We start from the raw sequence: 114,142 nt of genomic DNA, 5'->3' as shown, positions 1-114,142 counted from the left end.
GGAGGCGCTGCGGCGGGCCGGCGGGCCGGCGGTCCTGGCGCGTCGCGGCGACGTCCTCGATCTCGACTGGCCGCTGCCCGACCCGGCGCCCCTGGTCTCGGTGATCGTGCCGACCCGCGACCGGCCGGACCTGCTGCGCGTTGCGGTGCGGGGCGTCCTGCACGACACGGCCTATCCGGCGATCGAACTCGTCATCGTCGACAACGGCTCGACCGATCCCGCGGTGGCGGCACTCTACGCCGAGTGGGCGGCGGATTCCCGGGTGCGCCGCCTCGACCGGCCGGGCCCGTTCAACTTCTCCCGCCTCGTCAACGACGGCGCCGCCGCGAGCCGCGGCGCGATCCTGGTACTCCTCAACAACGACGTCGAGGTGCTGCACCCCGATTGGCTGTCCGCGATGGTGCGCCAGGCCCTGCGGCCAGAGGTCGGTGCGGTCGGGGCGAAGCTCCTGTTCGGCAACGGCCGGATCCAGCATGCCGGCGTCGTGGTCGGGCTCGGCGGCCGGGCCGGGCACATCCTGCGCAACCGCCCGGCCGACACGCCGGGGCATCTGCGCCGCCTCACCGTGGCGCACGAGGTCGCGGGCGTCACCGCCGCCTGCCTGGCGGTGTCACGCGAGAAGTTCGAGGCGGTCGGCGGCCTCGATGCCGAGGCCTTTCCGATCGATTTCAACGACATCGATCTCTGCCTGCGCCTCGGGGCGCGGGGCTGGAGGTCGGTCTGGACGCCGCGGGCTACCTTGGCCCACCACGAATCGGTCAGCCGCGGACCGAGCGTCGGCCCGGCCCGGGCCCGGTTCGAGGCGGAGGGCGACCGGTTCGCGGCCCGCTGGCGGGCGGTGATCCGCGACGACCCGTACTACCACCCGGCCTTCTCGGTCACGACCTTCGGGGAGGAGCTGGAATGAGGCTGCCGCCTCACCCGGCCTTCGACCTCCTGCGCTTCGCGGACGGGCAGCCCGGGCCCGCCCGGCGCTGGCTCGTCCGGCTGCTCCTGGCGCTGAAGCGCCCGGGCGAGGCCCGGGATGTCGCCCGGGCTCTCCTCGCCGGCAAGCGCGTGCGGGCCCGCGACAAGGCGGCGATCCTGTGGGGGGCCCGGCACGCTCTAGTCCCGCCGCCCATCGCCCCGGGCGATCCCGAGGCCGTACCGGGCCTGCGCGTCGCGACGCCGGACGAGATTCATGAGGGCACCGCCGCGCTGGCCGCCATCGTGATGCTGACGGCGCCCGGCCACCGGCTCGTGCCGGGGGCGGCGACCGCCATCGCCGAGGCGTTCGCGGCCGATCCCGGCCTCGGTGCGCTCTACGGCGATGCGGCGGTCCTCGGGGCCGGGGGCGAGCCCCGGTTGCCGATGCTGCGCCCGGCCTTCGATCCCGACTACCTGCTCGCCGCCGACTATGTCGGCCCGGTGGTCGCGTTCCGCCGGACGGCGCTGGACCGCCTCGGGCTCGATTCCTCGCTGCCGGGCGCCGAGGCCGCCGACCTGCTGCTGCGGCTCGCGGCCGAGGACCCGTCCGCCGTCCGCCACCTCCCACATCTCCTCTCGACCTGGTCGCCCGCTGCGGCCTCCCCGCCCGAGGGCTGGGCGTCGTCGCGCCGGACGCTGGCCGAGCGCCATCTCGCGGGTGCAGGCCGGGTCGAGGCTGCCGGCGGTCTCCTGACCTTGCGCCGCGATCTGCCCGCGCCGCCGCTCGCCAGCCTCGTCATTCCGACCCGCGATCGGGTGGAGCTGCTGCGCGCCTGCATCGAGAGCATCCGGGCCCACACCGACTGGCCGTCCCTCGAGATCATCGTCTGCGACAACGACAGTCGCCATCCGCGCACGCTCGCCTATCTCCAGCGGCTCGCTGGGGAGGGGGTCACGGTGCTGCCCTGCCCCGGCCCGTTCAACTTCGCGGCGATGAACAACCGGGCCGCCGCGGAGGCGCGGGGCAGGCTCCTCGTCTTCGTCAACAACGACGTGGTGGCGCATCAGTCCGACTGGCTGCGGCGGATGGCCGAGGAGGCCCTGCGGCCGGAGGTCGGCGCGGTGGGGGCGAAGCTCCTCGACGTGCGGGAGCGGATCCAGCACGGCGGCATCGTGCTCGGCACCGGCGGCCTCGTCACCCACGCCCATCGCCACTTCCCCGGGACGGCGCCGGGCTACCTCGCCTCTCTCCGGGTCACGCACCGGGTCTCGGCGGTCACGGCGGCCTGCCTCGCGGTGGAGGCGCAGAAGTTCCGGGCGGTCGGCGGCTTCGACGAGGCGGCCTTCGCGGTCGACTTCAACGATGTCGACCTCTGCCTGCGCCTCGACGCGGCCGGCTACCGGACCCTGATGGTGCCGGGCGCGGTGCTCCACCACCACGAGGCGGCGAGCCGGCGCTGGAATCCGGAAGCCCGCCTCCGCCACGAGGCCGAGGTGGCGGCGCTGCGGGCGCGCTGGGGGGCGCGGCTCGCCGCCGATCCCTGGTACCACCCGGGCTTCGATCCGCGGGCGGGGACGTACGAGAGGCTGCGGCCGTGGGCGGAGGCACCGTTGCGGTGAGGCCCGGCCGCGGGGAGAGGGAACCCGGTTCCCTCGTCCGCGGACAGCCCTGTCGCCCAAACGGCGACGGGGCCGCTCCCTCTCGGAAGCGACCCCGTCATATCGGACCGGACGGCCGTGCAGGCGCTTACTGCACCAGGCGCGGCCCGCCGGTCTGCACCTTCTCGTTCTCGCCCAGGATGCCGAGGCGGCGGGCCACCTCGGAATAGGCCTCGATCAGGCCGCCGAGATCCTTGCGGAAGCGATCCTTGTCGAGCTTGTCCTGGCTCTTGATGTCCCAGAGCCGGCAGGAATCCGGAGAGATCTCGTCGGCGACGACGATGCGCATCATGTCGCCTTCCCAGAGCCGGCCAGTCTCCATCTTGAAGTCGACGAGGCGGATGCCGACGCCGAGGAAGAGACCCGACATGAAGTCGTTGACCCGGATGGCCAGCGCCATGATGTCGTCGATCTCCTGCGGCGTCGCCCAGCCGAAGGCCGTGATGTGCTCTTCCGACACCATCGGGTCGTTGAGCTGGTCGTTCTTGTAGTAGAACTCGATGATCGAGCGCGGGAGCTGGGTGCCCTCCTCCAGGCCCAGCCGCGTCGCCAGCGAGCCCGCCGCCACGTTGCGCACCACCACCTCGAGCGGGATGATCTCGACCTCGCGGATCAGCTGCTCGCGCATGTTCAGCCGGCGGATGAAGTGCGTCGGCACGCCGATGTCGTTGAGGTGCTGGAAGACGAACTCCGAGATCCGGTTGTTCAGCACGCCCTTGCCGTCGATCACCTCGTGCTTCTTGGCGTTGAAGGCGGTCGCGTCGTCCTTGAAATGCTGGATGAGCGTGCCGGGCTCGGGACCCTCGTAGAGGACCTTCGCCTTGCCCTCGTAGATGCGACGGCGGCGGTTCATAGGCGTGTACCGTGGTTTGAGGAAGTCCATGGGGCCGAGGCTCCTGACGACGTGTGGGACCCGCGGCGCGGCGACCTCTCAGGAGAAGGTCGGGCCGGGGGACGCGTCGATCCGGGGCGTCCCGGCGGCCGGCGGTAAAATACCCGAACCGCGAAGGCAGCACAACGCGTTAGCCGGAGCGCCCGGGAGGCGCCCGGCCGCCGCTGCGATGAATGGCGGTCATTGGTCGCGACGATATGCGCATGGCTTTCCCCCGATGCAAGCGTGGCCGGAGGGGGCGGCATGTCGCGGGCGCGGGGTCCCCGCCTCGACGGCGGCGCCACCCGTGACCTAAGCTCGCCGTCCCGAGCCGCGGTGAACACGCGGCCGGCCGATCAGACCGGGAGGGACCACGATGGCGGAACGGGGTGGAGCGGTGGCCGCGCTGGCGGCGCGATTCCGCGAGGGCAAGCCGCTGATCACGGCCTGGTGCGGGATCCCCGAGCCCGCGGTGGCGGGGCTGCTGGCGGCCGAGGCGTTCGATGCCGTCACCCTCGACATGCAGCACGGCGCCCACGACTTCGACAGCATCAACCGCACGATCGCCCTGGTGGCGGCCCGCGGCAAGCCGACCCTGGCGCGGGTGCCGGTCGGCGGCTTCGCGACCGTCTCGCGGCTCCTCGATGCCGGGATCTCGGGCGTGATCGCCCCGATGGTCAACACCGTCGAGGATGCGCGGCGCTTCGCGGCCCTGGCCAAGTACCCGCCGATGGGCGAGCGCAGCTGGGGGCCGAACCCGGCGCTGGCGCTCTCGGGCCTGTCGCCCGAGATCTACCTGCGCGAGGCCAACGGCTTCTGCCAGACGCTCGCGATGATCGAGACCCGGGAGGCGCTCGCCGCCCTCGACGACATCCTGGCGGTGGACGGGATCGACGGCATCTTCATCGGCCCCTCCGACCTCTCGATCGCGCTGTCGAACGGCGCCGGCCTCGACCCGGACGGCGCGGCGGTACGCGACGCGCTCAAGCACGCCATGGCGCGCACCCGGGCGGCGGGCAAGCGCATCGGCATCTACGCCCTCTCGGCCGCCCGCACCCGCGAGCTGATCGCCGAGGGCTTCGACCTGATCGCGCTCACCGGCGATTCCGCCCTGCTGCGGGCCGGCGCCCAGGCGGCGCTCAAGGAGGCGCGGGGCTAACCGCGCCGCGCGGCCCGGGCGAAGCCCGCGGCGATGAACTGCCCGGCATGGTGCAGGGCGCCGTCGTCGATGCCGTGGCCGATCCCGGCGGAGAGGTGCCACTCCGCCGGCACGTCGGCGGCGGCGAGGGCCTCCGCCGAGAGGAACAGCGCGTCGACCGGGATCACCTCGTCCTGGTCGCCGTGGGCGAGCAGCACCGGCGGCACCGCGGTGACCGCCGGCGTCAGGCTCTCGGGGCCCTTGCCCTCCTCCATGACCAGCATGCCGGACAGGCCGACCACCGCCGCCACCGGGGCGGGACGGCGCAGGGCGACGTGCAGGGCCATCATGCAGCCCTGGCTGAAGCCCACCAGCGCGAGCTGATGCGGCCCCAGGCCGTGCGCCTCAAGTTCTGCGTCCAGGAAGGCGTCGAGCGTCGGCCCGGCCCGGTTCACGCCGCGCCAGCGCTCCTGAGGGTCGCGGAAGGTGAGCGGGAACCATTGCCGCCCGAAGCCCTGGATGCAGGGCTCGGGCGCGTGCGGCGCCACGAAGGCGGCGTCGGGCAGGAGCGGCTGCCATTCCTGCGCCAGGTCGATCAGGTCGTTGCCGTCGGCGCCGAAGCCGTGCAGCAGCACGACGAGCTGGCGCGGCGCGGCGCCCGAGCGGGGCATCAGGCGCGGGCCGGTGAGGATCGGCATCGGGTCTCGGTCTCCTGTGCAGGGGAGAAGTGTGCCTGGAGCGTTGAGCCCGGACGGGGATCCACTTCAAGCGATTTTGAACCCGGAGCGAGACCCACGCCGTCCCGCCTCCATGCTACCGTCAGGGAAGATCCGACAGGTGTGAACGGCCATGCACCATCGCTTCCCTCGGCTGCTCCGTTCCCTCGCCCTGCGGCGCATCGGCTGCTTCGGCGCCATCCTGCTCGGCTATGGCGGTCTCGCGCTGGCCCTGTCGTCCGCGCGAATCGGCCTCCAGACCAGCACGGCCGAAGCCGTGGGCGGTCTTGCCGTCTGGTCGGTCGTCATCCTGATCGTCGGCAACCGGAGCGCAGACGGCTGGCTCTCCCTGCAGGACCATGCCGATCTCTACATGACGGCCGTCTGGCTGCTCGTTCAGGCCTCCGGACAGGCCCTGGCCGCCGCTGCGAGCCTGATTCCCGATCGCGCCTGGCCGATCCTGCTGGTGCTCTCGCCGCTGCCTCCCCTGGCGATCGGCACCATCGTGCGCCGCGCGCTGTTCTCGGCGGAGGAATGGCCGAGCTGGCGGGGGCCCGTCACGCCCCGCCGGCCCGTGGAAGCCGGGACGCCCGGCGCGCCGACCTGAGCGTCCGCGGCGGGAGGCGGGTGTCTCCGGTCATCCCGGCAGCTCGCCCGGCGCGGCACGGCGCGCCCTTTGAGAAGCCGGAGGCGTGCCGCTGCCATCAGGGAGACAGAGGCGCGCCGTCGCGCGCCTTGGCCACCCGGTAAGAGGCCCACAGGACCTTGGCGGCGACCCCGCGCCACGGGCGCCAGGCGTCGGCACGGCGCGTCAGCGCGGCGGCGCTCGGCCGGGTCTCCAGCCCGTCGGCGAGGCGCGCGGCCTCCTGGAGGGCGAGGTCGCCGGCCGGGAAGGCGTCCGGGTGGCCGAGACAGAACAGCAGGTAGACGTCCGCGGTCCACGGGCCGATGCCGTGGACCGCCACCATCAGCCGGTGGGCCTCGTCCGCCGGCAGCGCGTGCAGGGTGTCGAGCGGCAGAGTGCCGTCGAGGATCGCCGCGGCGGCCGCCCGCAGGGTCCGGATCTTCGGCGCCGACAGGCCGGCCTCGCGCAAAGGATCGTCCGGCGCGGCCGCCAGGGCCTCCGGCGTCAGGTCCGGCAGGCGGGCGGTGAGCCGGCCCCAGATCGCCGCTGCGCTCGCGGTCGAGATCTGCTGGCCCACCACGATGCCGGCCAGGCCCGCAAAGCCCGGCGGGCGCTTGCGCAGGACCGGTGCCGCGCCCTCCGCGGCGAGCCGCGCCATCACCGGGTCGAGGGCGGCGAGCGCCGCCACGCCCTCGCGCAGCACCGCCTCGGAATCGAGGAGCGGCCCGGTGACGCCGGCGGCGTTCGGGCTTATGGCGGGGAAAGTCCTCGTCGTCCGCATCCCGCCGTGTCGCCTCCCCGCCTGCGCTTCGCCCCGAGCCCGAACGGGCGCCTGCATCTCGGCCACGCCTACTCGGCGCTTCTCAACGCGGAGACGGCCCGGGCGCTGCACGGGACGCTGCTCCTGCGCATCGAGGACATCGACCCCCAGCGCTGCCGGCCGGAGCTGACCGAGGCGGTGTTCGCCGACCTCGCCTGGCTCGGCCTAACGTTTCCCGAGCCGGTCTGGCGCCAGTCCGCCCGGATGTCCACCTACCGCACCGCCCTCGAGGCCTTGCGGGCGCGGGGCCTCGTCTATCCCTGCACCTGCACCCGCCGGGAGATCCAGGCCGCCGCCGGCACCGCCCGCGACCCGGACGGGGCGCCGCTCTATCCGGGCACCTGCCGCGGCCGGTCGGTGCCGGACGCTCCCCATGCCTGGCGCCTCGACATGGCGCGGGCGCTGGCGCTCTGCCCGGGGCCCTTCGCCTACACGGCCTTCGCGCCGGGGGAGCCGGAGACGGTCCGCGCCGCCGATCCGGCCCGCTGGGGCGACGCGGTCATCGCCCGCAAGGACGTGCCGACGAGCTATCATCTCGCGGTGGTCCTCGACGACGCTGCGCAGGGGATCACCCACGTGGTGCGCGGCCAGGACCTCGAAGCCGCCACCGATCTCCACGTCCTGCTCCAGCGGCTCTTCGGCCTGCCGACCCCGCGCTACCATCATCACGGGCTGATCCGCGACGAGGCCGGCGACAAGCTGTCGAAGAGCCTGCGCTCGGAGGCGCTGGCGGCTTTGCGCGAGCGGGGGGAGAGCCCGGAGGCGGTTCGGGCGCGGCTCGGCTTCCCGGCCCGGTGATGCGCCGTCAGCCGGCGAACCTTTCGCGATAGGCGTGCGGGCCGGTACCGACGCGACGCAGGAAGCCCCGGCGCAACGTCTCTTCCGAGCCGAAGCCGCAGGCCCGGGCGGCGCGGCCGACGCTCGCGCCCTGCTCCAGCAGGCGGCGGGCCGCCTCGATGCGGATCACCTCCACGGCCCGGGCCGGGGTGTGGCCCGTCGCCTCGCGGTAATGCCGCGAGAAGCTGCGCGGGCTCATGGCGGCCCGGGCGGCCAGGGCCGGCAGCGAGAGGTCGGCCGCCAGGTTCTCGCGGATCCAGGCGTGCAGGCGGTCGAAGCGCCCGTCGCCGGCCTGCAGGCTCAGGACCGCGCTGAACTGCGCCTGCCCGCCCGGCCGCTTGAGGTAGACGACGAGCTGGCGCGCCACCGCCAGGGCGTGGTCGCGGCCGAGATCCTCCTCCACCAGGGCGAGGGCGAGGTCGATCCCGGCGGTGACGCCCGCCGAGGTCCAGACCGCGCCGTCGCGCACGAAGATCGGATCGGGATCGAGCCGCACCGCGGGGTACGTCCGGGCGAACTGGGCACAGCGCCCCCAATGCGTCACCGCCCGGCGGCCGTCGAGGAGACCGGTCGCCGCCAGCAGGAAGGCGCCGCTGCACACCGAGGCGGTGCGCCGTGCCGCCCCGCAGCGCCGCCGCAGCCAATCGACGAGGTCGCCATCCCGGCAGGCCGCATCCACGCCCTGGCCGCCGGCCACGACCAGCGTGTCCAGGGGCGTCTCCGCGGACGGCAGGCTCTCCGCCGGCAGCGGCAGGCCGGCGCTGGAGTCGATCGGGGTCGTCCGGGCCACCAGGGCGGTCTCGTAGGGGCGATGCGGGCCGGCCGCGAGGTCGTTGGCGGTGGCGAAGACCTGGAGCGGCCCGGCGACGTCGAGGAGCTGGACGCCCGGGAAGGCCAGGATCTCGATGCGGCGCGCATGCGGCATGGCGTGGCTTTGGCGAGGGGTGGCTTTGGTAAGGGGTGGCTTTGGCGGGAAACGAGGGCATTCTGGCGATCGCGCCGAGACCTGCGGGTTTACGCTGACCGGCGTCAACCCGGGAGATCGTCCTCGTGTCGCTCAGCTTCGGAATCCTCGTCTTCCCGCAGGTCCAGCAGCTCGACCTGACCGGGCCCTACGAGGTCTTCGCCTCGGTGCCCGACAGCGCCGTCCACCTGATCTGGAAGGACGGCGAGCCGGTGCGCTCGGCCACCGGCCTTCCCTTCGTGCCGACCGTGACCTTCGAGACCTGCCCGCCCCTCGACGTGCTCTGCATCCCGGGCGGCGCCGGGGTGAACCCGCTCCTCGAGGACGAGGCGGTGCTGGACTTCGTGCGCAGCCGCGCCCGCGAGGTCCGCTACCTCACCTCGGTCTGTACCGGCGCGCTGGTGCTCGGCGCAGCCGGGCTGCTGAAGGGCAGGCGCGCGACGACCCACTGGTACGCGCACGACTTCCTCGCCCGCTTCGGCGCCGTGCCGGTGCAGGACCGGGTGGTGCGGGACGGGACCCTGATCACCGCCGGCGGCGTGACCTCGGGCATCGATTTCGGGCTCGCGGTGGTGGCCGAACTCATGGGCCGCGAGGAGGCCGAGACGGTCCAGCTCACCCTCGAATACGCACCCGCCCCGCCCTTCGGCGCCGGCACCCCGGCGGAGGCGCCGCCGGCCGTGCTGGAGCGGGCGAGGAAGCGCCTCTGCGGCTCCCGGGCGGCCCGGGAGGCGATCGTCGGCCGGATCACCTGACGCCCGCGGCGTCCCGCCTCAGCGCATCGCCTCGCGCTGCGCCAGGGTGGTGGGCGCGCCCGACTTCTGGATCAGCCCGTCGATCTGGTCGCGCTGGCGCCTGAACTCGGCGAGCAGCCGCCCGTCGAGCTCGCGGCCGCGGGGCACGCGAATCTTCATCGGGTCGACGAAGTGGCCGTTGATGATCACTTCGTAGTGCAGGTGGGCGCCGGTCGAGAGGCCGGTCGAGCCGACATAGCCGATGATCTGGCCCTGGCGCGCCTTGGTGCCGGTGCTAACGCCGCGGCCGAACCGCGACATGTGGTTGTAGGTGGTGACGTAGCCGTTGGCGTGCTGGATCTCGACCCGGCGGCCGTAGCCCGAATCCCAGTCGGCCTTGATGACCGTGCCGTTGCCGGCCGCGAAGATCGGGGTGCCGATGCGGATCGACCAGTCGACGCCGGTATGGAGTTTGGCGTAGCCGAGCACCGGATGGCGGCGATAGCCGAAGCCCGAGCTCATGTTGCCGTCGGCCACCGGCTTGCGCAGCAGGAATTTCTTGAGCGACCGGCCGGCCTCGTCGAGGTAGTCGACGCTGCCGTCGTCCGGCGACTGGAAGCGGTAGATCCGCCGCGACTCGCCGCCGAGGTTGAGGGCCGCGAACAGGATGTCGGGCCGCTCGGACGAGCCGCCGGATTCCTCGTCGTAGGTGTAGAACAGCTCGATCCCGTCGCCGGGCGCGACGCGGCGCTGGAAATCGACGTCGTAGCCGAAGATCCGCACCAGGTCCTCGACGGTCGAGCGCGGCAGGTCGTGGCGCGCGGCGGTCTCGTAGAGGCTGGCATAGAGGCGGGCGCCCGTGCCCTCCTCGTCGTCGTCCGCCTCGGGCTTGGCGGCGGGCTTCTGGGCGACGCCCTCCGGCACCGGCGGGGCCACCGACACGAAGGCGCCGCGGTCGTTCATGGCGGCGATCGCCTCGACGCCGGACTCGCCGTAGAGGATCACCCGGGTGAGCTGGCGCGGATCGCCGACCTTGGGGCCGGGCCCGATCTGGAGCCGCATCTGCTGGCCCTCGCCGACCGCGCCGGAGCGGACCCGGGTGCCCAATGCCGCCAGGATCGGACGGACCTGCTCGTCGAGGCCGCCATTGGCCCTGAGCACGCCCTCCAGGGTCTCGCCGCGCTTGATCGCGACGTCGCGGTCCTCGACCAGCGGCGCGTCGCGCTCGCGCTCCATCTTGGCGAGGTCGGTGACGTTCTCGCGCATCACCCGGACCTCGATCGACTTGAACGGGCCGGACGCTCCCCCGAAATCGCCGGTACCGTCGAGGCCCGGCAGGGTCGTCATGCTGCGCAGGGTGCGCGAGAGCATCAGCTGCGGGGCGATCGGCAGGGCGGCCCGCCGGCCGGCCTCGGCGGCGATGCGCCGCTCCTCCTCGATCTGCGCCGCCACGTCCTCGTCGGACAAGGCCGGCGCGCCGGCCGGCACGGCGAGGTCGCCGAGGTCGCGCTTGACCACCGAGACCTCGGCATCCGGCGCGTCGGCCGTCGCCGACTGGGCATCGGGCGCACGCTCGAGCCCCGGATCGCTGAAGAAGCGCATCGGGTCGAAGGGCGGGATGTCGGTGGCCGCGATACCGGCGGTGGTCGAGAGCGCGGTGGCGATCCGCACGAAGGGCCGGACCTTGATGATCTCGCGCTCGCCCGCCCGCAGGGTGACGGGCGCCTTGAAGCTCTGCTTGGCCAGCGCCACCATCGGGTTGCGCACCAGCCGGTCGCCCTTTCGGGAGAGGTTGGTGCCGCCCTCGCTCGCCACCGGGCGGGGGGCCACCGCCACGGCCTGGGGCAGTTCCGCGAAGGTGATCTCGCCCTGGAGCGAGACCCAGATCGCCGAGCCGATCAGGCCGGCGCCGGTCATGCCGGTGAGCACGCAGGCCGCGAGCCAGCGCAGGTTCACGTCCCGGCGGTCGGCCCGCGGCGAGGCGGCGCCCGAGAGGTCGAGGGGCGGCTCGCGGCCGGGATCGGCCGACCGGCCGCGCGGCGCCTGCTGGGATCCGACCGGGTCGAGGCGCGCACGCTTCACCGTCACTCCTTCGCCTTCTCGTATCGGTGCCATCGAGCGGCGCAATCAGGCGCCGCGGGGCCGGGCAGGGAGCGCTCCGCGCTGCCGCGACCATGCGTGGGCGACGCCTGGAAATCAACGGCGGGCGGGACCGGCTCCCCAGGGGGATCCTGCCGGAAACCTCGGGGGTCTCTCCGGCGCCAGGATGTCAGGATTGAGGCCGTTCCGGGATCGCGGCTTGCCCCGCGCGCTGGGTTGCAGGCGCAGAGGGCACCTTGCGATGCTCGATGAGTCAGAAAAGTGTTCGCGAGAGGCGGGAATGAATGGTCGGAGTGGCAGGATTTGAACCTGCGACCCCCACGTCCCGAACGTGGTGCGCTACCAGACTGCGCTACACTCCGACGCGCCCGAAGGCACGGGTATCATGTTTACACAGCACCTTGTTCAGATGGCTGCTGTCTCGGGAAGACTCAGGCTCGTGAGAGCGCTGGTCGGAGTGGCAGGATTTGAACCTGCGACCCCCACGTCCCGAACGTGGTGCGCTACCAGACTGCGCTACACTCCGACGCGCCCGAAGGCACGGGTATCATGTTTACACAGCACCTTGTTCAGATGGCTGCTGTCTCGGGAAGACTCAGGCTCGTGAGAGCGCTGGTCGGAGTGGCAGGATTTGAACCTGCGACCCCCACGTCCCGAACGTGGTGCGCTACCAGACTGCGCTACACTCCGAACGGCCGGCCGCTGGCCGACGAGGGGGCTTATAGCGAGGGCCTCCGGGGGCCGCAAGGCCGTTCGTGCGGCCCGGCCGAGTTTCTTGAAGCCGGCTCGCCGTTGGGAACTTGCGCCCGCCGGAGCGGCACTGCGACGAGATCACGAACGGGAGGCGCCCGAAACCCGGGACAGGAAGACCTTGCGCGATCTGGTCTCGCCCCCCATTCTCGCGCCTCACGAGAGATGGTCGACACCGGCGGGGTGGCGTGATGGCGGGCCGGGTGGCGACGTGAGCGAGGACGAGCAGGCCGGGATGCCGGAGCTGGCCGAGAGCCACTCCGCGGAGGCGCCGTCCCTGGCGCACCTGAAATCGGCGACGATCCGCAAGCCGGGCCTCGACGATCGCGGCAGCGTGTTCTTCGCCGCGATCGAGATGACCCGGATGCCGATGATCCTGACCGATCCCCGGCGGCCCGACAACCCGATCGTGTTCGCCAACCGGGCGTTCCAGGACCTCACGGGCTACACGGAGGCCGAGCTCGTCGGCCGCAACTGCCGCTTCCTGCAGGGGCCGGAGACGAGCCGCGAGACCGTGGCCGAGCTGCGCCAGGCGGTCGAGGAGCGCCGGGCGATCGCCACCGAGATCCTCAACTACAAGCGCGACGGCTCGCCGTTCTGGAACGGCATCTTCATCGGCCCGGTCTTCGACGAGGCCGGGGACATCGTCTATTTCTTCGCCTCGCAGCTCGACGTGACCCGGCGCCGGGTCTCGGAGCAGGCCTTCCGCCAGGCCCAGAAGATGGAGGCGATCGGCCAGCTCACCGCTGGCCTCGCCCACGACTTCAACAACCTGCTGCAGGTCGTCACCGGCAACCTGGAACTGGCCCGGGGCTCGGTCACGAGCGATCGGGCGCAGCGCCAACTCGCCAACGCGGCCGGCGCGGCGGAGCGCGGCGCGAAGCTGACGAAGCAGCTCCTGTCCTTCGCCCGCAAGGCGCGGCTCGAGCCGCGCTCGCTCAACCTCAACGCCCTGGTGCTGGCCTTCGCGGAGGTCGCCGAGAGCACGCTCGGCCGCAACGTCTCGGTGCGCCTCGACCTGACGCCGCGGCTGCCGCCCGTCACCCTCGACCGCACCAACCTCGAGATGGCGCTCCTCAACGTGCTCATCAACGCCCGCGACGCGATGCCGGCGGGCGGCACGGTGACGATCTCGACGGCGCCCGTCCATCTCAATGGCAACGGGAAGGCCCGCAACCTGCCGCCCGGCGACTACGTGGCGCTCAGGGTCCGCGACGAAGGGGAGGGGATGCCGCCCGGGATCGCCGAGCGGGCGACCGAGCCGTTCTTCTCGACCAAGGGCCCGGGCAAGGGCACCGGGCTCGGCCTCGCGATGGCGCACGGCTTCGTGCAGCAATCCCGCGGCCGGCTGGAGATCGAGACCCGGCCGAAGACCGATGCGGCCGCGGGCGGCACCACCATCACGATGCTGTTTCCCGCCGCCCACGGCGCCTCGATCGAGGAGGAGCCCGCCGAGCAGAAGGCGGTGCTGCGGCGCGGCGACGAGACCGTGCTGGTGGTGGAGGACAGTGACGACGTGCGGGCGCTCGCCCGCGAATACCTGGAAAGCCTCGGCTACGGCGTGCTGACCGCCCGCGACGGCGAAGAGGGGCTCGATATCCTCGCGCGGGAGGAGCGCATCGACCTCCTGTTCTCCGACATCGTGATGCCGGGCAGCGTCAACGGCCTGATCCTAGCCGAGAAGGCCCAGAGCCTACGGCCGGACCTGCCGGTGCTGCTCACCACCGGCTACAACGAGGATCTGGTGGCGCAGGGCCCGGCGACCCCGACCATGGACGTCCTCGGCAAGCCCTACCGCAAGGCGGAGCTCGCCGACCGCGTCCGGTCCGCCCTCGACCGCGGCGCGAAGCGGATGCCGGCCCCGGGCGAGCCGCATCACGGCTGAGGACCACGGCTGAGAATCTGGGCGAGGCCCCGGGCCCGGATCCCGGGGGGCGACCCCCTGGCTGTCGTCACCTCACTGACATGGGACATCCGCAAGAACGGCCGCGCTCATCCGCCCGAGGATTCCATGCCGCGTCGTTCCGTTCTCGCCGTCACGCTCCTGCTGTCGGTCGCCTCCGCCGCCCTGGCGCAGGCCCCCCAGGGCCAGAACCCACAAGGCCAGCCCGCCCCGACCTTCCCGGCGACGCTCGCCGGCCATGCGGTGCTGCCGGCCGACAGCGTCGCGCCGCTGCCGGCGGACGCACCCCGGGATCTCGCCACGCCGGGCAAGTTCACCACCGGGCGCCGGGTCGAGGCGGTCGGCACGGTCGAGGCGCAGTCGATGGGGCGGACGACCACCATGAAGCTGCCCTTGCGCGGCCAGCCGCTGCAGGGCCATTCCGGCATCAAGCACATGCCGGACGGCACCTACTGGGTGCTGACCGACAACGGATTCGGCACCAAGGCGAACTCGCCCGACGCGATGCTCTACCTCAACCGGTACCGGATCGACTTCGCCAAGGGCGGCGTCGAGCGCGTGGAGACGATCTATCTGCGCGATCCCGACCGGAAGGTGCCGTTCCGCATCGCCAACGAGGCGACGGAGAGCCGCTACCTCACCGGCAGCGACTTCGATCCCGAGAGCTTCCAGTTCGTCGGCGACCGGATCTGGATCGGCGAGGAGTTCGGCCCGTTCCTGATCGAGGTCGACCGCAGCGGCAAGGTGCAGGCGGTGGTCGAGACCCTGGCCGCGGGCAAGCCGGTGCGCTCCCCCGACAACCCGGCGGTGACGACCCCGGCGATGCCGGGCGGTGCGGTCGCGTTCAACGCCCGCCGCTCCAAGGGCTTCGAGGGCATGGCGGCCTCGCCGGACGGCAGCCGGCTCTACGCGCTGCTGGAAGGTCCGCTCTGGGACGCCGACGCCAAGGCCTTCGAGACCCGCGACGGCAAGGAGGTGCTGCGCATCCTCGAATTCGACACCCAGGCGCGGGCGTGGACGGGCCGCTCCTGGTTCTATCCGCTGGAGGCGAACGGCCACGCGATCGGCGACTTCAACCTCATCGACGCGACCACCGGCCTCGTGATCGAGCGCGACGACGGCGAGGGTACTTCCGACAAGGCCTGCCCGGCCGGCCAGAAGGGGCCGGACTGCTTCTCGGCCCCGGCGAAATTCAAGCGCGTGTTCAAGATCGAGATGACCGACGCCAACCAGGGCGGAGCGGTGCGCAAGATCGGTTCGATCGACCTGATGCGCATCGCCGATCCCGCGGGCAAGGCCCGCAAGCCGCTGACCGACGGCGCGCTCGCCTTCCCGTTCCTGACGATCGAGAACGTCGACAGGGTGGACGACACCCACATCGTCGTCGGCAACGACAACAACCTGCCGTTCTCGGCGAGCCGCGACCCGCACCAGGTCGACGACAACGAGTTCGTGCTGCTGGAGGTGGGCGACTTCCTGAAGGCGAAATAGGAACGCGGAGCCCGGGCAGTCCCCTGCGACCGAATTTCCTCCCGCGGCGACCGGATTTTCCCGTCCCGGGGTCTTGGCAGGCGGATTGCACGCCGCTATAGACCCGGCTCCACGTTTCCAAGTTCGAAAGGATTGGGCCGAACGGCTCGTCCTGGAGAGAGGTCCCCGGGCGACCGGGTGGCCAAAGTGGCCGGAAGGGCTCAGGGGGAAACCCCTCGCGCCCCGTCCGGCCATGTCCTGTCCGAGACTGCAGGCGCCGGTTCGCCGGCTTAATATCCGCCTGCACAGACGGGGAAGACCGAATTTCACCGCCCCGACGCCCGTCCGGGCCGGCGGGGCGTCGGTTTGAACCATCTCACCCGAGGCGCGGGGCCGCGAGGTTCTTCGTATCGGGGGCAGGGCCGTGAAGCGTCGTTCAGGACGTCGCGGTCTTCTCGTGAAGGCCCCGGCTCATCCTGGGCGGCAACTGCAACCGGCGGGGCCCATCCGGGTTCCGCCAACCGGAGAGAGCCAAGGTGGACAGAGCAGCAAAAGCTGATCTCGTCTCGACGCTCAACGGGGTGTTCACCAACACCTCCGTCGTCGTCGTGGCCCACTACAAGGGCCTCACGGTCGCCGACATGCAGAAGCTGCGCTCGCAGATGAAGCAGGCCGGCGCCACCGTGAAGGTCGCGAAGAACCGCCTCGCCAACATCGCTCTCGAAGGCACGGACGTCGCCTCCATCCAGCCCCTCCTGAAGGGCCCGACCCTGCTCGCCTATTCGAGCGATCCGGTCGCGGCCGCCAAGGTGGCGGTGGACTTCGCCAAGGCCAACGACAAGTTGGTGATCCTCGGCGGAGCCATGGGGACGACCGCCCTGAACCCGGACGGCGTGAAGGCCCTGGCCTCGCTGCCGTCCCTCGATGAGCTGCGCGCCAAGCTCGTGGGCCTTGTCCAGGCTCCCGCGACGAAGATCGCCCAGGTCGTCAACGCGCCGGCTGCCAAGCTCGCGCGCGTGTTCGGGGCCTATGCCAAGACCGGCGATGCCCAGGCCGACGAAGCGGCCTGACCGGCCGTTCGAGTCGAAACCGTTCAAACCGACAACATCAGGAAGTGAAAAATGGCTGATCTTGCCAAGCTCGTCGACGACCTGTCCTCGCTGACCGTTCTCGAGGCCGCCGAGCTCGCGAAGATGCTCGAGGAGAAGTGGGGCGTCTCGGCGGCTGCCGCCGTCGCCGTCGCCGCCGGCCCGGCCGGTGGCGCCGCTGCCGCCCCCGTCGAGGAGCAGACCGAGTTCACGGTCGTGCTCGCCGCCGCCGGCGACAAGAAGATCGAGGTCATCAAGGAGGTCCGCGCGATCACCGGTCTCGGCCTCAAGGAGGCCAAGGACCTGGTCGAGGGCGCTCCGAAGCCGGTCAAGGAGGGCGTGTCCAAGGACGACGCCGCCAAGCTCAAGGCCCAGCTCGAGAAGGCCGGCGCCAAGGTCGAGCTCAAGTAAGACGGTGGCGGGCCTTCCGGCCCGCCCTGCGCTCCGGACCCCGCCTCGGCGGGTCCGGGGCCACCAGCCCGCGGGCCTCGCGCTCGCGGGCTATGGTCGCTTCGGCGCACCCCCTCGGGATCCAGGGCAAGGATCCCCATATCGGTTTTCAGGAATGCGGGCGGCCGGTGCACGGGCGGTCCGCGCGGTCACGGCAGGTTCGATGCAGATCCGATTCGGGCAGGTCCGATTCGGCCAGCGTCCCACCGGGGCCGTATAAGCGGTGGATGAGGAGCGAGGTCAACCCATGGCCAACACGCTGGTCGGTCGCAAGCGCATTCGCAAGTTCTTCGGCAAGATTCGGGAAGTCGCCGAGATGCCGAACCTCATCGAGGTCCAGAAGGCGTCATACGACCAGTTCCTGATGGTGGACGAGCCCGAGGGCGGGCGCGCCGACGAGGGCCTGCAATCGGTCTTCAAGTCCGTTTTCCCGATCTCCGACTTCTCCTCGACCGCGCTCCTCGAGTTCGTCAAGTACACGTTCGAGCAGCCGAAATACGACGTCGACGAGTGCCGCCAGCGCGGCATCACCTTCGCCGCGCCGCTGAAGGTGACGCTGCGGCTGATCGTGTTCGATGTCGATCCCGATACCGGCGCCAAGTCGGTCAAGGACATCAAGGAGCAGGACGTCTACATGGGCGACATGCCCCTGATGACGGAGAACGGCACCTTCATCGTCAACGGCACCGAGCGCGTCATCGTCTCGCAGATGCACCGCTCGCCGGGCGTGTTCTTCGACCACGACAAGGGCAAGACCCACTCCTCGGGCAAGCTGCTGTTCGCCGCGCGCATCATCCCCTATCGCGGCTCCTGGCTCGACGTCGAGTTCGACGCCAAGGACATCGTGCACGCGCGTATCGACCGCAAGCGCAAGATCCCCGTCACCTCGCTGCTCTTCGCGCTCGGCCTCGACGGCGAGGAGATCCTCTCGACCTTCTACAACCGCGTCGCCTATGTCCGCGACGGGCATGACTGGCGCGTGCCCTACGACGCCGAGCGGCTGAAGGGCTTCAAGGCCACCACCGACCTCATCGACGCCGAGTCGGGCGAGGTGGTGCTCGAGGCCGGCAAGAAGCTGACGGCGCGTGCCGCCCGCCAGATCGCCGAGAAGGGCGTGAAGGCCCTGCGCGCCACCGACGAGGACCTGATCGGCCAGTACATCGCCGAGGACATGGTCAACTACAAGACCGGCGAGATCTACGCCGAGGCCGGCGACGAGATCAGCGAGAAGGTCCTCAAGGGCCTGACCGACGTCGGCATCGAGGAGATCCCGGTCCTCGACATCGACCACGTCAACATCGGCCCCTACATCCGCAACACGCTCGCGGTCGACAAGAACTCGGCCCGCGAGGGCGCGCTGTTCGACATCTACCGGGTGATGCGCCCGGGCGAGCCGCCGACCCTCGAGACCGCCGAGGCGATGTTCCACTCGCTGTTCTTCGACGCGGAGCGCTACGACCTCTCGGCCGTCGGCCGCGTCAAGATGAACATGCGCCTCGACCTCGACGCCGCCGACACCGTGCGGACGCTGCGGCGCGAGGACATGCTGGCGGTGGTCAAGGCGCTGGTGGATCTCCGCGACGGCAAGGGCGAGATCGACGACATCGACCACCTCGGCAACCGCCGGGTGCGCTCGGTCGGCGAGCTGATGGAGAACCAGTACCGTCTGGGCCTCCTGCGCATGGAGCGCGCCATCAAGGAGCGGATGTCGTCGGTCGACATCGACACCGTGATGCCGCAGGACCTGATCAACGCGAAGCCGGCTGCGGCCGCGGTGCGCGAGTTCTTCGGCTCGTCGCAGCTGTCGCAGTTCATGGACCAGACCAACCCGCTCTCCGAGGTGACGCACAAGCGCCGTCTCTCGGCGCTCGGCCCGGGCGGCCTGACCCGCGAGCGCGCCGGCTTCGAGGTGCGCGACGTGCACCCGACCCATTACGGCCGGATCTGCCCGATCGAGACGCCGGAAGGCCCGAATATCGGCCTGATCAACTCGCTCGCCACCTTCGCCCGGGTGAACAAGTACGGCTTCATCGAGACCCCGTTCCGCCGCGTGCGCGACGGCGTGGTCACCGACGAGGTCGCCTACCTGTCCGCCATGGAGGAGGCGAAGTACCACGTCGCCCAGGCCAACGCGGTGATGGACGAGAACCGCAAGCTCACGGAAGACCTCGTGGTCTGCCGCCGGGCGGGCGAGGTCATCGTCGTCGGTCCCGAGCGCGTCGACCTGATGGACGTGTCGCCCAAGCAGCTGGTGTCGGTCGCCGCGGCGCTGATCCCGTTCCTCGAGAACGACGACGCCAACCGCGCGCTGATGGGCTCGAACATGCAGCGCCAGGCGGTGCCGCTGGTTCGCGCCGACGCCCCCTTCGTCGGCACCGGCATGGAAGCCGTGGTGGCACGCGATTCGGGTGCCGCCATCGGCGCCCGGCGCGCGGGCATCATCGACCAGGTCGATGCGACCCGTATCGTTATCCGCGCCACCGACGAGGCCGACGCCTCGAAGCCCGGCGTCGACATCTACCGCCTGCAGAAGTTCCAGCGCTCGAACCAGTCGACCTGCATCACCCAGAAGCCGCTCGTGCGCGTCGGCGACGTGGTGAAGAAGGGCGACATCATCGCCGACGGTCCCTCGACCGAGTTCGGCGAGCTGGCACTCGGCCGGAACGTGCTCGTCGCGTTCATGCCGTGGAACGGCTACAACTTCGAGGACTCGATCCTGCTCTCCGAGCGGATCGTGAAGGATGACGTGTTCACCTCGATCCACATCGAGGAGTTCGAGGTGATGGCCCGCGACACCAAGCTCGGGCCGGAGGAAATCACCCGCGACATCCCGAACGTCTCGGAGGAGGCGCTCAAGAACCTCGACGAGGCCGGCATCGTCTATATCGGTGCCGAGGTCCACGCGGGCGACATCCTGGTCGGCAAGATCACCCCGAAGGGCGAGAGCCCGATGACGCCGGAGGAGAAGCTCCTCCGCGCCATCTTCGGCGAGAAGGCCTCGGACGTGCGCGACACCTCGCTGCGGGTGCCGCCGGGCGTCACCGGCACGATCGTCGAGGTCCGGGTGTTCAACCGCCACGGCGTCGACAAGGACGAGCGCGCCCAGGCCATCGAGCGCGAGGAGATCGAGCGTCTCGCCAAGGACCGCGACGACGAGCAGGCGATCCTCGACCGCAACACCTATGCGCGTCTCGCCGACCTGCTGGTCGGCCAGTCGCCGGTGGCGGGCCCGAAGGGCTTCAAGAAGGAGACCCTCCTGACCCGCGAGCTGCTGACCGAGTATCCCCGGTCGCAGTGGTGGCAGTTCGCCGTCGTCGAAGACCGTCTCATGACCGAGATGGAGGCGATGCAGAAGCAGTACGACGAGTCGAAGAAGCGCCTCGAGCAGCGCTTCCTCGACAAGGTCGAGAAGCTGCAGCGCGGCGACGAGCTGCCCCCGGGCGTCATGAAGATGGTCAAGGTCTTCGTGGCGGTGAAGCGCAAGATCCAGCCCGGCGACAAGATGGCGGGCCGGCACGGCAACAAGGGCGTGGTCTCGCGCATCGTGCCGATCGAGGACATGCCGTTCCTGGAGGACGGCACCCACGCCGACATCGTGCTCAACCCGCTCGGCGTGCCGAGCCGGATGAATGTCGGCCAGATCCTCGAGACGCATCTGGGCTGGGCCGCCGCGGGTCTCGGCCGGCAGGTCTCGCAGGCCGTGGACGCGTATCTGCGCACCCACGACATCGAGCCCCTGCGCGAGCGGATGAGGGCGATCTACAGCGAGTCCGAGCTGGCCGGCCTGACCGACCAGGATCTCGCCGAGGTCGGCAACAACCTGCGCCGCGGCGTCCCGATGGCCACCCCGGTGTTCAACGGCGCCAAGGAAGCCGACATCGAGACGATGCTGGAGATGGCCGGCCTCGACCGGTCGGGCCAGTCGACGCTCTACGACGGGCGCACCGGCGAGCCCTTCGACCGCAAGGTCACGGTCGGCTACATCTACATGCTGAAGCTGCACCACCTGGTGGACGACAAGATCCACGCGCGTTCGATCGGTCCGTACTCGCTCGTCACCCAGCAGCCGCTGGGCGGCAAGGCGCAGTTCGGCGGCCAGCGCTTCGGCGAGATGGAGGTGTGGGCCCTCGAGGCCTACGGCGCCGCCTACACGCTGCAGGAGATGCTGACGGTGAAGTCCGACGACGTCGCCGGCCGCACGAAGGTCTACGAGGCCATCGTGCGCGGCGACGACACCTTCGAGGCGGGCATCCCCGAGAGCTTCAACGTGCTGGTGAAGGAGATGCGGTCGCTCGGCCTCAACGTCGAGCTGCTGTCCTCCAAGCGCGCGGCCAACGACCAGCTCGAGGCGCCCCCGGAGGCGGCCGAGTAGGCCTGCCCCGACACGACCGACTGAAGACGGCGGCGGGGTCCTCCCAACGAGGGCCCCGGCCGCCGAAACCCGTTTCCCTCAGACGGCGGCCCAAATTCCCAGGCCCTTCGCCCGGCCCTTCGCGGCGCCCCGTCAGCCAAGGAGCAGATCATGAACCAAGAGGTCATGAATCTTTTCAACCAGCAGGCTCAGCCTCAGAGCTTCGACCAGATCAAGATCTCGATCTCGTCGCCTGAGAAGATCCTGTCCTGGTCCTACGGCGAGATCAAGAAGCCCGAGACCATCAACTATCGCACGTTCAAGCCCGAGCGTGACGGCCTGTTCTGTGCCCGGATCTTCGGGCCGATCAAGGACTACGAGTGCTTGTGCGGCAAGTACAAGCGCATGAAGTACAAGGGCGTGATCTGCGAGAAGTGCGGCGTCGAGGTGACCCTCGCGCGCGTCCGTCGCGACCGCATGGGCCATATCGAGCTCGCCGCGCCCGTCGCCCATATCTGGTTCCTGAAGTCGCTGCCGAGCCGCATCGGCCTGCTGCTCGACATGGCGCTCAAGGATCTCGAGCGCATCCTGTACTTCGAGTCCTACGTCACCATCGAGCCGGGCCTCACCCCCCTGAAGGAGCGTCAGCTCCTGTCGGAGGAGGAGTACCTGCGCGCGCAGGAGGAGTACGGCGAGGACTCGTTCACCGCCATGATCGGCGCGGAGGCGATCCGGCGCATCCTGCAGGAGCTCGACCTCGACAAGATCGCGGCCGACCTGCGCGAGGAGATCGCCACCACCACCTCCGAGCTGAAGCCCAAGAAGCTCCTCAAGCGCCTCAAGATCATTGAGGCGTTCCAGATGTCGGGCAACCGGCCGGAATGGATGATCCTGACGGTCGTGCCGGTGATCCCGCCGGACCTGCGCCCGCTCGTGCCGCTCGACGGCGGCCGCTTCGCGACCTCGGACCTCAACGACCTCTACCGCCGCGTCATCAACCGCAACAACCGCCTCAAGCGGCTGATCGAGCTGCGCGCGCCGGACATCATCATCCGCAACGAGAAGCGGATGCTGCAGGAGGCGGTCGACGCGCTGTTCGACAACGGGCGGCGCGGCCGCGTCATCACGGGCGCCAACAAGCGCCCGCTGAAGTCGCTCGCCGACATGCTGAAGGGCAAGCAGGGCCGGTTCCGCCAGAACCTGCTCGGCAAGCGCGTCGACTATTCCGGCCGCTCGGTCATCGTGGTCGGCCCGGAGCTGAAGCTGCACCAGTGCGGGCTGCCCAAGAAGATGGCGCTCGAGCTGTTCAAGCCGTTCATCTACGCGCGCCTCGACGCCAAGGGCTTCTCGGCCACGGTGAAGCAGGCCAAGAAGCTCGTCGAGAAGGAGAAGCCGGAAGTCTGGGACATCCTGGACGAGGTGATCCGCGAGCACCCCGTGATGCTGAACCGGGCGCCGACGCTGCACCGGCTCGGCATCCAGGCCTTCGAGCCGAAGCTGATCGAGGGCAAGGCGATCCAGCTGCACCCGCTGGTCTGCGCCGCGTTCAACGCCGACTTCGACGGCGACCAGATGGCCGTGCACGTCCCGCTGTCGCTCGAGGCGCAGCTGGAAGCGCGCGTCCTCATGATGTCGACCAACAACATCCTGCACCCGGCCAACGGCGCGCCGATCATCGTGCCGTCGCAGGACATCGTGCTCGGCCTGTACTACCTGTCGATCGTCGCCGACGGGTCGCCGGGTGAGCACAAGCCGAACGATCCGAAGAACCCGATGCGGGGCGTGTTCGGCGATTTCGGCGAGCTCGAGCACGCGCTCGCGGCCCGCACCGTGACGCTGCACACCAAGATCAAGTGGCGCTGGAAGGGTCTGGATTCCGAGGGCAACGAGGTCTCGCGGATCTACGACACCACCCCGGGCCGGGTGATCCTGTCGAGCGTGCTGCCGCGCCACAAGCGCGTCCCCTTCGACGTCGTCAACAAGCTGATGACGAAGAAGGAGATCTCGGCGATGATCGACACCGTCTACCGCCATTGCGGTCAGAAGGAGTCGGTGATCTTCTGCGACCGGATCATGGGTCTGGGCTTCATCCACGCCTTCCGGGCCGGCATCTCGTTCGGCAAGGACGACATGGTGGTGCCGGACAACAAGTGGTCGATCGTCGACGAGACCCGCACGCTCGTGAAGGATTACGAGCAGCAGTACCAGGACGGCCTGATCACCCAGGGCGAGAAGTACAACAAGGTCGTGGACGCCTGGGCCAAGTGCTCCGACCGTCTCGCCGGCGAGATGATGAACCGCATCTCGTCCGTGCAGAAGGACGAGCACGGCGCCGACAAGCAGGTCAACTCGATCTACATGATGAGCCACTCCGGCGCCCGTGGCTCGCCGGCGCAGATGAAGCAGCTCGCGGCGATGCGCGGTCTGATGGCCAAGCCCTCGGGCGAGATCATCGAGACCCCGATCATCTCGAACTTCAAGGAAGGCCTCGACGTTCTCGAGTACTTCAACTCGACGCACGGCGCCCGCAAGGGTCTGGCCGACACCGCGCTCAAGACCGCCAATTCCGGCTACCTGACCCGCCGCCTCGTCGACGTGGCGCAGGACGCGGTGATCCGCGAGGTGGATTGCGGCACCGAGAGCGGCATCCGGATGCGCGCGATCATCGATGCCGGCCAGGTCGTGGCCTCGCTGGCGACCCGCATCCTCGGCCGCGCCACGGCCGAGGACCTGGTCGCCAATGACGGCTCGATCATCGTCGCCAAGGGCGAGACGATCGAGGAGAAGCACCTCGAGCCGATCACCAAGGCCGGCATCCAGGAGGTGAAGATCCGCTCGGTCCTGGTCTGCGCGACCCGGAACGGCGTCTGCGCCACCTGCTACGGGCGCGACCTCGCCCGCGGCACGCCCGTCAACATGGGCGAGGCCGTCGGCGTCATCGCGGCGCAGTCGATCGGCGAGCCGGGCACCCAGCTCACGATGCGCACCTTCCACATCGGCGGCGCGGCCCAGATCGCCGACTCGTCCTTCATCGAGTCGAGCTTCGAGGGCACGGTGCGGATCCGCAACCGCGGTCTCGCCCGCAACTCGGACGGCGACCTCGTCGCGATCGGCCGCAACGTCGCGGTCGTGATCGTCGGGCCGGACGGCACCGAGCGGGCGGTCCACCGCCTGCAATACGGCGCCCGCGTCCGTGTCGACGAGGGCGACGCGATCAAGCGCGGCCAGCGCATCGCCGAGTGGGATCCCTACACCCGGCCGATCCTGACCGAGATCGACGGCATCGTGGCCTACGAGGACCTGATCGACGGCCAGTCGATCACCGAGACGACCGACGAGTCGACCGGCATCGCCAAGCGCGTCGTCATCGACTGGCGCGGCTCGGCGCGGACGGCGGACCTGCGTCCGGCGATCGCGGTCCACGACCAGAACGGCCGCGTGCAGAAGCTGCCGCGCGGTTCGGATGCCCGCTCGATCCTGCCGGTCGAGGCGATCATCGGCGTCGATCCGGGCACCCGGGTCAAGGCCGGCGACATCCTCGCCCGCGTCTCGACCGACAGCGCCAAGACCCGCGACATCACCGGCGGTCTGCCGCGGGTGGCGGAGCTGTTCGAGGCCCGTCGGCCGAAGGACGCGGCGATCATCGCCGAGAAGTCCGGCACGATCTCGTTCGGGCGCGACTACAAGAACAAGCGCCGCCTGAGCCTGACCCCGCATGACGGCTCGGAGCCGGTGGAGTACCTGATCCCGAAGGGCAAGCACATCCACCTGCAGGACGGCGACGTGGTCGAGCTCGGCGACTTCATCGTCGACGGCAACCCGGCGCCGCACGACATCCTGGCGATCAAGGGCGTCGAGGAGCTCGCCGCCTACCTCGTCAACGAGATCCAGGAGGTCTACCGGCTCCAGGGCGTGTCGATCAACGACAAGCACATCGAGGTGATCGTCCGGCAGATGCTGCAGAAGGTGGAGATCACCGACGGCGGCGATTCCGAGATCCTGACGGGCGACCAGATCGACCGGATGGAGCTGGCCGAGTTCAACGAGAAGCTGCTCGCCGAGGGCAAGAAGCCGATCCAGGGCGTCCCGGTCCTGCTCGGCATCACCAAGGCGTCGCTGCAGACCCGCTCGTTCATCTCGGCGGCCTCGTTCCAGGAGACCACCCGCGTCCTCACCGAGGCGGCGGTCAACGGCAAGGTCGACAACCTCGAGGGCCTGAAGGAGAACGTCATCGTCGGCTCGCTGATCCCGGCGGGCACCGGCGCGATGATCGCCGACATCAAGTCGATCGCGCGCCGCCGCGACGGCCTGATCATGGCCCAGAAGTCGGCCGAGAGCGGCGCGGCGGTCGCCGAGCAGCTCCCGGCGGCCGAGTAGGGCAGGGCGCTTTCCGGCGGCGGGCATCGTCGCCCGCCGCATCTCCAGACGAAGGCCGGCGCCCTATCCGGGGCGCCGGCCTTTTCGCGTAAGCAGCCAAGCTTTAAGAGAAAGTTTCTGCTTGACGCCCCGGCTACCAGCCCGTAATAGGCCCTCCTACTGAACGGCTGGCCGTAGGCGACAGCTGATCGACGTGCCCCTCGTGCCTCGATCCAAGTCTCCTAAACGCGACCGAACTTCAAGCGACTGACACGTGTCAGACCGGCATGATCGCTGGGGCCTGTCCCCTGGTGGTCCTCTGCTCGCATGGCGCGCCAAAGGCTGGTTTCAGCCTGGGGCGCGATTTGCGTTGCGCTCCATCCTGGGGCGACGGTCGTTCAGACGAGATTTGAGAAACGACGGTCGCCAGGACGGCGACGCGTTGCGAGAGGAATGGCATGCCGACGATCAACCAGCTGATCGCCAATCCGCGGAAGGCGCAGAAGGCCCGCAACAAGGTGCCGGCTCTCGACGCCTGCCCGCAGAAGCGTGGCGTCTGCACCCGCGTCTACACCACGACCCCGAAGAAGCCGAACTCGGCGCTGCGTAAGGTCGCCAAGGTTCGCCTGACCAACGGCTTCGAGGTCATCGGCTACATCCCGGGCGAGGGTCACAACCTTCAGGAGCACTCCGTGGTGATGATCCGCGGCGGCCGCGTGAAGGATCTTCCGGGCGTGCGCTACCACATCCTGCGCGGCGTGCTCGACACCCAGGGCGTCAAGAACCGCAAGCAGCGTCGCTCGAAGTACGGCGCCAAGCGTCCGAAGTAAGACGCGGACCCGGTACCCAATATCGCTTGTCCCGCAAGGATGTCGCCGGCCCGAGAGGCTCCAGGCGGCCTGCGTTGGGGCACAACAGTTGATTTTTAGAAGTTAGACGGAGCGAGCGATGTCCCGCCGCCACAGCGCCGAGAAGCGCGAGATCATCCCCGACGCCAAGTACGGCGACGTCGTCCTCACCAAGTTCATGAACTCGGTGATGTATGAGGGCAAGAAGTCGGTCGCCGAGACCATCGTGTACGGCGCGTTCGACATCATCGAGGCCCGCGCGAAGGCGAACCCGATCGAGGTGTTCCGCGCCGCCCTCGACAACGTCGCCCCGGCGATCGAGGTCCGCTCCCGCCGCGTCGGCGGCGCGACCTACCAGGTCCCGGTCGAGGTCCGCACCGAGCGCCGTCAGGCGCTGGCGATCCGCTGGCTGATCCAGGCCGCCCGCTCGCGCAACGACCGCACCATGGTCGAGCGCCTGTCGGCCGAGCTGCTCGACGCCGCCAACAACCGCGGCAACGCCGTGAAGAAGCGCGAGGACACCCACCGGATGGCCGAGGCCAACCGCGCGTTCTCGCACTACCGCTGGTAAACGCTGCTTCGCCGCCGCCCTCCTGGTGCGGCGGCCCCTACCTTCAGGAGCCCCCCGATGCCCCGCACGCACGCGATCGAGGACTACCGCAACTTCGGCATCATGGCCCACATCGATGCCGGCAAGACCACGACGACCGAGCGGATCCTCTACTACACCGGCAAGTCCCATAAGATCGGCGAGGTCCATGAGGGCGCCGCCACCATGGACTGGATGGAGCAGGAGCAGGAGCGTGGCATCACGATCACCTCGGCTGCGACCACCTGCTTCTGGCGCGACAAGCGCCTGAACATCATCGACACCCCCGGGCACGTCGACTTCACCATCGAGGTGGAGCGGTCGCTGCGCGTGCTCGACGGCGCGGTCTGCGTGCTCGACGGCAACCAGGGCGTCGAGCCCCAGACCGAGACGGTGTGGCGCCAGGCGGACAAGTACGACGTGCCGCGCGTCGTGTTCGTCAACAAGATGGACAAGATCGGCGCCGACTTCTTCAAGTGCGTCGCCGACATCATCGACCGCGTGGCCGGCAAGCCGGTCTGCCTGCAGCTGCCGATCGGCGCCGAGAGCTCCTTCAAGGGCGTGATCGACCTGATCAAGATGAAGGCGATCGTGTGGTCGGGTGAGGCGCTGGGCGCCAATTACGCCGAGGAAGAGATCCCGGCCGACCTCGCCGACCAGGCTGCGGAGTACCGCACCAAGCTCGTCGAGGCCTGCGTCGAGATGGACGACGACGCGATGGCGGCCTACCTCGACGGCGTCGAGCCCGACCAGGACACCATGCGCAAGCTGGTGCGCACGGCCGTGCAGCGCCGTGCCTTCCACCCCGTGCTGTGCGGCTCGGCGTTCAAGAACAAGGGCGTGCAGCCCCTGCTCGACGCGGTCGTCGACTTCCTGCCGTCTCCCGCCGATCGCGGCGAGATCAAGGGCATCGACTTCAAGACCGAGGAAGAGGTCGTTCGGCGTCCCCTCGACTCCGATCCGTTCTCCATGCTCGCCTTCAAGATCATGGACGATCCCCACGTCGGCACGATCACCTTCTGCCGCGTGTATTCGGGCAAGATCGATTCGGGCGCGAACGTCATCAACTCGACCCGCGACAAGAAGGAGCGGGTCGGCCGCATGCTCCTGATGCACGCGAACAACCGCGAGGACATCAAGGAGGCGTTCGCCGGTGACATCGTGGCGCTCGCGGGTCTCAAGGACACCCGCACCGGCGACACGCTGTGCGACCCGACCAAGGCCGTGATCCTCGAGAAGATGGAGTTCCCGGAGCCGGTCATCGAGATCGCCGTCGAGCCCAAGTCCAAGGCGGACCAGGAGAAGCTCGGCATCGCGCTCTCGAAGCTCGCCGCCGAGGATCCGTCCTTCCGGGTCTCGACCGACCAGGAGTCGGGCCAGACCATCCTGAAGGGGATGGGCGAGCTCCACCTCGACATCAAGGTCGACATCCTGAAGCGCACCTACAAGGTCGAGGCCAATATCGGCCAGCCGCAGGTCGCGTACCGGGAGAAGCTGACCAAGCGCACCGAGATCGACTACACCCACAAGAAGCAGACCGGTGGTACCGGCCAGTTCGCGCGGGTGAAGTTCGTGGTCGAGCCGAACGAGCCGGGTGCCGGCTACGCGTTCGAGTCGAAGATCGTCGGCGGCTCGGTGCCCAAGGAGTACATCCCGGGCGTCGAGAAGGGCCTCAACAGCGTGCTGACCGCCGGTATCCTGGCGGGCTTCCCGGTGGTCGACATCAAGGTGGAGCTGATCGACGGCGCCTACCACGAGGTCGACTCCTCGGCGCTGGCCTTCGAGATCGCGTCGCGGGCGGCACTCCGCGAGGCGCTGCAGAAGGGTGGCTCGGTCCTGCTCGAGCCGGTGATGAAGGTCGAGGTCGTGACCCCGGAGGACTATACCGGTTCGGTCATCGGCGACCTGAACTCCCGGCGCGGTCAGATCCAGGGTCAGGACATGCGCGGCAACGCCAACGTCATCAACGCGATGGTGCCGCTCGCCAACATGTTCGGCTACGTGAACCAGCTGCGCTCCTTCACCCAGGGCCGCGCGAACTTCACGATGCAGTTCGACCACTACGAAGAGGTCCCGCGCGGCGAGGCCGAGAAGGTGGTTGCCAAGTACGCCTAAGGCGAACCGACGCTTGATGAGATGGCCCTGGCTCGGGCCGCCTCTCAGCTTCCGGTGCCCGCCATGGCGGGCACCGATCCAGACTATTTCGCTTGCATTCGATCGACGGAGTATTGGCGATGGCCAAGGAAAAGTTTTCGCGGACGAAGCCGCACTGCAACATCGGCACCATCGGTCACGTTGACCATGGCAAGACCTCGCTGACCGCGGCGATCACCAAGGTGCTGGCCGAGACCGGCGGCGCGACCTTCACCGCCTACGACCAGATCGACAAGGCGCCGGAGGAGAAGGCGCGCGGCATCACGATCTCGACCGCCCACGTCGAGTACGAGACCCAGAACCGCCACTACGCGCACGTCGACTGCCCCGGCCACGCCGACTACGTGAAGAACATGATCACCGGCGCCGCCCAGATGGACGGCGCGATCCTGGTCGTGTCGGCCGCCGACGGCCCGATGCCCCAGACCCGCGAGCACATCCTGCTCGCCCGCCAGGTCGGCGTGCCGGCGCTGGTGGTGTTCATGAACAAGGTCGACATGGTCGACGATCCGGAGCTCCTCGACCTCGTCGAGCTCGAGGTGCGCGAGCTGCTCTCGAAGTACGACTTCCCGGGTGACGACATCCCGATCACCAAGGGCTCGGCGTTGTGCGCGCTGGAGAACCGCGAGCCGAAGATCGGCCACGAGGCGGTGCTCGAGCTGATGAAGACGGTCGACGCCTACATCCCGCAGCCGGAGCGTCCGATCGACCTGCCGTTCCTGATGCCGATCGAGGACGTGTTCTCGATCTCGGGCCGCGGCACGGTGGTGACGGGCCGCGTCGAGCGCGGGATCATCAAGGTCGGCGAGACGGTCGAGATCGTCGGCATCCGCCCGACCACGACGACGACGGTGACCGGCGTCGAGATGTTCCGCAAGCTGCTCGACCAGGGCCAGGCGGGCGACAACGTCGGCGTGCTGCTGCGCGGCACGAAGCGCGAGGACGTGGAGCGCGGCCAGGTCGTGTGCAAGCCGGGTTCGGTGAAGCCGCACACCCGGTTCAAGGCCGAGGCGTACATCCTGACCAAGGAGGAGGGCGGGCGCCACACGCCGTTCTTCACCAACTACCGTCCGCAGTTCTACTTCCGGACCACGGACGTGACCGGCGTGTGCCAGCTCCCCGAGGGCACCGAGATGGTGATGCCGGGCGACAACGTGACCATGGACGTCACGCTGATCGTGCCGGTCGCCATGGAGGAGAAGCTCCGCTTCGCCATCCGCGAGGGCGGCCGCACCGTCGGCGCCGGCGTCGTCGCCTCCATCACCGAGTAAGCGTCCAGGCGCTTCCACGAGCGGACAGGTGACGGGGCGGGCCTCGTGCCCGCCCCATCCCGTCGCGAGGTAGACATCACATGAACGGCCAGAACATCCGTATTCGCCTCAAGGCGTTCGATCATCGCATCCTGGATTCGTCGACCCGCGAGATCGTCTCGACGGCGAAGCGGACCGGGGCCCAGGTCCGCGGGCCCATCCCGCTGCCGACCCGGATCGAGCGCTTCACCGTCAACCGCTCGCCCCACATCGACAAGAAGTCGCGCGAGCAGTTCGAGATGCGCACCCACAAGCGCGTGCTCGACATCGTCGATCCGACGCCCCAGACCGTGGACGCGCTGATGAAGCTCGACCTCGCCGCCGGCGTCGACGTGGAGATCAAGCTCTGAGGACCCGCGGGTTCTTAGAGCTTCACTAGGCCGCGCGGGGGAGAACCATGCGCTCAGGAGTCATTGCACAGAAGGTCGGCATGACCCGCGTCTTCACGGACGCCGGCGAGCATGTTCCGGTCACGGTGCTCAAGGTCGATCAGTGCCAGGTGGTGGCCCACCGCACGGTCGAGAAAAACGGCTACGTCGCGCTCCAGGTGGGCGTCGGCAAGGCCAAGGTCAAGAACGTGTCCAAGGCCCAGCGCGGCCACTTCGCGGTCGCGAAGGTCGAGCCGAAGCGCAAGCTGGCCGAGTTCCGCGTCACCGAGGATGCGATCATCCCGGTCGGTGCCGAGATCACCGCGGACCACTTCCTGGCGGGTCAGTTCGTCGACGTGACGGGCACGACCACCGGTAAGGGCTTCGCCGGCGGCATGAAGCGCTGGAACTTCGGCGGTCTGCGCGCCACGCACGGCGTGTCGATCTCGCACCGGTCGATCGGTTCGACCGGCGGCCGTCAGGACCCGGGCAAGACCTTCAAGAACAAGAAGATGCCGGGTCACCTCGGTGTCGAGCGGGTCACGACCCAGAACCTGCGCGTCGTGCGCACCGATGTCGAGCGCGGCCTGATCCTGGTCGAGGGCTCGGTGCCGGGTGTCGACGGCGGCTGGATCTTCGTCCGCGACGCCGTGAAGCGCAAGCTGCCGGCCGACGTGCCGATGCCGGGCAAGTTCCGCGAGCAGACCGCTGCGGCGCAGGAGACCCCTGCCGACGCCCAGGTCGAGGCTCCCGCGGCTCCGGCCACCGAGGAGAACGCGTGATGAAGTTCGAGATCACCACGCTCGACGGCGCCGAGGCCGGCTCGGTCGAGCTCGACGAGGCCATCTTCGGTCTCGAGCCCCGCGCCGACCTGCTGCAGCGCTGCGTCCGCTGGCAGCTCGCCAAGCGCCAGGCTGGGACCCACCAGACCAAGCAGCGCGGCGAGATCGCCCGCACGACCAAGAAGCTCTACAAGCAGAAGGGCACCGGTAACGCCCGTCACGGCGCTGCCTCCGCCCCGCAGTTCCGCGGCGGCGCCCGGGCCCACGGCCCGGTCACCCGCTCGCACGCCCACGACCTTCCCAAGAAGGTCCGGGCGCTGGCGCTCCGCCACGCCCTCTCGGCCAAGGCCAAGAGCGCGGCCCTGATCGTCATGGACGACGCCCGCCTCGACGAGGGCAAGACCAAGGCGCTCAAGGAGCGGTTCGGCAAGCTGTCGCTCTCGAACGCCCTGATCATCGGCGGCGCCGAGCTCGACCAGAACTTCGCCCGTGCGGCCCGCAACCTGCCGCAGATCGACGTCCTGCCGGTGCAGGGCATCAACGTCTACGACATCCTGCGCCGCGAGAAGCTCGTGCTGACCCGCGCCGCCGTCGATGCGCTGGAGGCGCGATTCAAATGAGCGCTGATCCGCGCCACTACGACGTGATCGTCTCCCCGGTCATCACCGAGAAGGCGACGAACCTCTCGGAGCTCAACAAGGTTGTGTTCCGGGTGGCCCCGAAGGCGACGAAGCCGCAGATCAAGGAAGCGGTCGAGAAGCTGTTCGAGGTCAAGGTGAAGAGCGTCAACACGCTCGTCACCAAGGGCAAGGCCAAGATGTTCCGCGGTCAGCGCGGTCAGCGTTCGGACGTGAAAAAGGCGATCGTCACCCTCGAAGAGGGCCAGACGATCGACGTCACGACCGGGCTCTGAGGGAACGGCGTAAGGAAACAAGCCAATGGCTTTGAAGACATTCAAGCCGGTCACGCCGAGCCTTCGCCAGCTCGTGATCGTGGACCGTTCGGAGCTCTACAAGGGCAAGCCGGTCAAGGCGCTGACGGTGGGCAAGTCGTCCACCGGCGGCCGCAACAACCTCGGCCGCGTCACCGTCCGCTTCCGCGGCGGTGGCCACAAGCGGACGCTGCGCCTCATCGACTTTAAGCGGCGTGAGCACGCCGGCAAGGTCGGCACGGTCGAGCGGATCGAGTACGATCCCAACCGCACGGCGTTCATCGCCCTCGTCAGCTACGAGGGCGGCGCGCAGAGCTACATCCTGGCTCCGCAGCGCGTGAAGGCCGGCGACAAGGTCGTGTCGGGCGAGCAGGTCGACATCAAGCCCGGCAACGCCATGCCGCTCGGCAGCATGCCGGTCGGCACGATCGTGCACAATGTCGAGCTGAAGATCGGCAAGGGCGGGGCGATCGCCCGGTCCGCGGGCAACTACGCCCAGATCGTCGGCCGCGACCAGGGCTACGTCACGCTCCGCCTGAACTCGGGCGAGCAGCGCCTGGTGCACGGCCAGTGCTACGCCACGGTGGGCGCGGTCTCGAACCCCGACCACATGAACATCTCGCTCGGCAAGGCGGGTCGCAACCGCTGGCTCGGCAAGCGTCCGCATAACCGCGGCGTCGCGATGAACCCGGTCGACCACCCGCACGGCGGCGGCGAGGGTCGCACGTCGGGCGGTCGTCATCCGGTCACGCCGTGGGGTGTCCCCACCAAGGGCAAGAAGACCCGCTCGAACAAGCGCACCGACACGTTCATCGTGTCGAGCCGCCACAACCGCAAGAAGTAAGGGCGTCGTCCCATGGCACGTTCAATCTGGAAGGGGCCGTTCATCGACGGCTACCTCCTCAAGAAGGCGGACGCCGCGCGCGGCGCGAGCCGCAACGAGGTGATCAAGATCTGGAGCCGTCGCTCCACGATCCTTCCGCATTTCGTTGGTCTGACCTTCGGGGTCTACAACGGGCAGAAGCACATCCCGGTCTACGTTTCCGAGGAAATGGTCGGTCACAAGTTCGGCGAGTTCTCGCCGACCCGCACCTTCCACGGTCACGCGGCCGACAAGAAGGCGAAGAGGCGCTAAGATGGGCAAGGCAGCAGCACCCCGCGCGCTCCCCGAGAACGAGGCCAAGGCCGTGGCGCGCATGCTGCGCGTCAGCCCGCAGAAGCTGAACCTCGTGGCTCAGCTCATCCGCGGCAAGAAGGTCTCGCACGCGCTCGCCGACCTGCAGTTCTCGCGCAAGCGGATCGCGGTCGACGTCCGCAAGTGCCTCGAGAGCGCCATCGCCAACGCCGAGAACAACCACGACCTGGACGTGGACGATCTCGTCGTGAAGGAGGCCTATGTCGGCAAGGCGCTGGTTCTCAAGCGCTTCCACGCCCGCGCCCGCGGCCGTGGCGCCCGCATCCTGAAGCCGTTCGCGAACCTCACCATCGTGGTGCGCGAAGTCCCGGCCGAAGTCGCCTGAGGAGGGACCGATGGGTCAGAAAGTCAATCCGATCGGTCTGCGTCTCGGCATCAACCGGACCTGGGACTCGCGCTGGTACGCCAACAAGGGCGAGTACGCTCGCCTGATGCACGAGGACGTCGCGATCCGCAAAGCGCTGCTCAAGCAGCTCAAGCAGGCCGCGGTCTCCAAGATCGTCATCGAGCGCCCGCACAAGAAGTGCCGCGTCACCATCCACTCGGGTCGTCCGGGCGTGGTGATCGGCAAGAAGGGTGCGGACATCGAGAAGCTGCGCAAGCTCGTCAACTCGATGACCAAGGCCGACGTGACGATCAACATCGTCGAGGTGCGCAAGCCCGAGATCGACGCCACCCTGGTGGCCGACTCGATCGCCCAGCAGCTCGAGCGCCGCGTCGCCTTCCGTCGTGCCATGAAGCGCGCCGTGCAGTCGGCGATGCGTCTGGGCGCCGAGGGCATCCGCATCAACTGCGCCGGCCGCCTCGGCGGCGCCGAGATCGCCCGGCTCGAGTGGTACCGCGAGGGCCGCGTGCCCCTGCATACCCTGCGCGCCGACGTCGATTACGGCACGGCCACGGCGTTCACGACCTACGGCACCTGCGGCATCAAGGTGTGGGTGTTCAAGGGCGAGATCCTCGAGCACGACCCGATGGCCCAGGACAAGCGCGCGCACGAGGAGGGCGGCCGTTCGGGCGGACGTCGCGACCGTGAGCGTGGCGAGCGCGGCGGACGGGACGCGGCGGCCTAAGGGCCGCCCGTCTCCCGCCCTTCAGTTTTGAGAGGCTGCCATGCTGCAACCCAAGAAGACGAAGTTCCGCAAGCAGTTCAAGGGCCGCATCCACGGCGCCGCGAAGGGCGGAACCGATCTGAACTTCGGCTCCTACGGCCTCAAGGCCATGGAGCCGGAGCGGATCACCGCGCGTCAGATCGAGGCGGCCCGCCGCGCGATCACCCGCGAGATGAAGCGTCAGGGCCGGGTCTGGATCCGGATCTTCCCCGACGTCCCCGTGACCGCGAAGCCGACCGAAGTCCGCATGGGCTCCGGCAAGGGCGCGCCCGAATACTGGGCCGCCCGCGTGCATCCGGGCCGCATCATGTTCGAGATCGACGGCGTGGCCGAGGACATCGCCCGCGAGGCGTTGCGCCTGGGTGCCGCCAAGCTGCCGGTCCGCACGCGCTTCATCCAGCGCATCGCCGACTGAGGAGAATATTCGAGATGAAGTCGAGCCAGAGGCTGTCTGACCTGAGCGCGCTGTCGCCGGATCAGCTCGGCGAGGAGCTCCTGAACCTGAAGAAGGAGCAGTTCAACCTGCGCTTCCAGCGGGCCACGGGTCAGCTCGAGAACGTCGCCCGGGTGCGCGAAGTGCGCCGCGACATCGCCCGCGTCCGTACCCTGCAGCGCCAGAAGACGCTGCAGGCGGCGCAGGGCTAAGGGGGAGTTACCACCATGCCGAAGCGCGTGCTGCAGGGCGTCGTCGTCAGCGACAAGCAGGACAAGACCATCGTCGTGAAGGTGGAGCGTCGCTTCACCCATCCGGTGATGAAGAAGACCATCCGCCGGTCGAAGAACTACCACGCTCACGACGAGAACAACGCGGCCAAGGTCGGCCAGCAGGTGTTCATCGAGGAGTCGCGGCCCTATTCCAAGCTCAAGACCTGGAAGCTGGTCGAGGGCGAGGCCGTCGCGACCGCCGAGGCGTAGGGCGCCGCGCCTTCGGGCGTGCGATGCCGCAAAGCCGGTCGGGGGCGCCCTTTGGTGCCCCCGAGGCCTTGTCAGGACGGTCGATCCGGTGTAATCGGCCGGCCTCCACCGAAACATGAAGGGCGTGTGACGCGCTCCTCATCGCGTTCGTTGACCGCGCCAGCGCGAGCAATCGCGCTGCAGCGCGGTCTTTTAATGGACGGGGACGCGAGATCCCCATCAGGCTGCCGTCCGCCGGGCAATCGTGCCCGACGGAGACCTGCCTGAAACAAGGAAAGGGCGTTAGGCCGTGATCCAGATGCAGACGAATCTGGACGTCGCCGACAATTCCGGCGCACGTCGCGTGATGTGCATCAAGGTGCTCGGCGGTTCCAAGCGCAAGTATGCCGGCGTCGGCGACATCATCGTGGTGTCGGTGAAGGAGGCTATTCCGCGGGGCCGCGTGAAGAAGGGCGACGTCATGAAGGCGGTCGTCGTTCGCACCGCCAAGGACGTCCGTCGGGCCGACGGTTCGGTGATCCGCTTCGACCGCAACGCGGCGGTGCTGATCAACAACCAGAAGGAGCCGATCGGCACGCGTATCTTCGGACCCGTGCCGCGCGAGCTGCGGGCTCGCAACCACATGAAGATCATCTCGCTGGCGCCGGAGGTGCTGTAATGGCTGCGAAGGTGAAGAAGGGCGACAAGGTCGTCGTCCTGACCGGCCGCGACAAGGGTCGCACCGGCGAGGTCATCCAGGTGATGCCGAAGGAAGACCGGGCGCTCGTCCGGGGGATCAATCTGGTGAAGCGCCATACGCGCCAGACCCAGACCTCCGAGGGCGGGATCATCTCCAAGGAGGCGGCGATCCACCTGTCGAACCTGGCGGTCGCCGACCCCAAGGACGGCAAGCCCACCCGGGTTGGTTTTCGCATTCTGGAAGACGGGCGCAAGGTTCGCTTCGCGAAGCGCTCGGGAGATCTGATCGATGGCTGAGGCGCTCAAGGACGGGTACACCCCGCGGCTCAAGAAGCACTACGAGGAAGTGGTGCGTCCCAAGCTGATCGAGGAGTTCGGCTACACCAACCCCATGCAGGTGCCGACGATCGAGAAGATCGTCGTCAACATGGGCGTCGGCGAGTCGACCCAGGACTCCAAGAAGGCCACGGTCGCCGCCGAGGATCTCGGCCTGATCGTCGGCCAGAAGCCGGTCATCACCCGGGCCCGCAAGGCGATCGCGACCTTCAAGGTCCGCGAGAACATGCCGATCGGCTGCAAGGTCACACTGCGCAAGCAGCGGATGTACGAGTTCATGGATCGCCTGATCACCATTGCGCTGCCGCGCGTGCGTGACTTCCGCGGCCTGAACCCGAAGTCGTTCGACGGGCGCGGCAACTACGCCCTCGGGATCAAGGAGCACCTGGTGTTCCCCGAGATCAACTACGACAAGGCCCAGAACACCTGGGGCATGGACATCGTCGTGGCGACCACCGCCAAGACCGATGCCGAGGCCCGGGCGCTCCTGAAGCACTTCAACTTCCCGTTCCGGCAGTGAGGGCTGACCGCCCCCATACGCGGACACTGGAGAGCTAGAACATGGCTAAGACGAGCAAGATCGAGAAGAACAAGCAGCGGCGGGAGCTCGTGAAGCTCTACGCGCCGAAGCGCGAGGCGCTGCTGGCGACCGCCAACGACGAGTCGCTGTCGATGGAGGAGCGCTTCGAGGCGCGCCTCAAGCTGGCGGAGCTGCCCCGCAACTCCAGCCCGACCCGCATCCGCAACCGCTGCGAGATGACCGGCCGTCCCCGCGCTTACTACCGTAAGCTCGGCATCTCCCGCGTCGCGCTCCGCGACCTGGGTTCCCGGGGGCTGATCCCCGGTCTGGTCAAGTCCAGCTGGTAAGGGGAGGGCGCCACAGATGATCAACGATCCCGTGGGCGATATGCTCACCCGCATCCGCAACGGCCAGATGCGTCGTCGCAACGTCGTGCAGACCCCCGGCTCCAAGCTGCGGGCGCGCGTCCTCGACGTCCTGAAGTCCGAGGGCTACATCCGCGACTACGCCACGACCGATTACGGCAACGGGCGCACCGAGTTCGCGATCGAGCTCAAGTACTTCGACGGCCAGCCGGTGATCCGCTCGATCGAGCGCGTCTCCAAGCCGGGCCGCCGGGTCTACTCGTCGGTCGATACCCTGCCGCGCGTCGCCGACGGCCTGGGCATCACCATCGTCTCCACCCCTCAGGGCGTCATGGCCGACCACGAGGCGCGCGAGCGCAACGTCGGCGGCGAGGTGCTCTGCAAGGTCTTCTGACCTGCAGACCCTGACAGCCGAAAAGGAAAGACGAGCATGTCCCGCGTAGGCAAGAAGCCCGTGACCGTCCCGGCCGGCGTGACCGCCACCGTCGACGGCCAGAACGTCAAGATCAAGGGCCAGAAGGGCGAGCTGCAGTTCCGGGTCCCCGACCAGGTGTCGGTGGCGCACGAGAACGGCGCGATCTCGGTCCAGCCCCGGTCGCAGTCCAAGGAGGCCCGCGCGATGTGGGGTCTCTCCCGCGCCCAGGTGTCGAACCTGGTCGAGGGCGTCACCAAGGGCTACGAGAAGAAGCTCGAGATCAACGGCGTCGGCTACCGTGCTGCGGTTGCCGGCAAGGTTCTCAAGCTGTCGCTCGGCTACAGCCACGACATCGAGTACGCGATCCCGGAAGGGATCTCGATCGCCACGCCCCGGCCGGTCGAGATCATCGTCACCGGGATCGACAAGCAGCGCGTCGGTCAGGTCGCGGCGGAGATCCGCGATTATCGCGGCCCCGAGCCCTACAAGGGCAAGGGCGTCAAGTACGCCGGCGAGTTCATCTTCCGCAAGGAAGGCAAGAAGAAGTAAGGACCGCCGATGTCTCGCAAAATCGAACTGCTCGACCGGCGCCGCGCGCGCGTCCGGCGGGCGATCCGCAAGGCGGCCAACGGTCGTCCGCGGCTCTCGGTGTTCCGCTCCTCCAAGCAGATCTACGTCCAGGTCATCGACGACGCGACCGGCCGCACCCTGGCCGCCGCGTCGAGCCTGGAGAAGGACCTGCGCGGCCGTCTCAAGACCGGCGCCGACAAGGCCGCCGCGACGGAGGTCGGCAAGCTGGTGGCGGAGCGTGCCAAGGCGGCCGGCGTGAGCCAGGTCATCTTCGACCGCTCGGGCTACCTCTATCACGGCCGGGTCAAGGCCCTGGCCGACGCGGCCCGCGAGGGCGGCCTGGACTTCTGATCCCGCGCGAGGGGAGGGCGCTCGTCGAGCGCCGCCCCTTCCGGATCGGCACGATGTCCCAGGAGACGAGGGGGCCGACGCGGCTCCCTCTCTCGTTACGGCGGATCGAAACTTTGCGAGCGGGACCGCCGCCCGCGTCAGTCGAATGGACATGACACATGGCACGTGAGCGTGAGGGTCGTCGCCGCGACGACCGCGAGGAGCGCGACAGCGAGTTCGTGGACAAGCTGGTCCACATCAACCGCGTCGCCAAGGTGGTGAAGGGCGGCCGTCGCTTCGGTTTCGCGGCGCTCGTCGTCGTCGGCGACCAGAAGGGCCGCGTCGGTTTCGGTCACGGCAAGGCCCGTGAGGTTCCCGAGGCCATCCGCAAGGCGACGGAAGCCGCCAAGCGCGGTCTCGTCCGCGTGGCGCTCCGCGAGGGCCGCACCCTGCACCATGACGTCCAGGGCCGTCACGGCGCCGGCAAGGTCATCCTGCGCGCCGCCCCGGCCGGCACCGGCATCATCGCCGGCGGCCCGATGCGCGCCGTCTTCGAGACCCTGGGCATGCAGGACGTCGTGGCGAAGTCGCTCGGCTCCTCGAACCCCTACAACCTCGTGCGCGCCACCTTCGACGCGCTGAAGAACGAGGATTCCCCCCGTTCGGTCGCGGCCCGCCGCGGTCTCAAGGTGTCGGCCCTCCAGGCCCGCCGTCGTGACGCCGACTCGGCCGCTTCGGCCGATTCCGCCGACGCGGCGTAAGGAGGCGCTCCGATGGCTGAGAAGAAGACCGTCCGCGTGCAGCAGATCGGCTCGCCGATCCGCCGCGAGGCCAGCCAGCGTCAGACGCTGGTCGGCCTGAAGCTGAACAAGATGCACCGCATCGCGACGCTGGAGGACACCCCCTCGGTGCGCGGCATGATCGCGAAGGTGCATCACCTCGTGCGCGTTCTCGACGACGCGGCTTGAGGAGGGCATCATGAAGCTCAACGAAATCCGTGACAACGAAGGCGCAACCAAGAAGCGGATGCGCGTCGGCCGTGGTATCGGCTCCGGCAAGGGCAAGACCGGCGGCCGTGGCGTGAAGGGCCAGAAGGCGCGCTCCGGCGTCGCCATCAAGGGCTTCGAGGGCGGCCAGATGCCGCTCCACCGTCGCCTGCCCAAGCGCGGCTTCAACAACCCGGGCGCGACCGACCTCAACGCGGTCAACATTGGTCGCATCCAGCAGGCGGTGGATGCCGGCAAGCTGGACGTCTCGGCTCCCGTGACCGTCGAGTCGCTGATCGCCGCCGGCGTGGTCTCCAAGGCCCGCGACGGGGTGAAGATCCTCGGCGTCGGCGAGCTGACCGCCAAGCTGACCTTCCAGGTTTCCCGGGCGTCGAAGTCGGCGGTCGAGGCGATCGAGAAGGCCGGCGGCTCGGTGACCCAGTCGCTCGCCACCGCCGACGACGCGGTTGCGTCGGCCTAAGGCACACTTTAAGTCACCGATCATCGGCGGCGGCCCGTGCGACCAGCGCGAGGCCGCCGCTCGTGTTTTGGGGGATGCCCGCGCATCCCTGGCCGCGCTCTCTGCGGACCCGACCCGAGGACGTTCAACCCATGGCCTCTGCAGCCGAGCAGCTCGCCGCCAACCTCAACTTCGGCGCCATCGCCAAGGCCGAAGAGCTCAAGAAGCGGATCTGGTTCACGCTTGGCGCCCTGATCGTCTACCGGCTCGGGACCTACATCCCGTTGCCCGGCATCGATCCCGACGCGCTGCGCCAGAGCTTCGCCAACGCCCAGGGCGGCGTGCTCGGCCTGTTCAACATGTTCTCTGGCGGTGCCGTCGAGCGCATGGCGATCTTCGCGCTCAACATCATGCCGTACATCTCGGCCTCGATCATCGTGCAGCTGCTCACCTCGGTGGTGCCGTCGCTCGAGGGGCTGAAGAAGGAGGGCGAGTCCGGCCGCAAGGTCCTCAACCAGTACACCCGCTACCTGACGGTGGTGCTGGCGATCTTCCAGGCCTGGGGCATCGCGGTCGGGCTGCAGAGCTCCGGCGGCATCGTGCAGGACCCGGGGCCGTTCTTCCTCGTCTCGACCGTCATCACGCTCACCGGCGGTACGCTGTTCCTGATGTGGATCGGCGAGCAGATCACCTCGCGGGGCATCGGCAACGGCTCCTCGCTCATCATCTTCGCGGGCATCGTCGCCCACCTGCCCTCCGCCATCGCCGGCACCCTCGAGCTCGGCCGCCAGGGTGCGCTGTCGACGGTGGTGATCCTCGGCGTCGTCGTGATGGCGGCCGCCGTCGTCTACTTCATCGTGTTCATGGAGCGCGCCCAGCGCCGCCTCCTGATCAACTACCCCAAGCGCCAGGTCGGCAACCGGATGTACGAGGGCCAGACCTCGTTCCTGCCGCTCAAGCTCAACACCTCGGGCGTCATCCCGCCGATCTTCGCCTCGTCGCTGCTGCTGCTGCCGGCCACGGCGGCGAGCTTCCAGACCGATCCGAACGGCACCGGGATCATCGCCACCATGGCGACCTATCTCGGCCACGGCCGGCCGCTCTACATGCTGCTCTACGCGGCCCTGATCATCTTCTTCGCGTTCTTCTACACCGCGGTGGTGTTCAACCCGCAGGAGACGGCGGACAACCTGAAGAAGCATGGCGGCTTCATCCCGGGCATCCGTCCGGGCGAGCGCACCGCCGAGTTCATCGACAAGGTCCTGTCCCGCATCACGGTGATCGGCGCGGCCTACCTGACGGTGATCTGCCTGATCCCGGAGATCCTGGTATCCTACGCCTCGCTGCCGTTCTACTTCGGCGGCACCTCGCTGCTGATCGTGGTCTCGGTCACCATGGACACGGTGGCGCAGGTCCACGGCCATCTGCTGGCGCACCAGTACGAGGGTCTGGTGAAGAAGGCGAAGCTGCGCGGCGCCCGCCGGCGCTGATCGCGGCGCCCGGGCCGGTTCGCCGGCCCGGGTTCCCGGAGCGAGCCCTCGCGTCCAATGCCCTTGCGTCCGGGCGTCCGCCTGGCGCATGGTCGCTTCCCTTGCGCCGGTTCGGACGGGGGTCCGGGCCTTAGCGCATGGTCGGATTTCGGGTGCAACCGGTCCCAGGCTACAACGAGCATACAGGCCGCGCCGAGGACGAAGGATCTAAGGCGAGACGCGGCCGAGGGGAGAGACAGGTTATGCGGATCATTCTGCTCGGCCCGCCTGGCGCCGGGAAGGGCACCCAATCGGCGCGCATCGTCGAGCGGTTCGGAATCCCGCAGCTCTCGACCGGCGACATGCTGCGCGCCGCCGTCGCGGCCGGTACCCCGGTCGGCCTCAAGGCCAAGGCCCTGATGGAGAGCGGCGCTCTCGTCTCCGACGAGATCGTGATCGGCATCGTCGCCGACCGGATCGAGGAGGCGGATGCCCGCTCCGGCTTCATCCTCGACGGCTTCCCGCGGACCGTCGCCCAGGCCGTGGCCCTCGAGACCATGCTCTCCCAGAAGGGCCTGCGCCTCGACGCCGTGGTCGAGTTCAAGGTCGACGAGGACGCCCTCGTCGGCCGGATCGCGAAGCGCGCCGCCGAGACCGCGGCCCGCGGCGAGCCGGTGCGCAAGGATGACACGCCGGAGGTCTTCAAGACCCGGCTCGAGGCCTACCGCGCCCAGACGGCGCCGCTCTCGGCGCATTACGCCGGCACCGGCCTGCTGCGCCAGGTCGACGGCATGGCGCCGATCGACGAGGTGACGAAGCAGCTCGAGACGCTGCTGGCCCCGTTCCAGACCGTGTCCGCCTGAGGGCGGGGCGCGGTTGACAAGCCGGCGCGCCCGCGCTAGTGGGCGCTCCTTCGTTCAGACCCGGACGGCCCGGCGAGCCTCTTTGGAGGCCGCTCCGGGCCGATTTGCCGTCGGGACGGCGCGCAGGGGCCGGGCTCCACCGGACGCGCGCGACACCAGAAACATCGTCCCGGCCACGGCCGCGGACGTGATGGAGAGCAGGACACCATGGCCCGTATCGCCGGCGTCAACATCCCGACCAACAAGCGCGTCGTCATCGCGCTCCAGTACATCCACGGCATCGGCGCCAAGAAGGCCGAGGAGATCACCGAGAAGGTCGGCATTCCGGCCGAGCGTCGCGTGAACCAGCTCACCGACGCCGAGGTGCTGCAGATCCGCGAGACCATCGACCGCGACTACGTCGTCGAGGGCGACCTGCGTCGCGAAGTCTCGATGAACATCAAGCGCCTGATGGATCTCGGCTGCTACCGCGGCCTGCGTCACCGCCGCAACCTGCCGGTCCGCGGCCAGCGCACCCACACCAACGCCCGTACCCGCAAGGGCAAGGCGAAGCCGATCGCCGGCAAGAAGAAGTAAGCCGCGGTCAGCATAGGATCGGCGGGTCCCGGGATCAGGTCCCGAGGCCTGCCCGACACCGGCGGCGCGCCAGCGCCGCTCACGACACCCGCAAGACACGTCCCGAGCGCCTGGCACCACGGGCGCGCCTGAAGGATCGAAAGACAGTATGGCCAAGGAAGCAACCCGCGTCCGTCGTCGCGAACGCAAGAACATCGTGTCGGGCGTCGCCCACGTGAACGCCTCGTTCAACAACACGATGATCACCATCACGGACGCCCAGGGCAACACGATCTCGTGGTCGTCGGCCGGCGCCATGGGCTTCAAGGGCTCCCGCAAGTCGACGCCCTACGCCGCCCAGGTCGCCGCCGAGGATGCCGGCCGCAAGGCCGCCGAGCACGGCATGCGCACCCTCGAGGTCGAGGTCTCGGGCCCCGGTTCGGGTCGCGAGTCGGCGCTTCGCGCGCTGCAGGCCGCGGGCTTCACGGTGACGTCGATCCGCGACGTGACCCCGATCCCGCACAACGGCTGCCGTCCGCGCAAGCGTCGTCGCGTCTGATCGTCCCCACGTCCCGGGGAGCCCCTTGCGGGCTCCCCGGCCGACGGCCCGCGAAGAGGATTGCGTGTCGATAGCCCTCACCGCCGACTTCGCCCGCCCCGGCGTCCTCCCCTGGACGCTGGGCGATCGCGTTGTGGTCGCCCTGAACGACGGTCATCTCGTGGCCTCGCTCGGGCTGGTGCAGGGCATTCCCGCCGACGAGGCGGGGCGGCTGCAGGCGGAGGGGTTCCGGGACGCGGCCGCGCCGCGGATCACCGTGAACGCCTTCCTGATCCTCGGCGGGGCGAAACCCGTGCTGGTCGATGCCGGCATGGGGGCGGGCGGTCCCGACACCCTCGGCCACCTGCCGAAGGCGCTCGCCGCCTGCGGCGTGGCGCCCAAGGACGTCGGAACGGTGCTGGTGACCCACCTGCATTCCGATCACATCGGCGGCTTGATCGCGCAGGACGGCGCCGTGGCGTTCCCCAACGCCGAGGTGGTGATCCCGGAGGCGGAGGCCGCCTACTGGCTCGCCGAAGGCGCCGAGGCCCGTGCCCCGGAGGGCGCCAAGGCGGGCTTTCGCCGCGCGCAAGGCCTCGTTTCGGCCTATGGCGGCCGGATTCGCCGGGCCGGCGGGGGCGAGGTGCTGCCGGGGATCGAGGCGATCCCGGCGCCCGGCCACACGCCGGGCCACACCGCCTACCGGGTCCAGTCGGGAGACCGCTCCCTGCTGATCTGGGGCGACGTGGTGCATCTGCCGGCGATCCAGCTCGCCCGTCCGGAGGTCGGTCTGACCTTCGACGTGGACGGCGCGGTGGCGGCCGCCACCCGCAAGCGCATCCTCGACCAGGTCGCCGCCGAGCGCAGCCTGGTCGCCGGGATGCATCTCGATTTTCCGGCCCTCGGCTATGTCCGGCGCGACGGCGCCGGCTTCGCCTGGGTCCCGGAGCAGTGGAGCGCGGCGTCCTGACCGCCCCTGCTTCGAACGCGTGAGAGATCAGGACGGCGGTGTCTCCCGGGCGCGGGAGGGATCGCGAGGGGAGGGCCCTTCGGGGTTGCCCCGGTGTAAGTTGGCGAGAGGTGCGAACGTGGTCATTCAGAAGAACTGGCAAGAGCTGATCAAGCCGAACAAGCTCGAGGTCACCCCCGGGCACGACCCGAAGCGGATCGCCACCGTGGTGGCCGAGCCGCTGGAGCGCGGCTTCGGCACCACCCTCGGCAATTCGCTGCGCCGGGTCCTCCTGTCGTCGCTCCAGGGCGCCGCCGTCACCGCCGTCCAGATCGACGGCGTGCTGCACGAGTTCTCGTCGATCCCGGGCGTTCGTGAGGACGTCACCGACATCGTCCTCAACATCAAGACCATCGCGATCCGCTCGTCCAGCGACACGCCCAAGCGCATGACCCTGCGCAAGACCGGCCCAGGCTTGGTCACCGCCGGCGACATCGCCACGATCGGCGACGTGCAGATCCTCAACCCCGACCTGGTGCTCTGCACGCTGGACGACGGCGCCGAGATCCGCATGGAGTTCACGGTCTCGGCCGGCAAGGGCTACGTCCCGGCCGACCGCAACCGTCCCGAGGACGCCCCGATCGGCCTGATCCCGGTCGACGCTCTGTTCTCGCCGGTCACCAAGGTGTCCTACCGCATCGAGAACACCCGCGAGGGCCAGGATCTCGACAAGGACAAGCTGACCATGACGGTCGAGACCAACGGTGCGGTCTCGCCCGAGGATGCGCTGGCCTACGCCGCCCGCATCATCCAGGACCAGCTCCAGATCTTCGTGAACTTCGAGGAGCCCCGCAAGGAGGAGGCCGCGCCGCTGGCGCCGCAGCTGCCCTTCAACCCGGCGCTGCTCAAGAAGGTCGACGAGCTCGAACTGTCGGTCCGCTCGGCCAACTGCCTCAAGAACGACAACATCGTCTATATCGGCGACCTCATCCAGAAGACCGAAGCGGAGATGCTCCGCACCCCGAACTTCGGTCGCAAGTCGCTCAACGAGATCAAGGAAGTGCTGGCTGCGATGGGCCTGCACCTCGGCATGGACGTTCCCGGCTGGCCGCCGGAGAACATCGAGGATCTCGCCAAGCGCTTCGAAGAGCATTACTGAGCCGGTCGCGGCGCGGGATTCCAAGTCCCGCGCCGCCACTCCGGATGCGCCCTCCGATAGGGGGCGTATCCGGAGTGGCGGTCCTCCGCCCTCGCACCACAAAGGACGGCCGACCCGTGGCACGGCGGCCGAGAACCAAAGGAGAGAGCCATGCGTCACGGTTTCCGGGGTCGTCGCTTCAACCGCACCGTCGAGCATCGCAAGGCGATGTTCTCGAACATGTCGGCCGCGCTGATCAAGCACGAGCAGATCATCACCACCCTGCCGAAGGCCAAGGACCTGCGTCCGGTCGTCGAGAAGCTGATCACGCTGGGCAAGCGCGGCGACCTGCATGCCCGCCGTCAGGCGATCGCGGCTCTGCGCGGCGACGAGGTGATGGTCAAGAAGCTGTTCGACGTGCTCGGCCCCCGCTACGAGGGCCGTCCGGGCGGCTACTGCCGCATCATGAAGGCCGGCTTCCGCTACGGCGACAACGCCCCGATGGCGGTGATCGAGTTCGTCGACCGCGACGTCGATGCCCGCGGCAAGGATTCCGGCCCGGTCCAGGTCGCCGACGAGACCCCCGCGGAGTAATCCGCCCGACCTTCTCGACGTCTTCGAAGGCGGCCCTCGCGGGCCGCCTTTCTTCTTTGGCGGGAACCTCGCGCCCCGGCGCACGATCTCCCTTGCGGCATCCACAGCCCGCGAAGGGAGACGTGACCTCATGACCAAGCTGACCATTCCGGCCCTCGCCGCCCTGATCCTCGCCGGCAGCAGCGCCGGTGCCCTCGCCGACAAGGTCGGGGCCGACTGGATGCCGATCGGCCAGGTGATCCAGAAGGTCGAGGCTGCCGGCTACACCCAGATCTCCGAGATCGAGGCCGATGACGGCCATTGGGAAGGAGAGGGGATGAAGGACGGCAAGCCGATGAAGTTCAAGGCCGATCCCCGCACCGGCGCCATCCTGTCCGAGAAGGCCGGCAAGTAAGGGCTGCCGGACGACGAAGCCGGCAGGGGGCGGCGGGTCGGATTATCCCGGCCGGCGCCATTCCGCAGGGGAGCCCTGCCGGCAAAACGCTGGATTCCCAGGGGCGGGAGGCGCAAAGGTGGCGCGCCTTTCCGTCCACCAGCGAACCGTCCCATGACTGCCATTCCTGCGCTTGCCGATCTCCAGGCCCGTTACGCCGCCCTGCAGGGGCGCGGCCTCAAGCTCGACATGACCCGGGGCAAGCCGGCGCCCGAGCAGCTCGACCTGTCCGAGGGCCTGTTCACCCTCCCGGGCAACCGCGACCACCGCACCGAGAGCGGCGAGGATGCCCGCAACTACGGCGGCGTGCAGGGTCTGGCCGAGGTGCGGGCCCTGTTCGCGCCGGTGGTCGGGGCGTCGCCGGACCGGATCGCCATCGGCAACAATTCGAGCCTCGCGCTCATGCACGATTGCATCGCCTACGCGCTCCTGAAGGGCGTGCCCGGCGGGACGCGGCCATGGGCCAAGGAGGAAGAGATCCGCTTCCTCTGCCCGGTGCCGGGCTACGACCGCCACTTCGCCCTGTGCGAGACCTACGGCATCGGCATGATCCCGGTGCCGATGACCGCCGACGGTCCGGACATGGATGTGGTCGAGCGCGAGGTCCGCGATCCCCGGGTGAAGGGGATGTGGGCGGTGCCGCAATACTCGAACCCCGGCGGCGAGACCTATTCCGATGCCACCGTCGAGCGCCTCGCCCGGATGGAGACCGGCGCGCCGGATTTTCGGCTGTTCTGGGACAACGCCTACGCGCTGCACCACCTGACCGAGCGCCGCCCGACCCTGCGCAACGTCCTCGACGCTTGCGTGGAAGCCGGCCACCCGGACCGGGCGATCGTCTTCGCCTCGACCTCGAAGGTGACGCTGGCCGGTGCGGGCCTGGCGATGCTGGCCTCGTCGGAGGGCAACATCCGCTGGTACCTCGCCAATGCCGGCAAGCGCAGCATCGGGCCGGACAAGCTCAACCAGCTCCGGCACGTCCGCTTCCTGCGCGACCAGGGCGGGCTCGACGCGCTGATGGACGGCCACCGCCGCCTGCTGGCGCCGAAGTTCAAGGCCGTCACCGAGACCCTGGCCCGCCATCTCGGCGGCACCGGCGTCGCGCGCTGGAGCGAGCCGGAGGGCGGCTACTTCATCCTGCTCGAAGTGCCGGTGGGCTGCGCCACCCGCGTGGTGACGCTCGCCGCCGCCTGCGGGCTGGCGCTGACGCCGGCCGGCGCCACCCATCCCTACGGGCGCGACCCGCAGGACAAGCTGCTGCGCCTCGCCCCCTCCTATCCGAAGCCCGCCGAGGTCGAGGCCGCGGCCGAGGTGGTGGCGGTCTGCGTGCTCCTGGCCGCCGCCGAGAGCCGCGAGGCCGGCGGGAGCGGGCAGGTGGCGGCCTGAGGGCAGGCCCGTAACGACGCAGGTGACCGGCGGTCGGTCCGCCGGTCACGCACATCAGGCGGCGCGTCCTCATCCAGGATGACGACGGCTCGCGACGGCGTGAGATGCGTCTCACGCCGGTCTTCCGGTCCGAGCGTCGAATCGAAGTCGATTGCTGACCGACAGGGATCCGGACGACATCCCGGCCCGATCGCCGACTCTTACGTTCACCATTCGACATAACATCCCGGGGTGCTGCAAGGCGCCGCGGGCGAGCGGCCGTTGACGCAGCGCAGCGCCGCGCGATGTCGCCGGCATGATTGACGAACCCGTTCTCTTCTGCCTGCACTTCCTCGGAGGCAGCGCCCGTGAATGGCGCCCGCTCGCCGAGCGCCTCGGGCCCGCGGCGCGCTGCGTCGCCATCGACCTGCCGGGCTTCGGCGACGCGGCCGGTCATCCCGGCGGCGACGTCGCCGCCATGGCCGACCATGTCGCCGCCCGCATCGAAGCCGAGGGCCCGTCCGGGCCCTGGCTCATCGCCGGCAACAGCATGGGGGCGAAGGTCGCCCTGGCGCTCGCCCGCCGCCACGAGGACGGCGATCCCGCCCTCGCGGGTCTCGCCGGGCTGGTCCTGATGGCCGGCTCGCCGCCTTGCCCTGAGCCGATGGCGGAGGAGCGCCGCCGGGCGATGATCGCCTGGATCGACGCCGATCCGGAGACCCGCCGGCGGGAGGCGGAGGCCTTCGTGTCGGCGAATGTCGGCGCGCCGCTCTCGCCCGAGGATCATGCCCAGACCGTCGAGGACGTGCTGCGGGCCAACCCGGACGCCTGGAAGGCCTGGCTCACCGGCGGCGCCAACGAGGATTGGCGCGACCGCATCGGTCTCCTTCGGGTCCCGGCGCTGGTGGTCAGCGGAGCGCAGGACGGCGATCTCGGGCCCGAGGCGCAGGCCGCGCTGACCCTGCCTCACCTCGCCCGCCACCGCCACGTCGTCGCGGTGGGTGCCGCCCACCTGCTGCCGCTCGAGCGGCCGGACGAGATGGCGACGCTGATCCGCGCTTTCCTGGCCGCGCCGCCGGAGGAGGCGGAGGCGCCGCTCCTGCCGCCGGCCTTCGCCGCGCTGATGGGTTCGGAGCGGGTCAATACCCGCCTGCGCACGACGCTCCGCGAGCGGATGCGCGAACCCGACGGGCCGTTCTGCTTGAGCGTGGAAGCGCGCGCGACGCTCACCGCCTGCCTCGACCGGGTGCTGCCGCAACCGGGGCCGGGGAGGATCGACCTCGCCCGCCGCATCGACGCGCGGCTCGCCTCCGGCACCGGGGACGGCTGGCGCTTCGTCACCCTGCCCCCGGACGCGGAGGCCTATGAGCGGGCGCTCCGCACCGTCGATGCCGCGGCCCGCGACGCCCACGGGCACCCCTTCGCCGCGTTGGACGCGTCCGAGCAGGATGCTCTTCTCGCCCGGGCCGCCTCCGGCGATCTGCCCGAGTGTCCCGACGGCCTCGCGCCGGACCTGATGACCTGCTGGTTCGAGGAAGTGCGGGGCGAGGCGGTGCGCACCTTCCTCGCCCACCCGGCCGGCCTCGCGGCGATCGGCTTTACCGGCATCGGTGCCGGCGGCGACGAGGCGGAGGCCCTGCCGGGCTACCGCCTGACCGGCCTGAACGAGCGCGAACCCTGGGAGCAACCCGTCCTCGAGACCGTGGGAGACGCCCGATGAACCTCTCGGGGCAGAACCGTTACAACACCGACGAGGTCGTCGACGTGGTGGTGGTCGGTACCGGCGCGGGCGGGGGACCGCTGCTGGCCGAGCTGGCGGCGGCCGGCCTCAAGGTCGTGGCACTGGAGGCCGGGCCGAACTTCGACCCGGCCGGGTACGGCTTCGACGAGACGCTCGCCGACGAGATCTACTGGACCGAGGAACGCCTGAGCGGCGGCTCGACGCCGGAGGCCTTCGGCGCCAACAACAGCGGCACCGGGGTCGGCGGCTCGACCCTGCATTGGGGCGCCTTCGTGCCCCGGGCCGACCCACGCGACTTCCGCCTCAACACCGAGAGCGGCGAGGGCTGCGACTGGCCGATCGACCACGCCGAGCTGGTACCGTTCTACGACCGGGTCGAGGCCTTCATCGGCACCTCCGGCCCCACGCCCTATCCCTGGGACGAGGCCCGTCGCTTCCCGCTGCCGCCGGTCCTACGCAACGGGCCGGCCCAGCTGATGGCCTCGGCCTGCGACCGGCTCGGCATCACCGCGACCGACGCGCCGGCCGCCGTGGTGTCGCGCGACTTCACCGTCGATCCATCGGTGCCGGAGCGCAAGGCCTGCATCCATTGCGGCTTCTGCCACCAGGGCTGCCGCACCCGCGCCAAGGCCAGCATGGACGTGACCTACCTGCCGCTGGCGGTGGCGCGGAGTGCCGAGATCCGCGCGGAGGCCCGAATGCACGGGGTCGAGCGCGACAGGGCCGGTCGTATCACCGCCGTGATCTACCGCAGCGGCGGGCGCGACCATCGCCAGCGTTGCGCCCACCTTATCCTGTGCGCCGGCGCCGTCGAGACGCCCCGCCTCCTGCTCCACCTCGATCTCGCGACCGGGAGCGGCCAGGTCGGGCGCAACTATATCGGCCACGTCGCCACGCAGGTCTGGGGGACCTTCGCCGACGAGGTGGGGATGAACCGGGGCTACCCGTCCTCGCTCATCACCGAGGACTACACCCGGCCGAAAGGCGCCGACTTCGCCGGCGGCTACCTGGTCCAGAGCCTCGGCGTCGAGCCGCTGACCTGGGCCAACTCCGTCGCCCGCGGCCGGGGGCTGTGGGGGCCGGCGCTCACCGACTACCTGCGGCAGTACAACCGCGTCGCCGGCATCGGCATCAACGGCGAGACCCTGCCCTGCGACGCCAACGTCCTGACGCTCTCGGACGAGACCGACGCGCTCGGGATGCGCAAGGCGCGGATCGATTTCGGCTACGGCTCGAACGAAGAAAGGCTCAACGCCCACGCCACCAAGGTGATGCGCGAGATCTGGGAGGCGGCGGGGGCGACGGATATCTGGGTCCTGGAGCGCGTCGCCCATACGCTGGGCACCTGCCGGATGGGGCGGAACCCGGACACCTCCGTGGTCGATCCTCAAGGGCGCAGCCACGAGGTCGAGAACCTCTGGATCTGCGACGGGTCGGTCTTCCCGAGTTCGCTCGCGGCCAATCCGGCGCTCACCATCATGGCGTTGTCCTTGCGCACCGCCGGCGCGTTCCTGAAAGGCACTCGATGACCGACGATCCCCGTGCGGCCTATCCCCGGCCGCCCTTCCCGGGGGCGCAGCAGCAGCCGCGCCCCGGCCTCACCGGCCCGATGGACCCGGCGCCGGACCACGGCGAGGAATCTTACGTCGGCAAGGGCCTGCTCACCGACAGGATCGCGCTAATCACCGGGGGCGATTCCGGCATCGGCCGGGCCGTCGCCATCGCGTATGCCCGGGAGGGCGCCCACCTGGCGATCTCCTACCTCGACTCCGAGGAGGAGGACGCGCAGGAGACCAAGGCCTGGGTCGAGAAGGCCGGCCGGCGCTGCCTCCTCCTGCCGGGCGACCTGCGCGACGAGGCGCATTGCCGGGCCATCGTCGCGAAGACCGTGGCGGAGTTCGGCCGCATCGACGTGCTCGTCAACAACGCCGCCGCCCAGGTGGTGAACGAGGGCCTCGACGACGTCACCGCCCACGACGTCGAGGGCTCGTTCCGCGCCAACGTCTTCGCGATGATCTACCTGGCGCAGGAGGCCGTGAAGCATATGCGGCCGGGCTCGGCGATCGTGAACTCGACGAGCCAGCAGGCGAAGGTCGCGGATGCCAGCATGCTGGTCTACGCCGCCACCAAGGGGGCGATCAGCACTCTGACGGTCGGGCTGTCGAACCTCCTCGCCCCGAAGGGCATCCGGGTCAATTGCGTCGCCCCCGGCCCGGTCTGGACGCCGATCCAGCCGATCGTGAAGACGCCGGAGCAGATCGAGCAGCTCGGCGCCGACACGCCGCTCGGCCGGGCCGGCCAGCCGGCGGAGCTGGCCCCGGCCTATGTGCTGCTGGCCTCGCGGGAGGGCAGCTACATGACCGGCGCGCTCGTGCCCGTCACCGGCGGGCAGCCGATGCTCTGACGGAAGGTCAGGGTTTCACCCGGCGGGCTGTCCGGCTGGGTACCCTGCCCTAGCTCCTCCGGTATCGGACGAGCCCGATGCCGGATCGTCCAACCGCCCCGAAGAAAAGCGCGGGACGGGTCACGAAACCTCGCCGCAGCACCGGAACGGCTGCCCCTCGGCCTCGTTGTTGCGGCAAATCCACGGAGATCACCGACATGGCGGATTCCAAGGGCAAGGCCGGCGAGCCGCGCCAGCACCGCACCCGCAACGACACCGACTCGAACGCCAAGCGCGTCTCGATCGAGACCCTGAACGCGCGCCTCGCCGACGGCATCGACCTGGCGCTCAACATCAAGCAGGCGCACTGGAACTTGAAGGGCCCGCAATTCATCGGCATCCACGAGATGCTCGACGGGTTCCGCACCGAGATCGATGATCTCAACGACAAGGTCGCGGAGCGGGCCGTGCAGCTCGGCGCCACGGCGCTCGGCACTGCCTCGGTCGTCGCCGCCTCCTCGAAGCTCACCCCCTATCCGACCGACGTCTACGCCATCGCCGACCACCTCTCGGCCCTGATCGACCGCTACGCGGCCTATGCCAACGCCGTGCGCGAGAACATCGACCAGACCGACGAGGCGGGTGACGCCGGCACCGCCGACCTGTTCACCGAGGTCTCCCGCGCGGTCGACAAGCAGCTGTGGTTCCTCGAGGCCCACGTCCAGGAGCCGACCGGCGCGATGCGCGACGGGGACGGCAAGGGCGCGCGCTGAGGCGGGGGGATTTCGGGGCCGGTGCTTGAGCCGGCCCCGGCTTGGAATACCCTTCCCCTTCTGATGATGCTGAAGAAGGAAAACGTCGTTCGCCTCCCCGTCGATCGGGGAGGCATTTTTGTACGGAGAGACGGTCATCGACGGCGGAGACGCGATCGGTTACGTCGGGTCACGAACCGATGAGGCAGCCCGCGTGTCCAAGGCAGCGCCCGATGCGGCGGAGATCGCTGCCCGTCGCAAGCATGCAGCGAAGCGCCTGAACGAGCATGTCAAGCTGTTTGCGGCCTACGTGAACGCTATGGCAATCGCCGTCGCTGGTGCGGCCACCATCGTACCGCTGGTCAATAACCCGAACGCGACCTTGGGGCAGTCGCATCTCTCTTGGTTTATGGCCTCTCTCGGCTTACATTGTATTAGTCACGCGGTGATCCGACTTCTGCGCCGGGAGGAGTGACGATGCCCTGGGATGCCACCCTCGCGATGCTCAGCTTTGCCTTGTTCATCTCGGTGACGGGCCTCGCCACCCTGGGTTTCGCCGTCTACCGTTTCGAGCGGAAGTACGGCCAGGCGGGGCGCACCGGCACCCCGCCCGCCGAGTAGCGCTTACATCGCCTCCGCGCCGCGCCCCATGGCGGCGACGCCGGTGCGCGAGACCTCGACCAGCCCCACCGACGCCATCAGCTTGACGAAGCGGTCGATCTCCTCGGTCGAGCCGGTCAGCTCGAACACGAACGAGTTCAGCGTCGCGTCGAGGGTGCGTGCGCCGAAGGCGGCGGCGAGCCGCATCGCCTCGACCCGGTGGTCGCCCTTGCCGGCGACCTTCACCAGCGCCAGCTCCCGCTCCAGCGAATCGCCCTGAAGCGTCAGGTCGACCACCCGATGCACCGGCACCAGCCGGTCGAGCTGCGCCTTGATCTGCTCGATCACCGCGTTGGTGCCCGTCGTCACGATGGTGATGCGGGAGATGTGCCGGGCGTGCTCGGTCTCGGAGACCGTCAGGCTCTCGATGTTGTAGCCGCGGCCGGAGAAGAGACCGGCGATGCGGGCGAGCACGCCGGGCTCGTTGTCGACGATGACCGCCAGGGTATGGCGGTTCACCGGCTCGACGCGGACCGGATCGGGGTAGTGGGTGTTCATGGCGTTCATCGTCCTCAAACCCTGTCCCGATCAGACCAGCATCTTGCCTTCGTCGGAGATGACATCCCCTAAGTCCGCCCCGGTCTCGCCGAGGTAGTCCGAGAGCAGCATCTCGTTATGCGCCTTGCCCGACGGGATCATCGGGAAGCAGTTCTCGGTCTTGTCGACGATGCAGTCGAAGATCACCGGGCCGTCATAGTCCAGCATCTCGGCGATCGCCGCGTCGAGGCTGCCGGGATCCGAGCAGCGGATGCCCTTGGCGCCGTAGGCCTCGGCCAGCTTGACGAAGTCGGGCAGGCTCTCCGAATAGCTCTCGGAGTAGCGCGAGCCGTGCAGCAGCTGCTGCCACTGGCGCACCATGCCCATGTACTCGTTGTTCAGGATGAAGATCTTGACCGGCAGGCGGTACTGCACGGCGGTCGACATCTCCTGGATGTTCATCTGGATCGAGGCTTCGCCGGCGATGTCGATCACCAGGGCGCCGCGATGCGCCAGCTGGGCGCCGATCGCCGCCGGCAGGCCGTAGCCCATCGTGCCGAGGCCCCCGGAGGTCATCCAGCGGTTCGGCTCGTCGAACTTGTAGTACTGGGCCGCCCACATCTGGTGCTGGCCGACCTCCGTGGTGACGTAGGTCTCGCGATCCTTGGTCGCCTCGTAGAGGCGCTGGACCGCGTATTGCGGCTTGATCGTGGTGCCCGACGGCCAGTAGCCGAGGCATTCGCGCGCCTTCCAGCCGCGGATCTTCGACAGCCACTCGGTCAGGCGGCCCTGATCGGGCTCCGGCGTCACCGCCCGCCACTCGCGCAGCATGTCGGCGAGGACCGAGCCGCAATCGCCGACGATGCCGATATCGGCCTTGACGGTCTTGTTGATCGACGAGGCGTCGATGTCGACGTGGATCTTCTTGGAGAACGGCGAGAAGGCGTCGAGACGGCCGGTGATGCGGTCGTCGAAGCGGGCGCCGATGCAGATCATGACGTCGCATTCGTGCATCGCCAGGTTGGCCTCGTAGGTCCCGTGCATGCCGAGCATGCCGAGGAACTGCGGGTCCGAGCCCGGGAAGGCCCCTAAGCCCATCAGCGTCGAGGTGACCGGGAAGCCGGTGGCGCGGGCGAGCTCGCGCAGCAGCGCCGAGGCCTCCGGCCCGGCATTGATGACGCCGCCGCCGGTATAGAAGACCGGCCGGCGCGCACCCGCCATCAGCGCCACGGCGGCGCGGATCTTCTCCGGGTCGCCCTGCGTCTGCGGATTGTAGGTCTTGTGGCTGTTGTCGACCGGGCGGCGGTAGACGCCGCTGGCGAACTGGATGTCCTTCGGCAGGTCGATCACCACCGGGCCGGGCCGGCCGTGCGAGGCGACGTAGAACGCCTCGTGCAGGATCCGCGGCAGGTCCTCGATCGATTTGACCAGGTAATTGTGCTTGGTGCAGCTGCGGGTGATGCCGACCGTGTCGCATTCCTGGAACGCGTCGGAGCCGATCAGGTGCGTCGGCACCTGGCCGGTGATGCAGACGAGCGGGATCGAATCGAGCAGCGCGTCGGTCAGCCCGGTGACGATGTTGGTGGCGCCCGGCCCCGAGGTGACGAGCACGCAGCCGACCTTGCCCGACGAGCGGGCATAGCCCTCGGCGGCGTGCACGGCGCCCTGCTCGTGCCGCACCAGGATGTGCTTCACCGAGTCCTGGTGGAAGAGCGCGTCGTAGATCGGCAGCACCGCGCCGCCCGGATAGCCGAACAGGGTGTCGACTCCCTGATCCTGAAACGCCCGGATCACCATCTCGGCGCCCGTCATGACCTCGCCCGCACTCATCGTCGCGCTCCCGTTCCTTGGTCTCGTCCGCGCTCTCGGATCCGTTTTACGCAACAAAAAAGGGCCCCGAAGGACCCTTGCACGCGCCACCCTTGGGAAGCCGGGCTATCTCAAGCCCGCCCCGTCGGTGGCGCTTCCGCTACAATAAGGACCGCACGCATGCTGTGAAAAAGCCTGCCCTTGAGAGAGTGGCGGGGACCCTACGCGCCTCGACTCGCAGGGTCAACCGGTTTCGGCGACGGCGGAAAGTACGGGTCCAGAGCAAGGCCCAATCGCGGTACGACCGGGCACGGCTCCGGGTTTTGGATCTCGCCGCCATTTTTTCTCGACGAGCCGGTGCCCCCTTCGTCGAAAAATGCTCTCAGCAGATTTCGCCGAAGTGGATACCGGTTCGGCGACAAAAATCTGCGACACAACAAGAACCTAAGCGGGCGAAGCGTTGGCCTGCCAACGCAAGTCTGCTTAGAGGCTATCCCGGTAGGACGTGTCGCCATGCGATGATGGCTGCTGCGAAGTGGAGGACGGCGAGGGCGTTCTCGGGTTTTTTGGCCCATCGGATCAGGAGGGCGCGGAAGCGGTTGAACCAGGAGTGGCAGCGCTCGACCACCCAGCGCCTCGCCCGCGTGCCGCATTCGCGCTTCTCGACGATCTCTTCTCCACGCCGTCGCAGATGCAGTTCGAAGCCGTACTCGTCGGCTGTCTCACGCGGACCGGCATAGTCGTAGCCCTTGTCCAGGCACAGGTGCTGGGGATCCCACGCACCCGGATCAGGCCGGGAGACCGGGATCGCCTCCAGCGTCTCGCGCAGCAGCAGGTGATCGTTGACGTTGGCGCCGGCGATCACCAGCCCCACCGGCACCCCGCGCCCGTCGGTGAGCACCGAGCGCTTGGTGCCGCGCTTGCCCCGGTCGGTCGGGTTGGGACCGGTTTTTCCCCCCACCCAGCGGCGCCTTGCCCTGCGCCCCGTCGAGAGACAACCACGTCCAGTCGATCCCCACCAACGCGTCGTAGGCCAGAAGCCCCTCGCGCCAGAACGCCGCGAACACGCTGGCTGCCGTCCACTCCTGGAAGCGGCGGTGAGCCGAGGACGAACTGCAGATCCCTGTGGCGTTGAGCGCGTTCCACTGGCAGCCGGTGCGCAGCACGAAGAAGATCGCGTCCATCGCCGCCCGATCGGGCACCCGCGGGTTGTGGCAGCCGAGCGGATGGCGCGGCCGGGGCGGCAACAGCGGCTCCATCCGCCGCCACAGATCATCGGGGATGCGCCAGCCGTCGTCCGCGACCGCAGGACGCTGACCAGCTTGGCTCTTGAGCGTCAGCATCCTCACAAGGTGGGAAACTCGACCTGCAATGCCACCCCCAGCAATCCCTACCGGGATAGCCTCTTAGCGAGCCTGGAGCGTCGGATAGGCCCGCCGCACGGCCCGCGCGATCAGCACCACGAGCACCACCTTCACGGCATCGCCCGGCAGGAACCAGGCCGAGCCGATCGCCGCCTTGGCGAGGTCGATCCGGGCGACCGCGGCGATCCACGGGATGCCGACCGCGTAGGTGAGCACCACCCCGCCGACGACGAGGATCAGGACCTCCTTCCAGACCGTCAGGGTCCGCAGGGAGCGCTCGTACAGGTATCCGATCGCGAAGGCGGCGACCGGCCACATCAGCACGAAGCCGCCGCCCGGCCCCATGACGATGCCGAGCCCGCCCCGCCCGCCGGCCATCAGCGGCAGCCCGGCGCAGACCAGGACGACGAACAGGGCGAGCGCCGCCCCGCCGCGTACCGAGCCCGCGAGGGCGCCGGCCAGCATCACCCCCATCGATTGCGCGGTGATCGGCACGCCGACGACCGGCAGGGTCACGGGCGGAAACAGGCCGAGGGCGGCGGTGAGGGCGGCAAAGAGCGCGACGAAGACGATGTCACGGGTCGACATGGGTGTCCTTGGACGTCCTGGGAGCGAGGGGGAGGGGAATGTCAGTGTCCGGCTCGGTCCGGATCGTAGGAGCGCGCGTCGATCGCCGCCGCGATGTCGTCGCTCATCTTCAGCATCCGCACCACGACCGGGACGGTCAGCGCCACGAGGCTGCGCTCGAGGCCCCGCGCCCGCTGCGCCTCGCGCACCTCCGCGGCGATGGCGGCCAGCACCGGAATGAACCGCAGGGTCAGCGCGATGGCGAGGCCGACCTTGGCGGGGTTGACCCTGAGAAACCTCAGCCAGGCGAGGCCGCGTTGTAGCGCCTCGATCAGGTCGGCGCTGCGGGTCGTCAGGGTCACGAGACCGGCGAGCAGCACGAGGGCGGCGAGGCGGGCGGCCACCATCAGACCCGCCAGCCAGCCGTCGAGGGCGAGCTGGACCAGGACGAGGATGGCGAGGATCCAGGCGAGCGGACGCAGCTGGGCGAGGACGAGGCGGGCCGGGATGCCGGCCACCCCGTAGAGGAGCCCCGCGAGCCCGAGTGCTGCGAGCGCGAGGTCGAGCCGCGGCAGCGCGAACAGGACCGTGCCGACGGCGACGAGGCCGAGGATCTTGCGCCCCGGCGGGCAGCGATGGACCGGGCTCGCCCCCGGGACGTACGGGGTCACGACATCATCGCGATATAGGCCGGCAGCGCGACCGCGGGGCGGTCGTCGATCACGACCCGGCCGTCCTCGAACACCAGCACCCGGTCGAAATGCTCCAGGAAGGCGAGGTCGTGCGAGACCACGATCGCGCGCTGGGAGAGGCCGTCGATGGCCTGGGCGATCCGGCGCTTGTTGCGCAGGTCGAGCAGCGTGGTGGGCTCGTCGAACACGATCACGTCGGGGGCCATCGCCAGCACGCCGGCGATCGCCAGCAGCTGCTTCTGCCCGCCGCTGAGGAGGTGGGCCGGGTGGTCGGCGAACTCGTGGAGATCGTAGCGGCGCAGGGCTTCCTCCGTGCGCCGCGCGATCTCGTCCTTCGGCAGGCCGAGATTCTTCAGCCCGAAGGCGAGATCTTCCGCGACCACGGGGAGCACGATCTGGTTGTCAGGGTTCTGGAACACGAATCCGACCTTGCGGCGCACCGCCTTGCCGTCGCGCCGCGTGTCGAGCCCGTCGACCCGCACGGTGCCGCGGCTCGGCACGAGAAGGCCGTTCAGCAGGCGGGCAAACGTGCTCTTGCCGCTGCCGTTGCCGCCCACCACCGCGATGCGCCGCTCGGTGAGGTCGAGGGTGAGGTCGCGCAAGACGGTGCGCTCCCCGAAGGCATGGCCGACCTGCCTGATCTCGATCACGACGACACCGCTCCCGCCCGCCCCGGGCGGGCGCGTCTTACCATCTCCGGCGGCGGCCGACAGGGGTGCGCGGACGGTTTGGAAACTCCGCCGGGCTCCCCTATCTGACGCGGCGGCGGGCTGGTCCGCCGGGGGTGACGCGATGACGACCGGAACGGCCTACCTTCTGGTCGATGTCGCCGGGACGGACTGCGCCCTGCCGCGCCGGGCGGTGCGGGAGGTCCTGCCCCTGCCGCGTCTGTGGCGCCCGCCGGGCGCGCCCGCGGCGCTCGCCGGCTTCCTCAACCTCGCGGGCGCGGCCGTGCCGGTCCTCGATCTCGCGGCGTTGTTCGGCCTCGGCCGGCCGGCGACGGCCCGGCAGGCGCTCTATCGCCACCTCGTCCTGCTGCATGGCGAGTCTCCCCTTGCCCTGATGGTCGACCGGGTCGCCGATGTCGTCCGGGTCGAGCCCGAGCGGGTCCGGCCGGTGGCCGACGGGGCGACGCTGAACGGCTGCGTCGCCGCCGAGATCCGGCTCGGGGACCGGCTGGTCCACGGCCTCTCGGTCGACCGCATCCTGCTCGCCGAGGAGCGCGACCGCCTGGCGACGCAGACCCGGGAGGCGCAGGCCCGCCTCGCCGAGTGGGCGGCCTGAGCCGGACCATGCCGATCGCACGGTCGATCCTGGGGCCGGCGCCGACCGGCGACCCGGCCTTCGCGGCGCTGAAATCGCGCCTCGTCGCCCGCACCGGCCACCATTACTATGCCGACAAGGACGACCTCCTGTGGGAGCGGGTCGGCCGGCGCATGCGCGCCCGGGGCGTGCCCGATCCCGCCGGCTATCTCGGTCTCCTGGAGGAGTCGGAGGCCGAGTGGGCGGCCCTCGAATCCGAGATCACCATCGGGGAGACGTTCTTCTTCCGCTACGCCGAGCAGTTCGCGGCGCTGCGCGGCACGATCCTGCCCGAGCGCATCGCGGCGCGCGGCGACGAGCGGCGCCTGCGGATCTGGAGCGCGGGCTGCTCGACGGGCCCGGAGACCCACTCCGTCGCGATCGTGCTGCGCGAGCTTCTGGGCGAGCGCCTGCCCGACTGGCGCATCGGGCTGACCGGCACCGACATCAACCGCGACGTGCTGGCGGTGGCGCGCCGCGCCGTCTACGGCGCCTGGGCCCTGCGCACCCTCGGGCCCGAGGAGCGCGAGCGCTACTTCCGGCCGGGCCCGCGGGAGGGCACCTTCGCGCTGCGACCGGAATACCGCGGGCTCGCCCGGTTCGAGCCCCAGAACCTGATGAGCCTCCTGGACGGCACGGCCTCGCTGGCGCTCACCGACTACGACCTCATCCTGTGCCGCAACGTCCTGATCTACTTCCACCCGGACGTGGTGCAGGCCCTGGTCCGGGCCCTGGCCCGGCGCCTGAGGCCCGGTGGCTGGCTGCTCCTCGGCCATGCCGAGCCGAACCCGGCCTTCGCGGAGTTCCTGGAGGCCGTCCCGCTCCCGGGAACCGCCGCCTACCGGCGCCCGGGGGAGGGGGCGGTCCCGGACCTGCCGCCGCCATCCGCGCAGCCGGATCCGGCCCCGGATGCGGCGCCGGGTTTCCACGCGATCTGGGCGCCGCTCCTGCCGCCGGAACCGGCCGCCCCGGATGTCGCGGCGGCCGAGACCCCCACGCGCGAGCCCTGGACTGCGGCGCCGCCGGCACCTCCTCCCGAGGGCGGCCCCCTGGCCACCGTCCGGGCGCTCGCCGATGCGGGCGACCTCGAGGCGAGCTGGCAGGCCTGCCGGGTCGCCCTCGGCCAGGCCCCGACCGATCCGCGCCTGCGCTACTACGAAGGCCTTCTCGCCCGCGCCCGCGCCCGGCCGGAGGAGGCGGAACGCGCCTTTCGCGGGGCGCTCTACCTCGATAAGGGCTTCGTCATGGCGCACTACCATCTCGGGCTGACCCTGGTCGCCGCCGGCCGCACCGAGGCCGGCCGTCGCGCCATCGCCAATGCCCTGCGGCTCGCCGCACACCTGCCCGCCGACGCGATCCTGCCGGAAGGCGACGGGCTGACCGCCGCCGATCTGTCGGGCGCCGCCCGTCCGTTCCTCGGCGACGAGGCCGCCTGATGCCCCAGAAAGCCGCCGCTCCCGGCCCGGCCCTTCCGGGCGAGGCCGACCTCAGCGCCGCCCGGATCGACGAGATCCTGGATGCCCGCACCCGCACCCTCGCGGCCCGCTACGCGGCTCCCGCGGCGCGGCCGACCCGGGCGCTGCTCCTCTGCCGCGCCGGCACCGAGCGGGTCGGCCTGCCGCTGGAGGGCGTCGCCGAGGTGTTTCCCTTCCGGCCCTGCACCCCGGTGCCGGGGGCGCCTCCGGCCCTGATCGGCCTCACCGGGCGGGGCGGTCTCCTCGTCAGCGTCCTCGACCTCGCGACGGCGCTGGGCCAACCGGCGGGCGGCACGGCGGCCGGCGGCCACGTCGTGGTCCTGCGCCGCGACGGACCGCGCATCGGCCTGTGGGTCGAGCGCGTCCTCGCGGTGACCGAGGCGGTGGTCGAGGCCGAAGGGCTGGGCAGGCGGGCGGTGGCGGGCTATGTCGACCCCGCACCGACGGGGTCCCGTCAGGAATCGGACTATGGGGAAGCGGGTTTCGCCGTGATCGACGTGCCGGCCGTGCTGGCGCCGCTCCTCGCTGCCGGCCCCGCCCGGCCGGTCTGAACCCGTCGCCATCCAACACAGGGAAGCCCGCGTGTCGCTCTCGATCGGGAACCGCATCCTCCTCGGCTTCTCCGCCGTCGTCCTGGTGATCGTGGCGCTCGGCGTCTACGCGGTCGGGCAGATCGGCGAGGTGCGCAACGCCACCGACATCATCGTCACCCGCGACCTGACGGTGATGCACCAGCTCGAGAACATCCGCGAAGCCCAGCGCCGGATGAGCGACCTGCGCGACGAGGCGACCACCCGCTACTACCTGCGGGCGCTCGGCCGCGAGCCGGCGGCCAAGGAGGAGCCGGCGGTGACCTGGCGGCGCAACGCGGCGAATGCCGAGACGGCGCTCGCCGGTGCGATCACCACCGCCAACGACTACCGGGCGCAGTCGCTGTCGGCCGACCGCGCCGCCGCCTGGCAGCGCATCGCCGAATTGCTGGTCGCGGCCGGCGCCGAGTTGCGCACCACCCGCACCGCCACCGAGCGCCAGTTCGAGGCGATCGCGGCCAACGACGTGCCGGGCATCCAGGCGGCCGAGAATGCCCTCGACCAATCGGGCGACAATTTCGTGCACACCATGGGGTCGGCCCGCGACGCCCTCGACGGGGCGATCACCGCCGGCCAGCGCCGGGTCGGGGCGATCTACGAGGAGAGCCGGCTCTCGACGCTCGTGGCGCTCGCCGTCTGCGTCGTCATGGCCCTGGTGATCACGGTGCTGATCCGCCGCTCGGTGGTGCAGCCCCTCGACGCGGTCATGGCCTTCGTCGGCAAGGTCGGCAGCGGCGACCTCACCGGCCGGATCGCCGACACCCGCCGCGACGAGCTCGGCCGCCTCGGAGGCGTCCTCAACCAGATGGTCGAGGGCCTGCGCCAGCTCGCCACCCAGAACCGCGCCTCGACCTCGAACCTCAACGCCGCCGCCGCCGAGATCCGCGCCTCCGCCCAGGAGCAGGCCGCGAGCGTCGAGGAACAGTTCGCCGCCGTCCAGGAGACCGCCGCCACCGTCGACGAGATCACCCATGCGGGCGCCCAGATCGGCAAGCGGGCCCAAGAAGTGATCGCGACCGCCCAGGCCACCGCCCAGACCTCCAGCGCCGGGCTTCGCGCCGTCGACGAGACGGCCCGCGCCATGGACGCGATCCGCGAGCAGAGCGAGGCGGTGGCCGAGAACATCGTGGCCTTGAGCGAGAAGACGCAGGCGATCGGCGAGATCATCGCCACCGTCAACGACGTCTCGGAGCGCACGCATCTGCTCGCCCTCAACGCCGCCATCGAGGCGGCGGCGGCGGGCGAGAGCGGGCGCAGCTTCGCCGTGGTGGCCTCCGAGATGAAGGCGCTCGCCGACCAGGCCAAGGAGGCGACCGCCCAGGTGCGGGCGATCCTCGGCGACATCCAGCGCGGCATCAACGCCTCGGTGATGCTGACCGAGGAGGCGGTCAAGCGCGTCGCGGTGGGCAAGGAGCGCACCGACACCACCCACGCGACGATCGAGGAGATCACCGCCCGGGTGCAGGAGAGCGTCCAGACCTTCCAGCAGATCGTCGCTTCGACCAACCAGCAGCAGCTCGGGATCGAGCAGGTGATGGGCGCGCTCCAGAACATCCGCCAGGCGAGCCAGCAGACCGCCGCCGGCACCCGCCAGGTCGAGGCCGCGGCCGCCAACCTGAGCGAGCTGGCGAGCGCCCTCCTGGCGCTGGCCGAGCGCTACCGGCTCTAGAGCACCCGTCGAGGATCCCGGCCCGCGCCGATGGACGACATCCGCCAGCTTCTCCTCGCGGCCTTCGATGCCGAGCACCGCGAGCACATCGCGGCGATCCGGGCGGCCCTCGCCGCGGTCGAGACCGGCCGGCCCGCGGACTGGAACGACGTGTTTCGCCGCGCCCACAGCCTGAAGGGCGCCGCCCGGGCCGTGGACCTGCCGGCGGTGGAGGAGGTCGCCCACCGGCTCGAGGCCCTGTTCGACCGGGTGGTGCAGGGCCGCCTCGGCCTCGATCGCGCGACGGCGGGCGTGGTCGACCTCGCCCTCGACCGCATCGAGGGGCTGGTGGCGGGCCTTCCCGAGACGCCCGAGCCGGAAGCGCCGGCTGATGCCATCGCGGCCCTCGACGCCTGCCTGTCCGGCGGGCCGATCCCCGTGGCCGCCCCGTCGCCCGCGGCGGCGGCGGAGCGGGCGCCCGAGCCGACGCCCGCGGCCTCGCAGGCCCAATCTCCCGCTCAGGCTCCCACCCAGACCCAGACCCAGACCCAGACCCCCGCCGCGCAGGACGGCGCCGTCGCCTACCTGCGGATCGCCAGCGATCAGGTCGAGGCGCTGTCGAAGGCGGTGCACGACCTGAATGCAGCGCTCCAGGGCCAGGAGACCGTCACGGCCGCCGTGGCGGGCCTCGAATCCGGCGCGCGGGCCCTGCGCCGCAGCGTCGACACCGTGCAGGGCCGCACCGGCGAGATGGTGGCCCTCGCCCGCCGCCTGCGCGAGGCCGGCGACCCGGCGGGCGCCGCCCTCGACGGCTTCGTCGACCGGGTGCGCCGCCTCGACGGCGACCTCCGGGGCGTGATCCGCGGCATCTCGGGCCTCGCCCGGGTGCAGAGCCGCAGCACCGGGATCGTCGACGGCGCGCTGCGCCGCCTGCGCGACGATTCCGACCGCCTGCTCCTCGTCCCGGCCGAGACGGTGTTCGGCGGCTACGGCCGGATGGTGCGGGAGATCGCCCGCGAGGCCGGCCTCGCCGTGGAGGTGCGCCTCCACGGCCTCGACCTCCAGGTCGATCGCGGCCTGCTCCAGGCGCTCAAGGATCCGGTGCTGCACGCGCTGCGCAACACCATCAGCCACGGGGCCGAGACGGCGCAGGCGCGCCGCCAGGCGGGCAAGCCGGAGGCGCTGAACGTCACCCTGTCGGTCGCCTCAAAGGGCAGCCAGCTCCTCGTCACGATCCGGGACGACGGCCGGGGCCCCGACCTCGCCCGCATCCTCGAGACCGGCCGGCGCCAGGGGCTGGTGCCGCCGGGGGCCGACCCAACCCCCGAGTCGATCCTCGACCTCGTCTTCGCGCCGGGCTTCTCCACGGCGGCCGCCGTCGACCGGATCGCCGGGCGCGGCATGGGCCTGTCGGTGGTGGCGGAGGCCGCCCGGGCGCTGCGCGGCCGGGCGACCCTGCGGGCGGCCGAGCCCCACGGCACCGAGGTCGCCATCACGGTGCCGCTCTCCGCGGCGCGCCAGCCGGTGCTGCTCGTCGAGGCGGCGCTGAAGCCGGGGGAAGCGCCGCAGACCTTCGGCCTGCCGAGCGGCGCCGTCGCGCAACTCCTGCGGCTGTCCGAGCGCGACCTTGCGTCCGTCGCCGGCGAGCCGGCGGCAAGGATCAACCAGGGGGGACGGGACGTTGTCGTGCCGCTCGTTCCCCTCGCGTCCCTCCTCGGTTCCGGTGCTGCTCCCCTTCCTCTCCATGACGGCCTGGTCCGCGCCGTGCTGCTGCGTTGCGGCCCCGCCTTCTGCGCCGTCGCCGTCGACCGCCTGCTCGACGTGCGCGTGCTCCTCGTCGGGCCTGCCCCCCCGCTCGGCGGCGACCCTGCGCTGATGTCCGGCACCGTGATGCTCGCCGACGAGACCCCGGCCCTGGTGCTCGACCCGGAAGGCCTGTGCGTCCGGGCCCGGGCCGGTGGCCTGGTGGCGGCGCCGGTGGCGGTGCCGGAGCGCCGCAAGGCGCGGGTCCGCACCGTGCTCGTCGTCGACGATTCGATCACCACCCGCACGCTCGAGAAGAGCATCCTGGAGGCGCATGGCTACCGGGTCTTCGTCTGCGTCGACGGCCAGGACGCCCTCGACCGCCTGCGCCGCGACGGCGCGGAGGTCGACCTCGTGGTCGCCGACGTCGAGATGCCGCGCCTCGACGGGTTCGGCCTGCTCCAGGCGGTCAAGGCCGATCCGGGCTTGACGCGGCTGCCGGTGATCCTGATGACCTCCCGCGGCGATCCCGCCGACATCCGCCGGGGCCTCGATCTCGGGGCCGACGCCTACCTCACGAAGCAGAAGTTCGACCAGCGCGAGCTTCTCGACACGATCGGTCAGCTGCTGTGAGCACCCCCGTCCGCGTCATGCTGGTGGAGGATTCGCTGGTGGTGCGCCAGCTCCTCGCCCACATCGTCAGCCGCGACCCGCGGCTCGCCCTCGTCGCCGCGGTCGATTCCGGCGAGGAGGCCTTGCGCGAGATCCACCGGGTCCAGCCCGACGTGATCTCGATGGACATCCGCCTGCCGGGCATCGACGGCCTGGAGACCACCCGGCGGATCATGGCCGAGCGGCCGACCCCGATCGTGGTCGTCGCCGACGCGATCGAGGATTCCTCGCTCAAGATCTCGATGAACGCCCTGCGGGCCGGGGCCTTGAGCGTGGTCGAGAAGCCGGTCGGCACCGGGCACCGGGCCTACGAGGCGATCGCCGACCAGATCTGCACCCAGCTGCGCATCATGAGCCAGGTGCCGGTGATCCGGCGCCGGCCGATCGGCGCCGAGCGCCTGGCCCGCACCGAGCCGGGGCGCGACGAGGCGAGGACGGCGCCGATCCCGGCGACGCAGGCCCCGAGCGTGCTGGCGGTCGCGGCCTCCACCGGCGGACCGCCGGCCTTCGCCAAGCTGCTCGGCGCCCTCCCGGCGGATTTTTCGCTGCCCGTGCTGCTCGTCCAGCATATGGGCGCCGCCTTCATGGAGGGCTTCGCCGACTGGCTGAACGGCGTCGTGCCGCTCACCGTCGTCATCGCCCGCGAGGGCGTGCGGCCTCAAGCGGGCCACGTCTACGTGGCGCCGGGCGACCGCCACCTGACCCTCGGGCCGGGCGGGCTCCTCACCCTCGTCGACGAGCCGCCGGTCGGCGGCCAGCGCCCCTCCGCGACCCTGCTGTTTCGCTCGGTCGCCCGGGTCGCGGGACCGCGGGGCCTCGGCGTGCTCCTCACCGGCATGGGCGAGGACGGCGCCGCCGGCCTCCTCGACATGCACGTGGCTGGCGCCGCCACCATCGCCGAGCACGAGAGCTCGGCCGTGGTCTACGGGATGCCGGCGGCGGCGGTGCGCCTCAAGGCCGCCGGCAGCGTGCTGCCCCTCGACCTGATCGCCCCGCGGGTCCTGCGGGCGACCCAGCCGGGCCTCGCGCCGTGACGGCGCCGCTCCCCGCGCGGGACGCCGGTCCGGTCCCCGGAGAGGGCGCCCCGGCGCCCGCGGCCCCGACCCGCATCCTGCTGGTCGAGGATTCCGAGACCCAGGCCCTGCAATTGCGGCTGTTCCTGGAGCGCAACGGCTTCGCGGTGGCGCGCCACGCCACCGCCGAGGCCGCGCTCGAGGCGATGAATCACGGCCTGCCCGACCTCGTCGTCGCCGATTACCACCTGCCGGGCATGAACGGCGACGAGCTGACCCGGCAGATGCGCCTCGCCATGCGCACCCGGGCGACGCCGGTGCTGATGCTGACCGAGGCGAGCGGCCGCGACATCGAGCGCCAGGGGCTCGAGAGCGGTGCCGACGCCTACGTGCCGAAATCCGCCGACCGCGACCTCTTGCTGCTGCGCATCCGGGCGCTCCTGCGCGAGCGCGCCGCCGTGCCGGCGGGCGAGCCGGGCCGGGCGGCGAATTTCCGCCGCGCCCGCATCCTGGTCGTCGACGGCAGCGCGACCTTCCGGGCGTACCTGTCGGCCCTCCTGGCCCAGGAGGGGCACGAGGTGGTGGCCGCCGACGGGCCAGACCAGGCGATGGCGGCGCTGGAGGCCCCGGGCGAGGGCTTCGACTGCGTGACCGTCGACCTCCTCGGCACCAGCTTCGACGCCATCGCGCTCTGCCGCCGCATCGACGCCCTGCGGGGCGCCGCGACGGGGGCGGGGGCGCCTGGCTTCTACCTCGTCGGCATCGGCTCGGCGGCGGCCTCCAGCAAGGACCTCCTGGTCGAGGCCTTCTCGGCCGGGGCCGACGACGTGGTCGCCAAGGATGTCGGGGGACGGGATGTCGGGGGGCGGGACGCGTCGGGCCGGGACGGGACCGGCCCGAAGGGCACGGATGCCGACCTCCTGGCGATCCGGGTGCGCACCCTGGTGCGTCGCAAGCTCCTCGACGAGGACGACCGCCGGGTGGCCGAGGAGGTGCGCCGCCATGCGCTCGCCGCCGAGCGCGCCAAGGCCGAGGCGGCGGCGGCCGAGGCGAAGGCGGCGCTCGCCGGTGCCCTGGCGCAGGCCAACCACGACCTCGAACAGGCCAATCACCGCCTGAAGGACACCCAGGCCAAGCTCGTCCAGGCCGCCAAGATGGCCTCCCTCGGCGAATTGGTCGCGGGCATCGCCCACGAGATCAACAACCCGCTCGCCTTCATCCTCGCCCACCAGGGTACGGTCGAGCGGCTGATCGGCGAGGTGGCGGCGGCGGTGCCGGAGGGCGATCCCTCCCGGCGCGCCCTCGACAAGGCCCGCGACCGGGTCGGATCGATGCGCCTCGGGCTCGCCCGGATCCAGGACCTCGTCGTCAACCTGCGCAAGTTCTCGCGCCTCGACGAGGGCGAGATGCAGACCGTCAACGTGCCGGACGCGATCGAGAACGTGCTGGCGCTGATCCAGCACAAGCTCGGCACCCGCATCGCGGTGCACAAGCACCTCGCCGGCGCCCCCGAGATCCGCTGCTCGCCGGCCTTGCTCAACCAGGTGGTGATGAACATCCTCGGCAACGCCGCCGACGCGATTCCCGGCGACGGCGCGATCACGATCGAGACCGCGATCCGCGACGAGCACGACGTGATCCGGATCTGCGACACCGGCCCGGGCGTGCCGGAGGCCCTGCGCGAGCGCATCTTCGAGCCGTTCTTCACGACGAAGCCCGTCGGGTCCGGCACCGGGCTCGGCCTCGCCATTGCATACAGCGTCGTGCAGGCGCATAGCGGACAGATCTCCGTTGAATCGGCGCCGGAAGGAGGGGCCTGCTTCGTGATCAGCATTCCGAGGCGGGCCGCATGACCGCGGGCATGACGAACAACGCGACGACATCGATCTTGCGCGGCACGATCCTGGCGGTCGATGACGAACCGGATATCTTGGTCGCCCTCGAGGACCTGCTCGAGGACGAGTACCGGGTGCTCACCACCAGCCGGCCGGCCGAGGCCCTGGAGATGATCGCCGCCGAGCCCGACATCGACGTGATCCTGTCCGACCAGCGCATGCCAGGCCTGACCGGCGACGCCCTGCTGGCCCAGGCCCGCGAGATCTCGGACGCGCAGGCGATCCTGCTCACCGGCTACGCCGACATCTCGGCGGTGGTCTCGGCGCTCAACCGCGGCGGCATCACCGGCTACGTCACCAAGCCGTGGGATCCCTCGCTCCTGCGCAACGCCGTGCGGGCCGCCCACGAGCGCCACCGCCTCGCCCGCGAGCTCGCCACCGAGCGGGCGCTACTGCGCGGCCTCCTCGACCATTCGGGCGACGCGATTGCGTTCAAGGACGCGCAAGGCCGCTACCTGCGGCTCAACGCCCGCATGGCGACGCGGCTCGGCGCAACGTCGGCCGAATCCTGCCTCGGCCGCCGCGAGGCGGAGATCGCCGGTCCCGGGAGCGACGCGGCCGAGGCTGCCGATCTGGCGGCGATCGCCTCCGGCGCGCCGACCGAGACCACGGTGGCGAGCGGTCCCGAGGCGGCCCCGACCTGGAACCACGTCACCCGCGTGCCGATCCGCGACGCCACCGGCGCGGTGGTGAACCTCGCGGTGATCGAGCGCGACGTCACCGAGCAGCGCCTGCTCGAGACGCGCCTGCGCCAGGCCGACAAGATGCAGGCGCTCGGCACCCTCGCGGGCGGCGTCGCGCACGACTTCAACAACCTGCTCACCGCGATCCTCGGCAGCCTCGAACTTGCCATGCCGAAGGTGGCGGGGGATGCCAGGCTGTCGCGGCTGATGGGCAACGCCGCCCAGGCGGCGCAGCGCGGCGCGGCGCTAACGAAGCGCCTCCTCACCTTCAGCCACCGCCGCGACCTCCAGGCCCGCACCGTCGACCTCAACGCGGTAATCCGCGGCATGGACGACCTACTCGGGCGCAGCCTCGGGGGCTTCGTCCAGGTCGAGCGCGCCCTCGACGACGGCCTGTGGCCGGCTAAGGTCGATCCCGACCAGCTCGAGCTCGCGATCCTCAACCTCTGCATCAACGGCCGCGACGCGATGCCGGAGGGGGGTGTCGTCGCCCTCTCGACCCGCAACGAGACGGTGCGGGCGAGCGCCGATCCGAACCTGAAACCCGGCGACTACGCGGTGATCGCGATCCGCGACACCGGCACCGGCATCCCGCCGGAGATCCTGGGACGGGTGTTCGAGCCGTTCTTCACCACCAAGGGCGTCGGCCAGGGGACGGGCCTCGGCCTCGCCATGGTGTTCGGCCTCGTCCAGCAATCCGGCGGGACGATCTGCATCGACAGCGAGGTCGGGCACGGCACCACCGTGCTCCTCTACCTGCCGCGCTCCCACGAGGCGGTCGAGGCGGTGCAGGCCGCGAGCGGCGCGCCGGCACCGGCGCCGCGCCGGGCCCGCGTCCTGGTGGTCGACGACGATCCCCAGGTGCGCCACGTCACCGCCTCGTTCCTCAACGGCTTCGGCTACGACGAGGCCGAGGTCCCGAGCGGCGAGGCCGCCCTGGAGCGCCTCGCGGCGGAGCCGTTCGACCTCGTGGTCGCCGACCTGGCGATGCCGGGCATGAGCGGCCTCGACCTCGCCGAGGCGGTGCGCACGCACTGGCCGGCCCTGCCGTTCCTGCTCGTCACCGGTCACGCCGAGGCGGCCCGCATCCCGGCGGATTTCTCCGTGCTGGAGAAGCCCTTTCCCTCCGCCGACCTGGCGGCACGGGTCGCGGCCCTGCTCGCGCCGGAGGGGTGAGGTACGTCGGCGGTCGATCTAGGACGGTCGATCTAATGCGACGGCCGTGTATCGCCCGCGGCACAGCGGGCCCGGAACTGTTCGGGCCCGATTTCCATTCACGCTTGCGTCAGCAAAATTGGCTAGATGTTGCCCGCGCGTTGCCGATCGGTCATGCCCGGTCCGCCGCAGCAACACGCCCGCCGACGATAGAGTGTGACGACCATGGCCCGGACGCTGAGACTGAGCACCCAAGTCGTCGTCCTGGCCGTCGTGGCCGCCGGCGCGGTCTTCGCCTATCCGTACCTGCGCCCCGGCCATCGCCAGGAGCCGGTCGTCACCTTCGCGGAGGTACCGGCCAAGCCGGCCGCCGGCAAGGCCTTCACCCTCACGGCCTCCCAGCTCGCCACGGTGTCGAGCGAGCCGGTGGTCAAGCGCCAGTTCTTCGAGGAGATCGCCACCGAGGGCAAGATCGGGGTCGACGAGTATCAGGCGACGCCGGTCTTCTCGCCCTATCCCGGCCGCGTCATCGCGATCTTCGCCCGCACCGGCGAGCAGGTGAAGCGCGGCCAACCGCTGTTCTCGGTCCAGGCCAACGAGATGGTCCAGGCCCAAAACGACTACCTCGCCGCCCTCAACGTGCTGAACAAGAGCCGTTCGCAGCTCACCTTCGCGCAGGCCGCCGAGAAGCGCCAGCGCGACCTCTACGAGACCCGCACCACCACCCTGCGTGAGCTGCAGGTCGCCCAGAACGACCTGACGTCGGCCACCAACGACAATCGCACCGCCGAGGTCGGCCTCGAGGCGGTGCGCAACCGCCTGCGGATCCTGGGGCTTCGCGACGAAGAGATGGCCGCGCTCCAGAAGGGCTCGGCGATCAACCCCGACACCCCGATCAACGCGCCGCTCAGCGGCACCATCATCCAGCGCAAGATCGGCCCCGGCCAGTATGTCGGGTCGAGCGGCGACCCGTCTTACATCATCGGCGATCTGTCGAAGGTCTGGCTCATCGCGCAGCTGCGCGAATCCGATGCCGCCAAGGTCGAGATGGGCGAGAAGATCACCTTCCGGGTACCGGCCCATCCGGAGACGACCTTCGAGGGGAAGATCAACTTCATCGGCACCTCGGTCGATCCGGCGACGCGGCGCATCACCGTGCGGGCCGAGATCGACAACAAGCAGGGTCTGCTCAAGCCCGAAATGTACGCGAGCGTGCGCATCATCAACGAGCGCGAGAACCTGTCCCACGCCGTGCCCCGCGCCGCGGTGATCCTGGAGGGCAACAAGGCCAGCGTCTGGGTGCTGCGGGCCGACAACTCGGTCGAGAGCCGGCCGGTCCGGGCCGGGATCGTCGAGGGCTCCACCGTCGAGATCCTGGACGGCCTGAGGGAGGGCGAGCGGGTGATCTCCCGCGGGTCGCTCTTCATCGACCGGATGTCGACCCAGAGCTGACGCGCCCCGCCGCCCTTCGATCCCGCACACCCGGAAAAAACGGCCATGACCGGCATCGTCGGCCTCGCCCTGCGCCAGCGCGCCCTCGTCGTCCTGGCCTTCGTGGCCCTGATGATCGGCGGCCTCGCGGCGTTCCAGAGCCTCAACATCGAGGCCTATCCCGACCCGACGCCGCCGATGGTGAACGTCATCACCCAGGCGCCGGGCCTCTCGGGCGAGGAGATCGAGCGCTACATCACGGTGCCGATCGAGGTGATCACCTCGGGGCTCCCCGACCTCAAGCAGGTCCGCACCGTCTCGCTCTACGGCCTGTCCGACGTGAAGCTGCAATTCGGCTTCGCCAACAGCTACCGCGAGGCCGAGCAGCAGGTGCTCAACCGCCTCGCCCAGCTCGACACCCTGCCGAACGGTGCCAAGCCCACGATCTCGCCGGTGAGCCCGATCGGCGAGATCTTCCGCTACAAGCTCGTCGCGCCGGACGGCTACAGCGTCCTCGACCTCAAGACCCTGCAGGACTGGGTGCTGCGCAAGCGCTTCCGCGCCGTGCCGGGCGTCATCGACGTGATCGGCTGGGGCGGCAAGACCAAAACCTTCGAGATCGGCGTCGACCTCGACCGGCTGATGGCCCATGGGCTCACCCTGTCGGGGGTAGTGAAGACCCTCAACGACAGCAACCTCAACGTCGGCGGCAACCGGATCACCCTGGGCAGCCAGTCGGCGGTGGTACGCGGCGTCGGCCTGATCCGCTCCGTCGACGACATCGGCGAGACGGTGCTGTCGCAGTCGGGCGGCGCGCCGGTCCTGGTGAAGGACGTCGCCACCATCACCATCGGCCACCAGCCGCGGCTCGGCATCGCCGGGATGAACGAGGACGACGACATCGTCCAGGGCATCGTGCTGATGCGCCGGGGCGAGCGCTCGACCCCGTCGATCGAGGCGGTGAAGGCCGAGGTCGCCAGAATCGAGGCCGCCGGCATCCTGCCGCCCGGCGTCAGGATCGAGCGCATCTACGACCGCGCCGACCTCATCGCCGTCACCACCCACACCGTGCTGCACAACATGCTGGTCGGCATCCTGCTGATCCTCGTCGTGCAGTGGCTCTTTCTCGGCAACCTGAGGAGCGCGCTCATCGTCGTCGCGACGATTCCGTTCGCGCTGTTCTTCGCCGTCATCATCCTGGTGGTGCGGGGGGAGTCCGCCAACCTCCTGTCGGTCGGCGCGCTCGATTTCGGCCTCATCGTCGACGGCACCGTCATCATGGTCGAGGCGATCTTCCGCCGCCTCTCGGGCCACGGCCCGCCGCTGGCGCCGGGGCTCGCCGGGGCCAAGGGGATGCCGCGAAAGCTCGGGCTGATCGCGCTCGCCTCCTCCGACGTCAGCCGCTCGATCGTCTTTGCCGCCATCATCATCGTGACCGGCTTCCTGCCGCTGTTCACGCTGTCGGGCGTCGAGGGCAACATCTTCGGGCCGATGGCCCAGACCTACGCCTACGCGCTGGCGGGCGGCCTCATCGCCACCTTCACGGTGACGCCGGTCCTGTCGGCCTACCTGCTGCCCGACCACATCCACGAGGTCGAGACGATCCTGGTCCGCGCCCTCGACCGGCTCTACCGGCCGGTGATCCGGGCGGCCCTGGGGCATCGCACCCTGACGCTGGGGCTGGCCGGCCTCATCTTCCTCGGCGTGGCCGTGGAGGGGCGCAATCTCGGCCTCGAATTCCTGCCCAAGCTCGAGGAGGGCAACCTCTGGATCCGCGCCACCATGCCGGCGACGATCTCGCTGGAGGAGGGCAACCTCTACGTCAACCGGATCCGCCGGGTGATCGCCGAGGTGCCGGAGGTCGAGCGGGTGGTCTCCCAGCACGGAAGGCCCGACGACGGCACCGACGCCGCCGGCTTCTTCAACGGCGAGTTCTTCGCGCCCTTGAAGCCCGCCGAGCAGTGGCGCGAGGGCATGAGCAAGGACGCGATGACCGGCGCCCTGCTGGAGCGGCTGCGCACCGAGTTCCCGGGCGTCGAGTTCAACCTGTCGCAGTATCTCCAGGACAACGTCGCCGAGGCGGTGTCGGGCATCAAGGGCGAGAACTCGTTCAAGGTGTTCGGGCCCGACCTGCAGAAGCTCACCGACGTGGCGCGCGAGGTCGAGGCCGTCCTCAAGCGCGTGCCGGGCGTCACCGATCTCGGGGTGTTCACCTCGCTCGGCCAGCCGACGGTGCAGATCAACGTCGACCGCACCCGGGCCGCCCGCTACGGCCTGACGCCGGGCGACATCAACACCACGGTCCGCACCGCGATCGGCGGCGATTCGGCGGGCGAGCTCTACGATACCGGCAGCGAGCGCCACTACCCGATCGTCGTGCGGCTGGCCTCGCAATACCGCCAGAGCGTGCGGGCGATCCGCGAGCTGCGCATCGCCGGCCAGACCCAGGGCGGCGCCAACGTCCAGATCCCGCTCAACGCCGTCGCCGATGTCGAGCTGGTCTCGGGCCCCGCCTACATCTACCGCGAGGGCCAGGAGCGCTATCTGCCGGTCAAGTTCAGCGTCCGCGACCGCGACCTCGGCAGCACCATCATCGAGGCGCGCGAGCGGGTGGCGCAGGAGGTCAAGCTGCCCCCGGACTACCGGCTGGAGCTCGTCGGCGAGTTCAACAACATGCAGGGCGCGCTCGCCCGGCTGTCGGTCACGGTGCCGCTGGCGATCCTGCTGATCGCGGTGCTGCTCTTCGTCAATTTCGGCTCGGTCGTCGACACGCTGCTGGCGCTCTCAGTGATCCCGATGGCGGTGGCCGGCGGCGTGGTGGCGCTCGCCGTCACCGAGACGCCGTTCTCGGTCTCGGCGGCGATCGGCTTCATCGCGCTCTTGGGCATCGCGGTGATGGACGGCATCATCGTACTCACCCACTACAACGCGCTGATCGCCCGCGGCGAGGAACGGGCCGAAGCGATGCTGAAGACCTGCCTCACCCAGATGCGCCCGGTGGTGATGACCTGCGTCGTCGCCGGCGTCGGTCTCCTGCCGGCGGCCTTCTCGGCCGGCGTCGGCTCGCAGGTGCAGAAGCCTCTGGCGCTGGTGGTGGTCGGCGGCATGAGTCTGGCGCCGGTCCTGATCCTGATCATCCTGCCGGTGCTGATCATGCTCTTCTCCCGCCGCCGGCCGGCGGCGGTGCATCTCCCGGCGGAGCCGGGCCTGCCGGCGCCCGCCGGCGCCGCGACGCACTGACCGGCGGGACACCCTTGTTTCCGTCCAGACGCGAGAAGGGCCGGTTCGACGAGAGTCGAACCGGCCCTTCTCGTACCCGGAAACCGGGCTTCGTCCACGACGCGCCGCGGCCCGGGGAGGGCCGCGGCGCGTGACGCGGCTTAGTTCTTGGCCTTGTCGACCAGGGCCTTCTCCTTGATCCACGGCATCATGCCGCGGAGGCGCTCGCCGACCTCCTCGATCGGGTGGGCGGCGTTGCGGGCGCGGGTCGCCTTGAACGAGGTCTGGTTGACCTTGTTCTCCAGCATCCAGTTGCGGGTGAAGGTGCCGTTCTGGATGTCGGTGAGCACCCGCTTCATCTCGGCCTTGGTCTCGGGCGTGATGATGCGCGGGCCGGTCACGTACTCGCCGTACTCGGCGGTGTTCGAGATCGAGTAGTTCATGTTGGCGATGCCGCCCTCGTAGATGAGGTCGACGATCAGCTTCACCTCGTGGAGGCACTCGAAATAGGCCATCTCGGGGGCGTAGCCGCCCTCGACCAGGGTCTCGAAGCCGGCCTTGATCAGCTCGACGAGGCCGCCGCAGAGCACGACCTGCTCACCGAACAGATCGGTCTCGCACTCTTCCTTGAAGGTCGTCTCGATAATGCCGGCGCGGCCGCCGCCATTGGCCGAGGCGTAGGACAGGCCGAGGTCGTGGGCGTTGCCCGACGCGTCCTGGGCGATGGCGATCAGGGTCGGCACGCCGCCGCCGCGCAGGTACTCGGAGCGCACGGTATGGCCCGGGCCCTTCGGGGCGACCATCAGCACGTCGAGGTCGGCGCGCGGCTCGATCAGGTTGAAGTGGACGTTGAGGCCGTGGGCGAACAGCAGCGCAGCGCCCTGCTTCATGTTGGCCTGGAGCGAATCGCGGTAGATCTCGCCCTGCAGCTCGTCCGGGGTCAGCATCATGACGACGTCGGCCTGCTTGGCGGCGTCGGCGACCTCCATGACCGTGAAGCCCTCGGCCTCGGCCTTCTTGGCGCTGGCCGAGCCCTTGCGGAGCGCGATCACCACGTCCTTGACGCCGGAATCGCGCAGGTTCAGCGCGTGGGCATGGCCCTGGCTGCCGTAGCCGACGATGACGACCTTCTTGCCCTTGATCAGATTGATGTCGGCATCACGATCGTAATAGACCCGCATGGCGGCTCCCCCTTGTGCAGATGGCGAGAATCTCGAACGCTCCGGGCGCTGGAGCGGCCGTGCGACGGCCGGCTTGTAGCGGCGTGATTCGCGTCAGGGAATAGGCGATGCGCACCAAGCTGCACATGGCTGCCAAGTTCGGCGTGCGCATGCAGCCGGACCGGGCACGATCGTCGTGCGGGACGGGTGGGTTTCGGCAATGGTGGAGGCCGGCATGACGCAGCGGGCGGGACCCGCCGAACTGGTGGCGTTCTGGCGCGAGGCGGGACTCGACCGCTGGTTCACCGCCGATCCGGCCTTCGACGCGGCCTGCCGGGCCTACCGGCCGCTGCACGAGGCGGCGGCGCGGGGCGAACTCGCGGCCTGGGAGGCGACGCCGGAGGGCGCGCTCGCCCTGGTGCTGCTCCTTGACCAGTTTCCCCGCAACCTCTTTCGCGGCACGCCCCGGGCCTGGGCGACCGACGCGGCGGCGCTGGCGGCGGCCGAGCGCGCCCTTGCCCGCGGGCACGACCGGGCGATCGAGCCGGGCTTGCGCATCTTCCTCTACATGCCGCTGACGCATGCCGAGGATCGGGATCTGCAGGAGCGCAGCGTCGCGCTCTTTGCCGCCCTGGGCCTGCCCGTGCACCTGGAAGCGGCGATCGAGCACCGCGACCTGATCCGCCGCTTCGGCCGCTTTCCCCACCGCAACGCGGTGCTCGGCCGGCCCGAGACGGCGGCCGAGCGGGACTATCTGGCGGGGGAGGGCGCGTTCCGGGGCTGAGCGGATTTCGCCGAAGTGGTCCCCCGCGGCGGCCGGGTCACGCGGGCAGCGGCAATCCCTCGCGCGCGAAGGCGCGCTGCACCGCCGGGCGGGCGGCCATGCGGCGGGCGTGGTCGGTCCAGTACGGGAACTGGCGGGCCATGTCGTAGCCGAGCACCTGGCCGCGGCCCCAGTGCCAGAACACCAGGAGGTAGGGGTCGGCGACGCTGTAGTGCTCGCCGGCGGCCCAGCCACCGCGGGAGAGCCCGACCTCGATCATCGTCCACAGATCGGCGCAGGTCTCGAAGCCCTTGGCCTTCACGTCCTCGATCGCCGCCGGATCGGTGGCGTAGCGCTCGGCCCGCCGGATATGGGCGTAGGCGGGGTGGATGGTGGAGGACAGCCAGGCCAGCCACTCGGCGCACCGCGCTTCCTCGCGCGGGTCTTCCGGCCACAGGCCCGCCTGCGGGTGCCGGCGTGCGATGTAGCGCAGGATCGCCGGGTTCTCGGTCAGCACCCAGTCGCCCTCGGCCAGCGCCGGCACCCGGCCCTTCTGGTTGATGGCGAGGTAGCGGCCGCCGCGCTGCTCGGCGGTGGCGAAGTCGACCTTCACCGCCTCGAAGGCCGCGCCGGTCTCCTCGAGGGCGATGTGGGGCGCGAGCGAGCAGGCGCCCGGCGAGTAGTAGAGCGTGAGGGTGTCGGACAACGGAGGCCTCCCGGCGCGCCGCGATCGCCCCGGTCGTGCGGGGCGCGGGCGCCCCCGTCCCTTACCGCGAAGAAGCCCCCGCGGGGTACCGCGCCGCGCGCGGGGCCTCAGGCCGAGACCTGCGGGCGGGCCGCGACGCCGGCCGCCGGGCGGGACCGCCGCATCAGCATCCAGGCGAGGGCGCACAGCACGATCGCGCCCTGGACGATCAGCGCCTCCCAGCTGCCGTTGAAGCCGAGATCGGTGACGAAGTCCGGCACGCCGTCGTTGTGGACCGGCACCAGCACCTGCTCCTGCAATTCCTGGATCGCCGCGCCGACGAGGCGCAGGCCCATCACGAACAGGAAGGCGGAGGTGAGGAGGAAGACCGGGCGCAGGGGCAGCCGCAGGGCCAGCCACTGCATCGCCACGAACATCGCCGCGAGCGCCGCGGCCGCCACCACGAGGCCGCCGAGCAGCGAGGCGTCGAAGCCGCCGACGGTGCGGGCGAGGGCGTGCAGGAACAGCACCGTCTCGGCGCCCTCGCGGAACACCGCCAGGAAGGCGATGCCGGCCAGCGACAGCACCGTGCCGGCGCCCATCGCCCGCTCGGCCATGCGGTTGATCTCGGCCTTCCAGGCCGCCGGGTCCTGGCGCAGGAAGAGCCAGCCGCTCATCGTGAACATGAGCGCGGCGGCGACCACGATGACGCCGGCCTCGATCAGGTCGTTGTGGTTGCCGTCGAAGAAGGTCTCGAACACCCAGGCGAGGCCGAAGCTCGCCAGCACGGCGAGGCCGGCCCCGGCATAGACCGGGCGGATCTTCTCCGCTGCGCCGGCCCGGCGCAGGAAGGCCGCCAGGGCCGCCACGACCAGCATCGCCTCCAGGCCTTCGCGGAACAGGATGGTGAAGGCCTGCGCGAAGGTGGATCCGTCGGCCATGGGGGTACTCCTCGCTCGGGCGCAGGGAAAAACTGGGATCGTCCGGACGGGCGCCGTCGCGCCGCACGTCCGGCGCCCTCTTAGGCGAGGCGGCCCCGGCTTTCAAACGCCATATCCTTGTTTCGTATCGTTCTAAATTAGCGGGAAACAAATCGAAACTATCGCACGTCCCCCGCGCGTGGCGGCCATCGCTGCATCATCTCGCGATGACGAAGAAGATCCGTGTGAACGACTGCCGCTCCGCCCCGGCCGCCGGGCATGGGCAACTGGGCAGGGGCAGCTGGGCAAGAGCCGCCGGGCAAGAGGCCTCGGCCGGCGGCATCGGGCGCGAGCCGCCATCCCCAGCCCATGCCGGTGCGCGTTGTCGACAATCTGGACGCCTTCCGCCCGCGTCCTTACGGTTCGCTCACGCAGGATGCGTTCCACGGGGAGTCAGGTTCATGAAGGCGGGTTCGGTGACGTCGCGGCTGGTGGCGGGCGCGATGCTGGTCCTCTCGGCGACACGAGCCTTCGCGGCCGACGAGCCCTCGCGCCTCGACCGGGTGATCGACCGCAAGGTCCTGAACGTGTGCACGACCGGCGACTATCGCCCGTTCTCCTACCGCCCCGACGGCGCCAACGACTTCGTCGGCCTCGACATCGATCTCGGACGCTCGCTGGCCAAGTCGCTCGATGCCGAGGCGGTCTTCATCCAGACCAAGTGGTCGAACCTGCTCGCCGACTTCAAGAGCCAGTGCGACATCGCGATGAGCGGCATCTCCGTGACGCTGCCGCGCCAGCGCGAGGCGTTCTTCAGCGAGATGTATCTCGTGAACGGCAAGGCGCCGATCGTGCGCTGCGACGACGTCGCGAAGTACCAGACGACGGACGCCATCAACCAGCCCGCGACCCGCGTCGTCGTCAATCCCGGCGGCACGAACGAAAAATTCGCCCGCGCCAACCTCGCCAAGGCGCAGATCCAGCTCTTCCCCGACAACCGCGTGATCTGGCGGGAGATCGCGGAAAACCGGGCCGACGTCATGGTCGCCGAGTCCGTCGAGGTGAAGCTCCAGGAGAAGCTGCATCCGGGCCTGTGCGCGGTGAACCCCGACCGGCCCCTTCAGTACGGCGAGATGGGTTTCCTGCTGCCGCGCGGCGACACGGTGTTCAAGGCCTATGTCGACCAGTGGCTGCACCTGACGAAGGCGTCCGGCGAGTTCGAGCGGATCTTCGACGCCAACATGAAGTGACGGTGGGCGCGATCACGGCCCGGTCGCGTTGCGATCGGGCTCTCCTCCGGCGCCGAAACCTTCACCATCCCGCATGCGGCCTCAAACCCCGCACCCGCGCCACCGCCGCTTCCAGCCCGGTCCAGGCCGGCGCGTCGGGCGCGTAGCGGGCGCGGGTATAGGCGACGACCTCTGCCACCTGCCGGTCGGTGAGGGTATCGCGAAACGCCGGCATCGCGGCGGGCGGGGCGCCCGGATCGGGGTTCGGAAAGCGCTCGGCCGCTGCCGCGACGCCGTTCAGGACCGCCTGGATCAGGTTGTCCGGGTGCGCGCTGTGGACGGAGGTCACGAGACCCAGCGGCACGAGATCGCCGCCGGCCCCGCCCTCGTGGCAGGCGGCGCAGGCGCCCTGGAACAGGGAGGCGGAGCCGGCCGGGCGTGAGGTTGCCGTAGCGGTCGGCCGGGGCGCCGGAGCCTCGCCGGCGAGGCTCGCGAGGTAGACCGCCATCGCCCGGATATCCTCGTCGGGCAGGGGGGCCAGCGAGGCGACCACGTCGGCCATCGGGCCGGCGGCGCTGCCGTGGCGGGCCGAGCGGCCCTTGCGCAGGTAGGCGAAGAGGTCGTCCTCGGTCCAGGGCAGGGGGGAGCGGGACAGGCCGGTGAGCGCCGGCGCCTCCCAGCCGTCGGCGAAGCCGCCGGCGAGACGGGCCTCGCCACGCCGCTCGGCCCCGAGCGCGTTGCGCGGGCTGTGGCAGGCGCCGCAATGGCCGAGGACCTCGACCAAGTAGGCGCCGCGGTTCCAGTCCGGCCCGCGGGCCGGATCGGCGGTGGCGACCGGGCGGAGGAAGAGGGCGTTCCAGTCCGCCATCAGCGGCCGGAGGTTGAAGGGGAAGCGCAGCCCCGTCTCGGGCGCGGGCCTCGCCACCGGTTCCTGCGCCATCAGGTAGGCGTAGAGCGCCTGGAGGTCGCGCTCCGCGATGCCGGCGAAGCTCGGATAGGGATGGGCCGGGTAGAGATGGTGCCCGTCCCGCGACACGCCCTCGCGCATCGCCCGGGCGAAGGCCGGGTAGGACCAGGCGCCGATGCCGGCGCCGACATCCGGCGTGATGTTCGAGGCGTAGACCGTGCCGAACGGCGTCTCGAGCCCGCGCCCGCCCGCGAAGCTCCGGCCGTCCGGCCCGGCATGGCAGACGAGGCAGGCCCCGGCCGCCGCGACGAGGCGCCCCTGCGCGATCGTGGCGGCGGAATAGGCAGCCGAATCCGGCCGCTCGATCGACGGGTAGGCCGGGCGCCAGGGCAGGAGGGTGGTGGCGAGCGCCAGCGCCCCCGCACCGGCCCCGAACAGGCCGGCGAGGAAGCCGCGGCGGCGGCGCGGGGCGGAGTCCCCGCCGGGATGTTCGGGCCCGGAGATCCGCGGCGGGTTGAGGGCGGCGCGCACGGCGTCCGCCGTCAGCGGCAATTCGCGGAATCGGATGCCGGTTGCGTCGAACAGCGCGTTGGTGATCGCCGCGGCACTCGGCACCGAGGCCGATTCGCCCGCGCCCAGAGGCGGATCGTGCGGCCGGGGCACCATCAGCACGTCGATCTCGGGCACCTGCGGAAAGGCGAGGATCGGGTAGCTGCCCCATTCCCGGCTGGTGACCCCGGTGGCGTCGAACCCGACCGATTCCTTCAGCACCCGGCTCGTCGACTGGATGACGTTGCCGTGGATCTGGTGGCGCACCCCGTCCGGGTTGATCATCAGGCCGGAATCCTGGCCGACCACCACACGGGTGACGGCCACCTCCCCGGTGACCCGGTTGACCGCCACGTCCGCCACCCAGGCCGCCCAGGCGGCGGCCTTTCCGGGAAACGGCCCGTGGACGTAGACCGCGTAGGCGAAGCCCCGCCCGTACAGCACGTCGCCGGAGCCGCCATGGCTGCCGGGCCGGGTGTGGGGCACCCAGGCGGCGCGCTCGGCGACCGCGCGCACGAGGTCGGCGGCGCGGGGATCGGGCAGGTAGCGCAGGCGGTACTCGATCGGGTCGATGCCGGCGGCCGTGGCGAGCTCGTCGATGTAGGATTCGTGCGCGAAGGTGTTGGGCAGGGCCGAGACGCCGCGCATCCAGGAGGCGCGGGCGATCGGCGGCATGTCGTGCACCGTCACCCGGGCATTGCCGAAGGCGTAGGGCGGCACCGCCGTGCGGTCGCCCATCGGGTAGGTGGCGGGCGTCGCCGTCACCTTGCCGGTGAGGATCAGCGCGAGCGTCGGCGCGCCGTTCGAGGGATAGCGGGTCTCGAAGTCGTAGGCCGCCGGTCCGCCCTCGGCGTCGAGGCCGCCGCGGACGTCCATCACCTGCGCGGCGCCCTTCGGCTCCCAGGCATGCTCCTGCTCGCGGGTGAGCTGCACCCGCACCGGCCGCCCCACCGCCCGGGCGAGCAGCGCGGCATCGGCCGCCACGTCGTCGGCGCAGTTGCGGCCGTAGCAGCCCGCCGCCTCGTGGCGCTCGATCGCGATCCGCTCCTCCGGCAGGTCGAGGAGGGTGGCGAGGTCGCTCTGCAGGACGTGCGGGTTCTGGGTGCCCGACCACACCACCAGGTCACCGTCCCGGAACGCCGCCACGGCGCAGGACGGACCGATCGAGCCGTGCATCTGGTAGGGCCAGACATAGGTGCGGTCGAGCCGCGCCTCGGCGTGGGCGAGCGCCCGCTCGACGTCGCCGCGGTCGAGGAGCTTGCGCGGGGTCGCCGGGTTGTCGCGGAGCGCCGCCTCGGGCCGGTTGAGGTCGGGCAGCGTCTCTCCGGGCCGCCAGGTCACGCGCAGCGCCCTCGCCGCCTCGATGGCGTTCTCCTCGCGCTCGGCCACCACGCCGACGAAGTCGCCGAGCGTCACGACCCCGACGAGGCCGGGGATATGCGCGACCGAGGCTTCGTCCACCCCGAGCAGCAGGCCGCCGAGCGCCGTCTCGACACCCGGGACCGGCGGCCGGACCACGCGGCCATGGACCATGCCGGGCACCCGCACGTCGTGGACGTAGGTGAAGGCGCCGACGGCCTTGGCCGGGATGTCGACTCGCGGCACCGGCTGCCCGACGATGGCGTAGTCCTCCACGGGTTTCACCGGCGCCTCGGGATCGAGGGTCAGCTCGGTGCGTCCGCCCCGCACGAGGTCGCCGTAGGCCACGGCGAGATCCGGCTCGCCCGCGACCCGGACGGTGCCGGCCGCGACGACGAGTTCCCCGGTGCCGCGGTTGAGCCGGCGCGAGGCCGCCTCGATCAGGTGGCGGCGGGCGGTGGCGGCGGCCTGGCGCAGGGGCACGGCGGCGATCTGGATCGTCTCGCTGGCGATCGTGCCGCCCTGGTCGGGGGCGGTGGCGGTGCTGCCGAGCTCCATCGCGACGTGGGCGAGGGGCACGTCGAGCTCCTCGGCGACGATCTGGGCGAGCGCCGTGCGGATGCCGGTGCCGAGATCGACATGGCCGTTGAAGGCGGTGACCCGGCCCCCGGCATCGACCGCGAGGTAGAGGGCGCGTTGCGGCCCCACGGCCAGCGCGGCGCCCGGCGCGTCGCCGAGCCGGGGCGGGCGGCCCATCGTCTCGCGGTAGACGAGCAGCAGGTCGTCCGCCTCCTGCCAGCGGCGGCGGCGCGCGGCGGGTTCGTCGGTCATGCGGCGCTCCCGTGTGCCGCGGCGCTTCCTTGTGCCGCGGCGCTCGTGTGTGCCGTCCCGCGCAGCCGCGCGGCGGCGGCGCGGACCGCGCGCAGGATCTCGACATGGGTGCCGCAGCGGCACAGGTTCGCCCGGAGCCCGTCGCGGATCTCGGCCTCGCTCGGGTCCGGGTTGGCGGTCAGCAGCGCCACCGTCGTCATGATCATGCCGTTGAGGCAGTAGCCGCATTGCGCGGCGTTCTCGGCGATGAACGCCTCCTGCACCGGGTGCAGCCGCCCGCCCTCCGCCAGCCCCTCCAGGGTGGTGATCCGCCGGCCGGTCGCGGCCCGCAGCGGGATCGTGCAGGAGCGCAACGCCCGCCCGTCGACCAGCACCGTGCAGCTGCCGCACTGGCCGAGGCCGCAGCCGTATTTCGGGCCGTTCAGCGCGAGGTCGTTGCGCAGCACGTAGAGCAGGCGTGTGCCGGGCGCCGCCTCGACGCTCACGCCGCGCCCGTTGACGTGGAGCCGGTGGCGTGCGGGCGCCAGCCGCGCGTCGTGCGGCCGCGCGTCTTCGGCCATTGGCCGCCCCTCGTCCTGCATCGCTTCGTCCTGCCCCGAGACCCGGCTTTTCGCCGGTTGCCTTGTTCTCACAGATTTCCGGACGGACCGGAACCCGGTCGCCGGACCGTGCCGCTTGCAAAAGGCTGGCCATCGGAGAGGCCGGCGTGACCGCCAGCCCATTCGATGGCAGACCGCGGGACGGCGCAGCGCCGGTTGACCGCCCGTTTGGTCGGTGACACCGTCATCCCGACCTCCGACCAGCGGCATTCGGGAGTGGCGGCATGACGAAGGCCCATGATGACGCGGCCGCAGAGCCGCGGGCGATCAGCCTCGATGCTGCGGCTCACCGTGAGGCGGTCGCGGATATCGAGCGTCGTGTTCCGGCGCCCCGCTCACGCACACCGTTCAAGTTCGGGCTGCTGCGCGGTCGGCTCGGTGACGGCCCGGACTTCTTCTCACCGCTTCCGGACGAAGACCTCGCTCTCTGGGAAGGATGACGGTGATCCCGGGCCGGTCGCGATCCGAGCCGGGGCAGCGTCCACCTAGTATCCCGACAATACGGATCGACAACGAAAGCGCCGCAGCCACCGCCGCTTGCTGACCCTCCCGTCTCCGCTAGCTGACCCTCCCGGACACTCGGGGGGAGCAATGCAGCAGCGCTGGCCGGACCGGATCTGGATCGTGCGGCACGGCGAGAGCGCCGGCAACGTCGCCCGGGACGCAGCCCAAGCGGCGGGGCACACCCATATCGACATCGCCGGGCGCGACGTCGACGTGCCGCTGAGCACGCTCGGGGAGCGTCAGGCCGCGGCGGTCGGGCGGTGGTTCGCCGAGAAGCCGGCCTCGGAGCGGCCCGACGTGGTGCTCACCTCGCCCTATCGCCGGGCCGAATCCACCGCCCGGCTGATCCGCGAGGCCGGCGGCGTCGCCGACCCGCTGCTCGATTTCGTCGCCGACGAGCGCCTGCGCGAGAAGGAATTCGGGGTTCTCGACCGGCTCACCCGCGAGGGCATCGTGCAACTCCATCCCGACCAAGCCGAGCTGCGACAACTGCTCGGCAAGTTCTACCACCGGCCGCCGGGCGGCGAGAGCTGGTGCGACGTGATCCTGCGCCTGCGCAGCGCCCTCGATACGGTCTCGCTGCATTACGGCGGGCGGCGGGTGCTGGTGGTCGGGCATCAGGTCGTGGTCCTGTGCCTGCGCTACCTGATCGAGGGCATGACCGAGGACGAGATCCTGGGCATCGACCGGGAGGGCGACGTCGCCAATTGCTCGGTGACCGAATACGCGTTCGATCCGCGCCGCGGCAGCAGCGGCAAGCTCGTCCTGCAACGCTACAATTTCGTGGCGCCCCTGACCCGGGCCGGCGCGCCGGTGACGGCCGAGCCCGACGCCACGGGAGCCGCCCGATGACGCGAAAGACCCTTCGGCCGATCACCGCCGCGACCCTGCGCGGTCGTCCCCTGCCCGACTCGGGGAGCGGCAGCAAGGAGGCGCGCGGCAGCGCCCTCGTGGTCGCCGGCTCGGTCGAGGTGCCGGGCGCCGCGATCCTGGCCGGCACCGCGGCGCTCCGGGCCGGCGCCGGCAAGTTGCAGATGTCGATCGCCGCCGGCACCGCCCCGCATGCCGCGCTCGCGGTGCCGGAAGCCCTGGTGGTACGGCTGCCCGAGGGCGAGGACGGCCATGTCGACCACGACCGGGCCGCCGAGGTGCTGCTGCCCCGCACCGCGCGGGCCGCCGCGATCCTGATCGGCGCCGGCATGGCCTCGGGCGAGCCGACCAGGGCGCTCACCGCCGCCTTGCTCGCCGGTCCCGCCGAGGCCCCCTTCGTCCTCGACGCGGCGAGCATCGAGGGCTTGTGCGAGCAGGCCGAGGCGGTGCGGGCGCGGGCGGGCCGCGTGGTGCTCACGCCCCATGCCGGCGAGATGGCGCGCTGCCTCGGCTGCGAGCGCGACGCGGTCGAGGCCGATCCCCTCGGGGCGGCGCGGAAGGCCGCCGAGCGGTTGGGCGCCGTCGTGGTGATGAAGGGCGCCGAGACCTGGATCGTCGATCCGGCGGGCGACACCTGGCATTATGCCGGCGGCGGCGCCGGTCTCGCCACCTCGGGCTCCGGCGACGTGCTCGCCGGGATCATCGTCGGGCTGCTCGCCCGCGGCACCCCACCCGCCGAGGCGGCGTCCTGGGGCGTCTTTCTGCACGGCGAGGCCGGGCGACGGCTGGCCCGGTCCTGCGGGCCGATCGGCTTCCTCGCCCGCGAATTGCCCGGCGAGGTGCCGGGGCTGATGCGGGACGTGGCGGAGGGCGCGATCTGACGCCGGGGGCGCAAGGGGCTTCACCCTCGGCGTCGGAGCCTCCCGCTCACGCGGCCCTGACCGTGGCGAGGAAGCGGCGCACCTCCGAGGAGAGGTGCTCCGATTGCCGCGACAGCTCGGACGACGAGGCGAGGACCTGGCTCGCTGCCGCGCCGGTCTCCTCGGAGGCCTGCGCCACGCCCGCGATGGTGTGCGTCACCGCGCTCGCGCCGGTTGCGGCCTCGGCGACGTTGCGCACGATCTCCCGGGTCGCGCCGCCCTGCTGCTCGACCGCGCTCGCGATGCCCGCCGTCACCGCGTCGATCTCCCGGATGCGCGCGCTGATCGTGCCGATCGCCGCGACGGCCCGGTCGGTGACGCCCTGGATCTCGCCGATCTGTCCGGAAATCTCCTCGGTGGCCCGGCTGGTCTGGTTGGCGAGTTCCTTCACCTCGGCGGCGACCACGGCAAAGCCCCGTCCCGCCTCGCCGGCCCGCGCCGCCTCGATGGTGGCGTTCAGCGCCAGGAGGTTGGTCTGGCTGGCGATGGTCGAGATCATGCCGACCATCTCGCCGATCCGCCCGGACGCCGTCTTCATCACCTGCACGAGATGCGCGGTCTGGTCGGCCTCGGCGACGGCGCTCCGGGCGAGCCCGGCCGAGCCCTGGACCTGCCGGCCGATCTCCCCGACCGATGCGCCGAGTTCCTCGGTCGCCGCCGCCACCGTGTTGACGTTCGCCGCCGCCTCCTCCGCCGCCGCCGCGACCGTGCCCGACCGCGCGGCCGTGTCGGCCGCGGTCGCGGTCATCTGCTCGGCCGTGGCCTGCAATTCCGTCGCCGCCGACGAGACCAGGGTGACGATGCCGCCGACCGCCGCTTCGAAGCCCTCGGCCATCTGGCGCATGCCGGCCTTGCGCTGCGCCTCGGCGGAGGCCCGCGCGAGAGCGGTTTCCTCCTCGAGCTGCCGGGTCCGGATCACGTTCTCCCGGGAGGCGTCGACCGCGGCCGCGATGGCGCCGATCTCGTCGGTACGGCCGAGATAGGGAACCGGGGCGGCGACGTCGCCGGAGGCCAGGCCGTGCATCCGCCGGACCAGGCGCTCGATCGGCCGCGCCACGGCGGCCACGACGTAGACGATGCCGGACAGGCCGATCGCCAGCGCGACGGCGCAGACCAGTCCGGTCAGCCACAGCGCGCTGGAATAGGTGTCGATCGCCGTCGACCGTGCCCGGTCGCTGCCGGCGACGTTCAGCGCCGTGTCGCGATCGAGCGCGTCCATCGCCGCATCGAACGGACGGCGCGACGCCTGGAACAGCTCGTTGACGGTGACGGCGTTCTTCTCCCGCGCCGCGATCATGATCTTGCCGCGCAGGGTCAGGTACTCCGCCCAATGTCCCTGGAACGCGGTCCACAGCGCCCGCTCCTCGGGGCTCGTGATCACCGTCTCGTAGCGCCGCGCCACCGCCTCCGATTCCTTGAGGCGGCGGTCCGAGATGCTGTCGAGCTCGGTCACGGGCTCCGTCGCCATGACGTAGCGGGCATCGACGAGGCGCAGGCGCGTCACCTTGTACTTGTATTCGCCGAGTTCGCGCACGCTCGGCAACCAGCTGTCGGCAATGTCGAGCGTATTGGCGTTGACGCTCCGCAGCTGCGTCACGCTCAGGACTCCCTGCATGAGAAGGCCGATGGCCAGCACGGCGATCAACCCGCCCAGCACGTGCGATAACTTGATCTTCATGTAGCGGCCCCGTCAAGAGAGCCCTATTGTGCCGATGCTGGGTGAAATCATGGTTAAAATTCCTACGATCTGATGTTTTGCAAGGACTAACCGGCAAGGATTTCTGCTCGCGCGGGGCGAAGCCGATCGGCGCAAGGGGGGCAGTGGGGCGACGGCCCGCCCCGGATCCCGGTATTCGACCCCGCTCGCTCCCCGGATTCGTCGTCGGGAGGCTCCGGCCTCCTCGCGGCTCCGCGCGGCCCCGGCCGAACCCGGCCTCGTTTCGGATGTTGACGGCCGACGGATTCCCTGCGGACAGGCCGATGATCAGACTCTCCCTCGCTCTCGCCCTCACGCTGGGCGTCGCCGCCGCCGGCCAGATCCCGACCGCGCAGGCCCAGACCGCCCGGCTCCCGCCGCCGAGCGACGCCGTCGGCGCGCCGGGCCCCGGCACCGGCACGAAGCCGCCGGCCTCGCGCCCGACGCAGACTCTTCCGGGCAACCCGAGCAGCACGTCCGTCCCCGGCACCAATCCGGGGGTCTGGATCGGCGGCAGCCCGACCGCGGGCCCGCCCGGCAGCGGCGGCACGGCGGGCGGGCCTGCCGCCGGGAACCGGTGACCCGCTCTCACGCGTGAAGGGAGGCGGTGCGATGCTGACGGTCCACCACCTCGAACGCTCGCAATCCGAGCGCATCCTCTGGCTGTGCGAGGAGCTGGGCGTTCCCTACGACCTCGTGCGTTACCAGCGCGACCCCGTCACCATCCTGGCGCCGCCGGACCTGCGGGCGCTGCATCCGCTCGGCGCGGCGCCGGTGATCGAGGAAGACGGGCTGGTGCTCGCCGAATCCGCCGCGATCGTCGAGTCCATCGCGGTGAGGCATGGCGGCGGCCGGCTGCGGCTCGGGCCGGACCACCCGGATTATGCCGCCTTCCTGTACTGGTTCCACTTCGCCAACGGGAACCTCCAGCCGGTCCTCGGCCGGATGATGATGGTGGGGCGCGTCGGCCTTCCCCCCGACCATCCGGTGCAGGCGGCGGTCCAGGGGCGCCTCGACCGGGTGATGGCGCTGGTCGAGGCACGGCTCGCCGCGGTGCCCTACCTCGCCGGGGAGGAGTTCACGACGGCCGACATCATGAGCGTCTTTTCGCTCACCACCATGCGGCTGTTCCAGCCGGTCGACCTCGCGCCCTATCCCGCGATCCTCGCCTACCTGCAGCGCATCGGGGCGCGCCCTGCCTATCGCCGCGCCATGGAGATGGGCGATCCCGGCTTTGCCCCGATGCTGACCTGACGCGTCAGGCTTCCAGCCATTCGCGCAGCAGCGCGGCGGTTCCCTCGGGCCGCTCCAGCGGCGGGAGGTGGCCGCAATCCGCCAGCACGTGCAGGCGCGAGCCGGCGATGCCGGCATGGATCTCCTGCGACAGGGCGGGGGGCGTCAGCACGTCGTCCGCGCCCACCGCCACCAGGGTCGGCACCCGGATCGTGGCGAGGATCGGCCGGCTGTCGGGCCGGTCGAGGATTGCCCGCTGCTGGCGCAGGAAGGCCTCGCCGCCGACCCGCTCGGCCATCGCCTTCACGGCCTCGCCGACCGGGCCGGCGACGTGCGAGGCGTGGACGAGCTTCGGCAGCAAGCGCGTGGTCACGCCGGCGAAGCGGCCGACCTTGATCTGCTCCATGCCCTGGCGCCGCAGCGCCGCGTGGGCCGCATCCTCCGGCGCGGCGCCGGTGTCGAACAGGGCCAGCCGCGTCACCCGCTCGGGCGCCTGGCGCAGGATCTCGAAGGCGACGTAGCCGCCCATCGACAGGGCGACGAGCCCGAAGCGCGGCGGCGCCGCCGCGAGCGCCCGGCGGGCCATCGCGGCGATGCTGTCGTCGAGGGTCAGGTCGGCCACCACGGCGGCCGTCCGGTCGGCCAGCGCGGCGATCGGGCGGCGCCACAGCACGGCGTCGTTGAGGAGCCCGGGCAGGAACAGAAGCGGGCCGGAGGGAAAGGTCATGGGGGATTCCGTGCCCGCCCCCGGGACCCCGAGGGCGGCGTTCGCCGTCATACGATGTCCGGCCGGTCGCTTCACGACGCAGATATCGGCGTCGCTCGGGCGCCGCGCCGGCTTGTGACACGAATTCCGGACGTCATCGTCCGGAATTCACATCAGTATGAACGCGGCATCCCGAGCACGTGCTCGGCGATGTAGGACAGGATCAGGTTCGTCGAGATCGGCGCCACCTGGTAGAGCCGGGTCTCGCGGAACTTGCGCTCGACGTCGTACTCTTCCGCGAAGCCGAAGCCCCCGAAGGTCTGGATGCAGGCATTGGCCGCCTCGAACGAGGCGTCGGCGGCGAGCATCTTGGCCATGTTGGCCTCGGCCCCCGGATTGGCCCCGGCCTCGTAGAGGCGCAGGCCTTCCTGCACCATCAATTCGGCGGCCCGCATGTTGGCGTAGGCCTTGGCGATCGGGAACTGGATGCCCTGGTTCTGGCCGATCGGCCGGCCGAAGACTTGGCGCTCGCGGGCATAAGCGGAGGCCTTGGCGATGAACCACTTGGCGTCGCCGACGCACTCGGCGGCGATGAGCAGCCGCTCGGCGTTCATGCCCGAGAGGATGTAGCGGAAGCCCTTGCCCTCCTCGCCGACCAGGTTCTCGGCCGGCACCTCCATGTTGTCGAAGAAGACCTCGCACGAATTGTGGTTCATCATCGTGCGGATCGGCCGGATGGTCAGGCCGCGGCCGAGCACGCTGCGCATGTCGACGATGAAGGTCGAGAGCCCGTCGGTCTTCTTCGCCACCTGGTCGCGGGGCGTGGTGCGGGCGAGCAGCAGCATCAGGTCGGAATGCTCGGCCCGGCTGGTCCAGATCTTCTGCCCGTTGACGATGAACTTGTCGCCCTCGCGCCGGGCGGTGGTGCGGAGCGCCGTGGTGTCGGTGCCGCTCGTCGGCTCGGTGACGCCGAAGGCCTGGAGCCGCAGGCGCCCGGCGGCGATCTCCGGCAGGTAGCGCTCCTTCTGCGCCTGCGTGCCGTGCCGCAAAACCGTGCCCATCGTGTACATCTGGGCGTGGCAGGCGGCGCCGTTGCAGCCGGAGCGCTGCACCTCCTCGAGGATCGCGGCGGCGGCCGAGAGCGGCAGGCCGGAGCCGCCGTACTCCTCCGGGATCAGCACCGAGAGGTAGCCGGATTCGGTCAGCGCGTTCACGAAGTCCGTCGGGTAGGCGCGCTCGGTGTCGAGCCGGCGCCAGTATTCGTCGGGGAAGCGCGCGCAGAGCTTGGCGACTTCCTCGCGGATCTCCGGGTGGCGCAGCGCGTCGGTCTCGGTCATTCGGGCGTCTCCTGCCTGCCGGGCCGCCGGGTGGGGGTCCGGGGCGCCGGTCGTTCGGAACAGGCTTACACCGTCCGCGGCCGGCCGTGTCATACCGTCGAGGCGCGCCTGCCATCGCGGCCGGCGCACGTCACGGCGCGCGGCGGCGTCAGAAGTCGGCGTGGAGGCGGGTGCCGAAGAAGTTCGCCGGGCCGCGGTCGCGGTTATAGGCGGGGTTCACCACCAGCTGGTAGTTGAACGACACCGTCACGGCCTTGGTCAGGCTCAGCGCGTAGTAGGTCTCGAACGCCCGCTCGGTGCCGTAGGTCAGGCGTCCGTCGCCGATCAGCAGGCCCAGGCCCCCCTTGGCGAAGAAGGCCCGGTGCGACGGCGACAGGCCGTTGATCGCCCCGCCGATGCCGACCGTGTCGCTCGGCCGCTCCCAGGCGGTGCCCTTCAGGGACAGGCCGCCCGAGACCGACCGGTCGACGTCGGTGAAGGACAGGCTCTCGTTGCGCCCGTCGGACAGGCTCGCCCGGGCGAACAGGCCGAGATCCGGGGTGAGCGCCTGCTCCAGGTTGATGTAGGCGCCGGTCTTGCGCCGGGGCCGGCGGGTCGCGGCGGCCGCGTCGTTGATGTCGTCGTAGATGCCGGCTTGCGTCAGGTCGACGACCTGGCGGTAGTTGGCGGTGGTGCCGACATTGCTGAACAGGCCGATGCGCAGCTTGCCGGGCTGGTCGAGGCCGGGCAGGACGTGGCGCTCCTCGAACTCGATGTTGGTGCCGGCTCGCTCGAAGACCCGCGGGTCGAGGACGTCGTTCGAGGGCTGCTTGGGCACCTGGGTGTAGGCGGCGCGGATCGCGAATTCCGGCCGGTTGTACTCGACCATCACGCCTTGCGTGAAGCCGGGGAGGTTCGCCGGGAAATCCCAGGCCGAGGAGCCCCAGATCGACCAGTTCATGAAGTCGACCCGCGGGTCGTGGGCGTAGACGTTGCCGTCGAAGAAGTCGCCGAGGGCGAACTTGCCGGCCACGACCGAGATCCGCTCGACGTCGCGGGTCATCGCCACCTGGTTGACGCCGTCGGGCACGTCCTCGGTGGCGCCGCCCAGCCCGAAGGTCTGGCGGATGAAGTAGCGGTTCGAGCGCAGCTTGGGGAACGGCGCGCCGGCCTTCTGGGCCTCGCCGTTGACGAAGCCGGCGACGCCGAGCGTCCGCGACAGGCCGAATCCTTGAGAGAATTCCGGGTTGTAGTAGAGCTCGGTGCTGTCGGTCAGCTTCACGCCGAGAAAAAGGGTCGCGGTGGTGGTCGACTGGACCTGGTTCGGCACCAGGCTGTTGTCGCCGCGATAGGGGGCGCGGAAGCCCGGTACCCCTTGCATCACGAAGGTGGTCTGGCCGTGGAAGGAGTAGCGGCCGGTGTCGCGGCTCGCCGGCGCGTCCTCGGCCACCTCCGCCGGCAGCCTGAGGCCGTAGGGGTACCAGGAAAGGCGCGCCATCATCTGGTGCGACGAGAAGGCGGCCTGGGTGGTGACGGGCCCGAGCCCCGGTACGCGGCCGAGATCGAAGCGGTTCGAGCGTCCGAGGTCGACGTAGCGGTAGTCGAGGCCGAGCGCGAGGTTCGGGGTGATGGCGTATTGCACGCCGGCCCCGAGGGTGAAGCCGAGGAAGGACAGGTCCTTGCGCGCCGTCGCCACTGCCCCGGTGGCGAAATCCGGGTAGGTCGCGAGCACCCGCGCATCGGCGCCCGCGAGCCCGAACGTGGCGTAGACGAGATAACTCTCGAACGCGTAGCCGAGGCGGGCGCGCACGGCCCCATAGAGGTCGGTCTTGCCCCGGATCACGCTGAAGGGCGGATCGACGTCCTCGTAGCCGAAGCCGGTCGCCGTCGAGGGCACCGGGCGCTTGAGGTTGGCGCCGTAGAGATCGGCCTCGATCCCGTACAGGTAGGGACCCGTCTGCCAGTTGTAGCCGCCGAACAGGCCGCCGACCGCCGTGGTGGCGGTGCGGCCGGTATCCGAGCGCCGCGTCGAGTCGCCGCTCTGGAAGGCCGGGATCGGCCGGCCGCCGACCGTGCTCGGCCCGAAGCGGTAATTGCCGAACGAGGCGCCGGCGCTGCCCTCGATGCCGAGATAGGGGCCCGACCAGTCGGTGAAGCTGGGCCCCTCCGCGGCCGCGGGGGCGGGAGGGCGCAGGTCGGCGGCATTCGCCAGGCCGGCCCAGAGGCCGAGCGCCACCCCGATTCCCGCTCCGCCCACGCGCCGCATCGCCGCTTCCCCTGCCGTTCCGGCGCCAGGTATAGCCAATGCTATACTCCTGGCAACCGGCCACGCTTGCCCGGAAGAGGCCTCTACGGTTTCCGTGACGGTATTGTCACGGTGTGGCGTCTTAAGCCCGCTGTCCTACGCCCTCGGGCCGCCTCACGCCCCGAGGAGCCCGCGGCCCGCGAGGTTGCGCATCAGCGCCGCCGCCCCGAAGGTCCAGGGCTCGCAATCCTGGCAATGGCGCATGCGGTTGACCAGCGCCCCGAGCCCGGGGCTGCGGATCACCACCCGGTCGCCGACCTGGTGGGTGAAGCCCTGGCCCGGCGCGCCGCGGTCCTCGACGGGGGCGAACATCGTGCCGAGGAAGAGCACCGCGCCGTCCGGATACTGGTGGGTTCCGCCCATCATCGCCTCGACGAGGTCGGCCGGGTCGCGGCTGATCTCGGAGAGCGGCGACGTGCCGGCGAGCTCGAACCCGTCCGCGCCCATCACCTCGAGGCTCACCACCGTGCGCCGGACGTGGTCGAGCGAGAAGCCGGCATCGAACAGGCGGACGAACGGCCCCAGCGCGCAGGAAGCGGCGTTGTCCTTGGCCTTGCCGAGCAGCAGGGCCGAGCGGCCCTCGAAGTCGCGCAGGTTGACGTCGTTGCCGAGCGTTGCCCCGACGATGCGCTGGTCGGAGGCGACCACCAGGGCGATCTCGGGCTCCGGATTGTTCCACTGCGAGCCCGGATGCAGGCCGGCCTCCTGGCCGCAGCCGACCGCCGAGAGCGGCTGGGCCTTGGTGAAGATCTCGGCGTCGGGGCCGATGCCGACCTCGAGGTACTGGCTCCACGCTCCCTGCGCCACCAGCACCGCCTTCAGGGCCATGGCCTCGGGCGAGCCGGGCTTCAGGCGCCGCAGGTCGTCGCCGACGAGGCGGCCGACCTCGAGACGGATCGCCGCCGCAGCATCCGGGTTGCCGCGGGCCCGCTCCTCGATCACCCGCTCCAGCATCGAGACCGCGAAGGTCACGCCGGCGGCCTTGACCGCCTGGAGGTCGATCGGCGCCAGGAGCCAGGGCCGCGACGGGTCGCGGGTGTCCGGCGGCGTGTTGGCGAGCACCGCGTCGAGGGTCCCGACCGTCTCGCCCGCGGCCGCCCGCAGGGCGGCGGCCGGGTCGGCGGCCTCGCACAGGTCGCGGATCGTCGGGAAGGCGCGGGTGATGTCGACGAGCTCCGGCGTCCCGTCGGCCCCCGGCCGCACCGCGACGGTGCTCGGGCCGTTCAGCTCCGGCCGCCAGACGCGGCCGGCGAGGGCGCCGGCGCAGCCATCCTCCGGCAGGATGGCGCGGGCGTCGAAGGCATCGAGGATCGGCTGCATGACTTGGATCTCCTCCCGGCCGGCTCCCGTTCGGCGGGGGCGCAGCACCGGGAGAGACCTAAGCCGATCGACCGCGGCGGGAAAGCGCCGAGACGCCGGATCGCCTGCGCGTCGGCGCCGGCCTGAATTCGCCGCGGGGCGGGCCGGGGCGGGGTCAGGCGGCGTCGGGCCGGCAGGCCAGGGCCTGGTGGAGCGCCTGCTCGGCCGGGACGGGGCGGCCCAGATGGTAGCCCTGGACGAACGGGCAGCCGAGGCTGCGCAGCACCGCGAGATCCTCCGCGGTCTCGACGCCCTCGGCCACCACTTCGAGATCGAGGGCGCGGCCGAGGCCGAGCACCGCCTGGACGAGCCCGCGCTTGTCGTCGGATTCCGCGAGCCCGGTGACGAGGCTGCGGTCGATCTTCACCCGTCCGGCCCGCAGCTGGCGCAGAGAGGCCAGCGACGAGTAGCCGATGCCGAAATCGTCGAGCGCGACGCCGATCCCGGCCCGCGACAGGGCGAGGAGCTTGCCCTGCACCGCCTCGATGTCGAGGGCGGTCTCCTCGGTGATCTCGATCTCGAGCGTCGACGGCGGCAGGCCGAGCGCCCGCAGGCGCTCGAGCACGATCTCGTCGACCGGGATCTGCACCATCTCCCGGGGGGAGACGTTCATCGCCACCCGGACGTGATGGGCGCCCCCGGCCCGCAGGGCCTGCAGGGCGGCGCAGACCTGCTCCAGGATGACGCGCAGGAGCGATTCGGTCAGGCCGGCCCGGGCCGCGGCGGAGACGATCTCGCCGGGCGGGATCCAGCCGTGGACCGGATGGTGCCAGCGCACCAGGGCCTCGAGGCCGGCGACCACGCGGCCGCCCTCGCCGAAGATCGGCTGGAACCAGACCACGATCCCGCCCTCGGCGAGGGCGTGCGACAGGTCGCGCTCGCTGTCGCGCCGCATCTCCAGGCGCCCGCGCAGGCTCTCGTCGAAGATCCGGAAGCGGTTGCGCCCGGCGGCCTTGGCGGCGTGGAGCGCCGTGTCGGCGCAGCTCAGCATCTGCGTCAGGTCCGGGCCGTGGGCGTGGCACAAGCCGGCGCTGATGCCGAGCCGCCCGGCATCCAGGCCCTCGATCGGCTCGACCACCGTCCGGATCAGCGCCGCCGCCAGGTCGGCGGGCGGCAGGGCCGTGCCCGGGTCGTACAGGACCGCGAACTCGTCGCCGCCGAAGCGGGCCGCCAGGGCCTCCGGCGGCAGGCTCCGGCGCAGGCGCCGGGCGACCTCGATCAGCACCCGGTCGCCGGTGGTGTGGCCGTAGACGTCGTTCACCGACTTGAAGCCGTCGAGGTCGAGGAGCATCAGGCACGGCGCCGGGCCGGGGCGCTGGATCCGCTCCTCCGCCGCCAGGGCGAAGCCGGCGCGGTTGTTGAGGCCGGTGAGCACGTCGTGGGTGGCGCGCCGGCGCATCTCCTCGGCGAGCGCGGAGGCCGCCGCGTGGGCCTCCTGGCGCGAGCGCGCCAGGGCCGTGGCCTCGTTCTTGAGCCGGCTGGTGCGGCGGAAGTTCCGCTCGGTCTCGACGGCGCTGCGCAGCAGGGCCGCGAGGTAGAGCAGCACCGTCAGGGCGAGGCAGACCCGGTCGAAGCCGCCGGCCCAGGCGAGGCAGCCCGCCGCCGTCAGGAGCGGCGGCGTGATGAAGCTCGCGGGGATCGCCGCGAAGGCCATGCCGTGCGTCACGGCGCCGGCGGTGATGCCGCAGGTCACGATCAGGTAGAACAGGGTCTCGGGCGAGGTGTAGCCGTCGCACAGGAGCGGCACCAGGGACCAGACGATGCCCGACAGGAGCGCCGCCAGGGTGGCGAGCCGCAGGTGCCGGTCGACCGAGCGCGCGCCCTCCAGGGCTTGTCCCGGCGTCATCGCCTCGCCGGCCGCGAGGCCGGGGCAGGGTGCCCGGCACAGACCGACGCGCAGGAGGTTCACGGCCGAGGAGACCGCGAACCAGGCAAGACCGGCGCGTCCGCTCCCGGCCTGGAACGCGACCAGGGCGCTGGCGACGCCGAGGAGCGCGTTGATCAGCATCGCGGGCTGGATGCTGCGCCGGACCGATTCGAGCTGGTCGCGTCGGATCGATGCGCACAGATCCGGGTCGTCGCTCGTCGGCAACATGTCGGAGCCTGCTTCCTGGCTGCCTCGTGCTGACATGTCCCCTCGGCGCGTCAGTCGTCTTCCCTTACCGGCTGCCGGTAAAGAATCGTTGACCGGGGGATGCGTCAACCCTTGCGTATCGCGAAGTTCGCCCAATCCGGCCGCCCGACGCGACGGAACGTCGGCCGAGCCTGGCCGTTGAATTCGCGTCGCAGAGCGGAGGAGGCAACATGCGGAACGTGGCGAAGGCGGCCGTGGTGGCGGTCGTGACGCTGATGGGTGTCGGCGCGGCCGAGGCCAAGGGCTGCATCAAGGGCGCGATCATTGGCGGCGTGGCGGGCCATTACTTGGCCGAGCGCGGCGTGGTCGGAGCGGTCGCCGGATGCCTCGCGGGCCGGGCCCTCGCCAAGCGACGCGACCGGCAGCGCGAGGTCGATTACGGCGCCCGCGTCGGACCCCGCGACGGCTACGCTCCGCGCCGGACCTACGGCTACTGAGGGCCGAGACCCAAGCAGATTTCGCCGAAGTGGGCACCGGTTCGGCGGCAAGAATCTGCGACACGACAAGAACCTGAGCGGGCGAAGCGTTGGCCTGCCAACGCAAGTCTGCTTGGTGAGAGGCGGCGCCGTGTCGGTGCCGCTCGTCCTCGACGCGGCGATCGGTCCCGTGCCGACGAGGCCGTCCGCCCCATCTGACACGGCCTCCGTCACGCCCCGCGGGTGCTCATGGCCGTCTTCTTCACCGCCGACACGCATTTCGGCGATACCCACATCCTGCGTCAGCGCGGCCGGGTGTTCGCGTCCATCGAGGAGCACGACGCGACGCTGGTGGCGAACTGGAACGCGGCGGTGGGACCCGACGACGAGGTCTGGCACGTCGGCGATTTCGCGGCCCATGCCGAGCGGGCCCATTGCGCGGCGATCTTCGCGCGCCTGAACGGCGTCAAGCGCCTGGTGCGCGGCAATCACGACAGCAACCGCGTCCTCGACCTGCCCTGGGCCGACCCGCCGGTCGAGAGCGCCCGCGTGACCCTGCGGGAGGAGGGCCGCGAGTGGCGGCTGTTCCTGGCGCATTACGCCCACCGGGCCTGGCCCGGCCTGTGGCGCGGCACCCGCCACCTCTACGGCCACACCCACGGCACCCTGGCCGACACCACCCGCTCCTGCGACGTCGGCGTCGATGCCTGGGATTACCGCCCGGTGCGTCTCGCGGCGCTGGCGGCGCGCCAGGACGGGGCGACGCTGGTGCCGGAGGAACTGGTGCGGGATCAGGCAAGAGAGCGGGCCCAGGTCGAAGCCGCCCGCGAGGCGGGCGGTGATTGAGATCGGAGGCGAAAGATGACGCGCCCCCATTTTTTCTTCACCGACGACCCCACTCTTGACGAGGCATTCGCCTCTCGCGGGCTCGCCAACGCGGTCGAGCGCTTCTTCCGCGCCGACGACACCGGCGAGGAGACGGACTCCACCGGCGCCGTTGTCCCGGCCGCCCACAGGCATGCTTGGGGCGTCGATCAGGCCCAGTTCGCCGAGCATATGAACGAGGACGCCGTCTTCCTCGCCGAGCCGACTCGGCCGCGGTGGGAGCGGGTGGTTGTTAGACACCGCCGATAGATAACTTTACGTGTAGATAGATCCGATAGCATGCTAGGCAGCGCTCTTGTGTTGCCTCGTGATCATTCTCTTATATAAATCGGATAGCTCGATAATTTGGCTTCCTCCAGAAAAATATCGCGATATAATTTATTTCTAACATTGATACTTCTGTTAAAAATAACCGTCATTAGCTTGTTAGATAATCCGGTTGCAATGACATCTTCTAGTCCCCTAGAAGCCTCATAAGCAAAAATTGATAATTTATCTGCATCTGTTTTATTCAAATATTTGAAACCCGGATCTATAATCGTGATATTCCTAAATAATTCTGGAGACATTGCGAAAAATATCTCGCGTTCTCGGACATTTATGTCTGTGCGTATGTTTTCTTCTAGTTTATCATTTGGTAACCTCTCCATTCTGAAGCTAAGCCAAACGGAATACACTTCTTTGGATAGTGTTTCTTCATACTTCTTTCTCGCTGCCTTAATAGTTTCTTTATCTGAAGTAATGAGATTAGAAATGCTTTCTATATTTTTACTGGCTGAAATTGCACTATCGAAATCTGAAACTCCACGGAAAGCATTGTCAGACGTAATGTTGTAGGCCAATACAGAGTACGAAGTGGCAATAGATGATATTTTGTCTAGCATTTCTTCTGTTTTGTTAAGTTTTTTATCAATTCTTGCTTCTAATCCCCACCCCTTGAACGTTTCTATATTAGGAAGAAGAAGCATCGCAACTGAAAATCCCGCCAGAACTATGCAAACAGATACCCTTCCTTTGTAAGAAAGCCACAATAACATGCAGCCAGAAAACGCCGCCAAGATAAGCGGCAACGCAGATGTGACATTGTTGATGTACATACAGACAGCCTTCCATTTGCGGCTATACTAGCATGTCCTTACCTGCCAAAGAAGCGGTTGACCCGTCTGGCGGTCTACGGCAGAACACCAGGGTCCCGAGACGCACGCCCGGAGCCGCAAGGTGCCCGGGCATTTTGCTGTCTGCCTGATAGAATGTAGCTCAGTCGGCAGAACACCGCCCTGTTAAGGCGAGGGGCGCAGGTCGGAGCTCTGCCGTTGCAGCCAATCCGTTGAAGGCACACGGCCCCAGGTTGTTCTCCACGGAGACACGACCCGAACCTGTGTGACATCATTGGATCGCAACGACCCTCCGACAGCGTTCCCACGACGCGAACGAATTGCGCTGCTACGTGGCATAGGTCGACGCATTGGCGCTTGCGTCCCGAACTGACACGAAGCCAGTCCATCGTCGACAAAAGATGCCCTTGCATATCGGATGCGCGCCCACGCGGCCGAGAACGCCTCGAAGGAGGGCTCCAGATATCGCTACGATCCCTAAAGCCCTCCTTCGAGGTCAGTCGATCGTTGATCGACTGACGCCTCAGGATGAGGTTTCGGATAGGACGAGCGGGGTCGGTGTGGCCGACCCCGACGATCGCCGCTCAGCCGCCGATGTTGTAGGCGGCCAAAGCCGCCATGTTGACGAGGTCGGAATCGGTCGCCCCGAGCGGGACGATCTGCACCGCCTTGTCGAGGCCGACGATCAGCGGGCCGAGCACCTGGGCGCCGCCGAGTTCCTGCAGCATCTTGGTGGAGATCGAGGCCGAGTGGAAGGCCGGCATCACCAGGACGTTGGCCGGCTGCTTGAGGCGGCTGAACGGATACTGGGCGAGCAGGTCCTTGTTCAGCGCGACGTCGGCCGCCATCTCGCCGTCATACTCGAAGTCGACCCGCATCCCGTCGAGGATCCGCACCGCCTCCTGCACCTTCTCGGCGCGCTCGGCCTGGGGATGGCCGAAGCTCGAGAAGGACAGCATCGCCACCCGCGGCTCGTAGCCGAGGCGCCGCGCCACGCCCGCCGCCTCGATGGCGATGCCGGCGAGTTCCTCGGCGCTCGGCATCTCGTGGATCGCCGTGTCGGCCACCAGCACCACCCGGCCGCGGGCGAGGCAGAGCGAGACGCCGATCACCCGGTGGCCGGGCTTGTGGTCGATGACCCGGCGCACGTCCTCGAGCGCGACCGAGTAGTTGCGGGTGGTCCCGGTCACCATCGCGTCGGCATCGCCGAGCGCCACCATCGAGGCCGCGAAGTGGTTGCGGTCCTGGTTGATCAGGCGCTGGCAGTCGCGGAACAGCAGGCCCTGGCGCTGCATCCGGGCGTAGAGGAACTGCGCGTAGACGCCGTTGCGGTGGGACTTCGCGGCGTTGTGGATCTCGATGTTGTCGCGCCCCGCGAGGTCGATGCCGGCGGCCTCGGCATTGGCCATCACCCGGTCCTCGCGGCCGACCAGGATCGCGGTGCCGAGACCCTGGTTGACGAAGGAGACCGCGGCGCGGATCACCACCTCCTCCTCGCCCTCGGCGAAGACGACGCGCTTGGGGTACTTGCGCACCCGCTCGAACACCCGGTTGAGCGTGCCGGCGACGGGATCGCGCCGGGCCGAGAGCTGGGCCCGGTAGCGGTCCATGTTGTCGATGGGCTTGCGGGCGACGCCGGTCTCCATCGCGGCCTTGGCCACCGCCGGCGGGATGGTGTGGATCAGGCGCGGATCGAACGGCACCGGGATGATGTATTCGCGCCCGAAGCGCGGCCGGGTGCCCTGGTAGGCCGCCGCCACCTCGTCCGGCACGTCCTCGCGGGCGAGCGCGGCGAGCGCCTGCGCGGCCGCGATCTTCATCTCCATGTTGATCGTGGTCGCGTGCACGTCCAGCGCTCCCCGGAAGATGTAGGGGAAGCCAAGAACGTTGTTGACCTGGTTGGGGTAGTCCGAGCGCCCGGTCGCCACGATGGCATCGTCGCGGACCTGCGCCACCTCCTCGGGGGTGATCTCGGGGTTGGGGTTCGCCATCGCGAAGATGATCGGCTGCGGCGCCATCGAGGCGATCATCTCGGGGGTGAAGGCGCCCTTCACCGAGAGGCCGAACACGATGTCGGCGCCCTCCATCGCCTCCACCAGCGTCCGCTTGTCGGTGGCGACGGCATGCGCCGACTTCCACTGGTTCATGCCCTCGGTGCGGCCCTGGAACACCACGCCCTTGGTGTCGCACAGGATCACGTTCTCGGAGCGGAAGCCGAGCGCCTTGACGAGCTCGATGCAGGCGATGCCCGCCGCGCCCGCGCCGTTGACGACGAGCTTGGCCTCGGAGATGTTGCGGCCGGTCAGGTGCAGGGCATTGACGATGCCCGCCGCCGAGATGATCGCGGTGCCGTGCTGGTCGTCGTGGAAGACCGGGATGTCCATCAGTTCCCGCAGGCGCTCCTCGATGATGAAGCACTCGGGGGCCTTGATGTCCTCCAGGTTGATGCCGCCGAAGGTCGGCCCGAGGTAGCGCACGCAGTTGATGAACGCCTCGGCATCCTCGGTCCCGACCTCGAGGTCGAAGGAATCGATGTCGGCAAAGCGCTTGAACAGGACCGCCTTGCCCTCCATCACGGGCTTCGAGGCGAGCGCGCCGCGGTTGCCGAGGCCCAGGATCGCGGTGCCGTTCGAGATCACCGCCACGAGGTTGCCCTTGGCGGTGTAGTCGTAGGCGAGCGCCGGATCGTCCGCGATGGCGAGCACCGGCACGGCGACGCCGGGCGAATAGGCGAGCGACAGGTCGCGCTGCGTCGCCATCGGCTTCGTCGCCACCACCTCCAGCTTGCCGGGCCGGCCCTGCTGGTGGAACTGCAATGCCTCCTGGTCGGTGAAGGTCGGGCGCTTGCCGCGGGTGACGGGGCGGGACTCGCTCATGCCAAGCTCTTCTCGTGCGACCAGAATCAACCTCTGGGGGACCCGTCCCTTAGGGCCATGATCCGGCCGGCTCAAGCGGCGCCGGGACGGCAAAGCGCGCCGCCGCGGGATTTCCGCGGGGGATGACGATCCCCATCATCCCCGCTCTGCCGGTCTGGAGCGTGGCCGCGGGCCTCTGTTAGTCTGGCCGACCACTTCGCCGCGGACCCGACGACAGCCCCCTGATCTCATGACGATGGACAGCGACACCGGCCGCCTGCTGCGCGACGAGGCTTACGAGCCGACCGACGCGGCGCCCCCGGCCCCCGCCCGCGGCCGGCGCTCGGCTGCGCCCGACGACGAGGCCAAGGTCTCGCCGATGATGGCGCAGTACATCGAGATCAAGGCGGCCAACCCCGATTCCCTGCTGTTCTACCGCATGGGGGATTTCTACGAGCTGTTCTTCGCGGATGCCGAGATCGCCTCGCGGGCGCTCGGCATCGTGCTCACCCGCCGCGGCAAGCATGGCGGCGCCGACATCCCGATGTGCGGCGTGCCGGTGGAGCGCTCCGACGACTACCTCCAGCGCCTGATCGGGCTGGGTCACCGGGTCGCGGTCTGCGAGCAGACCGAGGATCCGGCGGAAGCCAAGAAGCGCGGCTCGAAGTCGGTGGTGCGGCGGGAGGTCGTGCGCCTCGTCACGCCCGGCACCATCACGGAAGACCGCCTGCTCGATCCCGGCCGGGCCAACGTGCTGCTGGCGCTGTCCCGCCGGCGCGCCTCGGAGGCGGGCTGGACCTACGGCTTGGCGGCCGTCGACATCTCGACCGGTCGCTTCTCGCTCGGCGAGGTCGAGGGGCCGGGGCTCGCCGCCGAGATCGCCCGGCTCGACCCGCGCGAGATCGTGATGGGCGACGCGATCCACCAGGATCCCGACCTCGCGCGGCTGTGGCGCGACACACGAGCCGCCGTCACCCCGGTCGGGCGCGGCGACGTCGATCCGGCCTCCGCCGAGCGGTCGATCAAGGAGCAGTTCGGCGTCCAGACCCTCGACGGGTTCGGTGCCTTCAGCCGGGTCGAGGTCGCGGCGGCGGGTGCCGTCCTGCATTACATCGCCCGCACCCAGCTCGGCGCCAAGGTGACCTTGAGCCCGCCCACCCGCCAGGCGGCGGGGGCGAGCCTGATGATCGACGCGGCGACGCGCCAGAACCTGGAGCTGACCCGCACGCTCTCGGGCGAGCGGGCCGGCAGCCTGCTCGCCGCCATCGACCGCACGGTCGGCGGAGCGGGCGCACGCCTCCTCGCCGAGCGGCTGGCCGGTCCCTCGACCGACCTCGCGCTGATCCGCCGCCGCCACGACGCGGTGGAGTTCCTGGTCTCCGAAGGACCGCTGCGGGCGGAGTTGCGGGCGGAACTGGCGCGGGCCCCCGACATGGCTCGCGCCCTCACCCGCATCGGCCTCGGCCGGGCCGGGCCCCGCGACCTCGCGGCCCTGCGCGACGGGCTCATGGCTGCCCGCGGCATCGCGACGGCGCTCGCCGGCGCGGGCGCGCTGCCGGGCGAGATCGGCAAGGCGGCACGCCTGCTCGCCGGGCTCGACGAGGCGCTCGCCGACGAGCTCGCCGCCGCCCTCGCCGACGACCTGCCGCTCCAGCGCCGCGACGGCGGCTTCGTGCGCGAGGGCTACCGCGCCGAACTGGACGAAACCCGCACCCTCCAGCGCGATTCGCGCCAGGTCGTGGCCGGCTTGCAGGCCCGCTACGCCGCCGAGACCGGCTGCCGGACGCTGCGGATCAAGCACAACAACCTGCTCGGCTACTTCATCGAGGTGCCGCAGGCCTTCGGCGAGACCCTGCTGAAGGATCCCTGGCGCGCCACCTTCGTCCACCGCCAGACCATGGTGGACGCGATGCGCTTCACCAGCGTCGAACTCGGCGAGCTGGAAACCAAGATCGCCAACGCCGCCGGCCGGGGGCTCGCCCTCGAACTCGAGATCTTCGAGAGCCTGTCGAAGGCCGTGATGGCCGAATCCGATTCGATCGCCGCGGCGGCGAGTGCGCTCGCGGCTTTGGACGTCGCGGCCTCGCACGCGGAACTCGCCGTCGAGCTGAACTGGACCCGGCCCACCGTCGACGACGGCCTCGCCTTCCGGATCGAGGGCGGGCGCCACCCGGTGGTCGAGGCGGCCCTGACCAAGGCGGGCGAGGCCTTCATCGCCAATGCCTGCGACCTGTCGGGGCGCGAGGCGGGCCAGATCCTCCTCGTCACCGGCCCGAACATGGGCGGCAAGTCGACCTTCCTGCGCCAGAACGCGCTCATCGCGGTGCTCGCCCAGATGGGCGCCTACGTGCCGGCGATCTCGGCCCATCTCGGCCTCGTCGACCGGCTTTTTTCCCGCGTCGGCGCCGCCGACGATCTGGCGCGGGGCCATTCGACCTTCATGGTCGAGATGGTCGAGACCGCGGCGATCCTCAACCAGGCGACGAAGCGCTCCCTCGTCGTCCTCGACGAGATCGGACGCGGGACCGCGACCTTCGACGGCCTGTCGATCGCCTGGGCCTGCCTGGAGCACCTGCACGGCACGAACGGCTGCCGGGCCCTGTTCGCCACCCATTTCCACGAACTGACGGCCTTGGCCCAGCGCCTCGACCGCCTCTCCAACGCCACCCTCAAGGTGACCGAGTGGAAGGGCGACGTGGTCTTCCTGCACGAGGTGGTGCCGGGCGCCGCCGACCGCTCCTACGGCCTCCAGGTCGCGCGGCTCGCCGGCTTGCCCGCCCCGGTGATCGCCCGCGCCAAGGCGCTGCTCGCCGAACTGGAGCGGGGGGAGGGCGGATCCGGTAGGCGGAAGGCACCGGCCGAGCTGCCGCTCTTCGCCGCGATGCCGGCCGCGCCGCCCCCGGCCCCGCCGCCGGTGGAGAGGCCCGACCCGGTCGGGCTCCTCCTCGACGGGATCGACCCGGACGCCTTGAGCCCGCGCGAGGCGCTGGACGCGCTCTACCGGCTCAAGGCGGCGCGGTCGGAGGGGTAGGGTCCCTCGCGCCTCGTTCCCTCGCCGGATCGCCCGAGAGCCGCATGACGGCATCGTCCCCCCGACGCCCCGCTCACCGCGGCGCGTCGGCGGCCAGCGCCTGCGTCAGGGCCCGGCCGGCGAAGCGGGCGGTGGCGAGGAGGCGGTCCGGGCCGTGGCCCTCGCGGGCCATGGCCGAGAGGCCGACCATCATCGTCACGACGTAGTCGGACAGGCCTTCGGCCGAGTCCGGGTGGGTGGCCGCGACGAAGCGCCGGATTGTCTCGCCGCCCGCGCCGGTGAGCGCGCGGGCGGCTTCCCGGGCCGCCGGATCGAGGCAGCGCGTGCCCTCGATCGCCAGGCACCCGGCGGCCCCGGGATCCGCGCCGTAGCGGCGCGCGGCCTCTTCCAGCAAGGCGGCCAGCGCCTCGGCCACCGGGCGGCCCGGGCGCAGGATCTCGGCCAGCGGGATCCCCCCGGTCTTCGAGTAATGGCCGAGGGCGCGGGCATAGAGGCCGGCCTTGCTGCCGAAGGCGGCGTAGAAGCTGGGCGGGTTGATGCCGAGCGCCTCGGTGAGATCGGCGACGCTGACCGCGTCGTAGCCGCGGGCATGGAACAGCCGCTTCGCCACCGTGACGGCCTCGTCGGGATCGAAGCGGCGGGGACGGCCGCGGGCGCGCGGTGATTTTGTAGGCATCGATACAAAAAGGCTTGACCGGGGACTCGGACGATTTATGTAGTGTTCACTAACTTAACCCTCAAGGAGGGCCCGATGGCCGCGTCCCGCGACACGTATTTTCAGGGCAAGTCCGTTCTCGTGCTCGGCGGCAGCCGGGGGATCGGGGCGGCGATCGTCCGGCGCTTCGCCACCCAGGGCGCCCGGGTGACCTTCACCTACGCGGGCTCGCGGGAGGCGGCGGAAAAGCTGGCGGCGGAGACCGGCACGGTTGCCGAGAAGACCGACAGCGCCGACCGGGACGCGGTGATCGCCCGGGTGCGCGAGAGCGGCCCCCTGGACGTCCTGGTGGTGAATGCGGGCGTGGGCGCGTTCGGCGATCCGCTGGAGCAGGATCCCGACGAGGTCGACCGCCTGGTCCGGATCAACGTGACCTCCCCCTATCACGCCGCCGTGGAAGCGGCCCGGCGCATGCCGGAGGGCGGACGGATCATCGTGATCGGCTCCGTCAACGGCGACCGGATCCCGTTTCCCGGCCTGTCCGCCTACGCGATGAGCAAGTCGGCCTTGCAGGGCATGGCGCGGGGGCTGGCGCGGGATTTCGGGCCGCGCGGCATCACCGTGAACGTCGTCCAGCCCGGCCCGATCGACACCGACATGAACCCGGCGGACGGGCCGATGAAGGATGTCATGCATGCCGTCATGGCCCTCAAGCGCCATGGCCGCCCGGAGGACGTGGCCGGGATGGTGGCCTGGCTGGCGGGGCCGGAGGCGAGCTTCGTGACCGGGGCGATGCACACGATCGACGGCGGCTTCGGGGCGTGAGCGGCACCGCGCCGTCGACATGGTGGTGTCGATGGCGCGGTACCGCGCAGGCTTAGCGAGGAGACGCTCAGGTGACGGTCTTCGGCGGCTCGCCCTGCCGCCGGATCCCGGACCGGTGGCCTGAGTTCCAGAGGGTCAGGCGGCCCGAATCCGCGGTCGACCGGGCCGGTGACGCGCGATCCCCTCGGCCATGACCGTCGCGTAGCGTCCGAAGGCTTTTCCCTCGGGCAGGAGGAGGCGGGGGATCGCCAATTCGCATTCGAGCAGCTGCAGGCGGCCGTCGACGCCCTGGAGCCCGTCGATGCGGGCAAACCAGAGCCGGCCGTAGCGCCGTTCGAGCGCGTCGTTCACCCCCGTCGCCCAGCGTTCTTCGGCGGGGTTGGGGTTCCAGCGATGGTTCTGCCCACCCAGTCGCTCGTGCGCCCACCAGCCTCCCCGGTTGCCGACGGTCTTGCGCACGACGTGACTCAGTGCCCCGCCGAGGAACACGAACGAAAGCTCGCCGAAATCGAGCACGGAGGGCAGGAAGGGCTGCACGATCAGCGCATGCGTCAGGGCGAGGGCGGCCATCTCGGCCTGTTTCGCGAAGACGCCCTCCTGCAGAACGAAATGGTGCGCGTCCAGCGCCGGGCCGGACCGGGACACCCGGATGGTGTTCCAGGAGCCGGACGACACGGTCGGCTTGACCACGACGTCGTCCCAGCCCGCCTCGTCCATCGTTCTGACGACGTCGAATGAAGCCCCTTTGGCGATCCACCGGGTGGGGACGAGCTCGATGCCGTCCTCGGAGAGCTTGCGCAGGTAGCGTCCCTTGTCGAGGGCATCGAGGACCAGGGGCAGGGGATTGGCCAGCGGAATGGGCCCGCGCGGTGCCGCGAGCAGCCGCTCGTGAACGCGCTCCACCCGCTCCTGAAAGTCCGGCTCCTTGTGGTACCACCGGCACATGCGCAGGTTCACGAGGTCGATCTCGTCGAGATCGAGCCTGTCGAACGCGGCGAGATGGACCATCCGTGCCTCGACGCCTTCGGCACGAAGGGCATCCTCCACCGCGGGATATTCGAGATGGGGCGCGCCGAGGCTGAGATAGACCGCCTTATGCATGGGAGCCTCCTGCACGGTTCGGCAGATCGGAGGTAAGGGGCGAGGATGTCCCGGCAGCCTTCGGAGACGACCTCGTCGCGATCTTGCGCCGCGTCGTGTCCAGGGCGTCGTAGACGTAGCCGAATGCGAAGGAAGCCAGGAGACCCAGCGGCCGTAGCCTGATGACCCAGTCGAGCTTGGTGTTGATTGGGATCGGGAGGTGGTCGAACCACGTCGCCGTCCCGTCGGCGCGCTGGGCGGCGGGCTGAACGAGGTCGCGTGCGCTGATGTCGAGCACCTTCCCGTTCCGGGCGAAAGGCAGCCGCCAGATCCGCGGCAGCGGAGCCGTCACCGACAGGACGCTCTTGAGCGGAGGCGGGACGATGCCGTGTTCCTGGCGCCAGCGCGCCCGTTCGGCGATCTTGCGCTGGAGGTAGCGCTGGAGGCGCTGCACCCGTTCGGGGGATAGGCCGAGCCAGTAGGGCGACCGGGAGTAGAACAGGCGGCGTTCCACGTTGCGCCGGAGCCGTTCCAGCTCCGGGGTCTGCCGATCGGAATAGCCTTCGGTCCGCACCAGCCAATGCGTCAGCTTGGCCCGGGTACGCCCCATGCACCAGAAGATCGCCATGTCGAGGATGTGGGATAGCAGGAAGAACCGTGAATCCTCGATCGCGGGCGTATATTTCTCGCGCACCATGTTGCGCATCATTGCCCAGTCCTGCCGGGTCGCCTCGTTGATGCGATCGATGTAGTCGTGATCGGCTTCGCCGGTCTTGACTTGTCTCTCCATGACGTTGGCGATATGCCAGCTCGAGACCAGCGCCAGCGCGATGCCCTGGCTGTAATAGGCGTCGATGATGCTGCCGGCGTCGCCCGCCATCGCGTAGCGCTTGGCGCTGACGAAGCGGTCCGTCCAATGCTGGACCTGGCGATAGGCTTGAAATTCGAGCAGCGTCTCCTCGCCGATGATGCCGTCGAGCACCGGGTGCCGGCCGATCAGGGCCCAAAACTGCTCCCGCAGCGTCCCCTCGGCTGGTGTCCTGCGCAGGTCGAAGGTCACGCCGACGCTGATCCGGTTCTGCGAGAGACGGATGACCCAGATCCAGTAGCCGACGCCCCACAGATGGACAGTGTAGAGGTCCCGCGGGGTCCGCTGGCCCGATGCGAGAAGGGCGCTCCACTGTTCGCCGAATTTGGCGTCGTCGACGTGCGAGAACTGCCCCCAGGCCGCGGAGGTCTGGAACTCGTCGTCCCGTTCCCGGCGTTCCGCGCGGTGATCGAGCTGTCGGGCCAGGAGGCGGTTGCGCCCGGAGCAATCCATGATCCAGCCAGCCTCCAGGGGCGGCTCGTCCCTGGTGCCGGCGAGCGTGAGGCGGTGGGGGGCATCGGTCTCTGAGAGAGCGATCGATTCCACGAAAACGTCGTCGAGGAACCGGATGTTGGGGTGCCGGCGGACGGCGTCGCGCATTGCGGCTTCCGCGTCCGGCCGCGCGATCTGCATGTCGAGGAACATGCAGCGGAACCATTTTTTGTCGGGGGCGTGGTCGAAAAGGTAGTGCGGCGGATGCGGATCGGCGTTGACCGCCCACTCGGTGGTTCCGGAAAATTCCGCCCGGTGTTCGGCCCCGACCGTGAACCACACGCCGAGCTTGATGAAGGATTCCTCCGAGATGAACCGGTCCAGCTCGCCGACGGTGCGCAGGAAGGCGCTCGTGAACACCAGGAAGGACTCGCCGACCTTATAGCTGTCCTTCCGGCTCGCGACGTTGTCGACGAGCGTGACATCGAGACCGCGCTTGGCGAGTTGCAGCGCATTGGTCAGCCCGACGATGCCGGCACCGACGACGACGACATCGCTGTAGGTCTCGCTCCTGGATGCAGGTGGTGCTCGGTGGGGGCGGACTTTTACTGAGGTAGGCATCAGCTACACCTCCGTCGAAAGCGTCGTCATGGCGCCGCCGGTGCGGCAGCGATCGACGCGGGCGGCTTTGCGCCTGTGCGCCGTCGCCCGCCGGCTCTGCGATCCTTGGCGCGTCGGCCGCGGCGTCGCCCGGATCGTCATCGGGATGGGGCCGAGCGCGACCCGCTTGACCAGGCTGCCTGACCGCTCAGGATTTCTGAGGGATGGGATATGAAGATGTTATCGATGTGTAGATTTATTGGCGATATCGACTATGTCGCCCAGAAATTTTTACGCCGAGATGATGAAATGACCTAGAGGCATGTTAATTAAAATTTTGTAATTTCACCGGGAGGGGGCGGATACCGGAGGTTGCGCCACGGCGATGCCCACGCCCGATCTGTCACAGCGGCCAGCGTAGCGGAATGATCCGGGGGGCGGGCCCATCCCGGCTCGATGATGCCGGGCCGGAAGGGCAGGGCACCCGCCGAGGACCCGCAAACCGGACCACGGTTCTTTGACGGAACGACCGGCCGCCGACCCGGATGGGTGCGTCAACCCCCGCCTCGATTCGCAAGCGGCGCGAGCACCACCCCGTCCGGCACGTCCGTCGGCGCCCCGCCGTGACGGCACCCGGCGAGGTAGGCCAGGGCTGCGCGGATCACGCGCTCGGAATACGGCTTGGCGATGATCCCGGCGGCGCCGGCGAAGTCCAGCGGGATGCGCTTGGCATTGGCGGTGGTGAACAGGACGGTCAGGCCCGGCCGGCCGCTCAGGTCCTGCGCCACCGCCACGCCCGTCGGTCCGTCGGCGAGATGGACGTCGACCAGGGCGACGTCGGGGGCGAGGTCGCGGGCGAGCGCGATCGCCTCGTCGGAGCGGGCCGCCACGCCGACCGGGACGTGGCCCGCCTCCTCGATCAGGCATTCGAGCTCGAGGGCGATGAACGCCTCGTCCTCGACGATGAGAACCCGCAACGCCGGGCCGCTCAACGCCCCGGCCCCGAGCCGGGCCCCGATCCCGATCCTGATCCCGAGGATCCCGATCCCGAGGATCCCGATCCCAAGGGGAGGACGACGTGGGCGCGGGTGCCCGGCGCCAGGTCCTCGACCACGAGGCTGCCGCGCAGCTGGCGCACCAGCATGCCGACGAGGTCGCGGCCGAACGCCTCCGGATTGACGGGGGCGTCGGGCAGGCCGATGCCGTCGTCCCACACCTCGAGCACCAGACGGTCGCCCTCGCGCCGCGCCGTGATGGCGATCCGGCCCCGGCGGTCGCCCGGGAAGGCGTGCCGGACGGCGTTGACGGCGAGTTCGTGCATCAGGAGCGCGAGCGGCGCGGCCATCGAGGCCGGGACCGCCAAGGCCTCGACCTCGACCGTGAGCGCGATCCGCTCGGGGTCGATCCCGGCCCCGAGCTCGATGGCGAAATCGTCCGCGAAGTCGCGCAGGTCGAAGCGCGAGACGTCGTCGAGGGTGTAGAGCAGGCGGTGGACGGTGGCGAGCGCCCCGATCCGGTCGGCCATGCTGCGCAGGACCTCGCGGCAGGCCGCGTCCTGGGCGCGGCGCGCCTTGAGCAGCACCAGGGAGGAGATGACCTGCAGGTTGTTCTTCACCCGGTGGTCGACCTCGTGCAGCAGGGCGGTCTGCTGGTCGAGGGCGGACTGGAGCGCCCGGTTGCGCGCCTCGACGTCCTGGGCGAGGAATTCCTTCTCCCGCATCAGCGCCCGTTCGGCCTGCCGCGTGCCGGTGACGTCGGAGAGGAGCGCGAAATAGGAAGAGACCGTGCCACGCTCGTCGCGCACCGGCGAGAGCGACATGGCGTTCCAGAACGGGCGCCCGTCCTTGCGGTAGTTCAGGAGATCGACCTGGATCGGCTCGCCGTGCGCGACGGCCTCCCGCACCCGGGCGATTGCAGCCGGATCGGTGTCGGGACCCTGGAGGAAGCGGCAGTTGCGGCCGATCACCTCGTGCGCCTCGTAGCCGGTGACGCGGCAGAAGGCCGGGTTGGCGAACACGATCGGGTTGTCGGGCCGGCCCGGGTCCGTCATGATCATCGGCGTCTCGCTCGCCCGGAAGGCGTCCGCGAAACGGGCCTCGTTGGACAGGTCGGTCGCCTGCGCGGGGCCCGCCTCGGCCTGCCTGGGAGCATCCAACCCGATCATCCGCACTCGCCCGCCGACGGCCGACCCCGGCCGGAGGAGCCCGGACGGAGCAGGGCTGTCGCCCCGTTCACCACAGCGAACCCACGACCCGGGGCTGGGTTCCCGCCGGTCGCGTAAGCTCCGGTGGATCTAATCTTAATCCTTTCTCCATCATGATCCCGCCCACATCCTCGGGTCGAGTGCCGGCGACTGCCGGGCACCGGACCTTGCGGCAGGACCGCGACGCACAATTCTGTTGCGTTCATTCTTTTTGCATCGTCTCACCCGCCGACCCAGGGCGACGGTGAGGCGCCCGGAGGACGACGCACACGATGACGACGACCGCCGAGAGACCGGGGACGGAGAGGCCGGGGACGGGCTGGCTCGCCCGCACCCGCGCGACCCTGCGGGACGTGGCGGCGGACCGGCGCATGGCGATGATGCTGGTGCTCGGCTTCGGCGCCGGCCTGCCGATCCTGCTCGTCTTCGCCACCCTGTCGGCCTGGCTGCGCAGCGCCGGCATCGAGCGCTCGAGCATCGGGCTCCTCAGCTACGTGTCGCTGGCCTACACGCTGAAGTTCCTCTGGGCCCCGGTGATCGACCGGGTCGACCTGCCGGTGCTCTCGCGCGTGCTCGGCCGGCGCCGGGCCTGGATGCTGCTGTCGCAGCTCGCGGTCGCGGCGGGCCTGATCGCGATGAGCCGGGGCGATCCGGCGACGTCGCTCGGCTACACGGTGGTCTGCGCGCTGGTCATCGCCTTCGCGTCGGCGACCCAGGACATCGTGGTCGATGGCTGGCGCATCGATTCCGCCCCGCCCGAGCGCCAGGGCATGATGCTGGCCTCCTATCAGCTCGGCTACAGCCTCGCCCGCATCTGCGCCGGCGCCGGGGCGCTGTTCGTCGCCGACGCCTTCGGCTGGGCCCCCGCCTACGGCGCCATGGCGCTCCTGATGCTGGTCGCGCTCGCCGGCACGCTCGCCGCCCCGAAGGTCCAGGCGCGCGATCCGGGTCCCCGGCGCGGCTGGCGCCATGCCCTGCGCGAGGCGGTGGTCGAGCCCTTCGCCGACCTCGTCGCCCGCAAGGGCACGGGGCTGGTGCTGATCCTGGCGCTCATCACCGTCTACCGCCTGCCCGACATCGTGTCGGGCATCATGGCGAACCCGCTCTACATCGACATGCACTTCACCCTGTCGGAGATCGCCACGGTCTCGAAGGTCTACGGCGTCTGGATCGGCATCGCCGGGGCCTTCGCGGGCGGCATCGCGGTGAGCCGGCTCGGCCTCTACCCGGCGCTGCTGATCGGCGGGATCGCGGCCTCGGCCTCGAACCTGATGTTCGCCTGGCTGGCACTGGCCGGCCACGACCTGCCGCTGCTCGTGGCCAGCATCAGCATCGACAACTTCGCCGGGGCCTTCGCG

Annotated in this window: 104 protein-coding genes and 3 tRNA genes (2 of these 107 cut by a window edge); 75 read left to right on the top strand and 32 right to left on the bottom strand. The window is 70.2% G+C overall.

Features of this window, described 5'->3' with window-relative positions; all coding sequences use genetic code 11:
• Together miv_RS06405 and miv_RS06400 are read left to right on the top strand one after the other, a co-directional pair.
• Nucleotides 1-907: the end of a glycosyltransferase family 2 protein gene (locus tag miv_RS06405; RefSeq protein ID WP_207181917.1), read on the top strand. It extends 1,067 nt beyond the left edge of the window; the window shows 907 of its 1,974 coding nt (coding positions 1,068-1,974); its start codon lies beyond the left edge, outside the window; the stop codon is at nt 905-907.
• The gene (locus miv_RS06400) at nt 904-2,526 is read left to right on the top strand and encodes a glycosyltransferase family 2 protein (RefSeq protein WP_207181916.1); all 1,623 of its coding nucleotides are present in this window, start codon (nt 904-906) and stop codon (nt 2,524-2,526) included. Before miv_RS06405 ends, miv_RS06400 begins: the two co-directional genes overlap by 4 nt.
• Before the next feature lie 127 nt (nt 2,527-2,653).
• On the opposite strand, the gene purC is transcribed toward miv_RS06400, so the two are convergent.
• Complete coding sequence (purC, locus tag miv_RS06395; protein WP_048429422.1) at nt 2,654-3,448, bottom strand: phosphoribosylaminoimidazolesuccinocarboxamide synthase; 795 nt, start codon at nt 3,446-3,448, stop codon at nt 2,654-2,656.
• Between the two features lie 364 nt (nt 3,449-3,812).
• Here purC and miv_RS06390 point away from each other — a divergent pair, with 364 nt between their 5' ends.
• Complete coding sequence (locus miv_RS06390; protein ID WP_207181915.1) at nt 3,813-4,595, top strand: HpcH/HpaI aldolase family protein; 783 nt, start codon at nt 3,813-3,815, stop codon at nt 4,593-4,595.
• Here miv_RS06390 and miv_RS06385 read toward each other — a convergent pair.
• Entirely contained in the window at nt 4,592-5,272 is a 681-nt protein-coding gene (locus miv_RS06385; protein WP_207181913.1) for an alpha/beta hydrolase, read from the bottom strand. The genes miv_RS06390 and miv_RS06385 overlap by 4 nt on opposite strands.
• Before the next feature lie 151 nt (nt 5,273-5,423).
• Between miv_RS06385 and miv_RS06380 the strand changes: the two genes are divergently transcribed.
• The gene (locus miv_RS06380) at nt 5,424-5,897 is read left to right on the top strand and encodes a hypothetical protein (RefSeq protein ID WP_048429419.1); all 474 of its coding nucleotides are present in this window, start codon (nt 5,424-5,426) and stop codon (nt 5,895-5,897) included.
• Between the two features lie 97 nt (nt 5,898-5,994).
• Here the strand turns inward: miv_RS06380 and miv_RS06375 are convergent, their stop codons facing one another.
• On the bottom strand, nt 5,995-6,696 hold the full coding sequence (locus miv_RS06375) for a DNA-3-methyladenine glycosylase family protein (RefSeq protein WP_207181911.1): 702 nt from the start codon (nt 6,694-6,696) through the stop codon (nt 5,995-5,997).
• Nucleotides 6,697-6,702: 6 nt separating this feature from the next.
• On the opposite strand from miv_RS06375, the gene gluQRS reads away from it, so the two are divergent.
• Entirely contained in the window at nt 6,703-7,533 is an 831-nt protein-coding gene (gene gluQRS, locus miv_RS06370; protein WP_207181909.1) for a tRNA glutamyl-Q(34) synthetase GluQRS, read from the top strand.
• Nucleotides 7,534-7,540: 7 nt separating this feature from the next.
• Here gluQRS and miv_RS06365 read toward each other — a convergent pair whose 3' ends face one another.
• Nucleotides 7,541-8,497: a GlxA family transcriptional regulator gene (locus miv_RS06365; protein WP_207181907.1), complete on the bottom strand. Its 957-nt coding sequence runs from the start codon at nt 8,495-8,497 to the stop codon at nt 7,541-7,543.
• Between the two features lie 125 nt (nt 8,498-8,622).
• Here miv_RS06365 and miv_RS06360 point away from each other — a divergent pair, with 125 nt between their 5' ends.
• Nucleotides 8,623-9,291 carry a DJ-1/PfpI family protein gene (locus tag miv_RS06360; protein ID WP_207181905.1) on the top strand — a complete coding sequence of 223 codons (669 nt, stop codon included), beginning with the start codon at nt 8,623-8,625 and terminating at the stop codon, nt 9,289-9,291.
• An 18-nt stretch (nt 9,292-9,309) separates the two neighbouring features.
• On the opposite strand, the gene miv_RS06355 is transcribed toward miv_RS06360, so the two are convergent.
• The 4 genes from miv_RS06355 to miv_RS06340 form a co-directional block, all read right to left on the bottom strand.
• Nucleotides 9,310-11,352 carry a M23 family metallopeptidase gene (locus miv_RS06355; protein ID WP_244748897.1) on the bottom strand — a complete coding sequence of 681 codons (2,043 nt, stop codon included), beginning with the start codon at nt 11,350-11,352 and terminating at the stop codon, nt 9,310-9,312.
• A 303-nt stretch (nt 11,353-11,655) separates the two neighbouring features.
• Nucleotides 11,656-11,732, bottom strand: a tRNA-Pro gene (locus miv_RS06350).
• A gap of 87 nt (nt 11,733-11,819) precedes the next feature.
• Nucleotides 11,820-11,896 (bottom strand) — tRNA-Pro (locus miv_RS06345).
• Nucleotides 11,897-11,983: 87 nt separating this feature from the next.
• A tRNA-Pro gene (locus miv_RS06340) sits at nt 11,984-12,060 on the bottom strand.
• Nucleotides 12,061-12,331: 271 nt separating this feature from the next.
• Here miv_RS06340 and miv_RS06335 point away from each other — a divergent pair.
• From miv_RS06335 to miv_RS06110, 46 genes are all read left to right on the top strand, one after another.
• Nucleotides 12,332-14,005, top strand: a complete 1,674-nt coding sequence (locus tag miv_RS06335; RefSeq protein WP_244748895.1) for a histidine kinase famiy protein — start codon at nt 12,332-12,334, stop codon at nt 14,003-14,005.
• A gap of 126 nt (nt 14,006-14,131) precedes the next feature.
• Entirely contained in the window at nt 14,132-15,514 is a 1,383-nt protein-coding gene (locus tag miv_RS06330) for an esterase-like activity of phytase family protein (RefSeq protein WP_207181903.1), read from the top strand.
• Between the two features lie 515 nt (nt 15,515-16,029).
• Complete coding sequence (rplJ, locus tag miv_RS06325) at nt 16,030-16,563, top strand: 50S ribosomal protein L10 (protein ID WP_091752944.1); 534 nt, start codon at nt 16,030-16,032, stop codon at nt 16,561-16,563.
• Nucleotides 16,564-16,614: 51 nt separating this feature from the next.
• Nucleotides 16,615-16,992 (top strand): 50S ribosomal protein L7/L12, encoded by a 378-nt coding sequence (rplL, locus tag miv_RS06320; protein ID WP_048429411.1) that lies wholly within the window; start codon nt 16,615-16,617, stop codon nt 16,990-16,992.
• 286 nt (nt 16,993-17,278) lie between these two features.
• Nucleotides 17,279-21,403: a DNA-directed RNA polymerase subunit beta gene (rpoB, locus tag miv_RS06315; RefSeq protein WP_207181902.1), complete on the top strand. Its 4,125-nt coding sequence runs from the start codon at nt 17,279-17,281 to the stop codon at nt 21,401-21,403.
• Between the two features lie 150 nt (nt 21,404-21,553).
• On the top strand, nt 21,554-25,759 hold the full coding sequence (gene rpoC / locus miv_RS06310; protein ID WP_048429409.1) for a DNA-directed RNA polymerase subunit beta': 4,206 nt from the start codon (nt 21,554-21,556) through the stop codon (nt 25,757-25,759).
• A gap of 437 nt (nt 25,760-26,196) precedes the next feature.
• Nucleotides 26,197-26,568 carry a 30S ribosomal protein S12 gene (gene rpsL, locus miv_RS06305; protein ID WP_048429408.1) on the top strand — a complete coding sequence of 124 codons (372 nt, stop codon included), beginning with the start codon at nt 26,197-26,199 and terminating at the stop codon, nt 26,566-26,568.
• A gap of 118 nt (nt 26,569-26,686) precedes the next feature.
• A complete protein-coding gene (gene rpsG / locus miv_RS06300) occupies nt 26,687-27,157 on the top strand; it encodes a 30S ribosomal protein S7 (protein WP_048429407.1) in 471 nt (156 codons plus the stop codon).
• Nucleotides 27,158-27,214: 57 nt separating this feature from the next.
• The gene (fusA, locus tag miv_RS06295) at nt 27,215-29,290 is read left to right on the top strand and encodes an elongation factor G (protein WP_048429406.1); all 2,076 of its coding nucleotides are present in this window, start codon (nt 27,215-27,217) and stop codon (nt 29,288-29,290) included.
• Between the two features lie 119 nt (nt 29,291-29,409).
• Nucleotides 29,410-30,600 (top strand): elongation factor Tu, encoded by a 1,191-nt coding sequence (tuf, locus tag miv_RS06290; protein ID WP_058617276.1) that lies wholly within the window; start codon nt 29,410-29,412, stop codon nt 30,598-30,600.
• Between the two features lie 80 nt (nt 30,601-30,680).
• Nucleotides 30,681-30,989 (top strand): 30S ribosomal protein S10, encoded by a 309-nt coding sequence (rpsJ, locus tag miv_RS06285; protein ID WP_012330343.1) that lies wholly within the window; start codon nt 30,681-30,683, stop codon nt 30,987-30,989.
• Between the two features lie 47 nt (nt 30,990-31,036).
• Entirely contained in the window at nt 31,037-31,789 is a 753-nt protein-coding gene (gene rplC, locus miv_RS06280; protein WP_048425813.1) for a 50S ribosomal protein L3, read from the top strand.
• Nucleotides 31,789-32,409: a 50S ribosomal protein L4 gene (rplD, locus tag miv_RS06275; RefSeq protein WP_207181899.1), complete on the top strand. Its 621-nt coding sequence runs from the start codon at nt 31,789-31,791 to the stop codon at nt 32,407-32,409. Before rplC ends, rplD begins: the two co-directional genes overlap by 1 nt.
• Nucleotides 32,406-32,702 carry a 50S ribosomal protein L23 gene (locus tag miv_RS06270; protein WP_048425815.1) on the top strand — a complete coding sequence of 99 codons (297 nt, stop codon included), beginning with the start codon at nt 32,406-32,408 and terminating at the stop codon, nt 32,700-32,702. Before rplD ends, miv_RS06270 begins: the two co-directional genes overlap by 4 nt.
• Nucleotides 32,703-32,727: 25 nt before the next feature.
• The gene (rplB, locus tag miv_RS06265) at nt 32,728-33,564 is read left to right on the top strand and encodes a 50S ribosomal protein L2 (RefSeq protein ID WP_048425816.1); all 837 of its coding nucleotides are present in this window, start codon (nt 32,728-32,730) and stop codon (nt 33,562-33,564) included.
• Between the two features lie 12 nt (nt 33,565-33,576).
• Complete coding sequence (gene rpsS, locus miv_RS06260) at nt 33,577-33,855, top strand: 30S ribosomal protein S19 (RefSeq protein WP_048425817.1); 279 nt, start codon at nt 33,577-33,579, stop codon at nt 33,853-33,855.
• 1 nt (nt 33,856) lies between these two features.
• Entirely contained in the window at nt 33,857-34,240 is a 384-nt protein-coding gene (gene rplV / locus miv_RS06255; RefSeq protein WP_048425818.1) for a 50S ribosomal protein L22, read from the top strand.
• 10 nt (nt 34,241-34,250) lie between these two features.
• The gene (rpsC, locus tag miv_RS06250) at nt 34,251-34,985 is read left to right on the top strand and encodes a 30S ribosomal protein S3 (RefSeq protein ID WP_048425819.1); all 735 of its coding nucleotides are present in this window, start codon (nt 34,251-34,253) and stop codon (nt 34,983-34,985) included.
• A 40-nt stretch (nt 34,986-35,025) separates the two neighbouring features.
• Nucleotides 35,026-35,439, top strand: coding sequence for a 50S ribosomal protein L16 (rplP, locus tag miv_RS06245; protein WP_048425820.1), 414 nt, complete (start codon nt 35,026-35,028; stop codon nt 35,437-35,439).
• Nucleotides 35,440-35,453: 14 nt separating this feature from the next.
• On the top strand, nt 35,454-35,669 hold the full coding sequence (gene rpmC / locus miv_RS06240; RefSeq protein WP_048425821.1) for a 50S ribosomal protein L29: 216 nt from the start codon (nt 35,454-35,456) through the stop codon (nt 35,667-35,669).
• A 15-nt stretch (nt 35,670-35,684) separates the two neighbouring features.
• Nucleotides 35,685-35,939: a 30S ribosomal protein S17 gene (rpsQ, locus tag miv_RS06235; protein ID WP_048425822.1), complete on the top strand. Its 255-nt coding sequence runs from the start codon at nt 35,685-35,687 to the stop codon at nt 35,937-35,939.
• Between the two features lie 289 nt (nt 35,940-36,228).
• Nucleotides 36,229-36,597 carry a 50S ribosomal protein L14 gene (gene rplN, locus miv_RS06230; RefSeq protein WP_048425823.1) on the top strand — a complete coding sequence of 123 codons (369 nt, stop codon included), beginning with the start codon at nt 36,229-36,231 and terminating at the stop codon, nt 36,595-36,597.
• Complete coding sequence (gene rplX / locus miv_RS06225; RefSeq protein WP_048425824.1) at nt 36,597-36,914, top strand: 50S ribosomal protein L24; 318 nt, start codon at nt 36,597-36,599, stop codon at nt 36,912-36,914. The genes rplN and rplX overlap by 1 nt, the downstream gene beginning before the upstream one ends.
• Nucleotides 36,907-37,473 (top strand): 50S ribosomal protein L5, encoded by a 567-nt coding sequence (gene rplE / locus miv_RS06220; protein ID WP_048425825.1) that lies wholly within the window; start codon nt 36,907-36,909, stop codon nt 37,471-37,473. Before rplX ends, rplE begins: the two co-directional genes overlap by 8 nt.
• Before the next feature lie 41 nt (nt 37,474-37,514).
• A complete protein-coding gene (rpsN, locus tag miv_RS06215; RefSeq protein WP_048425826.1) occupies nt 37,515-37,820 on the top strand; it encodes a 30S ribosomal protein S14 in 306 nt (101 codons plus the stop codon).
• 16 nt (nt 37,821-37,836) lie between these two features.
• Nucleotides 37,837-38,232 (top strand): 30S ribosomal protein S8, encoded by a 396-nt coding sequence (gene rpsH, locus miv_RS06210; RefSeq protein ID WP_048425827.1) that lies wholly within the window; start codon nt 37,837-37,839, stop codon nt 38,230-38,232.
• A gap of 36 nt (nt 38,233-38,268) precedes the next feature.
• Nucleotides 38,269-38,802: a 50S ribosomal protein L6 gene (rplF, locus tag miv_RS06205; protein ID WP_048425828.1), complete on the top strand. Its 534-nt coding sequence runs from the start codon at nt 38,269-38,271 to the stop codon at nt 38,800-38,802.
• Nucleotides 38,803-38,811: 9 nt separating this feature from the next.
• Complete coding sequence (gene rplR, locus miv_RS06200) at nt 38,812-39,174, top strand: 50S ribosomal protein L18 (RefSeq protein WP_048425829.1); 363 nt, start codon at nt 38,812-38,814, stop codon at nt 39,172-39,174.
• A 158-nt stretch (nt 39,175-39,332) separates the two neighbouring features.
• Nucleotides 39,333-39,914 (top strand): 30S ribosomal protein S5, encoded by a 582-nt coding sequence (gene rpsE / locus miv_RS06195; RefSeq protein ID WP_048425830.1) that lies wholly within the window; start codon nt 39,333-39,335, stop codon nt 39,912-39,914.
• 12 nt (nt 39,915-39,926) lie between these two features.
• Complete coding sequence (rpmD, locus tag miv_RS06190) at nt 39,927-40,121, top strand: 50S ribosomal protein L30 (RefSeq protein ID WP_048425831.1); 195 nt, start codon at nt 39,927-39,929, stop codon at nt 40,119-40,121.
• 10 nt (nt 40,122-40,131) lie between these two features.
• Complete coding sequence (gene rplO, locus miv_RS06185) at nt 40,132-40,620, top strand: 50S ribosomal protein L15 (protein WP_048425832.1); 489 nt, start codon at nt 40,132-40,134, stop codon at nt 40,618-40,620.
• Between the two features lie 131 nt (nt 40,621-40,751).
• Nucleotides 40,752-42,089, top strand: coding sequence for a preprotein translocase subunit SecY (gene secY / locus miv_RS06180; protein ID WP_048425833.1), 1,338 nt, complete (start codon nt 40,752-40,754; stop codon nt 42,087-42,089).
• Between the two features lie 242 nt (nt 42,090-42,331).
• Nucleotides 42,332-42,931 carry an adenylate kinase gene (locus tag miv_RS06175; RefSeq protein WP_048425834.1) on the top strand — a complete coding sequence of 200 codons (600 nt, stop codon included), beginning with the start codon at nt 42,332-42,334 and terminating at the stop codon, nt 42,929-42,931.
• 207 nt (nt 42,932-43,138) lie between these two features.
• Complete coding sequence (gene rpsM, locus miv_RS06170) at nt 43,139-43,507, top strand: 30S ribosomal protein S13 (protein ID WP_048425835.1); 369 nt, start codon at nt 43,139-43,141, stop codon at nt 43,505-43,507.
• Between the two features lie 148 nt (nt 43,508-43,655).
• The gene (rpsK, locus tag miv_RS06165) at nt 43,656-44,045 is read left to right on the top strand and encodes a 30S ribosomal protein S11 (RefSeq protein WP_015928609.1); all 390 of its coding nucleotides are present in this window, start codon (nt 43,656-43,658) and stop codon (nt 44,043-44,045) included.
• Between the two features lie 64 nt (nt 44,046-44,109).
• Entirely contained in the window at nt 44,110-44,994 is an 885-nt protein-coding gene (locus tag miv_RS06160; protein WP_244748893.1) for an MBL fold metallo-hydrolase, read from the top strand.
• 100 nt (nt 44,995-45,094) lie between these two features.
• Complete coding sequence (locus tag miv_RS06155) at nt 45,095-46,132, top strand: DNA-directed RNA polymerase subunit alpha (RefSeq protein WP_210344715.1); 1,038 nt, start codon at nt 45,095-45,097, stop codon at nt 46,130-46,132.
• A gap of 150 nt (nt 46,133-46,282) precedes the next feature.
• Nucleotides 46,283-46,705 carry a 50S ribosomal protein L17 gene (gene rplQ, locus miv_RS06150; protein WP_048425837.1) on the top strand — a complete coding sequence of 141 codons (423 nt, stop codon included), beginning with the start codon at nt 46,283-46,285 and terminating at the stop codon, nt 46,703-46,705.
• Between the two features lie 130 nt (nt 46,706-46,835).
• Nucleotides 46,836-47,099 (top strand): PepSY domain-containing protein, encoded by a 264-nt coding sequence (locus tag miv_RS06145; RefSeq protein ID WP_048425838.1) that lies wholly within the window; start codon nt 46,836-46,838, stop codon nt 47,097-47,099.
• A gap of 153 nt (nt 47,100-47,252) precedes the next feature.
• Entirely contained in the window at nt 47,253-48,524 is a 1,272-nt protein-coding gene (locus miv_RS06140; protein WP_207181897.1) for an aspartate aminotransferase type Ic, read from the top strand.
• Between the two features lie 295 nt (nt 48,525-48,819).
• Nucleotides 48,820-50,223: an alpha/beta hydrolase gene (locus miv_RS06135; protein WP_207181896.1), complete on the top strand. Its 1,404-nt coding sequence runs from the start codon at nt 48,820-48,822 to the stop codon at nt 50,221-50,223.
• On the top strand, nt 50,220-51,773 hold the full coding sequence (locus miv_RS06130; protein ID WP_207181895.1) for a GMC family oxidoreductase: 1,554 nt from the start codon (nt 50,220-50,222) through the stop codon (nt 51,771-51,773). The genes miv_RS06135 and miv_RS06130 overlap by 4 nt, the downstream gene beginning before the upstream one ends.
• On the top strand, nt 51,770-52,648 hold the full coding sequence (locus tag miv_RS06125) for an SDR family oxidoreductase (protein WP_207181894.1): 879 nt from the start codon (nt 51,770-51,772) through the stop codon (nt 52,646-52,648). Before miv_RS06130 ends, miv_RS06125 begins: the two co-directional genes overlap by 4 nt.
• Before the next feature lie 197 nt (nt 52,649-52,845).
• On the top strand, nt 52,846-53,400 hold the full coding sequence (gene dps, locus miv_RS06120) for a DNA starvation/stationary phase protection protein Dps (RefSeq protein ID WP_048425843.1): 555 nt from the start codon (nt 52,846-52,848) through the stop codon (nt 53,398-53,400).
• 193 nt (nt 53,401-53,593) lie between these two features.
• Nucleotides 53,594-53,854, top strand: a complete 261-nt coding sequence (locus miv_RS06115; RefSeq protein ID WP_207181893.1) for a hypothetical protein — start codon at nt 53,594-53,596, stop codon at nt 53,852-53,854.
• Between the two features lie 2 nt (nt 53,855-53,856).
• Nucleotides 53,857-54,000: a hypothetical protein gene (locus miv_RS06110; protein WP_158004007.1), complete on the top strand. Its 144-nt coding sequence runs from the start codon at nt 53,857-53,859 to the stop codon at nt 53,998-54,000.
• Between the two features lie 3 nt (nt 54,001-54,003).
• Here miv_RS06110 and ilvN read toward each other — a convergent pair whose 3' ends face one another.
• The 6 genes from ilvN to miv_RS06080 all read right to left on the bottom strand — a co-directional run bounded on the left by ilvN (nt 54,004) and on the right by miv_RS06080 (nt 59,598).
• On the bottom strand, nt 54,004-54,546 hold the full coding sequence (gene ilvN, locus miv_RS06105) for an acetolactate synthase small subunit (protein ID WP_048425845.1): 543 nt from the start codon (nt 54,544-54,546) through the stop codon (nt 54,004-54,006).
• A gap of 21 nt (nt 54,547-54,567) precedes the next feature.
• Entirely contained in the window at nt 54,568-56,346 is a 1,779-nt protein-coding gene (locus miv_RS06100) for an acetolactate synthase 3 large subunit (RefSeq protein WP_048425846.1), read from the bottom strand.
• A gap of 469 nt (nt 56,347-56,815) precedes the next feature.
• Nucleotides 56,816-57,584 (bottom strand): IS5 family transposase gene (locus miv_RS06095; RefSeq protein ID WP_425312976.1). Its coding sequence is split into 2 segments (ribosomal slippage): nt 56,816-57,286 and nt 57,288-57,584, totalling 768 coding nucleotides; the frame shifts between segments, so codons are not numbered across the junction.
• Nucleotides 57,585-57,731: 147 nt separating this feature from the next.
• Nucleotides 57,732-58,277: a biotin transporter BioY gene (locus tag miv_RS06090; RefSeq protein ID WP_207181892.1), complete on the bottom strand. Its 546-nt coding sequence runs from the start codon at nt 58,275-58,277 to the stop codon at nt 57,732-57,734.
• A 41-nt stretch (nt 58,278-58,318) separates the two neighbouring features.
• Nucleotides 58,319-58,927: an energy-coupling factor transporter transmembrane component T family protein gene (locus tag miv_RS06085; protein ID WP_207181891.1), complete on the bottom strand. Its 609-nt coding sequence runs from the start codon at nt 58,925-58,927 to the stop codon at nt 58,319-58,321.
• Entirely contained in the window at nt 58,924-59,598 is a 675-nt protein-coding gene (locus miv_RS06080; RefSeq protein ID WP_207181889.1) for an energy-coupling factor ABC transporter ATP-binding protein, read from the bottom strand. Before miv_RS06080 ends, miv_RS06085 begins: the two co-directional genes overlap by 4 nt.
• Before the next feature lie 142 nt (nt 59,599-59,740).
• Between miv_RS06080 and miv_RS06075 the strand changes: the two genes are divergently transcribed.
• From miv_RS06075 to miv_RS06030, 10 genes are all read left to right on the top strand, one after another.
• Nucleotides 59,741-60,232 carry a chemotaxis protein CheW gene (locus miv_RS06075; RefSeq protein ID WP_207181884.1) on the top strand — a complete coding sequence of 164 codons (492 nt, stop codon included), beginning with the start codon at nt 59,741-59,743 and terminating at the stop codon, nt 60,230-60,232.
• An 8-nt stretch (nt 60,233-60,240) separates the two neighbouring features.
• On the top strand, nt 60,241-61,686 hold the full coding sequence (locus tag miv_RS06070; RefSeq protein WP_207181883.1) for a CheR family methyltransferase: 1,446 nt from the start codon (nt 60,241-60,243) through the stop codon (nt 61,684-61,686).
• Nucleotides 61,686-62,276, top strand: a complete 591-nt coding sequence (locus tag miv_RS06065) for a chemotaxis protein CheW (protein WP_207181882.1) — start codon at nt 61,686-61,688, stop codon at nt 62,274-62,276. Before miv_RS06070 ends, miv_RS06065 begins: the two co-directional genes overlap by 1 nt.
• Before the next feature lie 31 nt (nt 62,277-62,307).
• Complete coding sequence (locus tag miv_RS06060) at nt 62,308-63,984, top strand: methyl-accepting chemotaxis protein (RefSeq protein WP_207181880.1); 1,677 nt, start codon at nt 62,308-62,310, stop codon at nt 63,982-63,984.
• A gap of 30 nt (nt 63,985-64,014) precedes the next feature.
• Nucleotides 64,015-66,339, top strand: coding sequence for a hybrid sensor histidine kinase/response regulator (locus miv_RS06055; RefSeq protein WP_207181879.1), 2,325 nt, complete (start codon nt 64,015-64,017; stop codon nt 66,337-66,339).
• A gap of 17 nt (nt 66,340-66,356) precedes the next feature.
• Nucleotides 66,357-67,412, top strand: coding sequence for a chemotaxis-specific protein-glutamate methyltransferase CheB (cheB, locus tag miv_RS06050; protein WP_048425854.1), 1,056 nt, complete (start codon nt 66,357-66,359; stop codon nt 67,410-67,412).
• Complete coding sequence (locus miv_RS06045) at nt 67,409-69,244, top strand: response regulator (protein WP_207181878.1); 1,836 nt, start codon at nt 67,409-67,411, stop codon at nt 69,242-69,244. The genes cheB and miv_RS06045 overlap by 4 nt, the downstream gene beginning before the upstream one ends.
• Entirely contained in the window at nt 69,241-71,145 is a 1,905-nt protein-coding gene (locus miv_RS06040; protein ID WP_244748891.1) for a response regulator, read from the top strand. The genes miv_RS06045 and miv_RS06040 overlap by 4 nt, the downstream gene beginning before the upstream one ends.
• A gap of 204 nt (nt 71,146-71,349) precedes the next feature.
• Nucleotides 71,350-72,576, top strand: a complete 1,227-nt coding sequence (locus miv_RS06035) for an efflux RND transporter periplasmic adaptor subunit (RefSeq protein WP_207183415.1) — start codon at nt 71,350-71,352, stop codon at nt 72,574-72,576.
• A gap of 45 nt (nt 72,577-72,621) precedes the next feature.
• Complete coding sequence (locus tag miv_RS06030; RefSeq protein ID WP_207181877.1) at nt 72,622-75,795, top strand: efflux RND transporter permease subunit; 3,174 nt, start codon at nt 72,622-72,624, stop codon at nt 75,793-75,795.
• 140 nt (nt 75,796-75,935) lie between these two features.
• On the opposite strand, the gene ilvC is transcribed toward miv_RS06030, so the two are convergent.
• Nucleotides 75,936-76,955 carry a ketol-acid reductoisomerase gene (gene ilvC / locus miv_RS06025; protein WP_048425858.1) on the bottom strand — a complete coding sequence of 340 codons (1,020 nt, stop codon included), beginning with the start codon at nt 76,953-76,955 and terminating at the stop codon, nt 75,936-75,938.
• Nucleotides 76,956-77,169: 214 nt separating this feature from the next.
• On the opposite strand from ilvC, the gene miv_RS06020 reads away from it, so the two are divergent.
• The gene (locus tag miv_RS06020) at nt 77,170-77,718 is read left to right on the top strand and encodes a DUF924 family protein (protein ID WP_048425893.1); all 549 of its coding nucleotides are present in this window, start codon (nt 77,170-77,172) and stop codon (nt 77,716-77,718) included.
• Nucleotides 77,719-77,755: 37 nt separating this feature from the next.
• Here the strand turns inward: miv_RS06020 and miv_RS06015 are convergent, their stop codons facing one another.
• Nucleotides 77,756-78,403 carry a glutathione S-transferase family protein gene (locus miv_RS06015; RefSeq protein ID WP_207181876.1) on the bottom strand — a complete coding sequence of 216 codons (648 nt, stop codon included), beginning with the start codon at nt 78,401-78,403 and terminating at the stop codon, nt 77,756-77,758.
• Nucleotides 78,404-78,510: 107 nt separating this feature from the next.
• The gene (locus tag miv_RS06010) at nt 78,511-79,323 is read right to left on the bottom strand and encodes an FTR1 family iron permease (RefSeq protein ID WP_048425860.1); all 813 of its coding nucleotides are present in this window, start codon (nt 79,321-79,323) and stop codon (nt 78,511-78,513) included.
• Nucleotides 79,324-79,763: 440 nt separating this feature from the next.
• Between miv_RS06010 and miv_RS06005 the strand changes: the two genes are divergently transcribed.
• The gene (locus tag miv_RS06005) at nt 79,764-80,552 is read left to right on the top strand and encodes a transporter substrate-binding domain-containing protein (RefSeq protein ID WP_048425861.1); all 789 of its coding nucleotides are present in this window, start codon (nt 79,764-79,766) and stop codon (nt 80,550-80,552) included.
• A gap of 61 nt (nt 80,553-80,613) precedes the next feature.
• On the opposite strand, the gene miv_RS06000 is transcribed toward miv_RS06005, so the two are convergent.
• On the bottom strand, nt 80,614-84,177 hold the full coding sequence (locus miv_RS06000; RefSeq protein WP_244748889.1) for a molybdopterin cofactor-binding domain-containing protein: 3,564 nt from the start codon (nt 84,175-84,177) through the stop codon (nt 80,614-80,616).
• A complete protein-coding gene (locus miv_RS05995; RefSeq protein WP_207181875.1) occupies nt 84,174-84,737 on the bottom strand; it encodes a (2Fe-2S)-binding protein in 564 nt (187 codons plus the stop codon). Before miv_RS05995 ends, miv_RS06000 begins: the two co-directional genes overlap by 4 nt.
• A gap of 263 nt (nt 84,738-85,000) precedes the next feature.
• On the opposite strand from miv_RS05995, the gene miv_RS05990 reads away from it, so the two are divergent.
• The 3 genes from miv_RS05990 (at nt 85,001) to miv_RS05980 (ending at nt 87,031) form a co-directional block, all read left to right on the top strand.
• On the top strand, nt 85,001-85,216 hold the full coding sequence (locus miv_RS05990; protein WP_125901036.1) for a type II toxin-antitoxin system prevent-host-death family antitoxin: 216 nt from the start codon (nt 85,001-85,003) through the stop codon (nt 85,214-85,216).
• A gap of 151 nt (nt 85,217-85,367) precedes the next feature.
• Complete coding sequence (locus tag miv_RS05985; RefSeq protein WP_207181874.1) at nt 85,368-86,132, top strand: histidine phosphatase family protein; 765 nt, start codon at nt 85,368-85,370, stop codon at nt 86,130-86,132.
• Nucleotides 86,129-87,031, top strand: coding sequence for an NAD(P)H-hydrate dehydratase (locus miv_RS05980; protein ID WP_207181873.1), 903 nt, complete (start codon nt 86,129-86,131; stop codon nt 87,029-87,031). Before miv_RS05985 ends, miv_RS05980 begins: the two co-directional genes overlap by 4 nt.
• Before the next feature lie 46 nt (nt 87,032-87,077).
• Here the strand turns inward: miv_RS05980 and miv_RS05975 are convergent, their stop codons facing one another.
• On the bottom strand, nt 87,078-88,748 hold the full coding sequence (locus tag miv_RS05975; RefSeq protein ID WP_207181871.1) for a methyl-accepting chemotaxis protein: 1,671 nt from the start codon (nt 88,746-88,748) through the stop codon (nt 87,078-87,080).
• A 302-nt stretch (nt 88,749-89,050) separates the two neighbouring features.
• On the opposite strand from miv_RS05975, the gene miv_RS05970 reads away from it, so the two are divergent.
• Nucleotides 89,051-89,347 carry a hypothetical protein gene (locus miv_RS05970; RefSeq protein WP_207181870.1) on the top strand — a complete coding sequence of 99 codons (297 nt, stop codon included), beginning with the start codon at nt 89,051-89,053 and terminating at the stop codon, nt 89,345-89,347.
• A 31-nt stretch (nt 89,348-89,378) separates the two neighbouring features.
• A complete protein-coding gene (locus miv_RS05965; RefSeq protein ID WP_058617253.1) occupies nt 89,379-90,020 on the top strand; it encodes a glutathione S-transferase family protein in 642 nt (213 codons plus the stop codon).
• 4 nt (nt 90,021-90,024) lie between these two features.
• Here the strand turns inward: miv_RS05965 and miv_RS05960 are convergent, their stop codons facing one another.
• The 5 genes from miv_RS05960 to miv_RS05940 all read right to left on the bottom strand — a co-directional run bounded on the left by miv_RS05960 (nt 90,025) and on the right by miv_RS05940 (nt 97,780).
• Nucleotides 90,025-90,726, bottom strand: a complete 702-nt coding sequence (locus tag miv_RS05960) for an alpha/beta fold hydrolase (RefSeq protein WP_207181869.1) — start codon at nt 90,724-90,726, stop codon at nt 90,025-90,027.
• Nucleotides 90,727-90,878: 152 nt separating this feature from the next.
• Complete coding sequence (locus miv_RS05955; RefSeq protein ID WP_058617252.1) at nt 90,879-92,042, bottom strand: acyl-CoA dehydrogenase family protein; 1,164 nt, start codon at nt 92,040-92,042, stop codon at nt 90,879-90,881.
• Between the two features lie 148 nt (nt 92,043-92,190).
• Nucleotides 92,191-94,287 (bottom strand): carbohydrate porin, encoded by a 2,097-nt coding sequence (locus miv_RS05950; protein ID WP_207181868.1) that lies wholly within the window; start codon nt 94,285-94,287, stop codon nt 92,191-92,193.
• A 153-nt stretch (nt 94,288-94,440) separates the two neighbouring features.
• Nucleotides 94,441-95,646, bottom strand: a complete 1,206-nt coding sequence (locus miv_RS05945; RefSeq protein ID WP_207181867.1) for a fumarylacetoacetate hydrolase family protein — start codon at nt 95,644-95,646, stop codon at nt 94,441-94,443.
• 154 nt (nt 95,647-95,800) lie between these two features.
• Nucleotides 95,801-97,780: a putative bifunctional diguanylate cyclase/phosphodiesterase gene (locus miv_RS05940; RefSeq protein WP_207181866.1), complete on the bottom strand. Its 1,980-nt coding sequence runs from the start codon at nt 97,778-97,780 to the stop codon at nt 95,801-95,803.
• 209 nt (nt 97,781-97,989) lie between these two features.
• On the opposite strand from miv_RS05940, the gene miv_RS05935 reads away from it, so the two are divergent.
• The 3 genes from miv_RS05935 (at nt 97,990) to miv_RS05925 (ending at nt 99,369) form a co-directional block, all read left to right on the top strand.
• Complete coding sequence (locus miv_RS05935; protein WP_048425872.1) at nt 97,990-98,256, top strand: hypothetical protein; 267 nt, start codon at nt 97,990-97,992, stop codon at nt 98,254-98,256.
• Nucleotides 98,257-98,484: 228 nt separating this feature from the next.
• Nucleotides 98,485-99,081, top strand: coding sequence for a metallophosphoesterase (locus miv_RS05930; RefSeq protein ID WP_207181865.1), 597 nt, complete (start codon nt 98,485-98,487; stop codon nt 99,079-99,081).
• 15 nt (nt 99,082-99,096) lie between these two features.
• Nucleotides 99,097-99,369 carry a hypothetical protein gene (locus tag miv_RS05925; protein WP_207181864.1) on the top strand — a complete coding sequence of 91 codons (273 nt, stop codon included), beginning with the start codon at nt 99,097-99,099 and terminating at the stop codon, nt 99,367-99,369.
• 62 nt (nt 99,370-99,431) lie between these two features.
• Here miv_RS05925 and miv_RS05920 read toward each other — a convergent pair whose 3' ends face one another.
• Both miv_RS05920 and miv_RS05915 read right to left on the bottom strand, forming a co-directional pair.
• Complete coding sequence (locus miv_RS05920) at nt 99,432-100,217, bottom strand: hypothetical protein (RefSeq protein ID WP_207181862.1); 786 nt, start codon at nt 100,215-100,217, stop codon at nt 99,432-99,434.
• Nucleotides 100,218-100,819: 602 nt separating this feature from the next.
• Nucleotides 100,820-103,111 carry an NADP-dependent malic enzyme gene (locus miv_RS05915; RefSeq protein ID WP_207181860.1) on the bottom strand — a complete coding sequence of 764 codons (2,292 nt, stop codon included), beginning with the start codon at nt 103,109-103,111 and terminating at the stop codon, nt 100,820-100,822.
• A gap of 229 nt (nt 103,112-103,340) precedes the next feature.
• On the opposite strand from miv_RS05915, the gene mutS reads away from it, so the two are divergent.
• A complete protein-coding gene (gene mutS, locus miv_RS05910; protein ID WP_207181859.1) occupies nt 103,341-106,121 on the top strand; it encodes a DNA mismatch repair protein MutS in 2,781 nt (926 codons plus the stop codon).
• 73 nt (nt 106,122-106,194) lie between these two features.
• On the opposite strand, the gene miv_RS05905 is transcribed toward mutS, so the two are convergent.
• Entirely contained in the window at nt 106,195-106,797 is a 603-nt protein-coding gene (locus miv_RS05905) for a TetR/AcrR family transcriptional regulator (RefSeq protein WP_207181858.1), read from the bottom strand.
• A gap of 75 nt (nt 106,798-106,872) precedes the next feature.
• Between miv_RS05905 and bdcA the strand changes: the two genes are divergently transcribed.
• Complete coding sequence (gene bdcA, locus miv_RS05900) at nt 106,873-107,601, top strand: SDR family oxidoreductase (protein WP_207181857.1); 729 nt, start codon at nt 106,873-106,875, stop codon at nt 107,599-107,601.
• A 135-nt stretch (nt 107,602-107,736) separates the two neighbouring features.
• Here the strand turns inward: bdcA and miv_RS05895 are convergent, their stop codons facing one another.
• From miv_RS05895 to miv_RS05880, 4 genes are all read right to left on the bottom strand, one after another.
• Nucleotides 107,737-108,702, bottom strand: coding sequence for an ATP-grasp domain-containing protein (locus miv_RS05895; RefSeq protein ID WP_207181856.1), 966 nt, complete (start codon nt 108,700-108,702; stop codon nt 107,737-107,739).
• Nucleotides 108,695-110,602 carry an NAD(P)/FAD-dependent oxidoreductase gene (locus miv_RS05890; RefSeq protein ID WP_207181854.1) on the bottom strand — a complete coding sequence of 636 codons (1,908 nt, stop codon included), beginning with the start codon at nt 110,600-110,602 and terminating at the stop codon, nt 108,695-108,697. Before miv_RS05890 ends, miv_RS05895 begins: the two co-directional genes overlap by 8 nt.
• 533 nt (nt 110,603-111,135) lie before the next feature.
• A complete protein-coding gene (locus tag miv_RS05885; protein ID WP_207181852.1) occupies nt 111,136-111,558 on the bottom strand; it encodes a response regulator in 423 nt (140 codons plus the stop codon).
• A gap of 11 nt (nt 111,559-111,569) precedes the next feature.
• Complete coding sequence (locus miv_RS05880; protein ID WP_244748888.1) at nt 111,570-112,736, bottom strand: PAS domain-containing protein; 1,167 nt, start codon at nt 112,734-112,736, stop codon at nt 111,570-111,572.
• A 320-nt stretch (nt 112,737-113,056) separates the two neighbouring features.
• On the opposite strand from miv_RS05880, the gene miv_RS05875 reads away from it, so the two are divergent.
• On the top strand, nt 113,057-114,142 hold the 5' portion of the coding sequence (locus tag miv_RS05875; protein WP_207181847.1) for an AmpG family muropeptide MFS transporter. It continues 267 nt past the right edge of the window; the window shows 1,086 of its 1,353 coding nt (coding positions 1-1,086); its start codon is at nt 113,057-113,059; its stop codon lies beyond the right edge, outside the window.

This window comes from Methylobacterium indicum (assembly GCF_017347565.1).
In the GTDB taxonomy this organism is placed as follows: domain Bacteria; phylum Pseudomonadota; class Alphaproteobacteria; order Rhizobiales; family Beijerinckiaceae; genus Methylobacterium; species Methylobacterium indicum.
This window is presented reverse-complemented; position numbering and strand designations above follow the sequence as displayed.

Bases quoted from the DNA above. Each gene is read 5' to 3' on its own strand.
- miv_RS06400 (WP_207181916.1), top strand. From the start codon at position 904: ATGAGGCTGCCGCCTCACCCGGCCTTCGACCTCCTGCGCTTCGCGGAC.
- purC (WP_048429422.1), bottom strand. From the start codon at position 3,448: ATGGACTTCCTCAAACCACGGTACACGCCTATGAACCGCCGCCGTCGC.
- miv_RS06390 (WP_207181915.1), top strand. From the start codon at position 3,813: ATGGCGGAACGGGGTGGAGCGGTGGCCGCGCTGGCGGCGCGATTCCGC.
- miv_RS06385 (WP_207181913.1), bottom strand. From the start codon at position 5,272: ATGCCGATCCTCACCGGCCCGCGCCTGATGCCCCGCTCGGGCGCCGCG.
- miv_RS06380 (WP_048429419.1), top strand. From the start codon at position 5,424: ATGCACCATCGCTTCCCTCGGCTGCTCCGTTCCCTCGCCCTGCGGCGC.
- miv_RS06375 (WP_207181911.1), bottom strand. From the start codon at position 6,696: ATGCGGACGACGAGGACTTTCCCCGCCATAAGCCCGAACGCCGCCGGC.
- miv_RS06365 (WP_207181907.1), bottom strand. From the start codon at position 8,497: ATGCCGCATGCGCGCCGCATCGAGATCCTGGCCTTCCCGGGCGTCCAG.
- miv_RS06330 (WP_207181903.1), top strand. From the start codon at position 14,132: ATGCCGCGTCGTTCCGTTCTCGCCGTCACGCTCCTGCTGTCGGTCGCC.
- rplL (WP_048429411.1), top strand. From the start codon at position 16,615: ATGGCTGATCTTGCCAAGCTCGTCGACGACCTGTCCTCGCTGACCGTT.
- rpoB (WP_207181902.1), top strand. From the start codon at position 17,279: ATGGCCAACACGCTGGTCGGTCGCAAGCGCATTCGCAAGTTCTTCGGC.
- rpoC (WP_048429409.1), top strand. From the start codon at position 21,554: ATGAACCAAGAGGTCATGAATCTTTTCAACCAGCAGGCTCAGCCTCAG.
- rpsL (WP_048429408.1), top strand. From the start codon at position 26,197: ATGCCGACGATCAACCAGCTGATCGCCAATCCGCGGAAGGCGCAGAAG.
- rpsG (WP_048429407.1), top strand. From the start codon at position 26,687: ATGTCCCGCCGCCACAGCGCCGAGAAGCGCGAGATCATCCCCGACGCC.
- fusA (WP_048429406.1), top strand. From the start codon at position 27,215: ATGCCCCGCACGCACGCGATCGAGGACTACCGCAACTTCGGCATCATG.
- tuf (WP_058617276.1), top strand. From the start codon at position 29,410: ATGGCCAAGGAAAAGTTTTCGCGGACGAAGCCGCACTGCAACATCGGC.
- rpsJ (WP_012330343.1), top strand. From the start codon at position 30,681: ATGAACGGCCAGAACATCCGTATTCGCCTCAAGGCGTTCGATCATCGC.
- rplC (WP_048425813.1), top strand. From the start codon at position 31,037: ATGCGCTCAGGAGTCATTGCACAGAAGGTCGGCATGACCCGCGTCTTC.
- rplD (WP_207181899.1), top strand. From the start codon at position 31,789: ATGAAGTTCGAGATCACCACGCTCGACGGCGCCGAGGCCGGCTCGGTC.
- miv_RS06270 (WP_048425815.1), top strand. From the start codon at position 32,406: ATGAGCGCTGATCCGCGCCACTACGACGTGATCGTCTCCCCGGTCATC.
- rplB (WP_048425816.1), top strand. From the start codon at position 32,728: ATGGCTTTGAAGACATTCAAGCCGGTCACGCCGAGCCTTCGCCAGCTC.
- rpsS (WP_048425817.1), top strand. From the start codon at position 33,577: ATGGCACGTTCAATCTGGAAGGGGCCGTTCATCGACGGCTACCTCCTC.
- rplV (WP_048425818.1), top strand. From the start codon at position 33,857: ATGGGCAAGGCAGCAGCACCCCGCGCGCTCCCCGAGAACGAGGCCAAG.
- rpsC (WP_048425819.1), top strand. From the start codon at position 34,251: ATGGGTCAGAAAGTCAATCCGATCGGTCTGCGTCTCGGCATCAACCGG.
- rplP (WP_048425820.1), top strand. From the start codon at position 35,026: ATGCTGCAACCCAAGAAGACGAAGTTCCGCAAGCAGTTCAAGGGCCGC.
- rpmC (WP_048425821.1), top strand. From the start codon at position 35,454: ATGAAGTCGAGCCAGAGGCTGTCTGACCTGAGCGCGCTGTCGCCGGAT.
- rpsQ (WP_048425822.1), top strand. From the start codon at position 35,685: ATGCCGAAGCGCGTGCTGCAGGGCGTCGTCGTCAGCGACAAGCAGGAC.
- rplX (WP_048425824.1), top strand. From the start codon at position 36,597: ATGGCTGCGAAGGTGAAGAAGGGCGACAAGGTCGTCGTCCTGACCGGC.
- rplE (WP_048425825.1), top strand. From the start codon at position 36,907: ATGGCTGAGGCGCTCAAGGACGGGTACACCCCGCGGCTCAAGAAGCAC.
- rpsN (WP_048425826.1), top strand. From the start codon at position 37,515: ATGGCTAAGACGAGCAAGATCGAGAAGAACAAGCAGCGGCGGGAGCTC.
- rpsH (WP_048425827.1), top strand. From the start codon at position 37,837: ATGATCAACGATCCCGTGGGCGATATGCTCACCCGCATCCGCAACGGC.
- rplF (WP_048425828.1), top strand. From the start codon at position 38,269: ATGTCCCGCGTAGGCAAGAAGCCCGTGACCGTCCCGGCCGGCGTGACC.
- rplR (WP_048425829.1), top strand. From the start codon at position 38,812: ATGTCTCGCAAAATCGAACTGCTCGACCGGCGCCGCGCGCGCGTCCGG.
- rpsE (WP_048425830.1), top strand. From the start codon at position 39,333: ATGGCACGTGAGCGTGAGGGTCGTCGCCGCGACGACCGCGAGGAGCGC.
- rpmD (WP_048425831.1), top strand. From the start codon at position 39,927: ATGGCTGAGAAGAAGACCGTCCGCGTGCAGCAGATCGGCTCGCCGATC.
- rplO (WP_048425832.1), top strand. From the start codon at position 40,132: ATGAAGCTCAACGAAATCCGTGACAACGAAGGCGCAACCAAGAAGCGG.
- secY (WP_048425833.1), top strand. From the start codon at position 40,752: ATGGCCTCTGCAGCCGAGCAGCTCGCCGCCAACCTCAACTTCGGCGCC.
- miv_RS06175 (WP_048425834.1), top strand. From the start codon at position 42,332: ATGCGGATCATTCTGCTCGGCCCGCCTGGCGCCGGGAAGGGCACCCAA.
- rpsM (WP_048425835.1), top strand. From the start codon at position 43,139: ATGGCCCGTATCGCCGGCGTCAACATCCCGACCAACAAGCGCGTCGTC.
- rpsK (WP_015928609.1), top strand. From the start codon at position 43,656: ATGGCCAAGGAAGCAACCCGCGTCCGTCGTCGCGAACGCAAGAACATC.
- rplQ (WP_048425837.1), top strand. From the start codon at position 46,283: ATGCGTCACGGTTTCCGGGGTCGTCGCTTCAACCGCACCGTCGAGCAT.
- miv_RS06145 (WP_048425838.1), top strand. From the start codon at position 46,836: ATGACCAAGCTGACCATTCCGGCCCTCGCCGCCCTGATCCTCGCCGGC.
- miv_RS06140 (WP_207181897.1), top strand. From the start codon at position 47,253: ATGACTGCCATTCCTGCGCTTGCCGATCTCCAGGCCCGTTACGCCGCC.
- miv_RS06135 (WP_207181896.1), top strand. From the start codon at position 48,820: ATGATTGACGAACCCGTTCTCTTCTGCCTGCACTTCCTCGGAGGCAGC.
- miv_RS06130 (WP_207181895.1), top strand. From the start codon at position 50,220: ATGAACCTCTCGGGGCAGAACCGTTACAACACCGACGAGGTCGTCGAC.
- miv_RS06125 (WP_207181894.1), top strand. From the start codon at position 51,770: ATGACCGACGATCCCCGTGCGGCCTATCCCCGGCCGCCCTTCCCGGGG.
- dps (WP_048425843.1), top strand. From the start codon at position 52,846: ATGGCGGATTCCAAGGGCAAGGCCGGCGAGCCGCGCCAGCACCGCACC.
- miv_RS06110 (WP_158004007.1), top strand. From the start codon at position 53,857: ATGCCCTGGGATGCCACCCTCGCGATGCTCAGCTTTGCCTTGTTCATC.
- ilvN (WP_048425845.1), bottom strand. From the start codon at position 54,546: ATGAACGCCATGAACACCCACTACCCCGATCCGGTCCGCGTCGAGCCG.
- miv_RS06100 (WP_048425846.1), bottom strand. From the start codon at position 56,346: ATGAGTGCGGGCGAGGTCATGACGGGCGCCGAGATGGTGATCCGGGCG.
- miv_RS06090 (WP_207181892.1), bottom strand. From the start codon at position 58,277: ATGTCGACCCGTGACATCGTCTTCGTCGCGCTCTTTGCCGCCCTCACC.
- miv_RS06075 (WP_207181884.1), top strand. From the start codon at position 59,741: ATGACGACCGGAACGGCCTACCTTCTGGTCGATGTCGCCGGGACGGAC.
- miv_RS06070 (WP_207181883.1), top strand. From the start codon at position 60,241: ATGCCGATCGCACGGTCGATCCTGGGGCCGGCGCCGACCGGCGACCCG.
- miv_RS06065 (WP_207181882.1), top strand. From the start codon at position 61,686: ATGCCCCAGAAAGCCGCCGCTCCCGGCCCGGCCCTTCCGGGCGAGGCC.
- miv_RS06055 (WP_207181879.1), top strand. From the start codon at position 64,015: ATGGACGACATCCGCCAGCTTCTCCTCGCGGCCTTCGATGCCGAGCAC.
- cheB (WP_048425854.1), top strand. From the start codon at position 66,357: ATGCTGGTGGAGGATTCGCTGGTGGTGCGCCAGCTCCTCGCCCACATC.
- miv_RS06040 (WP_244748891.1), top strand. From the start codon at position 69,241: ATGACCGCGGGCATGACGAACAACGCGACGACATCGATCTTGCGCGGC.
- miv_RS06035 (WP_207183415.1), top strand. From the start codon at position 71,350: ATGGCCCGGACGCTGAGACTGAGCACCCAAGTCGTCGTCCTGGCCGTC.
- miv_RS06030 (WP_207181877.1), top strand. From the start codon at position 72,622: ATGACCGGCATCGTCGGCCTCGCCCTGCGCCAGCGCGCCCTCGTCGTC.
- ilvC (WP_048425858.1), bottom strand. From the start codon at position 76,955: ATGCGGGTCTATTACGATCGTGATGCCGACATCAATCTGATCAAGGGC.
- miv_RS06020 (WP_048425893.1), top strand. From the start codon at position 77,170: ATGACGCAGCGGGCGGGACCCGCCGAACTGGTGGCGTTCTGGCGCGAG.
- miv_RS06010 (WP_048425860.1), bottom strand. From the start codon at position 79,323: ATGGCCGACGGATCCACCTTCGCGCAGGCCTTCACCATCCTGTTCCGC.
- miv_RS06005 (WP_048425861.1), top strand. From the start codon at position 79,764: ATGAAGGCGGGTTCGGTGACGTCGCGGCTGGTGGCGGGCGCGATGCTG.
- miv_RS06000 (WP_244748889.1), bottom strand. From the start codon at position 84,177: ATGACCGACGAACCCGCCGCGCGCCGCCGCCGCTGGCAGGAGGCGGAC.
- miv_RS05995 (WP_207181875.1), bottom strand. From the start codon at position 84,737: ATGGCCGAAGACGCGCGGCCGCACGACGCGCGGCTGGCGCCCGCACGC.
- miv_RS05990 (WP_125901036.1), top strand. From the start codon at position 85,001: ATGACGAAGGCCCATGATGACGCGGCCGCAGAGCCGCGGGCGATCAGC.
- miv_RS05985 (WP_207181874.1), top strand. From the start codon at position 85,368: ATGCAGCAGCGCTGGCCGGACCGGATCTGGATCGTGCGGCACGGCGAG.
- miv_RS05980 (WP_207181873.1), top strand. From the start codon at position 86,129: ATGACGCGAAAGACCCTTCGGCCGATCACCGCCGCGACCCTGCGCGGT.
- miv_RS05975 (WP_207181871.1), bottom strand. From the start codon at position 88,748: ATGAAGATCAAGTTATCGCACGTGCTGGGCGGGTTGATCGCCGTGCTG.
- miv_RS05970 (WP_207181870.1), top strand. From the start codon at position 89,051: ATGATCAGACTCTCCCTCGCTCTCGCCCTCACGCTGGGCGTCGCCGCC.
- miv_RS05965 (WP_058617253.1), top strand. From the start codon at position 89,379: ATGCTGACGGTCCACCACCTCGAACGCTCGCAATCCGAGCGCATCCTC.
- miv_RS05960 (WP_207181869.1), bottom strand. From the start codon at position 90,726: ATGACCTTTCCCTCCGGCCCGCTTCTGTTCCTGCCCGGGCTCCTCAAC.
- miv_RS05955 (WP_058617252.1), bottom strand. From the start codon at position 92,042: ATGACCGAGACCGACGCGCTGCGCCACCCGGAGATCCGCGAGGAAGTC.
- miv_RS05950 (WP_207181868.1), bottom strand. From the start codon at position 94,287: ATGCGGCGCGTGGGCGGAGCGGGAATCGGGGTGGCGCTCGGCCTCTGG.
- miv_RS05945 (WP_207181867.1), bottom strand. From the start codon at position 95,646: ATGCAGCCGATCCTCGATGCCTTCGACGCCCGCGCCATCCTGCCGGAG.
- miv_RS05940 (WP_207181866.1), bottom strand. From the start codon at position 97,780: ATGTTGCCGACGAGCGACGACCCGGATCTGTGCGCATCGATCCGACGC.
- miv_RS05935 (WP_048425872.1), top strand. From the start codon at position 97,990: ATGCGGAACGTGGCGAAGGCGGCCGTGGTGGCGGTCGTGACGCTGATG.
- miv_RS05930 (WP_207181865.1), top strand. From the start codon at position 98,485: ATGGCCGTCTTCTTCACCGCCGACACGCATTTCGGCGATACCCACATC.
- miv_RS05925 (WP_207181864.1), top strand. From the start codon at position 99,097: ATGACGCGCCCCCATTTTTTCTTCACCGACGACCCCACTCTTGACGAG.
- miv_RS05920 (WP_207181862.1), bottom strand. From the start codon at position 100,217: ATGTACATCAACAATGTCACATCTGCGTTGCCGCTTATCTTGGCGGCG.
- miv_RS05915 (WP_207181860.1), bottom strand. From the start codon at position 103,111: ATGAGCGAGTCCCGCCCCGTCACCCGCGGCAAGCGCCCGACCTTCACC.
- mutS (WP_207181859.1), top strand. From the start codon at position 103,341: ATGACGATGGACAGCGACACCGGCCGCCTGCTGCGCGACGAGGCTTAC.
- miv_RS05905 (WP_207181858.1), bottom strand. From the start codon at position 106,797: ATGCCTACAAAATCACCGCGCGCCCGCGGCCGTCCCCGCCGCTTCGAT.
- bdcA (WP_207181857.1), top strand. From the start codon at position 106,873: ATGGCCGCGTCCCGCGACACGTATTTTCAGGGCAAGTCCGTTCTCGTG.
- miv_RS05895 (WP_207181856.1), bottom strand. From the start codon at position 108,702: ATGCATAAGGCGGTCTATCTCAGCCTCGGCGCGCCCCATCTCGAATAT.
- miv_RS05890 (WP_207181854.1), bottom strand. From the start codon at position 110,602: ATGCCTACCTCAGTAAAAGTCCGCCCCCACCGAGCACCACCTGCATCC.